Source organism: Streptomyces deccanensis (assembly GCF_022385335.1).
GTDB classification, from domain to species: Bacteria; Actinomycetota; Actinomycetes; order Streptomycetales; family Streptomycetaceae; genus Streptomyces; species Streptomyces deccanensis.
In genome coordinates this window covers 5,596,831-5,712,173 of record NZ_CP092431.1, presented here as the reverse complement: position 1 = coordinate 5,712,173, position 115,343 = coordinate 5,596,831, and the positions used below count along the sequence as shown (strand labels likewise).

Here is a 115,343-nt window from a genome sequence, read left to right as displayed (position 1 = left end):
ACATGACGGTGCGGCTGCTGTCGGTACGGGTGCTGGACGCGGCGCACGCGCCGGACTGGCCGACCCTGCTGAGCGCGAGCGGCGCCGACGAGGCGTACGCGCGGGTGTACGGCGGCTTCGGCGACAGCCCCAGGGTGGCGGAGTTCCTGCTCCTTGACCGCGACTTCCCGCGCTCGGCGCTGCACGCCCTGACCACGGCGGAGGAGTGCCTGTCGGCGCTCGGCCGGCCCCGCCAGGACCCGGCCCGACGTCCGATCGGCGCCCTGCGCACCCACCTCGAATACCTCGACTCCGAGGCGCTGGAGGCCGGACTGCCGGCGCTGCTGCGCGACCTCCAGCAGGCGTGCATGGCCTCGGCGGAGGCGGTCGCCGAGAAGTTCTTCCCGTACCAGGGGCCCGTCGAGTGGGCCCAGGAAGGCGCGTGAGCACGATGAACCTGCCCGCGACGGCGGCGACGGCCGCGACGTCCTCGATGGCTCCCAGGGCGACCCGGCGTCTGCGCATCCGGCACACCACCCGCGTCGCGTACGCCCAGCCCGCGGCCTCCTCCCACAACGAGGTCCGCATGACGCCGCTGACGCTGCCCGGCCAGACCACGCTGGACGCCCGGGTCCTGGTCAACCCCTCCACGCCCACCTGGTCGTACTGGGACTACTGGGGCACCCAGGTCACCGGCTTCGACCTCATCGAGCCGCACTCCGATCTGACGATCACCGCGACGAGCCTGGTGGAGACGTCCCCGCCCGAGCCGCCGCCGGACGCGCCGGACCGGGCGGAGATCCGCCGGTTGACCGCCGACTCCCGCCTCCTGGAGTACCTGACGGCGACGGGCCGTACGACGCTCCCGCAGGGCCTGCTGGACCGGGCCCGGGAGGCCTCGGAGGGTCTCTCCGCGCACGAGACGGCGATCGCGGTCTCGGCCCTGGTCGCCGACCACGTCGCGTACGTGCCGGGCGCGACCGGTGTGCACACCAGCGCGTTCGAGGCGTGGGAGCAGGGGGCCGGCGTCTGCCAGGACATCGCCCACCTCACCCTCGGTATGCTCCGCGGCCTCGGCCTGCCCACCCGCTATGTCTCCGGCTACCTCCACCCGGAACGCGAGGCCGAACTCCACCGCCCCGTCGCCGGCCAGAGCCATGCCTGGATCGAGTACTGGGCGGGCGACTGGACCGGCTACGACCCCACCAACCGCGTCCCCGCCGACGAGTCCCACGTCATCGTCGGCCGAGGCCGCGACTACGACGACGTGACCCCGCACAAGGGCATCTACCGGGGGGTGGCAGGAGGGCCCCCGGAGGTGACGGTCGAGTTCACGCGGGTGGCTTGAGGGCGACGGGGGCACACGGTTGGGGGCGCGAGGGCTTCGGGCGGCCGCCGGAGGAGGTGAGCGCCGGAGGGACTCGACGAGGCGCGGCTCAGTACTCCTCTTCCGGCTCCTCGCGGGCGTAGTCGGTCAGGACGCAGCCGGCCTCGCCCTCGTCCTGTCGGTAGGTGCTCGGAATCTCGACGCCCGGATCGCAGATCAGGTAGAGCAGGCCCGCGTCGAGGAGGGTCTTCGCGGTCTCGTCGTCGTCGGCGTCGACGGCGAAGTTCATGCCGACCATCAGGCCGGCGTCGTTCACGATGTCGGAGTTCACCACGTCCTTCTGGAAGGCACCCATGCTGCCGAAGTGCACGAAGTCCATGTCGGTGGTCTCGCTGACGTCGCACTCGCCCGCGCTGTCGACCGCGTAGCTGACCTCGGTGCGGAACTCCTGCAGGTCGTCGCCCACGTAGTAGTCGGTGTCCTCACACCCGACGTGCTCGTCCAGGAAGCCCGCGACCGCCGTCGCGTCCTTGGCCACGGGAAGCATCTCGCCGTCCTCACCACAGGCGGAGACGGAGAGGGTGAGCAGCAGGGCGCAGGCGGACGCGGCCAGGACGGCAGGCGTACGGCGGCGGGTGGGTGCGTGGGTGCGCAAGGGAGGTCCTCTGGGGATCCGAGAGAGCGGAACGTGAGCGGGGGCGGGGCAGGCTGGGGCTCAGAAGACCGGCGCGGGCGTGGGTGCCCTGCCGCTGAGCCGCGCTCCGGCAGACGCCGTCGCGGCGCGGCCCGTGGCGGCGGTGCGCTCACGTGGCATGCGGGTGTTCCCGTTGCTCTGCGGCATGCGACAGTCGTCCCCCGTGATCACGACATGACAAGGCGTAACCCTAGACCATGGTGATCATCCGCCCGGTACGGGTACGGGTACGGCCCGGCGGGTCCACCGCGGCCGAGTGCCGACGGTGACCCTGCCGGGCCGTGGGCGTGAAGGGGGAGCCCCGGAGGACTCGGTGCTACTTCAGGTTGACCGCGTCGCAGGCGGACTTATAGGCGGCGGTGCAGATCTGCTTGACGGTGTAGATGTCGTCGGCGATGACCGTGTCCTGGATGTTGTTCTTGGTGAGCGCGACCGGGGGCACCAGCTGGGCCGGGATGTTCTTGGTGGTCGGGGAGTCGACGCTGTCCTTGGCGAGGGCGTCGAACTCGATGGAGCGGCCCTGGACCTTGGCGACGGCCATCTCGGCGGCGGCGGCCGCCTGCGTCGGGAACGACTTGTACACGGTCATGTACTGGTCGCCCGCGAGGATCCGCTGCACCGCGTCCAGGTCGGCGTCCTGCCCGGTGACCGGCGGCACCTTGGCGACACCGGCGGTCTTCAGCACGTCGATGACGGCGCCGGCGATACCGTCGTTGGCCGCGTAGACGGCGTCGATGTTGTCGGCGCCGAGCTTGGCGACCGCCTGCTCCATGTTGACCTTGGCGACCTTCGGGTCCCAGTCCTTGGTGTCGAACGACTCGGAGATCGTCACCTTGTCCTGGAGCTCGGAGAGCGCGCCCTCCTTGAACATGGCCGCGTTCGGGTCGGCGGGCGACCCGTTCATCATGACGATCTTGTTGGCGGCGCTGTCACCCAGGTTCTCGACCAGCGAGCGCCCCTGCACCTGCCCGACGAGCTCGTTGTCGAAGGAGACGTAGCCGTCGATCGGTCCCTCGGCCAGCCGGTCGTAGGCGATGACGGGGATGCCCGCGTCGTCCGCCTTCTGCACGGCGGGCGCGACGGCCTTGGAGTCCACGGCGTCGACGATGATGATGTCGACCTTGTCCGCGACCATCTGCTCGATCTGGCTGTTCTGGGTCTCCGGGTCCTTGTCCGCGTTGGCGTACCGGGTCACGCCCTTGTTGTCGGTCAGCTCGGCGATCTTCTTCTTGATGTTCGGGTAGTCGAACTGCTCGTACCGCTTGGTGTCCTTGTCGGGGAACAGCACACCCACCGTGATGTCGTCGCCCTTCGTGGGGCTCGCCTCCGCGCTGTCGCCGATGTCCGAGACGCCGCAGGAGGCGAGGGAGACGGCCGCCGCCGAGGCGACGAGGGCGGTGGCGGTACGGCGCAGAGCGGCGGTACGACGACGTATACGGGTGCTGGGGGTGGTGCTGGTGGTACGGGCGTTCACATCAAGGGCCTTCCGGGCGTGGGCGCGCAGCACTGCGACCCAGGTGGCTGAAAGCCAACGCGGTGATCACCTCAGCGTCAAGGACCAATCACTTAACGAGATGACAACAGCCTTGTGTGGTCTCGGTGTGAAGAGGGTAAAGCAAAAGCCCCCCGGCACCGCCGCTCGCCCTTCGCGTGGCCCGCGCCGGCGACTGCCGTCGAGTGCCCCAGGGCACCAAGGGGTGTCGGAGGAAAGGCAGTTGGGGAGGGGTGGGGCTCGCGGGAGCTGTGACCGAGGTCAGGTACCCGGCACCCCGTGCCGACCGCCGGACCCGACGGGGCGAGTGGTGGACTTCACTGCCGGGGGCGTCCGGCGGTCGGCGGTGGCGGTGGCGGTGGCGGTGGCGGTGGCGGTGGCGGTCCACGGTGGCAGGTGGAGGACCGTGGGCGAAGCGCGCTATCGCGTGGGGCGGTGGGGAGCGGGGCCGACCACCATCTCGGTGACCCGGTTCTTGCCCGCGCCGGGCTGGCCGCCAGGAACACCACCGTGGGCGTCTCCTGTTCGACACGGCCTGCCAGCAGGTCGGGGACGATGCGGCGGAAGATCCGCCGGTTCTCGGCGCCGGGCAGCCGGTGCCGCTCGACCTCGGCGGGGTCGATCACGCTCACGCGGGGCCCTCCAGCACCTCATGGGCCAGCGCGGCGTAACGCGTGCGGGCCCGCGCGATCTGCTCCCGGTCGGCCGAGCGCAGCCGCTCGCGCTCCTCCGCAAGCCGCCCCTGCGCGGCGCGCGCCTCCATGATGACGGCGGAGTCGATGGCGTCCTTGACCTCCTCCGCCGCGAACCGCGCGCTGTAGGCGCCGACCGCCCCGTTGACGGCCTCGATCGCCGCCACGTACGCCGCCGTCTCCGCGTTCGACCAGTCGTCCGCCTCCAGGGCATGGGTCACGGAGATGCCGTTGCCTCGAGCGGCGTTCGGTGGCGCGCCCTGCGTCCTGTCGCGCGCCGCCGTATGGGGTGCCGTGCGGACCGTCCTGTGGGGCGCTCTGTTGGGTTCCCGTGCGGAGCCCTGTGAGTGCCCTGTGGGGGTGTCCCGTGCGGTCATGTGTCCCTCCGGTGTCCCGGTTCCCGTGGTCATTGTGGGGACGGTGGAGGAGGGGACCGGATCCCGCGAACCTGGGAGGGACGGTTCGAGGGTCGACCCCGACGCCTCAGCCCCCGGTCGCCCACGTCTGCAGCAGGGCCTCCCGCTGCTCGCGGCGCGGCGTGCCCTCGACGGCGTGGGCGCGGCCCCAGCTCGCGAGGGTCTCGACGTCCGCCGAGCCCGCCACTAGGCGGTCCAGCAGGGCGACGGAGAGGTCGTACTCGGACTGGACGTACCCGCCGAGGGCGGCTGCCGATAGTGCGTTCAGTTCGACGGTCCTGTCGGCGGTCTCCAGGTGCACCTCGAACGCGGCGGCGGCCTCGCCGCCCGCGACGGCGTTGGTGACGAGGTCGACGGCCGTGGTGGCGAGCAGCCGGGCGGCGGAACGGATCCGCACATACCGGACGGCGACCGACCGGACCTCCGACCATCCCCACACCCCGCGCTGCCCGGTCCCGAGCCCCTCCACCCAGTCCGGCGTCAGCCGCACCCCGGGCCCGTACCCCTCCGGCTGCGCCCCGACGTACACGCCACCGTCCTCAGCGATCCAGAACAGTCCGACCATGGCCATGAGTGCCTCCCCAACCGGCGACGTACGCGTTTCCCCTGGTGAGACGTCATACCGGGGCGGACGGTTCAGCGGCCGAGGGCGGTCCGCGAGGTCATTCCGTGCCGGACGCGCAGCGAAGGACGAGCGTGGAGAGCCGACTTCGGCTTTCGCGCAATGCGCACCGAAGCAACCGTTACACCCCGTTGGTCTCACCGGTTCACCAAAGCGCGATGTGTGAGTTAGTTGATCAGTTGTGAAAGAGAGCTGGGATGAGCGGTCAGATGCAGCTTGCCGACGCTTATGACCTCAAGTAATCGGCGGCGGATGATGATGTCCGCCAACGCCGCGCCTGCTCGCCCCCCAACCGCCCTGGGGAAGGTCGATATGCCGCGCAGTGGGCTTCGCAAGAGGCCGCTGATCAGAGCTAAAGACAACCCCTGGATGGGGCGAGTTGCACGCGCGTACGAAACCGTCTCGTGACGAGAGGGCCTCGACGAAAGGCGTCGGGGCCCTCTGCCGGGCCGCACTGCTGGCGAGGTCAGTTCTTGACCGGCCACTCGAGTGAGGGGTTGTAGTAGCCCTGGGTCAGTTCGACGGCGGCCGGCGTCTGGCTCGCGGGGATGAGAAAGGCGGTACAGACGGTCTCGGACTGTCCGGCGCCCAGCTGCTTCTCGGTATCCGGTGTGGGGCAGTTCGGCCACGTGGCCTGTCCCAAGAGGACGAGGAGTGCCTTGGTGCGCTGGTTCCCGCTCGTCTTGACGACCAGGTCGTCATCCATGTCACCCAGCCGCATGGCCTTGCCGCTCTCGTGGGCGTACTTGACCGTTACGTACACGGGCACCTGCGGGCCGTCACTCTTGTCCAGCTTCAAGCCGGAGTTCTCCATGTCGGTCTTCGTGCCGGTCTCCACCTTGACGGGGGCGACTGTGAACGTGCTGCCCTTCGACCGCGTCATGCTGGACTCCTGGGGCGGGCTGGCCTCGCCCAGACGGTAGACGGTCTGTGCGTTGGTGGCCTTGCCGTCCGCCTCCGGCGTTCCGGTGCTCTTGGCCTTGCCCGTCGCCGAGTCGTTGCAGCCCGTCAGTGCCGCAGTGAGTGCGAGGGCTCCCACCGCGGCTGGTACTGCTCGAGTCGTCCACGTGCGCATATTCTCTCTCCCCGTTGTTCTGTTGCCCCGTGTCCTCATCAGAACTCGGGCAGCGGGCAGGGGGACGGGACGTACCCGGTGCTCCCCTGCCTTCGAACGTGCTGACTGATGATCGTCGACTACCGGTTCAATTCCAGCGGACCAGCGTCTCGATGTGGTCGTCAGAGCCGTCCAGAGGCGCCTCCAGGTCGGCGACCTTCACCGGCTGGGCGTTGCCGCCAGACGTGAAGTCGGCGCGGAAGAGGGCCAGCCGATCGCCCTCACCCTCGGAGATGAACGCGAAGCCCTTGCCGTCCGGGGAGAGGAGCGGGGTGCCGTTGTCACGGTCGTTGGCGGGGACCAGCTCCTCGTCCGACACGACCGACTTGTAGTCAGACGAGAAAACGATCTCCCGCAGGCCGCACACCAGAGACGTGTTGGTGCGCCAGAACGCGGGCCTGCAAGCAGGCCCGTCATCTAGCTGCTTGTTCTCGATCAACTCATCGTCCCCGACACGCTCCAGACCGAGTCCGCTGGTCCGCAGGTCGTCGTCATTCCACCACGCCTCGACGCTGCCGTTGGGCGTGAGCGCCGCATGACTGCCGGCCGCCGCCCTTGCCGTGGCGGTCGTGGTGGCGTCCTGGCTGAAGGCGGCCTCGTCGCTCAGTCTCTTCTCAGTCGAATAGCCCTTTTTGGCGTCGCGCGTGGCGTAGTCGGTCTCGCCCTCGTAGACGCCCTGCCTCACCCAGAGCAGCCCCGTGACGGGGTGGAAAGCCGCCCCCGAGCTGTCGGGGCGCTCGGTGAATTCGTCCGCGGGCGGCGGCGAGACCTCCTCCCCGGTAGTCAGGTCGTACGCTCCGGCCCGTTCCTTGAATTCCGCCTCTTTGATGCCCACGATCAGCGAGAGATCCTTGTTGAAGGCCCAGGTGGCCCCGTCGTTGCCTCCGGGATCGCAGACCCTTTTCGGTGTCACGTCGGTCGGCAGGATCGCGTGGCGCTCCGCGACCACGGACCCGTCCTTCACGGAGTACGAGCGCAGGGTCAGCCCGAACAGCGCGTCGTCGTCGTCCTCACCCTGCGGTATCACGTGGCACCACGCCACCGTCAGGGATCCCTTCTGTGCCAGCGAGGCGGCTTTGACGTCCGTGACCTTCTTCTTACCGCCGCTGTCGACTGCGGCCTTTCCGTCTTCCTCGGCTGCTCCGCCGCCGCACGCGGTGAGCAGCAGCGCGGCTCCGGCCGCAATTCCGGTCTGGACAAGGCGTCCCACAGACATTCCCCGTTCTCTCAATCAGGCAGCGCCCCGAACCTGGGTGAACGCCCACGCGCTGGGCACGCCGCTCCTGTGTCGTGGCCGACCTTCAGTCGGCCGAGATCATTCTGCCGCCAGGCTGGGCTCCTCTGCGAGCGAGGTCGGGGGCGGGGAGGGCGGGAAAGCGATGCGTGACGACACAGAGCAGTACACCGTCCGCGTAGCGGAGCTGATTCGCTTCGCCGTTGGCCAGCTGCTGTGTCTGGTACTCCAGTTGCAGTTCGCTAAAGCCGCTGGTCAGGATCAGAGTTTGTTGAGCGGCCTCCGTCTGTTCCGGGCCGACCTTCCGCCAGTCGACTTCGGTCAGCACAGTGAGCTCCGTCATCAACTGCTCTGATTTCGTGTGAACTTGGGAACCAGATACCGCTCGCTGTTCACAACGGACAAGGAAAGCAATTCCCTCCGGTACGGCCCTATCGGGCCAACGCAGCCCGCAAGTTCATCCCGTACTTCGTGCGTAGTCGACGTATCTCCCAGAAGGACAGCGCCGTCACCGACAGCGGCCCGCCGAGCAGGAAGGAGTACAGCACCTCCGGCGGAGCCGAGACGTCGGGGCCATCGGAGAGGCTGATGAAGAACAGCGACCAGACCAGCAGTGGTGAAAGGAGCCCGGGCAGCAGCTCGTGCACATCGCCGACGCGAAAGCATGAGTTGAGCGCCGTGTACGTGGTCACCAGAATGGTGATCGCGGAGACGAGCATCAGAAGGAAGTAGGCGATGGGAGCCACGAGGGCCAGCAAACCGAGCGCCAGGCCGAGGATCACGGTACCGGCCCCTGCTTCTGGCTTATCGGACTCGGACAACCACGCGTTGAGGCCATCTGGAGAAAGGACGTTGCCCCGCACCGCCTGGAGCATAAGCCAGAACATGCCCATCTCCAGGGCGAGGACGGCGAGCACTGTCAGCGGACTCACGAGACGGCGCGCGTACAGGCGCCGCAGCGGCGGGCGCGCCGCGAAGATGAAGACCGTGATGCCTACAGATCCGGCAGCCACCAGAACGGCACAGCCCATCATCAGGTTCTCGACCTTGCCCAGGACGAAGTCCTCCCGGCCCTTCCGCATGGGGTAGGCCATCACCAGCCAGACGCTGGCCAGAAGCCCGAGCAGCGTCCGGGCCCGCTGGAGTCGATCGATGACCGGGTCCGCGATGCGATCGGGTCGGATGGGAGCGGCCCGCACCACCGGGCCGGCAACCGCCAGGCGGACGAATCGCCGCAGCCCCGATCCAGTGTTCACGTGCGTTCTCCCCCGAGTCGGCCGACTTTTCCCGCGCTCGCATGCGCTTTGCGGAATCCGACCCTATTCGATCATGGCCACGTCATCCATATCCAGCGGACTGTCCCCGGTCACCACTTACCGGGCCGATTCGCCCCCTCCGAGCACAGCGGTGACGGCCGTAGCGCCACAGGGCACCCTGCTGCAAGTGGGCGCCCAGGGGAATCCCCGAACACCCACCGCCGCTACGGCCCGACCGCCGCTACAGCTTCACCCTTCCAGCCGGGGCGCTTCTCTACGCTCATGGCGGCGCCTTGTATTGCTTCGTCGCGATACGTATCCCAAGGAGTGCCCCTCAGTCCACATGCTTAGAGCTCGCAACACGATCTTGTTGAGGTGCCCTGGTCGGGCGTGACTGATGTGACGATTCGGCCGTTCGTGATGCTGTGAGTACTCGGCCGTGGATCGTGGACGATGACTTGTGGGCGCTGATCGAGCCGCTGCTGCCGCCCTGGCCCGACCGGTCGCCGGGCCCACGGCCGGTGGCGGACCCGGTTGTGTCTGCAGGGCATCCTGTAGGTCCTCTACAACGACATAGCCTGGCAACTCCTGCCGCTGGAGCTCGCCTTCGGCTCCGGGCAGACCTGCTGGCGCCGCCTGGAGCGGTGGCAGCAGGCCGGTGCCTTCGACCGGATGCACCTCATCCTGCTCGCCGAACTCAACGCGGCCGGCGAACTCGACTGGTCCCGCGCGTGCGTGGACGGCTCCCACCTCCGCGCGAAAAGGGGGGAGCCGACACCGGTCCGTCGCCGGTCGACCGGCGGAAGACGGGCAGCAAGCACCACTCGATCTGCGACGGACGCGGCACCCCGCTCAAGGTCATCACGACTGCTGCCAATGTCAATTACGTCACCCAGACCCTCGCCCTGGTCGACGGCCTCCCGCCCGTGGCAGGGCGTCCCGGACGGCCACGCCACCGCCCCGATTCGCTGCTCGGGGACAAGGGTTACGACTCCAACCCCAACCCCAACCGCGACGAGCTGCGCAAGCGCCGGATCCTGCCGGTCATCTCCCGCAAGGGCGCCCCGAACATCAAGGGGCTGGGCAAACTCCGCTACGTCGTCGAGCAGACCTTCGCCCTGCTCCACCAGTTCAAACGCCTTGCCGTCCGCTGGGAACGCCGAACCGAACTCCACGACGTCTTCGTCTCATTGGCCTGCAGTCTCATCTGCTGGAGGTGACTGAAGAAGCACCGGTCGTGATCGTGTCACAAGCCTTTAGCTACAACTCACACCACTCACCCAGAGGGCCGGCCGCCAGCGTCTGGGTGAAGTCGTGCACCAGGTCCCACGTGCGATCGGTGTCCCAGACAAAGGCGCCCGTGAACGCGGCGAGGTCGTCCATGATCGGAACTTCGACCTCGGCCCCCGAGGGCACGGTGCCGTCTCCTACGAGCAGAGACATCCGCTCGGCGTCACTCATCAGATGGACGACCGCGTGATCACCTCGGAAGGCCAGGATCAGCACCGGGAACTCTTTGTTCGGCGACCGAACCTCGACGTACCTCTGGCCGCAGGAACGCAGGTCGTTGAAGCGGTCTGCCAGGTCCTTCACCTCTGAACGTCTCTCAACCGGATGGAACAGCCCAGATTCCGGCGACGTCGCCGCCCACATCACGCTCATCCAGCCACTCTTCCCCACATAAGCCGTCGCCCGCGATCTAGGCCCACGCTCCCACGCTCCACCACCACAGGACTACTGGGACTGGGCCGCATGACCGTGTTACGAGCTCTTAGCGTCGTCTCCATGAACCCTGACGCTGAGATCGACCACGGCGCGCCCCTGACCCCGTACCGGCAGTTGGCCGAGATTCTCCGCGCGCAGATTCAGCGCGGTGACTGGCAGCCCGGGCGGATGCTGCCGAGTGAAGCCCAGCTCGTGCAGCGGTACGGGATCGCCCGGACTACCGTGCGGCGAGGGCTCGGCCTGCTGGCCGACGAAGGCTGGGCGTACGCCGTACCTCAGCGGGGCTGGTTCGTCACCGACCCCCTGCCGCCCTCTCCTGAAACGCCCGCGTCCCCCCGCGTAGCGGACAACTCGGCGGGTCACTCCCCGAAGTCGGTGCTTATACGTCGGCGCTGATAGCGCAGTGAAACGTGAACCGGGGGCCCGAGGACGTCGCCGGGCGGGCCGGGAGTCAGTCCCGCTTCGGCCCTGTGATCGCCTCACCAATAATGACCAAGCCCTTGGCAGCGCCTTCCGGGACGACGGCCTCCGTGCCGCTAGGGACACGGCGGATGTCATCCCAGTCGGCTTCATCCGGACGAGGTTGGGTGAAAAGCGTGACAGCGCCCCCGCCAGCGTAGTCATCGATGGTGACGTGCACCGGCACAGCCTCACCTGCGAAAACGCCCTCACTTCACTCGAACTGGTGACGCAGAAACGACCTCCCCTACGCGCCCCAGCACCACCCACCCCCTTCGCGAACCACCCTCCTCCCCCGTCCCACCCACCCCGTACAACCATCCCCCCACCCCAAACGTCTGATCGTCACCGGCGTCGTCCCTCGCCGGCGACGATCGGCACCCCCTCTGAAGGACCCCATGACCTCAGCCAGACGCTCGACGACGGCCGCGGCCACCGCCGTTGTGCTCGCCTCCGCCGGCGGCCTGCTCACCGCGACCGCCACGACGGCGAACGCGGCCGTCACCTGCGCCTCCCCCGTCTTCAAGCGGCAGCTCTTCGCCAACACCACCTTCTCCGGCACCCCGAAGAAGACGGACTGCGACAGCGCGATCGACCAGAACTGGGGCACCGGCGCACCCGCCACCGGGCTGCCGAGCAACAACTTCGGCGTCCGCTGGACCCTCACCCGCGACTTCGGCTCCGGCGGCCCGTTCGCGCTCTCCGTCTCCGGACTGGACGGCATCCGCGTCTACCTCGACCCGGGCACGACCGGCGCCCGCAAGATCGACCTCTGGAAGAACGGCACCACCACCGTCTCCAAGACCGTCAACCTCACCATCCCCGCCGGCAAACACACCCTCCGCGTCGACTACGTCAACTGGACCGGCTCCGCCAAGGTCAAGTTCACCTACGCGCCCCGCACCTCCGCCGACGTCGACAAGGTCAAGCCGCTCGCCCCGGCCGCCCCGACCGTGGCGTACGACAAGACCACCGGCCAGGCCAAGCTGAGCTGGGCGAAGAACAAGGAAATGGACCTCGCCGGGTACAAGGTCTACCGGCGACTCAAGGGCGCTTCGTTCGGCAGCACACCGCTCGCGACGACCACCGCCACCTCGTTCACCGACACCGGGCTGCCGAAGTCGGGGGCGACGTACTACTACGAGGTCCGCGCCTACGACAAGGCGGGCAACGCGTCGACGGGCACGGCCCAGCAGCCGGTCACCACGGTGGACCGGATCGCGCCGACCGTCCGGGATCTGAAGGTCAGCGGTGAGTCCGCCCTCGACGGGGTGTCCCTGTGGTGGATGTCCGAGGGGGCCGAGACGACCCGGCTGCTGAGGGCCGCCGCGCCCGGCGGACCGTTCGAGGAGGTCAGGGGCCCCTGGGGCAACTCGGCGACCGATGCCACCGCCCCGTACGGGGAGACCTCGTACTACAAGGTCGCGGTGTCGGACGCGGCGGGCAACACCGCGTACTCGTCCGTGGTGTCGATCGCCCGGCCGCTCGCGGTGCCGTACCTGTGGAAGACGGAGAACCGTCCGGAGGACGGCGGTGGCGTCGATCTGCGCTGGGACGTGTCCCCGTACGCGCCCACCACGTTCCGGGTCCACCGCGAGGAGCGCCGCTTCGACGACGCCACCGGCACGTTCGACGTCGTCGACTCCCGGGTGGCGCCCTGCGAGCCGACGCTCGTCGACACCGCCTACGGCACCAAGTACAGCTACGCCTGCACCGACACCACGGTCGTGCCGAGCCCCAACGACGGGTTCTACGTGTACTGGGTGACGACCATCGACGCGCTCGGCCGGGAGTCGGGCCCCTCGCAGACCATCTCCCACGGCTACGGCGACGCCACCGCCCCGCCGCTCGTCACCGGCTTCACCGCCACCGCCACCGAGTACGGCACGGTCCTGGACTGGGACGACAGCCCCGTCACCGACCTCGCCGAGTACAACGTGTTCCGGCGCAGCACGGTGGACGACGGGACCGAGTACACGCATGTGGGCACGGTCGGAGCGGGCACCAGCCGGCTCGTCGACTCGGCGAACCTCCAGGACGGCGAGGACCACACCTACTTCGTGGACGCGGTGGACACCTCGGGCAACTCCAACTACACGTCGGCCGACACGATGGTGTCCACGACCGTCACCGAGCTCGACCTGCGGCCCACCGTGGAGACCCCCGCGGACTGGCTGGTCGACGTGAACGCCGAGGTCGCCGACGGCGGCGGCGCGGTCGACCTCACCTGGAAGCTGGACAGCTCATACCACGGGACGGACATCACCGGCTACCGGGTGTACCGGTGGAACCCGGCCACCGCCGCGTACGAGCCGCTGACCGCCGACCCGGTGACCGGCACGTCGTACACCGACACCACGGCCGCCGCCGGCACCACCCACTTCTACTGGGTGACCGCGCTCCACGCCGACGGCACCGAATCCGCTCCCGGCGACGCCTGGGCGGCCCTGGCCCCCTGAGCACTCGACCGCCCCTCACACGACCCAAGGCCCCGAAACCGTAAGGGCCGTAGGACACAAGGACACCAGTGATCCCAGCCAGACGTACGGCCGCCGGCACGGCCACCGCCGTCGTGTTCGCCACCACGGCCGGTCTGCTCACGGCGGCGGCCGCGCCCGCGTCCGCCGCCGTGACCTGCGCCTCCCCCGTCTTCAAGCGGCAGCTCTTCGCCAACACCACCTTCTCCGGCACCCCGAAGAAGACGGACTGCGACAGCACGATCGACCAGAACTGGGGCACCGGCGCACCCGCCACCGGACTCCCGAGCAACAACTTCGGCGTCCGCTGGACCCTCGCCCGCGACTTCGGCTCCGGCGGCCCCTTCACCCTCTCCGCCTCCGGCCTCGACGGCATCCGCGTCTACCTCGACCCCGGCACCACCGGCGCCCGCAAGATCGACCTCTGGAAGAACGGCACCACCACCGTCTCCAAGACCGTCAACCTCACCATCCCCGCCGGCAAACACACCCTCCGCGTCGACTACGTCAACTGGACCGGCTCCGCCAAGGTCAAGTTCACCTACACACCCCGCACCTCCGCCACCGTCGACAAGGTCGCCCCCCTGACGCCGGCGGGTCTCGCCATGGCGTACGACCAGGCGACCGGCAAGGCCAAGCTGAGCTGGGCGAAGAACAAGGAGATGGACCTCCGGGGCTACCGCGTGTACCGCCGCGCGGCGGGCGGGGCCTTCGCCGAGCCGATGACGACGACCACGGGGACGTCGTTCACGGACGCCACCCTCCCGGTCACCGGCGCGCGGTACCACTACGTGGTCCGCGCCCTCGACCAGGCCGGGAACGAGTCGCAGAGCACTGCGGAGAAGGCCGTCACCACCGTCGACCGGGTCGCGCCCGGCGTTCCCCAGGGTGTGGACATCACCGACACCTCCGAGGACGGCGGCATCCGCGTCGGCTGGACGGCGGTCACGGGAGCGTCGTCGTACCGGGTGTACCGGGCGGCGAGCGCCGACGGCACCTACACCCGGGTCGGCACCACCGACCAGCTCTCGTACCGGGACGCCTCCACCGAGCAGGGCGTCACCTACCACTACCGGGTGACCGCGGTCGACGCGGCGGGCAACGAGTCCGCGCGGTCCGCCTCCGTCGACGGGCGGCGCCGGGACGACACCCCGCCCTCCGCGGTCACGGGGCTGACCGCCACACCGACCGAGTACGGCTTCGAGCTGAACTGGGACGCCAACCCGACGCCCGACCTGGCCCGGTACGTCGTCTACGGCGGCGAACTCGTCGGCGACGAGGGCGAGCAGATGTGCTACGCGGGCGAGGTGGAGTGGTTGTCGGCCACCACGACCTCGTACGAGTACCGCACCGACCCGGACGGCGAGGAACGCTGCTTCTTCGTCGACGCCGTGGACGACGACTGGAACTCGCACTACAAGTGGACCGGCGAGGCGGAGGTCGTGACGGCGACCGAACTGAACCCCGGGAGCTGACACCGGAAACGGGCAGGGGCCCGGAGGTTCGTGCGAACCTCCGGGCCCCTGCCCGTACTTGACGAGCCGTCAGACGAACGGCTGCCGAACCGTCAGTCGGCCGACGTCTGCCGAACCGTCAGTCGGCCGATGTCTGCCGAACCGTCAGTCGGCCGATGTCTGCCGACCCTTCGGCCGCCACACCACCAGCGCACTGCTCTGCTGCACTTCCTGATACGGCACCAGGTCGCGCCGGTACGACGCGTGGACCGCCGCCTCGCGCTGGCGCATGGCCGCGGCGGCGCCGTCGAGGGCGGCCTCCATCTCGGCCACCCGGGACTGGAGCGCGGCGACCTGGTTCTCCAGTTCGATGATGCGCTTGATGCCGGCCAGATTGATGCCCTCGTCCTGCGACAACTGCTGGACGGTGCGCAGCAGTTCGATGTCACGGGCCGAGTAGCGACGGCCCCGCCCGGCGGTGCGGTCCGGGGAGACCAGTCCGAGACGGTCGTACTGGCGCAGGGTCTGCGGGTGCAGACCGGAGAGCTGGGCGGCCACCGAGATGACGTACACCGGTGTCTCTTCCGTCAGCTCATAGGGGTTTCTACGGCGGCCGTCCATCACATTCATGCTCCCTTCGCGGCCTGGAACAGCTCCGCTCGCGGGTCCTCGCCCGCGGTCGCCTCGCGATACGCCTCCAGCGCGTCACGAGCCTTCCCCGACAGGTCCTTCGGGACACTCACCTCGACCGTGATCAGCAGGTCCCCCCGGGTGCCGTCCTTGCGGAAGGCGCCCTTGCCCCGGGCCCGCATCGTACGGCCGTTGGGGGTGCCCGGAGGCAGTTTCAGGGTGACCGGCGGTCCGCCCAGGGTCGGGACCCGGACCTCTCCGCCGAGCGCCGCCTCGGGGTAGGTCACCGGGACGGTCACCGTGAGGTTGTCGTCCTTGCGGCCGAACACCGGGTGCGGGTCGACGTGCACGACGACGTACAGGTCACCCGCCGGGCCGCCCCGTTCACCGGGGGCACCCTTGCCGCGCAGCCGGATCCGCTGGCCGTCCAGGACGCCCGCCGGGATGCGGACCTGCATGGTGCGGGAGGACTTGGCGCGGCCCGAGCCCTTGCAGATGTCGCAGGGGTTCTCGGCGATCAGGCCCCGGCCCTTGCAGTCCGGGCAGGGGTCGGTCAGGGAGAAGCCGCCGCCGGAGCCCCGCGCGACCTGGCCGGTGCCGACGCACGTCGGGCACACCCGGGGCGTGCCGTTGGCGTCGCCGGTGCCGGAACAGCCCTTGCAGGGCGACTGCGAGGACATCCGCAGGGGCACGGTCGCGCCCTCGATGGCCTCGGTGAAGCTCAGCGTGACCTCGGACTCGATGTCCTGGCCGCGCCGGGGCTGCACCCGCGTGGTGCCGGAGCTGCCCCGGTTGAACAGGCCGCCGAAGACATCGCCGATGCCCCCGCCGAAGCCGCCCGCCTGCCCCCCGCCCTGGGCGCCGCCTCCGAAGAGGTCGCCCAGGTCGAAGTTGAACGAGCCGCCGGCGCCGGGTCCGGGGCGGAAGCCGCCGTTGCCGAAGAGGGCGCGGGCCTCGTCGTACTCCTTGCGCTTCTTGGGGTCACCGAGGATGTCGTTGGCCTCGGAGATCTCCTTGAAGCGCTCCTCGGCCTTGACGTTCCCCTTGTTGGCGTCCGGGTGGTACTCGCGGGCGAGCTTGCGGTACGCCTTCTTGATCTCGGCCTCGGTGGCGTCCTTGGGGACGCCGAGGACCTTGTAGTAGTCCTTCTCGATGAAGTCCTTCGTACTCATCCGCGACGTCCCTCCTTCCACCGGGTGTGCACTCCGTCGGCGTCAGCCCTCGTCCGGGCCACCGCTCTCCTTGTCGTCGGCCGCCTCGGCCTCCTCGGCCTTGGCGGTCTGCGCGCCGGGCTGCGGCTCGGCCACGGCCACCCGCGCGGGGCGGATGGTGCGCTCGCCGATGCGATACCCCGGCTGGAGAATCGCCACGCACGTCGTCTCGGTGACGTCGGGCGCGTAACTGTGCATCAGGGCCTCGTGGATCGTCGGGTCGAAGGGCTCGCCCTCCTTGCCGAACTGCATGAGTCCCATCTTCGCCGCCACGGTCTCGAGGGACTCGGCGACGGACTTGAAGCCGCCGACGAGTTCGCCGTGCTCCCGCGCGCGCCCGATGTCGTCGAGCACGGGCAGGAGTTCGGTGAGGAGGTTCGCGATGGCGATCTCCTTGACCGTGATCCGGTCGCGCTCGACCCGGCGACGGTAGTTCTGGTACTCGGCCTGGAGGCGCTGGAGGTCCGCCGTGCGCTCACCGAGCGCCGTACGCACCTGGTCCAGCTGCGCCGTCAGACCGGCAACCTGGGCCGTCGCTGCCGCGTCCCCGGCCGGGGCCGCCCCCTCCTGGGGGGCGGCCTTCGGCTCGGCGTCCTCGGAGCCGGAGGGGACATCAGGCTGCTGCGGCTGAGCCGACTGCGGCTGCTGCTCGTCGAAGCCCGGGGTCTCCTCCGTCACGCGGCACCGTCCTTCCGGTCCTCGTCGACGATCTCGGCGTCGACGACGTCATCGTCGGCCTTGGCGTCACCGGCGCCGGCGCCGGCCTCGCCGCCCGCGGCCTGCGCGGCCTGGGCGTCGGCGTAGAGGGCCTGGCCGAGCTTCTGCGAGACGGCCGCGACCTTCTCGGTGGCCGTGCGGATCTCGGCGGTGTCCTCGCCCTTGAGCGCTTCCTTCAGCTCGGCGACGGAGGCCTCGACCTCGGTCTTGATGTCACCGGGGACCTTGTCCTCGTTGTCCTTGAGGAACTTCTCGGTCTGGTAGACGAGCTGCTCGCCCTGGTTGCGGGTCTCGGCGGCCTCGCGGCGGCGGTGATCCTCCTCCGCGTACTGCTCGGCCTCCTGGCGCATCCGGTCGACCTCGTCCTTCGGCAGCGAGGAGCCGCCGGTGACGGTCATCTTCTGCTCCTTGCCCGTGCCCAGGTCCTTCGCGGTCACGTGCATGATGCCGTTGGCGTCGATGTCGAAGGAGACCTCGATCTGCGGGACGCCGCGGGGCGCCGGCGGCAGACCGGTCAGCTCGAACATCCCGAGCTTCTTGTTGTACGCCGCGATCTCGCGCTCGCCCTGGTAGACCTGGATCTGCACGGACGGCTGGTTGTCCTCGGCGGTGGTGAAGATCTCGGACCGCTTGGTCGGGATCGTCGTGTTCCGCTCGATGAGCTTGGTCATGATGCCGCCCTTGGTCTCGATACCGAGGGACAGCGGGGTGACGTCGAGGAGCAGGACGTCCTTGACCTCACCCTTCAGGACACCGGCCTGGAGGGAGGCGCCGATGGCGACGACCTCGTCCGGGTTCACACCCTTGTTGGCCTCCTTGCCACCGGTCAGCTCCTTGACCAGCTCGGCGACGGCCGGCATACGCGTCGAACCACCGACGAGAACGACGTGGTCGATCTCGGACAGCGCGATCCCGGCGTCCTTGATGACGTTGTGGAACGGCGTCTTGCAGCGCTCCAGCAGGTCGGCCGTCAGCTGCTGGAACTGGGCGCGCGTGAGCTTCTCGTCCAGGTGCAGCGGGCCCTCGGCGGAGGCCGTGATGTAGGGCAGGTTGATCGAGGTCTCGGTGGAGCTCGACAGCTCGATCTTCGCCTTCTCGGCGGCCTCGCGCAGACGCTGCAGCGCCATCTTGTCCTTGGCGAGGTCGACGCCGTGGCCGGCGCGGAACTGCTGCACCAGGTAGTCGACGACGCGCTGGTCCCAGTCGTCACCACCGAGGTGGTTGTCACCGTTGGTGGCCTTCACCTCGACGACGCCGTCACCGATCTCCAGGAGGGACACGTCGAAGGTGCCGCCACCGAGGTCGAAGACGAGGATCGTCTGGTCGTCCTTGTCGAGGCCGTAGGCGAGGGCGGCGGCGGTGGGCTCGTTGACGATGCGCAGGACGTTGAGGCCCGCGATCTCACCGGCCTCCTTCGTCGCCTGGCGCTCGGAGTCGTTGAAGTAGGCCGGGACGGTGATGACCGCGTCCGCGACCTTCTCGCCCAGGTAGGCCTCGGCGTCGCGCTTCAGCTTCTGCAGGATGAACGCGCTCATCTGCTGCGGGTTGAAGTGCTTCCCGTCGAGCTCGATCTTCCAGTCCGTGCCCATGTGACGCTTGACGGACCGGATGGTCCGGTCCACGTTCGTGACCGCCTGGCGCTTGGCTACCTCGCCGACGAGCACCTCACCGTTCTTGGCGAAGGCGACGACGGACGGCGTGGTCCTGGCGCCCTCTGCGTTGGTGATGACGGTGGGCTCGCCGCCTTCAAGAACGCTGACGACGGAGTTAGTCGTGCCCAGGTCGATGCCGACCGCACGTGCCATTTCAATTCCTCCAACAATGACTTGAGTGGAACGGACTCAAGTGTGCATGACGCCCCCCGATGGGTCAACAGACCTGAGCGGAGGAGACTCAACTCTTATGTTTTCCTTATACGCAACCGCCGTCTGACCTGCGCGTATACGTCCACGATGCGGGCGCGCGTCGGGTACGAGAGTGACGCGCGGGGTGGGTGACGGGGTGCCGAGGGGCGGGCGGCCGGGGGGCGGTGCGGAGTGGTGGGCGGTGCGCGACGCGACGGGCGACGGGCGACGGGCGACGGGCGACGAGGAGAGCGTGGGACCCCAGAGGGCCGCACCCCGCTCCCTCAGGCCCGCCAGGGCCTGGCGCGCCCTTAAGGGGCGCGGGGAACTGCGCGAGAACCCCCACCGGCCCGGCAGCCGAACCACGGCGAGGCCGACAACCGCCTCGCCGCCGCCCGAGGCACCGGGTGACCCGTCGATGCACGGACGCAGCCCGCAGCCCCCGTCATGCGCAGCCGCACCCCGCATTCACCAGGCCCCAGGACCTCGCGCCCGTCAGGGGCGCGGGGAACTGCGCGCGAACCCCCACCGGCCTGGAGGCCGAACCACCCGGCCAGGAGGACCGCCGCCACGCCGCCGACCGGGGCACCGGGTGACCCCGTCGACGCACGGACGCAGCCCCTGACCCCCGTCCATGCGCAGGCGCAAGCCCATCGCCCAACCAGCCCAACCAGCCCAACCGGCAGGCACCCCACCCCGCCCCCAGTGCCGCTCCCCAACCCGAGCATCCGGCCCCTCGCCCACCAGCCGCCCCGTAGCCGCCCGAGGCCCGCCCAACCAGCCCAACCGGCAGGCACCCCACCCCACCCCGCCCCCAACCTGCACCACCCCTACCCCACCCACCCCCTCCTCCCCAGTTCCGCCGCCTCCTGTTCCCGGAAGCGGTCGGGGCGGGGCGGGGGGCCGGGGGCGCGGCCTCCGGGGATGGGGTGGCGGCGGGTGTGCGGCGCGGCGCCCGTGGGGACAGGGCGGGGGACGCGCACGGACGTCGTGGGGGCCGGTCGCGTCGTGGGGGGCGGGACGAAGAGCATGCCCAGGACGACCAGGCCGGTCGCCAACGCCACCCACCACGCCGTGCGCGGCTGCGTCCACAGCATGTGGATGGCGAGCCCCACCCCCGTGGACCCCGCGGCCGCGACCCCCATCACGACCACCACCCCCGGCGGCCTGAGCCCGATCCGCCGCAGCCGGTGGGCGAGATGGTCCGGCCCGCCCCGCCACAGCTCCCGCCCCGCCCGCTTCCGCGAGACCAGGACGAGCACCACGTCGGCGGTGGCCACGGCCGTCAGCGCGAAGGGCGCCCCCACACCGGCCCCGTACCCGACGGCGTACACGTGCAGCACACCCCCCGCGAGCAGGAAGCCCACGAACAGCGCCCCGCACGTGCCGATCACGACACGCGCGGGCGGCCAGTTGTGCATCAGGAACCCGGTGAGCGCGGCGGCCAGCACGCTGAACAGCGTGGCCAGCCCGTCCATGACCTCGGCCGCCGCACACCCGCTCAACGCGAACGCGGTGACCGCCCCGACCACCCCGAGCACCCCGTCGGACCGCCCCATCCCCTTGAACCCGTGCACCACGAGGACGATCCACACGACCCCCGCCATCCCGCCCAGCACACCCAGTTCGCGATACGGCACGACCAGCGCGGCGCCGACGACCACCCCCGCCGCCCGCACCACGGCCGGCAGCCGCCACACATCACCGAGCAGCCCGAACACCCCGAGCCCGGCCCCGACGACGATCAGCCATCCGGCCTCGCGCCCGAGTGGAGCGACCCCGCTCCACTCCCCCACCCACGCCACGGCCCCCACCCCGCCCATCACCGCGAGGCCCCCGAGCAACGGCACCCGCCGCCCGCGCCGGCGCTCCGCGATCCCCAGGCGCAGCGCGGGCACGCGGACGGCCGCCGAGAGCACGGCGGTCAGCAACAGGGCGGAGGCGGCGGCGAGGATTCCGTACAGCACGGATCCACGGTAGGGGGGAGTGTCACAATTTCTTACGAATAACACGATCGTTTTGAAACAGCACGATCACCCCGGAACGCGACAGGCCGCTACTCAGGCAACCCTCAGCGACGCAGATCACCGCCCCCCTGGCTACAGTGCGGCTGAAGAACTGGGTAGTCTCAGACGGACTGCATAAGTTACTGCTTAGTAATCACCCTCGCAGGCCCGAGGAGCCCCGAAATGCAACTCGCCGCGATCATCGTGTCGCTGGTCCTGACCGTGGTCGGCGTCGCGCTGATCGCCCGAGCCGTGGCGCAGATCTACCGGTTCGTGAAGCTCGGTCAGCCGGTGCCGGCGGGCAGCCGTACGGACGACCCGAAGGCGCGCACGATCACCCTGGTCAAGGAGTTCCTCGGCCACACCCGGATGAACCGGTGGGGGATCGTCGGCTTCGCCCACTGGTTCGTCGCGATCGGCTTCCTGACGCTGCCGCCCACCCTCGCCCAGGCGTATGGCCAGCTGTTCCAGGCCGACTGGACGCTGCCGGTCATCGGCGGCTTCCTGCCGTTCGAGATGTACATCGAGTTCATCGGTGTGATGACGATCCTCGGCATCCTCGTGCTGATCGCCATCCGGCTGCTCAACCTGCCCTCCCGGGCGGGCCGCAAGTCGCGTTTCGCGGGCTCCAAGGCCTGGCAGGCGTACTTCGTCGAGTACGTCATCCTCACCATCGGCCTGGCGATCTACGCCCTGCGCGGCCTCGAGGGCGCCATCCACCACGTGGACCACTACGAGGCCGGCTACTTCGCCTCGTACCCGCTGGTCCTCGCGTTCAAGGACCTCGACCCCAGCACCCTGCAGAACCTGATCTACTTCGTCGCGATGATCAAGATCGGCACCTCGCTGATCTGGATGATCACGGTCTCGCTGAACACCAACATGGGTGTCGCCTGGCACCGCTTCCTCGGCTTCCCGAACATCTGGTTCAAGCGGAACGCCGACGGCGCCACGGCGCTGGGCGGTCTCCAGCCGATGACCTCCGGCGGCAAGCCGATCGACTTCGCCGACCCCGGTGACGACGACGTCTTCGGCGTCTCCCAGGTCGAGCAGTTCTCCTGGAAGGGCATCCTCGACTTCTCGACCTGCACCGAGTGCGGTCGCTGCCAGTCGCAGTGCCCCGCCTGGAACACCGGCAAGCCGCTCTCCCCCAAGCTGCTGATCATGTCGCTGCGCGACCACGCGCACGCCAAGGCCCCCTACCTCCTCGCCGGTGGCGGCAAGACCATGGAGGGCGAGGAGAAGGCGTCCGAGGAGCAGCTCAAGGACGTGCCCTCCGCGGCTCTCGCGGAGGCCGAGCGCCCGCTGATCGGGACCGTCGAGGAGAACGGCGTCATCGACCCGGACGTCCTGTGGTCCTGCACCACCTGCGGCGCCTGCGTCGAGCAGTGCCCGGTCGACATCGAGCACGTCGACCACATCGTCGACATGCGCCGCTACCAGGTGATGATCGAGTCCGCGTTCCCGTCCGAGGCGGGCACGATGCTCAAGAACCTGGAGAAGAAGGGCAACCCCTGGGGCCTGGCGAAGAAGCAGCGCCTGGAGTGGCTCAAGGAGGTCGAGTTCGAGGTCCCGGTCGTCGGCAAGGACATCGAGGACCTCTCCGAGGTCGAGTACCTGTACTGGGTCGGCTGCGCCGGCGCCCTGGAGGACCGCGCCAAGAAGACCACCAAGGCCTTCGCGGAACTGCTGCACATGGCGGGCGTCAAGTTCGCCATCATGGGCGGCGACGAGAAGTGCACCGGTGACTCCGCCCGCCGCCTCGGCAACGAGCCCCTGTTCCAGGAGCTCGGCATGGAGAACGTCATGGCGCTGAACATGGCGTTCGGCGAGGAGATGGACGACGACGGCAAGGTCACCCCGGAGTCGGCCAAGCCGAAGTCGGCGAAGAAGATCGTCGCCACCTGCCCGCACTGCCTCAACACCCTCGGCAACGAGTACCCGCAGCTCGGCGGCGACTACGAGGTCATCCACCACACCCAGCTGCTCCAGCACCTGATCGACGAGGGCAAGCTGATCCCGGTGACCCCGGTCGAGGGCCTGATCACCTACCACGACCCCTGCTACCTGGGCCGTCACAACAAGATCTACACGCCGCCGCGCGAGATCATGACCGCCGTCCCGGGCCTGCGCCAGCAGGAGATGCACCGCCACAAGGAGCGCGGCTTCTGCTGTGGCGCCGGTGGCGCGCGGATGTGGATGGAGGAGCGGATCGGCAAGCGCATCAACAACGAGCGCGTCGACGAGGCCCTCTCCCTCAACCCGGACATCGTCTCCACCGCCTGCCCGTTCTGCCTCGTCATGCTGACCGACTCGGTCAACGGCAAGAAGAACGAGGGCAAGGCCAAGGAGTCCGTCACGGTCGTCGACGTCGCCCAGCTGCTGCTGGAGTCCGTCAAGACCCCGGTTCCCGACGACGAGCCCCCGGCGGGCGCGGCCGAGACGGAGTCCGAGCCGGAGCCGCAGCCGGTGAAGTAGCCGCCTCCACAAGGCAGTTGAGTCTCGACACGGTGCCCCCGGTCCCCTCGGACCGGGGGCACCGTCGCGCCACGGCAGACACGGCAGGCGCCACAGACACGGCAGGCGCCACAGACGCGGCAGGCGCCGCAGGCACGGCTCAGGAGACGTACGGCTCGGGCCCCACGCCGCTCACCCCTCCTCGGCCGCGAGCAGGGCCTCGACCTCGGGCGGAAGGTCGTCGCCCATGCGGACCATGAAGAACGGCTTCTCGTCCGCCGAGAAGACGATCGCTATCGCGTCGGCCGGGTCCAGCCCCTTGATCTCGTACGCCTGGTACACCTCCGGGTCGGCCGAGGGGTCGACCTCGCCGGGCGTGTCCCAGCAGGGCACCGCTCGGGCCGGCCCGGCCTTGGCCCCCAGCTCGATCTTCGCGTCGCCCCGGCCGATGTAGTCCTCGTTCCCGTACTCCACGACGAGCGCGCACTTCCCCACGGTCGCCGGGCTGTCGCTGTCACCGCTGTCACCGCTGTCAGAACCGCCATCGTCCTCGCCACCCTGCTGGTCCTTCCCGAACACCCGGTCGACCGCCGCGTTCACCCCCTCGTCCTCGACCGCGTTGACCAGGACACGCACCTCGCCCCCCGGCGGCTCACGGACCGCGATCGCGTCGTCGGTGTCGACGCCCTCGACGGCGTACGCCGTGTAGACGCCCAGGTCCTCGACCGGCACCCGGTCCTCCTCACCGCCGCCCTGGTCCTTACAGACGGAATCCCGCGCGGTGCCCACCTTCGCGCCGAGGACGATGTCGACGTCGCCCGCCTCGACGTACTGCCTCTCGCCGTAGTCCACGGCGAACACGCACGAGGCGGAACTCGTACCCCCGGTGTCCAGGGCCGCGCACCCGACGGTCAGGGGGGCCATCGCCAGGGCGGCGGCCAGGGCGATCCGTACACGGGAACCACTCATCGTCGTGCTCCTCACCGGTCAAGGGCTGGTCTGTCGCTGCCTCGCACCGCAGACGCACGACCACGGCGAAACGTTCGCCCGGACACCCCGGCCCCCCTATGCCTGACGAACCCCTTTCGCCCCGTTGTCCCACCAACCTCAGTGGCCACAAAAATTTCTCGAATACACGTACAACCCACCGACCCCCTCAGCGGTCTCCTGTTAGCCAACGACCTCCTTACGTCCTGTTGAAATCCAGGCGAACAGGGATGGAACGGGCACCCCATTGACTGCGGACGCCTGCCAGGCGTCCGCATGCAGCAGGAGATCCCCGCATGCACAAGCATCTGCGTCTCGCTCTCGCGACGGCCTCCGCGGCCGCGCTGACGGGCGGTCTGCTCACCTTCTCGGCCGTGACGGCGACGGCGGCCGACTCCGCCACGGTCCCGCAGGCCGACTTCAACAACGACGGCTACGGCGACGTGGCCTTCTCGGCCGACGGCGCCTACGTGAACGGCAAGGGGGGCGCCGGCCAGATCGTCGTCCTCTACGGCACCGCCACCGGCGTCTCCTCCGCCAAGCGCACCGTCCTGAGCCAGGACAGCTCGGGCGTTCCCGGGAGCGCCGAGACGGACGACAACTTCGGCGCGGTCAGCGCGTACGGCGACTTCAACGGCGACGGCTACGACGACCTCGCGACCACCGCCTACAAGGAGGACGTGAGCGGTGACACCGACGGCGGCACGGTCGTCGTCCTGTGGGGCTCGGCGACGGGCGTGACCGGCACCGGCAGCGTCACCATCGCCGACCCCGCCGCCTCCTCCCACGACCGCTGGGGCAAGAACCTGGCCGCGGGCGACTTCGACGGCGACGGCACGGACGACCTGGTCGTCGGCAACACGTCCAGCACCCTCTACGTCCTCAAGGGCGGCATCAGCTCCACGGGCTCGGCGAAGGGCGGCCGGTACAAGGTCACGCCCCCGATCCAGTCCGGCTCCCCCTCGATGGGCCCGCTCAACATCCACGCGGGCGACGTCAACGGCGACAAGAAGACCGACCTCGTCGTCGACGGCTTCGAGACCGAGACCGACTCCGGCTGGAACACGAACTACTTCGTGCCCGGCACCGCGAGCGGCCTGAACGCCTCGTCCGCCACCCCCCTGAAGGGGGGTGTGATCACCGGGATCGGCGACGTCAACGGTGACGGGTACGGCGACATCGTCACGGGCACCCACTGGAACAACAAGACGCCCGAAGGCACGACCATCCCCAACGGCGCGCTGGGCGGCAAGGTGAACGTCACCTACGGCACCTCGTCCGGTCCCGGTTCCTCGACGGGCTTCACCCAGGAGTCCGGCAACGTCCCCGGCGAGTCCGAGAAGGACGACTACTTCGGCTACGAGCTGGACCTCGGCGACATCAACGGCGACGGCTACCAGGACCTGGTCGTCGGCGCCCCGGGCGAGGACATCGGCTCCATCGACGACGCCGGCTCGCTCACCGTCCTGTACGGCTCGGCGAGCGGCATCAACCTCTCCTCGGGCACCCAGTACTTCACCCAGGACACGGCCAACGTCCCCGACAGCGCCGAGGCCTACGACGCGTTCGGCGCCGAGGTCAAGCTCGACGACGTCAACGGCGACGGCAAGGCCGACCTGCTGGCAGGCTCGTACGAGAACGCCGGCAACGGCTCGGTGCTCTACCTGCCGTCCAGCGGCACGAAGATCACCACGTCGGGCGGTCGCAGCGTCAGCCCGAGCACCTCGGGAGTCTCCACCACGGGCGCCCCCGCCTTCGGCGTGAACTTCGCGAACTGACCCCTGCCACGCCTCTCCCGGGCCCGCGTCCCCACCGGACGCGGGCCCTCCCCACCCCCTCCCCCCGGAGCCCTCACCTTGCGCAAGCGCACGCTCCCCCTGACCGCCGTCCTGACCACCGCCCTCCTGGCAGCCGTCCCGACCCTCCCCGCGCCCCAGGCGACCGCCGCCCCCGCCAAACACGCCGACGACTTCAACGGCGACGGCCACCGCGACTACGCGGCCTTCTCGTACGGCACCGAGACCCGCTACAGCGACGGCGGCGGTGTCCTGGTCACCTTCGGTACGGCGGCCGGCGGACCCGGCACGAAGACCCAGTTCATCGACCAGGCGAGCGCCGGCGTCCCCGGCGCCGACGAGTCGGACGACTTCTTCGGCGAGTTCCGTACCGCCGCCGACTTCAACAAGGACGGCTACGGCGACCTCGCGGTCTCCGCCAACGGCGAGGACGTCGGCAGCGCCAAGGACAACGGCACGGTGACGATCCTCTGGGGAAGCGCGAAGGGCCTCTCCGGTGGCACCACCGTTCCGTTCAAGGGACCGAAGGGCGTCTCCGGCGAGGCCGTCGACCTCGCCACCGGCGACTTCGACGGCAACGGCCACCCGGACCTCGCCCTCGTCCGCGCCGGCAAGGCGTACGTCTACCGGGGCGCGATCACCAAGTCGGGCGTGAAGGGCACGGTGACGGTCCTGGACAAGAGCGACTCGCCCTTCTACGCCACCGCCCTGATCGCGGGGAAGGTGAACACCGACGGCAAGACCGACCTCGTCGTCATCGGCGACGTCGTCACCGACACCACCCTCGCCTCCGACGCCTGGTTCGTCTCCGGCGGCAAGACCAAGCTGTACCCCGGGAAGACCCTGCGCATCGAGTCCGTGAAGGCCGACGGCGGCCAGGCCGAGCGCGGCGGCGACGGCGTCATCGCCGACTTCGACAAGGACGGCGACGGCGACATCGCCATCGGCACCCCCGTGTACGACCGGACCAAGGGCCGCGTGACGCTCTGGTACGGCTCCTCCACCGGCCCGTCGAAGTCGGCCCGCTTCACCCAGGCCACCTCCGGCATCACCGGCACCCCGGAGTCGTACGACGCCTTCGGCGACGCGATCACCGCCGGCGACGTGAACGGCGACGGCTACCGCGACCTGGCGATCGCCGCCCCGGGCGAGACCATCGGCAGCCGCGAGCAGGCGGGCGGCGTCCACGTCCTCCACGGCGGCTCGTCCGGCCTGACCACCACGAACTCCCAGTGGTTCGCCCGCGACACGGCGGGCGTGCCCGGCGACCTGTCCACCGGCGAGTACTTCGGCCACACGATCCGCCTCCGCGACACCGACCGCGACGGCAGGGCCGACCTGTACGTCATCGGCGAGAACGGCTCCCTGGTCCTGCGCGGCTCCGCGAAGGGCGTGACGACGACCGGCGCCACCGTGGTCGAGGGCGACACGATCCGCGGCATGCTCCAGTGACTCCATGACCGCCCCCGGGTGATGCGGCGGCCCAGGCCTGCGGAGATAATTCCTGTACGGGGGCACAAACTCACGAACAGCGGAAAGCCGGCGATCCCCATGGCCGAACATCCGAACGCAGCGCTCGTCCGCAAGGGCTACGACGCCTTCACCCGGGGCGACATGGACACCCTCCGCTCCCTGATGGCCTCGGACTGCACGCACCACGTCCCCGGCAGCCACCTGCTGTCGGGCGACTACAAGGGGCAGGACTCGATCATCGGCCTGTACCGGCGCCTCTTCGAGGAGACCGGCGGGACGTTCGACGTCACCCTCAGCCACGTCTGCGTGGACGGCCGGGGCCACGCCGTCTCCGTGCACCGCTACACCGCCGAGCGCGGCGACAAGCGCATCGCGCAGAACGGCTGCCTCGTCTTCCGGATCGTCGGCGACAAGTTCACGGACATCGACGAATGCCAGGAGGACATGGACAAGGAGAGCGAGTTCTGGTCCTAGCCGGGACCCTCGCTCCCGGTACTACAACCCCGCACGGCCTCCAGGTGTCACACAGGTGAACGAGCCAGTGAACCAGCCACACCCACGACATCCGGCCACCCACCTGGAGCCCCCCGTGCACAGACGGACCTACGCCCTGGCCGCCGCCACCGTGGCGACCGCCACCACGGCGGCCCTCGCTCTGACCCTGGCGCCGGCCGCAACCGCCGCCCCCTCCCCCGCCGTGACCAGCGACTTCAACGGTGACGGCTACGCGGACCTCGCCGTCGGCGTCCCCGACGGAGCCGTGAACGGCAAGGCCAAGGCCGGCTATGTGAACCTCGTCTGGGGCAGCGCGAAGGGCCTCGGCAGGAACGGGAGCATCCGGGTCAGCCAGTCCACCGCCGAGGTCCCCGGCACCCCCGAGGCGGGCGACCGCTTCGGCACGTCCGTGCTGCTGGCGGACCTCAGCGGCGACGGCCTCGCCGAGCTGATCGTCGGCGCGCCCGGCGAGGACGTCACCGGCCGGGGCGCGGACGCGGGCACGGTCACCGTCGTCGGCGGCGCGAGGACCGGCACGGGCCCGGCGTCCAACGCCCTCACCGGCCCGTCGGTGAACGCGGCGTACGGCTGGTCGGTCGCGGCGGCGGACTTCACCGGCGACGGCGGCCGGGACCTCGTGGTCGGCGGCCGGGACAAGGTCGTCGTGCGTGCCGCCGTCGACAACGGCGAGGACCTGGTCGTCACCACGGTCCTCGCCACCCCGATGGGCGGCCGCGCCCCGCTCCTCGCCACCGGCGACTTCACCGCCGACGGCACGGACGACCTCGCCCTCGCCTATTACACGGTCAACGCCCCCTTCACGCAGTCGCACGTCCGCCTGTGGACGTGGGACGAGGCCGAGCGCCGGATGGCCAACACCTGGAACTCCGACAACGCCGCCGCCTCCGCGCTCGCCGTCGGCGACTTCGACGGCGACGGCCTGGACGACCTGGCCCTCGGCGAGTGCCGCGAGATCGCCGACGAGAACATCGACGACCCGTGCGGCCCGGAGTCGTACGCCGAGGGCGGCGGCATCCACATCGAGTACGGCGACGCGAAGGGCTCCTTCGGCCTGCGCTCCCAGACCCTCAACCAGGACACGGTCGGCGTGTACGGCGTCGCGGAGGACGGCGACCGCTTCGGCGCCTCCCTCGCCGTACTGGACGTCAACCACGACGGCCGCGACGACCTGGTCGCGGGCGCCCCCGGCGAGGCCATCGGCACCCGCGCGGCAGCCGGCGCCGCCACCCTGCTGCTGGGCCACGCCGGCGGCATCGTCGACCAGTACGGCGAGGCGTCCTCCGTGCCGTACCACCAGGACCGCCCCGGTGTCCCCGGCGTCGCGGAGACGAACGACGCCTTCGGCGCGGCCGTCGTCACCGGCGACTACGACAAGGACAGCACCCCGGACACGGCCGTCGGCGCCCCCGGCGAGAACGCGAGATCCGGCGGCGTCTGGGCCTTCCCGAAGACCTCGGTCACCGGCTCCCGCGCCCTCACCCCGAAGAACCTGGGCCTGCCGTCCCCGTCGTCGGCCCTGTCGTACGGCAGGTACCTGAGCAGCCGTTGAACGTACGCCGATACGGCCCTGAAATGACCGCCGATATGACCGCCGACCTGCGCGGCGGCCCTGACCGACGCACCCCTCACCCATCCCTGACGATCCCTTAGGGGATGTCACAGCTCGGCCGCAAAGCCGGGCCGGTTGGCCCCGGCCCGGCACGCGGCCGCTCGGGACCAGGTACGTTCGATGACGTGGCTGGATTCAGGATCGGACGCGGCCGGGACAACGGCGCTCCTCAAGCGCGACCGCACAACCCTCCGTACGGACAGCAGGCCCCGCAGGCCGGCGGCCCGTCGTACGGCTACCCCCAGACGCCCCCCGGACCGCCGTACGGCGGCGGGCGCGGCGGTCAGGGCGGCTGGCCCCAGACGCACGGCGGCGCCCCCGGCGGTTACGGGACCCACGGCAACCACGGGGGCCATGGGGGCCATGGGGGGCCCGGTCACCACGGTGAGCCGGAGTACTTCGGCGACGACGGCGGGCACCCCCACGGTGTGGACCCGTACGCGGCCAACAACCCGGGGCACACCCAGATGTTCGCCGTCGGCGAGGACCCGTACCAGCAGGGCGACACCTACCGCGCGGGCAGCGCCCCGGCGGCGCCGCTCGGCCCGCGGCTGCACTGGAAGGCCCTGCTCAAGGGCATCGTCACCAGCCCGAGCCAGACGTTCCTGGTGATGCGCGACTACGCGGTGTGGGGCCCCGCCCTCATCGTGACGTTCCTGTACGGCCTGCTGGCCGTCTTCGGCTTCGACGCCGCGCGCGAAGAGGCGATCAAGGCGACGCTCTCGGCGGCCGTTCCCATCGTGCTCGTCACCGGCGTGACGATGGTGGTCAGCATCTTCGTCCTGGGCGTGGTCACCCACACGCTCGCCCGCCAGCTCGGCGGCGACGGGGCCTGGCAGCCCACGGTCGGCCTCTCGATGCTGATCATGACCCTCACGGACGCGCCCCGTCTGGTCGTCGCGATGTTCGCGGGCGGCGACGCCTCCTTCGTCCAGATCCTCGGCTGGATCACCTGGGTCGCGGCGGGCGCCCTGCTGACCATCATGGTCAGCAAGTCCCACGACCTTCCGTGGCCGAAGGCGCTGGGCGCCTCGGCGATCCAGCTGGTGGCGATCCTGTCGCTGATCAAGCTGGGCACGTTCTGACCACAGGTGACGAGTGAGGGGCTCCCGGCGACAAGCCGGGAGCCCTTCTCCTTGTCCGGGAGCCGCGCGGGGCGCCGGCGGCGGCTGGACCTGTTGCCGACGGCGGCTGGACTGTTGCGAACGGCGACTGGAGCGGCCGGAGTTGCGCTGTGTGATGATGCTGAAAACTGGCCGGCCCTGGGGTGGGACCGGGTGTGAGAGGGCGGGGGACGGCGTGGGCAAGGGCGGGGAGTCCATATCGGACGAGGAGTGGGAGCGCTTCCTCCGTGAAGCCGAGGCGGGGAGCAAGGACGCGCCCGAGGAGCCGTCGGCGCGGGCCCGCATGGTGGCGGGGCGGCTGCGGGACGCCCCCGCCGAGCCGACGCCGTGGCGGAGTCACCAGCCGCCCCCGCGCCGACGAGGCAAGGGCTGGTACGTGGTCGGTCTGCTCGTCGCGGTCGCGTTGCTGGTGGTGGCGCTGGCTCCGGGGCGGGTGGTCGGCTGGTTCGCGGGCGAGGGTGGCGCCAGCACGCCGCTGGCCGTGGAGTCGGAGCGGCCGGACCAGCCGCCGCCGACGGAGGCGGCAGCCCTGGAGCCGACCTCGAAGCAGCCGTTCCGGGGATCGCCCGCGGTGCGCTGGGGCGACGGGACGGCCGGACTCGGCCTCCCCGAGGCACGGGCGACCGGCTGGATGAGCAAGGACCAGGTCGCGCAGGCGCTCAAGAAGAGCCGGGACTTCCTGGCCGCGTCCAGTCTGGACCCCGGTGTCCTGCGCGGGGACCGCCCGAAGAAGGCGACCGCGTTGCTCAACCCGCACCAGCAGGACGTCCAGGACTACCTGGCGGCCGCGTTCCGTTCGCCCAGCCGCGACAACGACCCGCTGCTGCTCTTCAGCCGCTTCGAGAACACGAAGGTCAAGCTGGTCGGGGACGTGGTCAAGACACGGGGCCGCATCACGTACCGCGAGGGCAAGCGCGGCGCGGTCGAGGTGACCACCGATGTCACGTACGTCTATCCGGTCGTCCGCGCCGCGGCGGGAAGCGACGAGGTCGCCCGCACCATCGTGCGCCGCGAGATCGTGATGAGCTGGGACGACCCGGCGAAGATCATCACCGAACCGGGCACGTTCTCGCTGATCTCCTACAAGGTGGACACCACCAACGGCGGCTGCGACACCTACACCGGCTATTTCACCCCCGAGTTCGACTCGGACCGCGAGACGCCCCCGTCGGGCGACGGCCCGGCCCTCGACCCGTACGACCGCAGCACAACGATGGACGAGCGCCTGCGCCAGTCGGACGAGGGGGACTGCGGCAGGGCTTCGCGGACGTGAGCGCGGCGGATCGGGCCGGGGGCTGCACAGGCTGGCGGGCTGAACAGCCGGTCGGGCTGAAACGGCCGGTCGGGCTGATCGCCGTCGATCCGCAGTGCACGCTAGGTCGTGGCCCCTCGATGACTGATCGAGGGGCCCGGCGCCCGGGGCCCGGCCTGCCGCCTACGCCCTCAGAGCGCTTCCGTGTTGGCCTTGGCCGCCTCGCCGGACCTGTGGACCGGAGGCAAAACGCTCCACGGGAAGTTGATCCACTCGTCGGTCCGCTTCCACACGTACTCGCACTTGACGAGGGAGTGGGACTTCTCATAGATCACGGCCGACCGGACCTCGGCGACGGTGTCGAGGCAGAAGTCGTGGACGAGCTTGAGCGTCTTGCCCGTGTCGGCGACGTCGTCCGTGATCAGGACCTTCTTGTCGGAGAAGTCGATCGCGTTGGGGACGGGGGCGAGCATGACGGGCATGTCGAGGGTCGTGTTGACGCCGGTGTAGAACTCGACGTTCACGAGGTGGATGTTCTTGCAGTCGAGGGCGTACGCGAGCCCGCCGGCGACGAAGACCCCGCCGCGGGCGATGCTGAGGACGATGTCGGGCTCGTACCCGTCGTCGGCGATGGTCTGCGCGAGTTCGCGCACGGCGGTGCCGAACGCCTCGTAGGTGAGGTTCTCGCGGACCGGGGGCACGCTCGGCATGCTCACACCTGCGTCCGGTGGAAGTTGAGGAAGGACCGGGAGGCGGTCGGCCCGCGCTGCCCCTGGTAGCGGGAGCCGTAGCGCTCGCTGCCGTACGGGAACTCGGCCGGCGAGCTGAGCCGGAACATGCACAGCTGCCCGATCTTCATGCCCGGCCAGAGCTTGATGGGGAGCGTGGCGAGGTTCGACAGTTCGAGGGTCACGTGGCCGGAGAAGCCGGGGTCGATGAAGCCGGCGGTGGAGTGCGTGACGAGCCCGAGCCGACCGAGGGAGCTCTTCCCCTCCAGCCGGGAGGCGAGATCGTCGGGGAGCGAGATGACCTCGTAGGTGCTGGCGAGCACGAACTCGCCGGGGTGGAGGATGAAGGGCTCGTCCCCCTCGGGCTCGACGAGCCGTGTGAGGTCCGACTGTTCGATGGAGGGATCGATGTGGGGGTAGCGGTGGTTCTCGAACACCCGGAAGAAGCGGTCGAGACGCACGTCGATGCTCGACGGCTGCACCATGGTTTCGTCGTACGGATCGATCCGCACCCGACCGGCGTCGATCTCGGCCCGGATGTCCTTGTCTGAGAGAAGCACGCCCCGAGGATACGCAAGACGCGCGGGCCGCCCACCATCAGGACGGACTCCGCGCGCCTCGACGACCACCGCCGTGGGCGGTCGTACTCGCTTGTTACAGCTGTTACTGCTGTTACCGCTTCTCCAACGCCACCGGCACGACACTGCGCAAGCGCGCGCAGCGTGGGCAGCGCATGAGCCGACCGGGGCCGAGTCGCTCGGCCTGCTGCATCGGGAACGAAGCGGTGCTGAACACGTGCCCATCGGCACAACGGACGACGGTGCGCTCCATCAAGTCCAAGAGTCCCTTCCCCAAGAGCCGCGTCTGGCTGTCGACCTACGTCGACCTGACGACGAAGCGCCACATTACGGGATGAACGGGACGGCCCTCCATGCGGCACTCCGTACCGTTGCGAGCCCCGCCCGGACCCTCTTCCGCGCCTCCACCGTACGCCCCAACTCCCGCGCCCCGCAGCCCCGTCCCGCCCCCCGAAACACAACCGGGCCCCACGGCTTCAGCGCGCGGGGCCCGACATGAGGTAAAGTAACGACGCGTTCCGACACCGGCACCAACCGGCGTCTTTCGCGGGTGTAGTTTAATGGTAGAACATCAGCTTCCCAAGCTGAGAGCGCGAGTTCGATTCTCGTCACCCGCTCCATGATGAAACCCCAGGTCAACAGCCTGGGGTTTGCTTGTTGTCTAGTTCAATTTGGGGGTTGCGTGCCCTCCGCGTGCCCTAAGTCGCGCAAATGCGCCACCGAGAAGGGCGCTGAAGGTGTTTCCTGACGGTACGTCAGCCAATCATCTCGAATGATGAGACGCACTTTCTGTGACCTGCGTCACTTATCGGCGTCGGGGCAGTGAAGTCACGTACGCAAAGCTCCAGTTCGCGCTGGTGTAGGGAGTGACACCCGGCTTCATCGTGAGACCCGCCGGGCCAGGCCCGCAAGGCGGCTACGCGAGTGCCATTGCTCAAGGTGCGGCGGGTGCGCCTTACGTACGCCCGTCGACGCGCAGAGTGATCGGAATGAGCCGGGCGGGCCAACCATCGCAAGCAGCACACTCCGCTCCCACCGCGGCCCAACTGTTCACTCAGAAAACGGGAGCGGTGTTCACTCAGTGAACGGAGTTCTGTTCACTGAGTGAACGCGCCTGACCGCCTGTTCAGAGCCTGAACGGGGGAACCGCTCAGAACCTGAGCAGGGGCACGCTCAGACCTTGAACGGTATCGAGTTGTTCGGCAGCGAGCAGGGGGCCCGGCGGTCGGCGCCCCGTATGGCGGTGATGGCATAGGCGCCGACGGCGACCGCTGCAGCGGGGCGGGGCAGCCGGGGGCGCCGAGCGTGACGGTCAGCAGAGACGGCACCAGCGTGGTGGGAATGTCTTGGCCGACATCGGCGAGGAAGCACGCGGTGGCGATCACTTTCACACCCGCCCTTGCTGAAGGCGAGCAACAGGCGTCGTGCGATGAGTGGGAACCGTCAGGCGTCGGCCAGTTCGGCGGCGCCGAAGGAGACGTCGAAGCGGTCGCACCAGATACTGACACTGCTGTAGCGAGATAGGTCGACGTTCTCGGGCACGGCGTAATTCTGGCTGCCCTTGTTGCCCTTGAGCTTGCCGAGGCTGACGTATGCGCCGTCGTCGAAGACGTGCCAGCCGGCCCGCCCCTCCTTCACCGGTGCGTCGGTCAGCCACACGCGCAGATCGGGGCCGTTGCTGGTGTCGAGGTTCTCCAGCCGGACCACATGCGCGCCGTCGGCGAGCCGTACGAGCTTCACGCTGCCCGAGGTCGTGTGTTCGTGGCTGATCAGATCACCACTCGCCAGCGTCACGGGTCCGGAGACCGGTGCCGACGGGGAGGGTGACGACGCCGTGTCAGGGGTCGCAGCCGGAGTTCCGGTGGGCTCCGCGACGACGGGCAGGGACTCCGTCACCGTCTCGTCCTGCCAGAGCTTCCACGGCTGGAACCAGTACAGGCCGACGCCCACCCCCGCGACCAAGACCGCCAACACCCCTACGGCCAAAGGCCCCAACCGCCCGCGCCCCATGTCGTCCCTCTTCCCGTTCCGTGAGCCTGTGTCGTCCCCGTCCATTCAACGCAAGGGACGACCCTTCGGGTGGGGACGGCCGATGACGAAATCCTTACGTCCGGCTTGGCCTCGCACACTCTTACGGAAGCGTGACGTGCCGGGCGTGAGCGCGGGAAGTCCGGCCGGTGCGCCCTAGCGTGGCCGTATGCGTGTACTGGTCACCGGCGGTGCCGGGTTCATCGGGTCCCATGTCGTGGATGTGCTGGCGGAGGGCGGGCACGAGCCCGTCGTGTTCGATGTGGCCGTGGACCCGGGCTCGGACGTACGGGACCGGCGGGCGGTCGACCAGGCGTTGGACGGGGTGGACGCCGTGTGCCACCAGGCGGCGATGGTAGGGCCGGGCACCGGCTTCGCGGACGCGCCGGAGTACGTCTCCCGCAACGACCTCGGTACGGCTGAGCTGCTGGCCGCCATGGCCGACGCGGGGGTGCGGCGGCTGGTGCTGGCGGGGTCGATGGTCGTGTACGGGGAGGGTCGGTACGAGTGCGGCCGGCACGGCGTGGTGCGGCCCGGGCCCCGCGCGCTCGACGATCTCGCCGCGGCCCGCTTCGAACCGCTGTGCCCGGTGTGCGGGGACGCATTGGCGCCGGGGCTGGTGGGGGAGGACGCGCCGGTCGACCCGCGCAATGTGTACGCCACGACCAAGCTCGCCCAGGAGCATCTGGCGGCGGCATGGGCGCGAACGACGGGCGGGTCGGCGGTGTCGTTGCGCTACCACAACGTGTACGGGCCCCGGATGTCCCGCGACACCCCCTATGCAGGGGTGGCCTCCTTCTTCCGCTCGGCGCTGGCGCACGGCCGGGCGCCCCGGGTGTTCGAGGACGGTCGGCAGCGGCGGGACTTCGTCCACGTACGGGACGTGGCCGGTGCCAACGTCATGGCTCTGGAGGCCGATGTGCGGCCCGGGGCGCTCACGGCGTACAACACCGGCAGCGGTGAGCCGCGCACGGTCGGGGAGATGGCGGCGGCGCTGGCCGACGCGTACGGCGGTCCGGAGCCCGTCGTGACCGGGGAGTACCGGCTCGGGGACGTACGGCACATCACGGCGGACTCGTCGCGGCTGCGCTCGGAGCTGGGGTGGAAACCGGAGGTCGGGTTCACGGAGGGCATGCGGGAGTTCACGCAGGCCGGGATGCGGGACGCGTAGGCCGGGGGGTTGGGGCGCGTGGGCCGGCGCGACAGCGCGTCCGCGCGCCCTCGGGTGCCGGTGGTGCTGTCCGTGTCAAGAAGCGGCCGCGGGCAGCACCACCTCGAACCGGCAGCCGCCGGGGATGTTGCGGACCGTGGTGCGGCCCTGGTGGGCTTCGACGATGCCTCGGACGATGGCGAGGCCGAGCCCGGCGCCCGCCGGGGGCGTACGGGCGTGGGTGCCGCGCCAGCCGGTGTCGAAGACGCGGGGCAGGTCCTCCTCGGGGATGCCTCCGCAACCGTCCGACACGGAGAGCAGCACGCCGTCGGGGGAGCGTTCGGCGGCCACCATGACGGTGCCGTCGGCGGGGGTCCGGCGGATCGCGTTGACCAGGAGGTTGCCGAGCACCCGGCTCATCTCCCGGCCGTCCACCTCCACGGGCAGGGGCTCGACGCGGTCGCCGACCAGCCGCACCCCGTGTTCGTGAGCCAGGGGGTACACACCGGCGAGGGCGTCGCCGACCAGGTCGTAGACGGACACCCGGGACGGAGTGAGGGAGAGGGCTCCGGCGTGGATGCGGGAGAGCTCGAAGAGATCGCCGACCATGCCGTTGAGGCGCTCGACCTCGGTGCGGATCTGGGTGAGGTAGCGGGCGGGGTCGGCGGCGACGCCGTCCTCCAGGGCCTCGGCCATCGCGCGCAGGCCGGCGAGCGGGGTGCGCAGGTCGTGGGAGATCCAGGCGACGAGTTCGCGCCGCGAGGATTCCAGGGCGCGCTCCCGCTGTCGGGACTCGGTGAGCTTCGCGCTCGTCGCCGCCAACTCAGCGCTCAGCAAGGCGAGTTCCGCGGTGGCAGGGCCGACGGGCGCGGTGAACGAGCCGCCGTCACCGAAGGAGCGGGCGGCGAGCTGGAGGGCGCGGCTGCGGGCGACGACCCAGCGGCCGAGCAGCAGCGCGGTGGCCAGCGAGACGACCGCGGCCATCGCGACGACCGTGGTGACGACCCACAGGTCGTGCGAGGAGAGGAACATCGCCCACGCCACGGCCAGGGTGCCGGCGAGCATCGCGGTCACCGCGACGGCGGCCACCACGGTGAGTGACGCGATGAGGGAGCGGCGGCGCAGCAGCCACAGTGCGACCGCGCCCAGCAGTCCGGCCGCGACGGCGCCGAGGAACGCGAACAGGGCGATGAGCAGGGTGTCACGCATGTTCACGCCTCCCCGTTCCGGTGGTGGGCGGGCGGTTCGTCCGCGACGACCGGGGGTCGGTCAGGGGTGCCGGCGGCTCGTAGGCCGGCGGGAGCACCGTCGGTCGAGGTGGCCGCGGTGTCGAAGCGGTAGCCGACTCCCCAGACCGTCTGGATCAGCCGGGGGTGCGCCGGGTCGTCCTCGACCTTGCCGCGCAGTCGGCGGACGTGGACGGTGACCGTGGACAGGTCGCCGAAGTCCCAGCCCCACACCTCACGCATCAGGTCCTCGCGGCTGTGGGCACGGCCGGGGTTGCGCAGGAAGAAGGCGAGCAGGTCGAACTCGCGCAGGGTCAGGGCGAGTTCGACGCCGTCCTTGGTGGCGCGACGAGCGGCCGGGTCCACAGTCAGGCCCGCCGAACGCAGCGGGCCCAGAGGGGCCACTCCGGACGCGGGCCGGGCGCGGCGCAGTACGGACTCGACGCGCAGGACCAGTTCGCGGGGGCTGAAAGGCTTGGTCACGTAGTCGTCGGCGCCCACTTCCAGGCCCAGGATGCGGTCGTCCTCGTCACCGCGCGCGGTGAGCATGACGACCGGGACCGGGGCCTGGGCCCGCAGGCGGCGGCACACCTCCAGGCCGTCCATGCCGGGCAGCATCAGGTCCAGCACGACCAGGTCCGGCCAGTGCTCGGCGGCGCGGGCCAGTGCGGTCGGCCCGTCCCCCGCGCGGTCGACGACGTGTCCGGCGCGGTCGAGGTATCCGGCGACGACCTCGGCGACCGTGGGGTCGTCGTCGACCACCAGGACGCGCGCCGCCGTCCGTCGCCCCGGCTCGTGTGGCTGCTGTTCCATGCGGCCCAGCGTCGCACCAAGCCCGGCCCCCGCGCCGCCCGGCGGACGCCCCCTGCTCCTGACGTCCGCGTTCCGTAAGGACACTCCGACCGATTTGCGAACTTCGTCCTCGTAGGGTGAAAGCCGTGACGACCTCTCCTACACCTTCGGACGTCGATGCGGTGTGTCCCCGCCCCTCCGTCGACGTCGTGCTCCCCTGCCTGAACGAGGCCGACGCCCTGCCCTGGGTACTCGCCCGTATCCCGGCCGACTGGCGCGCCCTGGTCGTGGACAACGGCTCCACCGACGGCTCGGCCGACATCGCCCGCGCACTGGGCGCGACCGTGATCCACGAAGCGCGGCGCGGCTTCGGCGCCGCCTGCCACGCGGGACTGACCGCCGCCACGGCCGACATCGTGTGCTTCTGCGACTGCGACGCCTCACTCGATCCCTCGCTCCTCGTCCCCTTCGTCGGCGAAGTGGCGGACGGGCGCAGCGATCTGGTGCTCGGCAGGCGCCGCCCGCAGGGGTGGGGCGCATGGCCCGCGCACGCCAGGGCCGGCAATCTCGCGCTCGCCCGCATGCTGCGCCGCCGCACCGGCCTGCGCCTGCACGACCTCGGCCCGCTGCGCGCCGCCCGCCGGGAACCGCTGCTCGCCCTCGGGCTGACCGACCGCCGCAGCGGCTACCCGTTGCAGATGGTGGTGCGCGCGGCCGACGCGGGCTGGCGCGTCACCGAGCACGACGTGCCGTACCTGCCGCGCACCGGCGCCTCCAAGGTCACCGGCACCTGGCGGGGCACCTGGCAGGCGGTGCGGGACATGAGCCGCGTCCTGCACGAACCAGCCGTACGGCAGGACGACACGGCGGGAGGGGTACGTCGATGACCACGCTCCTCGTCATCGCCAAGGAGCCGCGGCCGGGCCGGGTGAAGACCCGGCTCACCCCGCCCTTCACCCCGGCAGGGGCGGCGGCGCTCGCCGAAGCGGCCCTCGCGGACACCCTGCGGACCGTGGCCGCGACACCCGCCCTCCGGCGTGTCCTGGTGCTGGACGGCCGGCCCGGTCCCTGGCTGCCGCCCGGCTTCGACGTCGTACCGCAGTGCGCGGGCGGCCTCGACGAGCGGCTGGCCGCCGCCTTCGCCGGATGCGACGGGCCGGCTCTGCTCATCGGCATGGACACCCCGCAGGTGACCCCTGAACTGCTGACCGTGGACCTCACCGGGTGTGACGCGTGCTTCGGTCCGGCCGAGGACGGCGGCTTCTGGGCCCTCGGGCTCGCCAAGCCGGACCCAGCCCTGCTGCGCGGGGTGCCGATGTCGACGCCCGGCACCGGAGCCGCCCAGCGCGCCCGGCTGGTCGCCGCCGGACTGCGCGTGCGCGACCTGCCCCGTTTGCGGGACGTCGACACCGCCGCCGACGCGGAAGCCGTCGCCACGCTCGCACCGCACACCCGGTTCGCAACGGAACTGGCCCGGCTGCGAGCGGTCAGTGGCCGATGAACGGCACGGGAGAGAGGACCGCGCCGGTGAGGTGCGCACGGGGAGAGGGGCCTGCCGATGGACGGTCCAGTACAGGAAGCCGGCCGATGAACGGGGCTGTGGCAGAGGACCGGCCGACGAGCGACACGCGGCGCGGTCCCGTGCGGCGGACCTGGTCCGGTGATCCGTACGCCGACGTCCTGCGCACCGGCCGCGGGCCGCTCTATCTGCGCCGCGGCGACGGCTGGTTGCTGCCGCTGGAGGTGGAGCGCTGGTGTGCCCGTGCCGACGCCGTCGATCTGGAGGCCCTGGGGCGGTGCGAGGGCGCCGTCCTCGACGTGGGGTGCGGGCCGGGGCGGCTGGTCGCGGAACTCGCCGCCCGGGGGCGGCCGGTGCTCGGCATCGACGTCAGCCGGGCCGCCGTCGCGCACACCCTGCGGCTGGGCGGCCAGGCGCTGCGGCGCTCCGTGTTCGAACCGCTGCCCGGCGAGGGCCGCTGGAACAGTGCTCTGCTCCTCGACGGCAACCTCGGCATCGGCGGCGACCCCCACGCCCTCCTGTCCCGCGTGAACGAACTGCTGTGTCCCGGCGGCCTCCTGATCGCCGAGACCGTCCCCGTGGACGTGGACGAACGCGTCGAGGTCCGCCTCGTGAGCGGCGCCGAGGCCGCAGGCGCGGACGAGGGCGTGTTCCCCTGGGCCCGGCTCGGTACGCCGGCGCTGTTGCGGCACGCCCGTCGGCTCGGCTGGCGCGCGGTCGATCAGTGGACGGCGGGCGGGCGCTCCTTCGTCGCGTTGCGCAGCCGCGCCCGCCGCCGAACCCGCAGCGCCAGCAGCAGCGCCGAACCGCCGAACAGCACGGCTGTGATCAGCCACCAGCGGGCGGCGAAGCCGTCCGCTGACAGGCCGGTGGCGGATTCGTAACGGTCCGCCACCCGGCCGCTGATCAGCGGGAACCACACCAGCAACAGCAGCCCGGACAGGACGGCGGGCACGCGGACGTACGCCACCAGCTCCCGGTGGCCGGCCTCGCCCGACGCCCGGACGAGCACGCGGTCGGCGGTCGCGTACAGCGGCAGCAGCACGAGGTCGTGCACCACCGCCGCGCCCACGAACCACAGCGCGACCGCGAACCAGTCGTCGGAGAGCAGCCGCACACCCGCGTATCCAGCCAGCGCGAACGAGCAGGCCAGGAGCAGCAGTTGGAACGGACTGCCGACCCGCGCACGAAGCCTTGTCGTCCCTGGTGCTCTCATCACAGGTCTCCGAACGTCATCCGGGCCACCCATTTGGTGTTGAGGACTCCGGGCGCGGCGGGCACGATGATCCGCGCCGGGTGGCCGTGATCGGGGGTCAGTGGCTCTCCGTTGACGTCCAGGGCGAGCAGGGAACGCTCGTCGCGTACCTGGTTGTCGCGCAGCGCGGCCCGGCGGAAGGCTCCGCGCCGCTGCAGGGATTCCACCAGGACGTCGGGCGCCGCCCCCGGCTCGTACCCGACGAGCGCGGCGAGGTCGCGCAGCCGTACGCCCCGCCACCACTGGTCGGAGGTGGACCAGCCCTCGACGCAGGCGATCGGCAGCGCCGCGCTGTGCAGCGGCAGTTCCAGCAGTTGGGCGCGGCTCAGCCGGACGGTCCCCGACGGTCCGGTGACAGCCAGCCGCCACGCGTCCTCGCTCGTCTCGGCCGGGTCGATCCCCCGGGAGGCGGCCGTCTTGTTGATCTGGAAGCCGCCGGGCCCGCTGCCCGGCTCGGCACCGCCGTGCGGGGCGAGCAGGGCCGTACGCCGCAACGGCCCGTCGAAGTTCTGCCCCGCGCTCGTGGCGAGGAGCAACAGCGAGCCGCCCCCGACCAGCCACACGGCACCGCGCCGCGACACGGTGGGCTCGGCGGGGTCGGGCGCGACGAGCGAGGGTTCCTCCGCGGACACCGGTGGCGGAACGGCTCCCCCGGGCGCCGGCCGCGAGTCCGCTTCCGCGTCCTCGGCCCGCTCCTCTCCACTCCCCCGCATCCGGCGCAGGTTACGGATGGCCGTCGGCGCCCGCAGCACGACATGGACCCCGAACGCCGCGAAGAACACCCATGCTCCGTAGAAGTGGAGCGGGTAGAAGGAGCCGGGGAACACGTAGTCGAGCTGGATGTTCAGCAGACCCGTCACGAACTCGAACAGCACCCCGCCGACCAGCAGAAGCAACGAGATCCGCTCCAGGGCGTGGGTGAGCGAGCGCACCGGAGGCAGCTGGAACAACCTCGGCACCACCGACCACAGCTTGGCCAGCACCACGGGGACCAGGGCGATCCCGAGCGTGACATGAACGCCCTGGGTGAGCCGGTACAGCCAGTGCGGATCCGTCGGCCAGGCGAAGAGGTAGAAGCCGAGGATCCCCTTGTCCCCGGTCTTGTCGTTCACCGGTGACAGGTTCGGGTTGTAGGCGGCGTACGACAGCAGACCCGTCACGAACAGCACCGTGACACCGGCGAGCAGCACCACGCCGAGGACGGAGGTGAACCAGGGGCCGCGCAGCGGGCTGCGCCAGAAGGCGGGAGAGGAGGGAGACCGTGCCATGCCCCGACGCTAGGCCCGGAGCACCCGCTCGAAGGCTGCGCGACTCATGACGAAAGGCTGACGTCCGCGCCTGTCGGGAGTCCCCGGGCCACCGCCCGGCCTAACGTCTCCGAGCGTGAACCGTGATCTTCGCCGCGATCCGCGCCGCGATCTCCGCCGCGACCTCTACGCCGTCTCGGCCGCCGCACTGCTCGTGGTGGTGACCGCGTTGGTCGGTGTCGCCATCAAGCGCGCCGACGACGTCCTGCACGTCGGCTGGCCACCCCTGTACGCCAACTGGCTGCCCCACGTCGGCCCCGGCACCCCCTCCGCGATCATCGTCGCCGCCGTCGTCGTGGCATACGGTCCTCCGCTGGCCGCCAGGCTGCCCTGGCGGCCGCTGCTGTGGAGCACGTGGGCCACCGCCCTGGCATGGACCTTCTCCCTCGCCCTCGTCGACGGCTGGCACCGCGGCATCGCCCGCCGACTGACGACCAGGTACGAGTACCTCCAGGTCATCGACCGCTTCGACGACATCCCCGCCACCCTGGGGAGCTTCACCGACCACATCCTGCTGGGCTCCCCCGACCACTGGCCCCCGCACGTCGCCGGCCACCCGCCTGGCGCCACCCTCACCTTCGTCCTCCTCGACCGGATCGGCCTGGGAGGCGGGGGGTGGGCAGGTGTCTTCGTCATCGCGGTCGGGGCGAGCGCCGCGGTCGCCGTCCTCGTCACCATACGGACGCTGGCGAGCGAGGCCCTGGCCCGCCGCGCGGCCCCTTTTCTGGTCCTTGCCCCTGCGGCGGTCTGGATGGGCACATCGGCGGACGGGTACTTCGCGGCGGTCGCCGCCTGGGCCACGGCCTTCCTCGCTCTTGCGATGACGGGACACCGCCCGGCGGCCACAGCCCTCGCCGCCGGACTCCTCTTCGGCCTCACCGTCTACCTGTCGTACGGCCTCACCCTCTTCGCCGCGATGGCCACCACCGTCCTGCTGCTCGGCTCCCGACGGCTGCCGGTCCTCCCCTACGCGGTCGCCGGCCTCCTCATCGTCCCGGTGGCCTTCACCGTGGCAGGCTTCGACTGGTGGGAGGCGTATCACCTGCTCGTCGAGCGCTACCACCAGGGCGCCGGCGGCTTCCGCCCGTACGGCTACTGGCTGTTCGCCAACCTCGCCTGCACGGTCCTCGTCGTGGGACCGGCCACAGTGGCGGGGCTGCGCAGGGCGGGCGCCCGCCTCGCCCGATGGCACGCGACGCCCGTCGCCGAGCGCAGACTGGGACTCCTGCTCTGCGCAGCCCTGGCGATGCTGCTCGCCGCCGACCTGTCCGGGATGAGCAAGGCGGAAACGGAACGGATCTGGCTGCCGTTCGCGCTCTGGCTGCTCTCCGCCGGCGCGTTCCTGGACCGACCCCGCGCCTGGCTGACCTTGCAGGCGGCCCTGGCCCTCCTCCTCAACCATCTGTTGCTGACCGGCTGGTGACCCGGCGGCCAAGACGAACGTGATGGGTGACTGCTGTGGGCTGAGGACGGTTCCCCGATGTGGAATCAGCCCTCCGCTTGGGGGCGTGTGTCATGCCTGCGGATGAGACCAGCTCACCCCCGGACCGCCTCTCGCCGAGCCGGGCGCGAGACAGCTCCCACGGGCCGTGCCGCTCGACTGGGAAACCGTCGGCCGAGTCCCCCTGTCACGCCTCCGTAGTCCGCCGAGGTACTGCATCCGGCTTGCGTAGCTGCTGCCGCACCTCCACGTCGATGCGCTGCGCCAACTTTCGCTGGTGCTTCGCCGTCGAGTGCTGGTAGATCAGCTGGGCCCGCTCCGAGGACTGACCGGCGCGGACCATGAGGTCCTTCAGCTTGGCGCCGGTGTCGGCGGCCAGGGTGTTGCCGGTGTGGCGTAGGTCGTAGAAGCGGAAGTTCTCCGGCATGCCGACCTTGGTCCTCGCCTTGCGCCACTTGCGGCCGAAGGTCGAGCGACGGAAGGGTGCGCCCTTCTCGCCGACGAAGAGGAGGCCGTCGGGCCCCTTCTCGGCGAACCACTGCAGGTGGCGGCGCAGCTCGGGGAGCAGGAAGTCGGGGAGGTAGACGGTGCGTTTGCCCGCCCTGGTTTTGGGGTCGCCGGTGACGCGCCTGCCGTTGGTCAGCTCGGGGGAGGCGAGCGTGACGCGCAGGGAGCATTCGTCCAGGTCGACACTGTGCCGGCGTAGTTCCGCCAGTTCCTCCGGGCGGAGGGAGGCGAACGCGCCGAGCAAAACCATCAGGCGCCAGCGAGGGCCCATGGCGTCGGCGAGGTCGAAGACCTGCTCGATCGTCGCGGTGGGGCGTTCGTCCGCCTCCTCCTTGCCGGCGCCCGTGATGCGGCAGGGGTTGCTGCGGAGGAGGTCGTCGTCGACCGCCGTCTGCAGGACGGCCTTCAGCAGGCGGTAAGACTTGGCGACCGTGGTGGCGCCGGTCGCCTTGAGACGCTCGGCCCGCCATGTACGGACAGAGGGCGGGGTGATCGCGTCCAGGTTCTTGCCGCCGAAGGTCGGCAGGATATGCAGGCGCAGCAGGCCGTCGTAACGGTCGACCGTGGTGGGCGCCAGGCCACGCTCCTCCATCCAACGGAGTGCGTACTTCTCGAAGTTCACGGCGCCCGCGTCCGGGTCGCGCCAGTGGTTGCGCTCGATGTCGGCGCGGGTGAGGTTGAGCCAGTCCTGGGCGTCGGACTTGGTGTCGAACGTCTCCGGGGCGGTGTATCGCTGGCTGTCCGGTCCGATGTAGCGGGCCTGCCACCTGCCGGATGGAAGCTTCCGCGTCGTGCCGAACTCGCGCCGCCGCTGCGGCTTGCGTCCCGCCATCAGGCCGCCTTCCCGTAGCGGACACGGACACGGCGGACCGGCTCGACAGTGCGTGCCTGGACGTACTCGGCGACCGCGCTCTCCGGGATGCGGACGGGGCGGCCGAGTTTGACGTAGCGGATGCGCCGCTCGGCGATCAGGCGGCGGACGAAACGCTCACCCGTGCCGAGCATCTCGCCGGCCTCGGCCACGGTCAGGAGGCGGTCAGCCATTCACCATCACCACCTTCGGCGCGCGGTGCTGGATACGGGCGACGGCAGGGGGTATTGCGGGTCGGTGCAAGAGCGGTGGGTCCTCACTCTGGAGCGGTAGGAGCGATGCGAGCCGCGGTATGGCGGCGCAGTTGGCGGTTCAGGCGCCGGGCCCGCCGCGCAGCAGCACGGGGGCCGAGACGTGAAGCGCTTCGGCGATCGCGATGAGGTCGTCGACGTCGCATCGGCGCTGGGCGCGTTCGATGCGGGACAGCATGGTGTTGGACATCGGGTGGCCGAGTGCGGTCGCCCGGCGGGCGAGCTGGCGTTGCGACAAACCGCGTTCGGTGCGGAGGATTTCGATGGTGCGGGCCGCCCGTATTCCTGCGGGTCCGATTTCCAGTGAGCGTGCGGGCATGACTCCAATTGAAGCGTCCATTCGCCGGTTTGGTTAACCGGCGATCGTGGTCTATGTTCCGCTCGCGCGGTTGACTGCGAAGCGGATTCCCGGGGGCCGGGAAGGGTCGGAAACCGACACGTCGATCGGTGCTCTGACAGCGCACTGACGTGGGGTGTTGTGTTGTAGCTTCGCCGTCGGCAGCGCGTCAACACTTGCCGATGTGATCCTTCTGGCTCGGCTTCCGGGACAACTATTTGGTCAACCGGCGTTCGTGGCTTACGGTTTTGGCCCAGCCCCCTCCAGCCTGCTTTTCGGCAGCCGTTCTGCCGTAAGAGATTGCGCCGGGTCGGGCTGGACTTGCGCGGCCTGAGTGTGGCTATGTTGACGACACCCCCGGAAAGCGCGAGTGGCCAACAGCGCCCTCAGCGCCGCCAACCGGCCATCCCCCACCCCTGACGCCCGTACCGCCCGTCGACGGTGAGCCGTGGGTGCCTGCCCACCTTCCACCGAGTGAGGAACCGCCCGCTCTTGGCACGAATCCGCACCATCAAGCCCGAAGCCTTCGTCTCCGAGTCTCTGGCCGCCGTCTCCCTGACCGCCGAGCGCACCTTCCTCGGGCTGCTCACCCAAGCCGACGACCAGGGCCGTCATCGCGACCATGCCGCGATCATCGCGGGACAGCTGTGGGTCCTGCGCCCGGAGCACACGCCATCCGATGTCGAGACGGACCTCGCCCAGCTCGCCGATGCAGGTCTGGTCTGCCGCTACAAGGGGCCGGATGACAAGCGGTACCTGCACATCGTCACCTGGCATCAGCACCAGAAGATCAACCGGCCCAGCAAAAGCCGCCTGCCTGAGTGCCCGCGCCACGGTGCCTCGCTCGGCACCGTCCCGAGCGTCGCCACGCCTGCCGGGAGGGGAGAGTTCGTGGAGCCCTCACCGATGGCTCACGGAGTCCTCCATGAGGACTCCCGAGAAATTCGTGAGGCTGCGCCGCATTCCGCCGACGAGGGAGATATCGCAGGTCAGAGGCGTTTCACAGAGCCCTCAGTGAGGGAGCAGGGAGGACTCACCGCAGACCCAGTGAGCCCTCACGGTCCGGATCTAGGACCTAGGACCATGGATCTAGGAAATACCCCTTCGGGGGGCGCGAGCGCCCCCGCGCCCCACACCGTCTCGACCCAGCAGCTCATCGCCGAGTACGCCGCCGCTTGCCGCCACCGCCCGCCCAAGGATGTGCTGGGCCACCTGGGACGGGAGGTGCGCAAGTTGCTCGGCGAGGGCATCGCCCCCGCGCACATCCGGGCCGGACTCGAACGCCACCGGGCCAAGGGCCTGAACCCCAGCGTCCTGCCGAGCCTCGTCCACGAGGCCATGAACGCCGCCCCAGCAGCGTCGGTCGTCCACAGGGCGTGGACGAACCCCACCGACGTCGCCGCCGCCTACGGAGGTGAACTCTGACCGCCACACTCACCCGAGAGCCCCACCAGGTCGGTCCGCTCGCCGACCGGCTCAACGGCATCCTGGCCAGCCGCGGCATCGACCCCCGCGTCGCAGGCGAGGAGCCGTCGGCCGAGCCGGTCACCGCGCTCGAACTCGCCGACGCCCGCATCCCCGCCCGCTACCGCCGCGCCATGGCCGACCACTCCCAGATCACCGACTGGGCAGATCAGGTCGCCCGCGTCGGACGTCCCGGCCCGGGAGGACCAGGCATCGCCGAGGGCCCGTCGCTGCTGATCGCCGGCCCGACCGGAACCGGCAAGACCCACCAGGCGTACGGCGCCATCCGCGCCCTCCTCAGCCGAGGCGTCCGCCTGCGCTGGGAAGCCACCACCGCCGCCGACCTCTACGCACGGCTCCGTCCCCGAGCCGGCCACGACGCCGAACGCGACCTGCAGACGCTGGCTCGCTGCCCGCTGCTCCTCGTTGACGACCTCGGGGCGGCCAAGTCCAGCGAATGGACCGAGGAGCTCACGTACCGGCTGATCAACCACCGGTACGAGCACCTGCGGCCCACCCTGATCACCACCAACCTGCCGATCCCCGAGCTGCGCACCGCGCTCGGCGATCGTGTCGCCTCTCGCCTCGCCGAGATGACCGAGCGCGTCGTCCTCACCGGTCCCGACCGCAGACGGCACGCCCGTACCTGACCTTCTTGAACTGCGCGGCTGGGCAGAACTCGGGGACCGGGGACCAAGGGGAAACGGGGACCGGGACCGCTGGGGACCGGGACCGCTGGGGACCGGGGACCAAGCGACGGTCCGGGACCAGGACAGGGTGTTGGGGACCAGGACCGGGGACCGCGCAATCGGGGACCGGGAACGGCCGTCCCCAACCTGTGTCCAGTCCACTGCTCGGGACCACGTTGGGCACCGGTCCCCTGCTGAGCCCGGCGCGGTCCCACCATTCGCCCTCGTGCGGGACCGTCCCCTCGGCACGGCGGACCAGGAAACGCCCAGGTCACCCCGCCATACCTGGCTGGGGGACGTATGGTCCGGCGCCCGCGCAGCAGATGCGGACCGTATGGTCCGGCCCCCGGCAGCAGATGCGGACCGTATCCAGGCGTCACTTCGGGACCGGGACGCGGGGACCGACTCAGGGGACCGGCCGGGGACCAAGGTCAGCTGGGGACCGGGAACCGATCGGGCCTACCACGAACGGGGACCGGGGGCCGAGGACCGGTTGGGGACCGGGGACCAACTGACGGTCAGGACCGTCCCCGAGCCAGCGGACCAAGCAGGAATCGGGGACCACCCGCGACCCCAGACCGGGACCGTCCCCGAAACGCGGTAACCGCAGGGCTCCGCCCTCTGCATCACCTACAGCACGGGCACGCCGCCCAGGGTTCCGCACGTGACTGGCGCACCGCCTCAAGCCAGTCCGACCACGTGACCTGCCTGCCCTCGTCGCAGCCTCGCCCGCATACACCGACCGACACGAGCGACCACTCTCCACGAAAACCACGGAGACAACCACCATGCACAACCAACAGCACCACAAGCCCTCCACCCCGCAGCAGCTGACACCCGTCACCCCCGAAACACCGGGAGCAAGTTGTTGCGTGAGTAGTACTCCCGTTGGGAGTACTACTCACGCGTCTCCCGCCTCGGGGGTGGCGGGAGAGGTCCAGCGCCAGGGGGCACTGGACCGTCCGGATGCGACCGAGGGCGGCTCGCATCCGAAGGGGGAACCAACCCACCCGTGTCACAACCCCCACTGCACGCACAGGACCCCGAATCAGCCGCCCGCGCGTAACCGCCCGCGCAAGGCCAAAGCCAGCAAACGCACGCACCTGATCGCCAGCCGCTTCAACGACGAAGAGAAGCAATCCCTCGTGGCCGCCGCGGCGGCCTGCGCCATGACACCGTCCGGCTTCCTCGCCCACGCCGCCCTCAGCGCCGCCCGCGACCTCACTCGCACCGCCGCCGAGGTGGCCGGCGAACGCGAAGTGATCGCGGAGCTGTTCAGCCTGCGACGTCACCTCGCCCAGATCGGCAACAACGTCAACCAGGTGGCCAAGGCCCTGAACTCAGGTGCGGACGCACCGCACGCCGAGGCCGTCCTCCAGGCCGTCCATCGCGCTGCGAAGCGGGTGGACTCCTTCACCCAGCACCGCTTGGACACCCAGAGGCGAATGGCATGATCCCCCGAGTCCACACACGCGGCACATGCACCATCGGCCTGATCTACTACCTGTACGGCCCCGGCACCCACGAGGAACACATCGACCCTCATCTGGTCGCCGCCTGGGACCCGCTCGCACCCGACCCCGGCCGCGACCCCGAAGCCACCTACGGCGACCTGCAGCAGCTCCTCGACCAGCCCGTCGACATGCTGGCGGAAGAGAACCGACCCGCCGAGCACGTGTGGCACCTGTCCGTACGGGCCGCGCCGGAGGACCCGATCCTCAGCGACGAGCAGTGGGGCGAGATCGCCCGCCGCATGGTCGCGGCCACCGGCATCGCACCGGACGGCGATAGCGCGGGCTGCAGATGGGCGGCCGTACGCCACGCCGACGACCATATCCACATCATCGCCACCATCGTCCGCGAAGACGGGCGCCAGGCCCGGCTGCGCAACGACGGCAAACGCTCGCAGGCCGAGGCGCGCAAGATCGAGATCGACTACGGGCTCCGCCGCCTCAACACGGGAGACGGCACCGCCGCCAAGCGGCCCACCAGTGCCGAGCGGCACAAAGCCGAACGCGAGGGCCGTGAACGCCCAGCCCGCGAAGAACTGCGCGAGACCGTACGACGGGCAGTGGCCGGGGCCACCGGCGAGGAGGAGTTCTTCAACCGGCTGGCCGACGCCGGCGTACTGATCCGCAAGCGCGTCGCGCCGTCCGGCGACCTGCTCGGCTACACGGTCGCGCTCCCCGACGACCGCAACGACAACAAGGAGCCGGTCTTCTACGCGGGATCCACCCTCTCCCCCGACCTGTCCCTGCCTCGCATCCGGAAGCGCTGGTCCGGCGACGAGACCTCCCAGTCAGGAGACGAGGAGCCGACGGAGCACGCTGACGGCACCCTGCCGAGCCGTCCGGCAACGGCACGTCGAGACGCGGCCACGACTGCGTGGCAGGCGCTGCTGGTCATCGACCAGGGCGATGACGCGGTGGTGGCCGCGCAGATCGCCGCCGCCGGAGAGGTCCTCGACGCACTCGCCAAGACCTCCGCCGCCCACGTCCGCACCCAACTACGCGAGGCCGCCTTCGCGTTCGAACGGGCCACCCGCTCCCACGTCAAGGCGGAACGCGGGCACGACCGTGCCCTGCGCCAAGCAGCCCGCGACCTCATCCACAGCGGCCCCGCCCTCGGCCGCGGAGAAGACGGCGCCACCACCGCGATGCTGATCGACATGGCGTTCTTCGTCATCACCGCCGCCAGCCACTGGCACGCCAAGAAGGAGCACGCCCAACAGGCCGCCGCCGCCCGCGACGCTGCCGAACACCTGCGCGCCGCCTACCGTGCCGCAGCCGACATCCCATTGGCGGCCCTGTACCAGCGCGGCCGACGCCTGTCCCAGCCCCTACGGCACAAGCAGGCCGCCCACCTACGAGCGGCCGTACCCGAACTGTCCGAACAGATCCTGACCGAGCCGGGCTGGTACGCCCTAGCGGCCACCCTCGCCGATGCCGAGAGCGCCGGCCACGATCCGGCGGCGCTGCTGGCCGGAGCCACCGCGCGGCGGGAGTTGGACACCGCCGACTCGATCAGCGACGTGCTCGTGTGGCGGCTACGACGCATGGCTGATCTACCTGCCGACGTGACCACGATGCCCGAACACACGACCACTGCGGCCAGGCGCAAAAGTCCTGTCCGGGCCTCGACGAACCGGAACAACGGATTTCGCAAGGCAAGGTGACTGCGGACAGACGCCAGTGCCCTCTGCCGAGGCAGAAGGCACTGATCGGGACAGGGCGTTCCGCGCACGCCGAAAGAACAACGTTTCCCTTCCGCGCCGGCGCGGAGTCGTCAACTGCGGCGCACCACGGTGATCCGCCCCTCCGCGCTCTCGGGCACGGTGCGGCGGGGAACCGGGACCAGTGAGGCCAGCGAGAAGGCGAACGCGGCGACCAGGTCGTGAGGGACGCTGGCACTGAAGGTCGCGCACCACAGATACGGGGCACCGAGGACAGGTTCCGCCCACGCCTGCCAACCCACCAGGTCGGGGCGTGGGTCGGCGTCCTGGATCAGCGGCGGCAGCATCTCCAGGGAGACGCAGGAGGAGAAACCGGGGTCCGTGGCGGTGGTCCGGGGGCGGTCCACATCACGGATCCAGCCTCGGCCACTCAGCACGTCCAGGACCGCCTCGGGCCCCTCGAAGCCCAGGTCCGGCGCCTCGCGGGCATCGATCGCCACGAGGAGGTCGGCGAGCGCTTCGTACGGGATACCAGTGGTGAAGTACGCGTTCCACTCCGTCATCGTGGAAGCCGGGTGCGGGCGGGCACTCAACTGCCAGGCCACGGGCAGTCCGCCCAACTCGAACGGGTAGGCCGCGAGGATCCACTCGGCGCCGCGCAGCCCCTCCGGGCTGACATACAGCAGGGTGTGGCGGGAGGTCGGCCATATGCGCCAGCCGAGGCCGGCCAACGTGTCGCCGATCCGCTCCGCGAGAACACCGTCGTCCCCGGCCAGATGACGCGGGGTAACCCAGTACACCGGGTCCGGCAAGTCAGGATGGAAGGATTCATCGGGGTGGTGCGGGTGCAGGGGCGCCTCCATGGGCTCGGGGACGGGAGGGGTCAGGGCTTGTACTCGGCATGTGGGGCGGCGACGGCCCAGAGAAGGTCACGCACGCGGACACACTCGGCCACAGTGTCCGGGTCCTCGACGATTTCCGACCCCAGCACTCGGCCCTCGGAGTCGAAGTGGCCGACGGCGAGGAGGTGGTCGTCGTACAGCCACCAATCGTTGCCCTTGACCGGGAACGTGATGCCCTCCGGCAACCGGTGCCGCGGCAGCCATCGGATGTCCTCGCCCGCGTCCTGGTTGAGATGGGTCAACGAGTGCTCCCAGCCGACGTACTGGGAGTGAGGCTGCGTGATGACCCGGACGCGCCTGACGGTCTTGCCCTCGCCCGTGACGCGCTTCATGAGCCCCATCCAGGGGCCGAGCCACGCGTAATCGTCGGGCTCGCCCCGCAGCCACCGCGCGTAGGGCGTGTCCTCGGTGGGAGACCCGTAGTCGTCCCTCAGCTCCAGGTGGAAGGCGTCGCGTTCGAAGCGGTTGAACAGCTTGTCACGCTGCGCCGGGGTGATCAGGTCCACTATCTTCCTCTCACCGTCGTTGACCTGTGGGTTCGGAAGGTCATCCACGTTGACAGGTCTTGCCGCAGCGCACCAGTCGTTTCGGGACCTTCCCTGTCTGCCTCCCGCGAACTGATGACTCCGCCTCGTGACGTGATCGTCAGGTAGCTCAGGGGCTGGGTGATACAGCGATGACTCCCACGTCCCCGTTCGCCTCCTGGGCAGCCGTGATCAGCTGTCTACGTCACGTGAGACCGCCAGTGAGGTGGGCTTCTCGCTCGGCTGCCAGGCGGATCGCCAGGGCTGCCGGCCCGATCTCGCTCATCGCCCAGAGGCTGCTGACCCGTCGGGCCCGCTGCCAGAGACGGTCGGCGGAGTTCTCGGGCGTGTGGAATGGCACAACCGGGATGCCGTGGATGGCGAACGGCCGGTGGTCAAGGTAGCGCAGGCCGCCTGTGCCGCACAGGTAGTGAGTGCTGCTGGTGATCAAGGAAAGGTCCGCCAGACGCTCGGACCGGCTCTGGCGGGTCGGGATGGTGCTGCTGTCCAGCACTTCACCGCTCCAGCCGAGTGCGGTGAGCAGGGCGATCGTCGATGTTCGGGCGAGGTCCGCGACGCAGTCCGTGGTCGCGAACCGGTCAAGGACCACGTCCAACACGTCACTCAGCGCAGGCCAGTGGCGGCTGCGGCCGTAGAACTGGCGGATGAGCAGGCTGACTGTACGCCGGGAGCGGTGCGGTTCGGCAAGCAGTGCCTGGTTGATCAGGGTCGAGCGTCCATGGGGCAGGTGCGTAGGGAGTGTGAGCCACTGCTGCCGGTCGGGATCGTCCAAGGCGGCGAGCCGGGCGCGGTGCTGGTAGTCGCGGCGCGCGAACTGCACATCGTCGAGGACGATCCACCGGTCGGCGGCATACAGCTTGGCCAGCGTGGAGAGCCGCGGGAAGAAGTTCGGCTGGTGAATCGCAGACACTCCGCCGCTCGCCCCGCATCGGCGAGTGTCAGCTGCCGATGAGACGGCTGTCGAAGCCAGCGCCCAGGAGGCGCTCGTAGGCGTCATGTACATCCCCCGGTACGTCCTGCTCGACGGCGAAGCCGAGCTTCGGGTACTCGATCACCCGCTGCAGATCGCCGACGAGCATGTCGACGACGAGCCGCTCGTCGCCGATGGACTTGATGTAGTCCTCCAGTTCCAGCGGCTCGGAGGCGCACACGACCTCCGCCTCGGGCCACAGCTTGCGGCAGGTCGCGTACGAGCGGCGTTCCATGTACGGCTTGGAGATCAGCAGCAGCGACTCCACCTCCGCACCGGCCCCGGCCAGCAGCTCGCGGGAGTAGGTGATGTTCTGCCCGGTGTTGGCCGCCTTCGGCTCGACCAGGATCGCCTCGTCGGGGACGCCCAGGCTCAGCGCGTGCTCGCGGTAGTGGACGGCCTCGCCGCGCGGGAAGCGGGCGCGCGTGGTGGGGCTGTTGCCGCCGCTGAACACCACGACGGGGAAAAGACCGGCCCGGTAGAGGTCGGCGGACGCAGTGGCCACTCCCAGGTCGTGGCTGCCCAGACCGATCGCCGCAGAGCACGGGCGTACCTCATGTCCCATCTGGTGGTAGTTCCAGATCAGCGTCGCGTCGTGGAACTGCTCGTCGGTGATCTGGCGCTGCTGGTGCTCCGGCACTGGTACTCCCTGGCTCATCGCTGCTGGCCCTTTCGGATGCCCTCGATGCTGCGCAGCTGGTGGCTTAGGCCGTACTGCCGGGCCATCTGTGCCGCCTGATCGAGGACGGACAACCCATCATTCCGGGTCGCCGCATCCGACAGAAGGATGTGCCCGTACGCGGTGTCCAGCCTCACCCGCTGCATCGGGGAGTCGACGGTGCCGGTGGTGCGCGCGATGGCGATGTTGTGCAGGGCCTCCTTCAGGTCTCCGGCACCCCTGTGAGCGAGTGCCAGCTTCTGGTGGGCGACCGACCAGTCCTCCGGCTCGCCCAGCTCTTCGAAGGCGTGGGTGGCGGCCGTCATCACGTTGGTGGCGTACTCGTTGTCGCCCTCCTTACTCAATGCCGTGCCCACCCAGAGGCGGGCCCTGGCACGGTCGCGAGGGCTCAAGCGCTCGTCCGCGGAGAGCAGTTCGTACTGCCGGGCAGAGGCTTCGAGTCGGCCCGACATCTCCTGTAGGACAGCAAGGGACAGCTCGATCTGTGCCACCCGGCGCGGGATGTCGAGCTCGGTGAACATGCCATGGGCGGTCCGGTACGAATGAACGGCGGACAGGGGGCCGAGGATCGTGCCCTGGTCCCGCTGGAGGTCGCCGAGAAGGACGAGGGAACGGCCGTACAGATACAGACCCTTGTCGTCCAAGTGGTGCGGGTCGTGGGTGCCCAGCCAGCGGTTCAACAGGGTCGAGGCGAAAGGGAAGTCCTGGCGGCTGACGCAGACCACGGCGCGCTCGATGTCCTCGGTCCAGGTCTCGTAGTCCGCCGGCCGCGCGGCTGTCCGCTCCGGAAAGAGGAGCTCATCGAACCGGGCCTGCGCGGCGGAGTCGGCGCGAGCGAGTGCGGTGTCGAGGATGGCCTGGGTGTCGGGCCGCGGCTGGGTCTCGGCTCCCAGGCTTTCCCACTTGGCCACCGTGCGCAGCGCGACTCCGAGGTGTTCGGCGAAAGCGCGCATGCTCATCCGCAGGGCGGCACGCAGAGCGCTCGCCTCCCGGCCCGACCAATGCTGCACGCTGACCACGAACAACCTCCTTCCGTCCCGTATGGAAGCACTCTCGGTGACGAGGCGGGGCGTGAAGTGCAACGGAAGTACAACACGAGTTCCTTTCAAGGCCGTTCGCCACGGTCGAGCCTGTGGGCATGGACGACGCACTCATCACGGAACGCCGCCCGGTCACCGGCCCGCAGGTCTTCGGCTACGTACGCCACGTCACCCATGGCCTCGCCCGTCACACGGCGCTCGTCGACTGCCTGGCCGACTACTGCCGTCGGCACGAACTGACGCTGTGCGGCGTCTTCACCGACCGCGAGGCAAAATCGGCTGTCCGCTCCCCTGCCTTCGTCGGGCTTCTCGACGCCCTCGAACTTCCCGACACTTACGGCTCCGTGATTCCCGCCCTCAGCCACCTCGGCCCCAAACGGGTTGCCGCGGAACGGAAGCGGCAGATAGCCGCGACCAGCACCCGTCTGGTCGTCATCCGCTCCATCACACCGACAACGAGTCGCGAGCATTCCCTCGACGGCAGCCGCGGCCTCCAGCAACAGGGAGGTACGTGATGTCCGTTCGTGAGGCGCTATCCAGCGCCCCCATGGTCAACGACGTACCCGGACTGCGTCTGCTCCGAGTCGGCGACCACTGGGACTTCGTCCGGGCGCCTGCGGACATCGGCTTCCTTGCCTTGGCCCACCTCCGCGCCACGGGTCAGCCGATCGGTCCCGTGCTGTACGACGGGCCCAATCAGCGTCTCTACTACGCGATCAGGACCGGAACCGCAGGAAGCTGGGGCGACCTGCCGGTGCGGCATCTCTCCAGCAACTCATGGCTGGTGGCCCCTGGCCTGGAACGGATGGACGACTGGTTCGGCGGCTGGTGCGAACTGCCCGACGACGAGACCCTCACGGACGCCGACGCCCTCCGGGAGGCACTCCAGCATCCGTACGTCACCGTCGGCCAGACATCGCCCTCCGTCCTCTTTCCCTAGAGCACAGACGAGTTCCACAGCCTGCCAATCGGTCCGGCTCAAGGAGAGATCCGTGACTATCCGCCCCGTCTCGTCGAACATCGTCCTCGGTGATGCAGACACCCTGGCTCCTCGTACTCGTGCCGTGGTCTGCCACAAGCAGTGGACGCTCCAGCCCGATCGCGAGCCGGACGCCGAGCCCACCGCCTACGCCATGCAGTGCGCGGTCTGCGACGACACATCGCCGGCGAGCACCGACTTCGCCGAACCGCAGAACTGGGTCTTCGAACACGGCGGCCAGAACCCCTCCCACCACACCTACCGGGAGATCATCACCCGGCCGTGGCGGGCCTGGTGGAAACCGTGAGGAAGCGTGCAGCGCCACCCCCCTGAACTCCCGCTCCGGGCGGATCAACCGCCCGAGCCCCTAGGACAGGTCGAGCGCCGTCCGGAGCGGGGCACCACCCCAAGTCCCCGAACCTCAAGGAGGAGTAGTGACCACCTCGAACCCCGCCAACAGGGCGGACCAGCCCACCACGGAGTCCGGCTTGGTGAAGGCCCGCCGTCGGATCCAGGCCGCCCGCGAGCGGGGCGTCACCCCGTCCGACGGCGGCAGCACCGGCCGCACCGACGGCAACGACTGATCCGGGAGGAGACGCGTTGTCGCCACTGAACCTGGCGGCCCACCTGGGCCAGGACGAGTTCCTGGCCCAGGTGCTCCACCGCCACTACCTCCACGTCCCGTCCGCCATCCCTGACCCGGGTGACCTGATCACCTGGGACGACGTCAACAGCATCCTGGCCACCCACCGCCTGGAACCGCCCCGCTTCCGCCTGTCCGCGGACGGCGAGATGCTGCCCGCCCACCGCTACACCGCCCCGGTCGCCACCCGCCGGCACACCGTCTGGCAACGCATGCACCCAGCCGAGCTGCACGCCCGGCTCGCCGAGGGCGCCTCCCTGGTCATCGACGCCGTCGACGAAATCCACCCGCCCATCGGCGACGCAGCCATGGAACTGGAGCAGTGGCTGCGCACCGGCGTCCAGACCAACCTGTACGCCTCATTCACCCCTCGCGAGGGCTTCGGCGTGCACTGGGACGACCACGACGTCGTCGTCATCCAGATCGACGGCGCAAAACGCTGGAAGCTGTACGGCCCCACCCGCACCGCCCCCATGTACAAGGACACCGACGAGCCCGAACCACCGCCCGAGAATCCGCTCGCGGAACTGGTCCTGCACCCAGGCGACATGCTGTATCTCCCGCGCGGTTGGTGGCACTCGGTGGCCGCATCCGAAGGCGAGCACTCCCTCCACCTCACCTTCGGCATCCAGACCACCACCGGCGCCCAGCTCCTATCCTGGCTTGCCGATGACCTACGCCGCCACGACGCCCTACGCGAGGACCTTCCCGTACACGCAACGCCTGCGCAGCAGGCCACGTACCTGGAGCGGCTGCGCAAGGAAGTCACCGCCGCCCTGGAAAACCCCGGATTGCTCGACCGGTACACGGCAACGCGCGACGGCACCGACCTCACCCGCCTCCGCCCGAGCCTCCCCCACATCACCGGACTCCCCGCAGAACCGGACCTCCGCATCCGACTGACCACCACCCGCGCGCACATAAGCCCTGCTCCCGACGGGGACGGAGTGATCTTCCGGGCCTGCGACAACGAATGGGAGTTGGCCAAGGAGGCGCTACCGCTGCTTCAGCGCCTGACGGCCGCCGCACCCGGCACCGTCTCCCTCGGCGAACTCGTCGCCGCAACCGGAATCCCCATCACCGACGTGGCGGCCGTCATGTCCGATCTGCTGAACGGTCAAGCGGCCACCGTCCTCGAAGGAGGCCGGCGATGACGAGCGCATCTCTCGGGCTGGGCACCTACCGCATCCACCCGTTGGCACTGTCCGACGCCGTCATCCGCGCAGCCGCAGACCCGACCAGCGCCTGGATCGACACAGCCCCCAACTACCTCAACGGGCAAGCCCAGTCACTACTCGCCCCGGCTCTCGCGCAGCACCGGATCCCGGTTTCTACCAAGATCGGATTCCTCACCAACCGAGCCGCCAGGGACGCCGTCCTCGACGGAACCCTCACCACCGGTGCCGCCGAACGCGGACACTGCCTGAGCAGCCCGTACGTCCACTGGCAGTGCTCCCGCAACCGCACCGAACTCGGCCGCGACCACCTCGACCTCGTCTTCGCCCACAACCCCGAGCAGACCGACGGGGACCCATACGAAGCCCTGCGCGACGCCTTCACCGCCCTCGAAGCAGAAGCGGCAAGCGGCGCCCTGAGCGCGTACGGCGTCGCCACTTGGGACGGTTTCGACACCGGCACCCTGAACGTCCCCGCCCTGCACCGACTGGCCACCGAAGTCGCCGGCACGGAACACCACCACCTACGGGCTATCCAACTGCCCGTATCCCTCGTCACCGCCACCGCGTTCACCCAGGCCCTGGACGAAGGAGGCCCGATCGCCCAGGCCGCCGAACTCGGATGGCAGGTCTACGCCTCAGCACCCTTGTTCGGCGGCCAACTCCCCCACCTGGCCACCCCCGAACTCACCGCACTCCTCAACCCCGGCCTCACCATCCCCCAGGCATGCCTCCTCGCCACGGCCTCCTGCCCAGGAGTGACGCGGATTCTGCTCTCCACCTCCACCCCGGCACACTGGGCCGAGGCTCAACGGGCCGTACGCTGCCCCGCCATCCCCGTCCCCACGCTGCGAAGGGTGCTGGATGTACTCGCCGCCGACCAATGCCGCCGACCAACAGCGCATGCGCGAGGCGTTCACACGAGCCGTCATGACACTCGACGCCACGGTGGCCGGGCCTGAAGTCTGGGGCTGGCACGGACGCACCCTGAGCAGCCGTGTCCAGCACCCGGACCGCGGAGCCTGCTGGCTCAGGCTGCTCACCACACGTGAGGACAACGCGAGCGGGAAAATCTGGGACGGCAACAGGCAGGCAGCCACGCTCTTCGACGGACAGGTCCGCAAACCACTGCTGTACGACACCGCGGACGCCATCGGCGACGGCCACGCCTACCGCGCTGAACTGCACGAGTACGTCACCGAACCCGCCGTTTCCCTCAGCCCCGTCTTGCACAGGGACCCGGATCCGCCGGACTCGTGGTGGGACTCACTGCGCACCGACCTGGACCACGTCAGCCGTGTCCTCACGGACCGCGTAGCCGTACGCCAGGAATGGGTGGACCGCACCGTCCCTCGCTTCCTCGGCATCCCCGGCCCCCGCATCACGGACTGGACGACAGCCCACGGGGACCTCCACACCGCCAACCTCACCAGCACCACCCCCTACCTGCTCGACTGGGAAGGCTTCGGCCGGGCACCCGTCGGCTACGACGCCGCCATGCTCCTGGCCTACTCGCTGCTCGTACCCGCATTCGCCCAGCGCGTCCGGCATGCCTTCCCTGTACTCAAGACAGAACCCGGACGCATCGCACAGATCATCGTCATCACCGAACTGCTGCAGTCAGCCTCACGCGGAGACCAGCCCGAACTCGTCCCGGCGCTCCGGTCCCTGGCCACAGATCTGGCCTGATCAGGGAGAAGGTGACCAACAGAGTCTCCCTGACCCCGGTTGTCCCCGACGATCAACTCGGGAAAAGCGTGAGCACCTCATGAGCGGCTGGCTTTGTGCCTTCCTGGGATGCGTCCAGGGAAAGGCGCGGCCTCGTCATCGACGCCGTGGCGTAGACCTCGTTCGCAAGCTCGAAGGGCAGGCCCGAACGGGCGACAAGGTCGTCGAACGACACACCCGTCTCCTCACAAAGGCGGACCGCCTTTTCGAGCAGGAGGGGTGCTTCACGAGGGCCGAGATCGCAAGGCTCGGGGTCGCCATGCTGAGAGAGCATCATCATGGCGCGCTTGTACGTCGTCTCCCGGAAGGCACCGAGGGCGTGGGCACGGTAGACGAGGGCCTTGAGCGATGCGCCCCAGCGTCGCTTCAGCGCGTAAAGCGCCTCCCAGTCCAGCCTCTTCGGCAGCTCCGCAAGGATCTCAGCGCTTGGCATCAGAAATTCAGCCGCGAAGTCGTGCGCCTGGTTCTCGACGATCCTGCTGCCGGGCTCAGCGTCAAGGTGCATGACCAGGTGCCCGGCCTCGTGCGCGGCGTCGAAGCGAGATCGAGCCTTGTCGTTCTTGGCGGGGTTCCGGAAGACCAGCGGCCTGGTCCCATACCAATGCGAGAAGGCATCCACCCGTTTGGACATCGCAGGAAGCTCCAGGACCACGGCGCCATGGGCTTCGAGTAGTCGTGTCACATGCGGGATCGGGCCGCTGGGCACCCCCATGGCCTCACGGGCCTCGCGCGCTACGGCCGCGATGTCCGCCCTGCTCGGCTCAGCCGGCAGAGCAAGGCGCGGCAGGGCCGCAGGGGGGAGTTCCACGTAGTGCTCGACGGTTGTCACCAGCCGCCAGACGATCTTGCCGAACGCGACCGCCTGATCCCGCTGAAGTTGCGTCGTCGCCCGGAGGCTTCGGAAATGGGCGGCACTGGGCACCGTCGGATGCGGATGACCTGTAGCGAAGAAAGTGGCGGGCACTCCCAGCGCCATGGCCAACTGCGCAACAACCGTGCTTGAAGGCCGACTCTGGCCCAGCTCGTACTGACTGACCGCTGCCGGCGTGAGCCCGACCTGTTTGGCAAGCTCGTTCTTGCGGAGCCCTCGAAGCTGACGAGCCGTGGTCAGAGCTTCGGGTTCGAAGGAACGGGAGGCGAGCTCAGCGCCTCTCGATCCTCGCGGCGGTGTCGGCATTAATTTCTCAGTCTGTGTTCTCGCGCTCTTCGCGCGTGTCTTCGGTGCGCCGGCGAAGCGGCAGGTCGTTCTCCTTGAGGTCAGTGTGATCAGGCGCCTTGGGTGCCTCCTCTTCAACGGTACGGTCCTCGTCGGAATCCGTTTCAGACGCCGGCTCGCGGTCCTGATCTGAGAGGCTCTCCTCGGGCAACTCGCCGTGCACAACAAGCTCGTCCGCGGCCGATCGCGGAGCCGGAAGTCCCAACTGGAGATCATTGTGGATCTCGATCGTCCCATCAAGCCAGGGCGAACCGCCCTCACGGTTGTCCCGCGGAAGACCCACCTCGATGACGCAGTTTCCCGTCTCCGGATCACCCGTGTGCACGATCCGAACATGCCCCTGAGGAACAGCTGCCGCGAAGCTGTCGGCCCAGTCGGGGTCCTGGTCGAACGCCATCTGATCCTGAGCAGTGCTGTTTTGCACGGCACCCCGAAGTCGGGCGGCGCTGCCGTCCCAGCTGAGCTGTTCGAGCTTGTCCCGCACCTTTCCAGGGGCAGTGAGCGGGAACTTGTAGACCCTCACGACCCACCGCTGGGAGATGACCTCGATCGCCCCGCCTGCGACCTTTCGGACCGGAATCCCTGCCTGGTGGAGCTTCTGGAAGGAGAGGTTGGCGATGTTCCGCCAGACCAACTGAGCAAAAGTGCCGTTGTCGTCCCCGTGAGACGGGTCATGACGGTCGGCGTTGGTCGCGTACACATCGCGCGCGACGTCCCGGATGATCTCCAGCACCCGCCGGAGATCACTCACAGCCTGCTGCAGAGTGATTTCCACGCCGCGACGATACCAGAAGGCCACGAATAGTGCGTGAGAATAAAGCAGATGGGTTGGTCAGCGGCACGCACCTCAAGTACATCAGGGTGCCCATGCTGCAGGCGTCCTCGAGACGGCAGGCGGCCGGGGCGCTTCGCTTCACTGCTCGGCAACCCCTTCCGCTTTGAGATGGGGTCAGTTCAAGCCTGGACCGCAAGGTCGTCGAGCAGTCCACGGACGCGGCGTTCGACGTGGTCGCGATCGGGGCGCACGTCGTCGCCGGTTCCGCTCTCTGGCTCGTCGAGAGTTCCGTCGTGTCCGGAGTACTCGCGACCCGCTGGCCCACCGTCATGCTCGACGTGCCTGGACAGCCCGGTCTGAGCGCTGACGTCCGCCCACGTCTGGGTCGGTCCGCGTGGTGCGGGCGATTGCTGACCGAGGCACTGGAGCAGGCGGGGCCGGCGCCGGCCCTGCTCATCGGGCACTCGTCCGGCGAACATCTTGACGCACTCTTAGCGGGAACCGGCATGGAGGACCGAGTGAAGATTGCCGGAAGCCAGCAATGCGCTTCGAGTGTTCCCCAGGCAGGATTGGTCGGGAGGGAAGCACGCGGATCGGCCTCGGTGCCGGGCACCGGCAGGTGACCGGCACTAGGCCCTGGAGTGTGCGCTGAGGCTGTCACAGATGGGGACGATCGGGGGATCGGAATGCGGACGCTCTTCGAAGCCGCCACGACTTACCCAGTGTTCCCCTTCACCGTCGCCCTGATCGTGGTCGTGTGCTTCTGGCTGCTGGTCGCGGTGGGCGCGGCTCACTCCGGCAGCTTCGACGAGGATGCGGACGCCGAACTCTGGGGCCTGGGCGGGGTGCCGGTTTCCGTAGGGTTCTCGCTGGTGACGGGCGCGGCCTGGCTCGGCAGCATCTGCGCGTCCGCTCTCCTGGATCCGCTTGTCCTCTCGGGTCCGGTGCGCGCGTTGACCGGGATCGCCGTACTGATCGCCGCGCCGCTGTTCGCCTGGCGGGTGGCACGCGTGCTCGTACGGCCGTTGCACCGCCTCTTCCCCGATGAACCCGGGCCGTCCGTGCCGGGCGAGGCCCGCACGGGCGACGCCATCGGACTGCGAGACGACGACAGCCAAGACCCCCGCTGGGGGACGTCACACGACATCGCGCTTCATCCGCGGGACCGCGCCGCCTGACCCGCAAAGCCGCCTGCCCCACAACACCGCCGGATCTCTCCCCGGCTCTTCTTCCTCACGCTTCAACTCCCTTACGCCTCAAGGACGTATGCCATGGTCACCATGATCGTGGGCATCGGCGCGCTCGTCGCCGTCTGCCTGCTCGCCGTACTCGTCGTCGCCCGCCTGTTCCGCAAGGTGGAGCAGGGCAAGGCGCTGATCGTCTCCAAGATGCGCAAGGTCGACGTGACCTTCACCGGGCAGGTCGTGCTGCCGGTGCTGCACAAGGCCGAGGTGATGGACATCTCGGTGAAGACCATCGAGATCACGCGGGCCGGCCGTGAGGGACTGATCTGCCAGGACAACATCCGCGCGGACATCCGGATCTCGTTCTTCGTCAAGGTCAACAAGACCGTCGAGGACGTCATCAAGGTGGCCCAGGCCGTCGGCACGGCACGGGCGAGTGACCGGGACACGTTGCAGGAGCTGTTCCACGCGAAGTTCTCCGAGGCGCTGAAGACCGTCGGCAAGCAGTTGGACTTCACCGACCTCTACACCAAGCGTGAGGAGCTGCGGTACCGGATCATCGAGGTCATCGGCGTCGATCTCAACGGCTACCACCTGGAGGACGCGGCGATCGACTACCTGGAGCAGACGCCGCTGACGCAGCTCGACCCGGCCAACGTCCTTGACGCGCAGGGCATCCGGAAGATCACCGAGCTGACGGCCGTGGAGCATGTGCGCACCAACGAGGCGCAGCGCCATGAGGAGAAGGAGATCACCCGGCAGAACGTCGACGCCCGCGAGGCGATCCTGGAGTTGGAGCGCCGCCAGGCGGATGCCGAGATCAAGCAGCGCCGGGAGATCGAGACGGTACGGGCCCGTGAGGAGGCCGAGACGGCGCGGGTGATGGAGGAGGAGCGGCTCCGGTCGCAGGGTGCGTTCCTGCGGACCGAGGAGCAGTTGGGTGTGCAGCGGGAGAACCAGGCCCGTGAGGTCGCGGTCGCCGCGAAGAACCGTGAGCGGGTCATCGCCATCGAGACCGAGCGGATCGAGAAGGACCGTCTCCTCGAAGTCATCGCGAGGGAGCGGGAGACCGAGTTGACGCGGATCGCCGCGTCGAAGGAGGTCGAGGCGGAGAAGCGGGAGATCGCCGAGGTCATCCGCGAGCGTGTCGCCGTGGACCGTACGGTCGCCGAGCAGGAGGAGTCCATCAAGAAGCTGCGGGCCGTGGAGGAGGCGGAGCGGCAGCGGCAGACCGTGATCATCGCTGCCGAGGCTCAGGCGCAGGAGAAGCTGGTCAAGGACATCAAGGCGGCGGAGGCCGCCGAGCAGGCCGCCACGCACCGGGCCGCCGAGGAACTGACCCTGGCCGAGGCGCGGTTGAAGACGGCCGACCTCGACGCGCGGGCCAAACTGCGGCTCGCCGAGGGCGTCCAGGCCGAATCCGCCGCCGAGGGCCTCGCGGCCGTCCAGGTCCGCGACAAGGAGGCCGAGGTCATCGAGAAGGCGGGCCGTGCGGAGGCCGAGGCGACGCAGGCCCGGCTGCGCGCCGAAGCCGACGGTGCGCGGGCCAAGGCGCTGGCCGAGGCCGAGGGCATCAGTGGGAAGCTGAAGGCCGAGGCCGCCGGTCTCACCGACAAGGCCGCCGCCATGGCCGCCCTGGACGACGCCTCCCGCGGCCACGAGGAGTACCGGCTGCGGCTGGAGGCGGAGAAGGACATCCGGCTGGCCGGGCTGGACGTGCAGCGGCAGGTCGCCGAGGCGCAGGCCACGGTGCTGGCCACCGGGCTGGAGAACGCCGACATCAACATCGTCGGCGGGGAGTCGGTGTTCCTCGACCGGCTGGTGTCCTCGATCGCGCTCGGCAAGGGCGTCGACGGCTTCGTCCAGCACTCCGAGACCGCCCAGGCGCTGGCGAAGCCCTGGCTGGACGGCACCTCCAGCTTCACCGACGACCTCGGCCGCGTCCTCGGCTCCGTATCGACGGCTGATGTGCGGGAACTGACCGTCTCCGCGCTGCTGATGAAGCTCATGAAGACGGGCGGGGCCGACTCGGCCGCGCTGAGGCAGCTGCTCGACAAGGCCGGTGAGCTGGGTCTCGCGGACGCCTCGCTCACCGCTCTGAACGGCAGCGTCGCCAAGGTCTGACCGGCGGCCCATGATCCGCGGTCCGGAGCTGCCGCACAGGGGACGGCGGCTCCGGACCGTGCTCCACCGACTTGAGAGGGATCCCATGACCACCGGCCCGGACACCGGTACGCAGGACGCGCCGGCCACCGCGTTCGACGCGGGTACGTACGAGGTGCTGCGCGACCGGCTGGCCGCGCAGGCCGCCGAACTCGCCCGGCGCGCCGAGGCGCTCAACGTCCGCCGCACCGAGGAGTTCGGCTCCACCCGGCTGGAGCTGAGCGGCACCGAGCGGCTGCGCACCGAGCACACCTGCGTGCCTCGCGACATCGTCTCCGTCGGTGACGTGCTGCTGTTCGGCCACAACGTCTTCCTCGGTCTGAAGCGGGAGACGACCGTCGGCGACGTCTTCACCCTGTATGACAGGGGCCTGAACCGGCTGCCCGACGACGCCGTGCCCGGTCTGCTCGACGACCCTGCCTTCGCACGGGAGTTCGCGGCTCTCCACCGCTACTACCGCCAGGCGCACCTGCTCCAGCTCCGCCGCGTCGACGGCAAGGTGCTCGCCGTCTTCCAGACCGGTGAGAAGGCCGGCGACATCCGCGTCCTGCGCTGGGCGGTGACCGACGACGGCCGGGCGACCTTCCTGGATGCACGCGGCGAACGCGACCACGTCTTCCCGCCCTCCCACGACTTCGAGTGGACGGAAACGACCCGCGAGGACCACGTCCTGGGCCGCCACCCGCACGTCTCCATCGAGGGCGAGGTCTTCGTCGAGACGGTCGGCGGAACGCTGACGATCAAGGTCGAGGACGACACCGAGACGGGCGAGGGCATTCACAGCGAGCCCGTCGCCGAGCCGCTGCAGTCGCTCGCCGACGCCGACATCGCGTACGCGCGCGTGGGCGCCCTCATCCTGCTGGACGTGCTCCCTTACAAGGAGGACGTCCACCGCTACCTGGTCTTCAACACGCTCACCAGGACCGTCGTCCGCCTCGACGGCATCGGGCAGGCGTGCCGCCGTCTGCCCGAGGACCAGGGGATCGTCTTCCCCGGCGGGTACTGCCTGGCGACGGGGGCGTACAAGACGTTCGACGGCGTCGACACCGGGGGGCTGGAATTCGAGCGGGCGGTCCGCTCGCCCAACGGCGAGGACGTCCTCTTCGCGTTCCACGCGCGCGCGGAGGGCCGCAGCCTGCTGCTGCCGTACAACATGATCCGCAAGGAGGTCGCGGCCCCGCTGTCCTGTCACGGCTGGGCCCTGTTCGACGACGGCACGCTCATGGTGCTGCGCGCGGACCCCGCGGGAGTCGACGCCGAGCCGCAACGCGTTCACCCGCTTCAGCTCTGGAACTCCCCGTACGTCTCCGACGACCACGCCGCCGCCCGGCCCGTCGGCACCGGCCCGCTGGCCCGCGTGGGCAACGCCGATCTCGTCCGCGGCATCTCCGACTGCCTGTCCATCGCGGGCGCCGTCGCCGAGACGACTCCGACGAGTGCGGTGTACGAGTCCCTGGCCGCTGCCTGCGTCCGTGCCGCCGACTCCTACCACTGGCTGCGCGAGCCCGAACTCGGCGATCTGCACGAGCCGCTCACCCAGGTGCGGGCCACCGCCGAGCAGGTACTGGCCGAGTTCGAGACCGTCCAGGCACTCACGCGACAGGCTGCCGACGCGCTCGACGAGGCGGCGGCCCGTATAGCCACGGTGGTGCGCCGTCTGCGGGGCGAGGTCCCACGTGGAGCCGCCGCATGGGTGGCGGGCCTGACCGAACTCCGGCAGGCGCAAGGTCACCTGCTCACTCTCAAGGACATGCGGTACGCCGATGCCGTGCGCGTCGACGAACTCGCCGCCGCCGCTCAGGCCGACCTCGTCGCCTTCGGGCAGCGGGCCGTCGCCCACCTCGCCCACGAGGACGCCTTCTCCGAGCACCGGGCCGATATCGAGCGACTCGCCACCGATACGGAGGCGATCGCCACCGTTGCCGCGGCCGCGCCCCTCGCCGCCCGCATCGAGGACCTCACCGGCCAACTGCGCACGGTGACCGAGGTCGTCACCGGGCTCGACATCGGCGACGCCACCGTCCGTACGTCCGTCCTGGAGCGGATCGCCGAGGTACTGGGCGGCGTCAACCGCGCCCGCGCCACCCTCGACGGCCGCCGCCGCGAACTCCAGGAGCACGAGGGACGGGCCGAGTTCGCGGCCGAGTCCGCGTTGCTCGGGCAGGCGGTCAACGGTGCCTTCGCGGCCGCCGACAGCCCCGAGGCGTGCGACGAGCAGCTGGCCCGCCTGCTCGTGCAGGTGGAGAACCTGGAGTCCCGGTTCGCCGAGTTCGACGACTTCCTCGGCGAACTGGCGGACAGAAGTGACGAGATCCACGAGACGTTCGCCGCGCGCAAGCAGACCCTCGCCGACACCCGCGCCCGCCGCGCCAAACGCCTCACCGACTCGGCGCACCGCGTCCTGAAGACGATCACCCGCCGCGCCGCCACGCTCGCCGACGCGGACGCCGTCGCCACGTACTTCACCTCCGACCCCATGCCCGCCAAGGTCCGCCGCGTCGCCGCCGAACTGCGCGACCTCGGCGACCAGGTCAGGGCGGAGGAGCTGGACGGCCGCCTGAAGTCCGCCCGCCAGGAGGCCCTGCGGGCCCTGCGCGACCGCACCGACCTCTACGCCGACGACGGCCGTACCCTTCGCCTGGGCACCCACCGCTTCGCCGTCAACACCCAGCCCCTCGACCTCACCCTCGTCCCCCACGGCGAGGGCCTGGCCTTCGCGCTGACCGGCACCGACTACCGCTCCCCGGTCACGGACCCCGACTTCGCGGCCACCCGTCCGTTCTGGGACCGCCCTCTGCCCTCGGAGTCGCCCGAGGTCTACCGGGCCGAACACCTGGCCGCCCGCCTCCTTGACGAACACGGCCCGGCCGCCCTCGCCGAGGCCGACGACCTGCCCGCACTGGTCCGGCAGGCGGCGCAGAACGCCTACGACGAGGGCTACGAACGCGGTGTCCACGACCACGACGCGACCCTGATCCTCACCGCGCTCCTGCGCCTGCACGAGAGCGCCGGGCTCCTGCGTCACGAGCCCGCCGCCCGCGCCGCCGCACACCTCTTCTGGGCGCACGACACGACGGCCGAGGACCGCGACAACTGGACCCGGCGCGCAGTGTCCCTGGCCCGCGCCCGTGACACCTTCGGTCTCGCGCCCGCCATCGACGACCTCGTGGCCGAACTCTCGCAGGTGATCGGCACACCAGCGGCGGCCACCTACCTCTTCGAGGAGCTGACGACCGGCCCCGCCGGCTTCGTCATCAGCACCGGCAGCCGCACCCTGCTCGACAAGTTCCGCCGCACCGTGGGCACGTCGGCCTACGACGACGACCTCGCCGCCCTCGCCGATCCGGCCGCCCGCCGGCAACTCGTCGAGGCATGGCTGACGTCATACACCACCGCCACCGGAACGGACACCGCCCCCGGCGATCTGGCCGAGGCGGCGGCCGCGGAGCTCTGCCCGGACCTGCCGCGCTACGAGTCAGACGCACCCCTGACAAAGACCGTCGAGGGCCTGCTCGGCACCCACCCGCGTATCACCGGACGCACGCTCACCATCCGCGTCGACGAACTCCTGGCCCGCACCAAGGAGTTCCGCGCCCACGAAGTGCCCGCTCACCGCGCGTACCAGCGCCTGCGTACGACGCTGGTGGCCGCCGAGCGCACCCGCCTCCGCCTCGACGAGTACCGCCCGCGGATCATGTCCGCGTTCGTCCGCAACCGGCTCATCGACGAGGTCTACCTCCCGCTCATCGGGGACAGCCTCGCCAAGCAACTCGGCACCACCGGCGAGTCCAAGCGCACCGACACAGGCGGCCTGCTGCTGCTCATCTCCCCGCCCGGCTACGGCAAGACGACCCTCATGGAGTACGTCGCCGACCGGCTCGGGATGATCCTCGTCAAGGTCAACGGCCCCGCCCTCGGCAACGCCGTGACCTCCCTCGACCCGGCCGAAGCCCCGAACGCCACCGCCCGCCAGGAAGTCGAGAAGATCAACTTCGCGCTGCAGGCGGGCAACAACACCCTCCTGTACCTGGACGACATCCAGCACACCTCGCCCGAACTGCTGCAGAAGTTCATCCCGCTCTGCGACGCCACCCGCCGCATCGAGGGCGTAAAGGACGGCGAACCGCACACCTACGACCTGCGAGGCAAGCGCTTCGCGGTCTGCATGGCAGGCAACCCCTACACCGAGTCCGGCAGCCGCTTCCGCATCCCCGACATGCTCACCAACCGCGCCGACGTCTGGAACCTCGGCGACGTCCTGACCGGCAAGGAGGACACCTTCGCGCTCAGCTTCATCGAGAACGCCCTCACCGCCAACCCGGTCCTCGCCCCGCTCGCCGGACGCGACCGCGCCGACCTCGACCTGCTCATCCGCCTTGCCCAGGGCAACGCAACGGCCCACGCCGACCGGCTCACCCACACCTACGAGCCCGCCGAACTGGCGCGCATCCTGGCCGTCCTGCGCCACCTGCTCACGGCCCGCGCGACCGTCCTCGCGGTGAACGCCGCATACATCGCCTCCGCCGCGCAGACCGACTCCACCCGCGTCGAGCCGCCCTTCCAGCTCCAGGGCTCCTACCGCAACATGAACAAGATCGCCCAGCGCGTCCAGCCCGTCATGAACGGCACCGAGTTGGCGGCGCTGATCGACGACCACTACACCGCCGAGGCCCAGACCCTCACTACCGGCGCCGAGGCCAACCTGCTGCGACTCGCTGAGCTGCGCGGCACACTCACGCCCGAACAGGCCGCCCGCTGGACCGAGTTGAAGACCGCGTACGTCCGTGCGCAGGCGCTCGGCGGCTCTGAAGACGACCAGCTCACCCGCGCGGTCGCCGCCCTGGGCCTCCTCGCCGACCGGATCGCCGCCGTCGAGTCGGCGATCAACCGAGCCGCCGACCCACGCCACCTCATCGCCAACCCCACTGCCCGCCACTCGGCCCGCCCGGCCCCGGGGCCGGAGAAGGAGTGAGGTGACGCGTACCGTCCAGTCGATCCGCGCCGGCGCGCGGGAGCAGTTACGTCGAGTTGCCCACTGCTGTCGGCGTCGGACCCGCCCCTTTCTCGTGGCCCTGGCCCCGCGCTTCTATCTGAAGTGACTACAATGCGCCACAGGTGAGCCGGGAAGCCTGGTCGGCATTGACTGCCCCCTTCCCTGGAGCCGCCAAATGTCCAGACCTCACACGGGACGCCCCCTCGTAGGTGTACTCACGGTCATCGGCGCGTTGCTCACTCTCTGCGGTGCGGTGATGTGGGTGCTGCCGGGACCCGGGCTTCCGGTTCTGCTGTTCGGCATCCTGAGCCTGGCGGCTGCTGGGATCGCACTGCTGGCCGGCCGGTGGAATCGAGGCGGTCCGTGACACATCCTTCGGCGATGCCCGCGGAAGTCGCTGTTCTCCTCAGCCGCGAAGCATGGGCTCCCCTCACGATTCCGCCGTCTTCTCCCTACCAGAACGGCTAGGAGAGCGCTTGTGACTGACCCTTCGGTCGAGATGACCACCTCGGGTCGCTGCCTGGTAGCGAGGGTCAGCGGCGACATGGACTATGTGACCGACTCGGCGTTCCGCGCACAGTTCAGGGAGCTGTTGGGGCGGGGCGATCGCTTCATCGTCCTGGACCTGTCCGACGTCTCGTTCTGCGACTCGGCCGGACTGAGCGTGCTGCTCGGAGCGTGGCGGCAGGCGGCGGCGAGCGGCGCCGTGCTGGTACTGGCGAGTGTCCCCGGTCCCCTCCAGCGGGTCCTTCAGATGACGGGGGCTGATCAAGTCCTTCGGATACATGACACCGTCGTCGACGCGGAAGCCGGCTTCGGCGTCTGAGCGGCGGCGTCATTGCGGTCGGCCTTGCGGTCGGGGTTGCCCATGACCGGGGCTCAACGGCGGCTCGTGCTGATGCGCCGCAGGCGTCGGCGTGCGAAGCGGCGCAGCCGGCCGGGTCGAAACAACGGTCCGCCGCACCACCCGCTGCGCGGAGGCAGAGCCATCATGCGGAACTGCCGATCCACTCTCCGCCTCGCGGCCCCCACCTGCGGCATCTGTTGCGTAGGCATGGAAGCAGCTGTCGAACTGCGGCAAAGTGATCTTCCATGTCGTCCCTCCCACGCCAGCTGCCGCCACGCAGCGGGCACATGATCGTCTGCGGTGATGACGGGCTGGCCCACCGGCTGTCCGACGAACTGCGCGACGTCTACCGCGAGCAGGTCACGCTCGTCGCTCCCACCCGGAGCGGTGTCGCGACGGGCACGTCGCCCGGCGCCGGGCGACGGCACTCTTCGGACGCGTGTCCTCGGTGATGACGCGGGCCACGGGCACCGCACCGGACGCCGCCGACAACGGGCATGTGCTGGAAGCGTCGGAGCTCACCGACGAGGTATTAGCCGCAGCCGGTGTCGCTCGGGCCACCGCGGTCGCTCTGGTGCATGAGGACGACGAGGTGAACATCCGCGCCGCATTGATCGCCCGGCGCCTCAACCCACAGGTGCGGCTGGTGATCCGGCTGTACAACCGCAAGCTCGGCCAGCAGTTGGAGGAGCTGCTGGACCAGGCCGCCATTGTCGCCTCACCGGGGCTGGACCCGGTGGCTCTGGACACCTCCACTACCGTCCTGTCCGACGCGGACACCGCCGCACCGGCGCTGGCCGCCACGGCCGTCGCGGGCACCAGCAAGGTGGTACAGGCGGATGGGCTGCTGCTGCGAGCGGTCGAACGCACTCCGACGCGTCGCGGTGAGGCTTTCGACCCTGGCCTGTGCACCCTGGCACTGCTCTCGGCGACGGCCAACGATCCTGCGGGGGCTGAGGGTTCGGACCGCAGCGGGACGGAGGCGCCCCAGCTTCTGCCCAGCGAGGAGGCGGTTGCCGCGGCGACCGGACACGGCACGGTTGTACTGGAGGCCGTCTCGTACAGCGGGCCGCTCCTGCCCAGCGGGCGGCTGGCCAACCGGGGCTCACTGCTCGGACAGTTGTTCTCGCGTCGACTGCGCGGTTCGCTGTTCGGCCTGCTCGCCTGCGTCTTCGGCCTCGCCGTCGCCTACTGGCTGACCACCGACGACAGCCTGCTGCACGCCACGCACCTCACTCTGCTCGACCTGTTCGCCATCGACGACCCGGCGCTCGGCGAGCCGCTGAGCCGTCAGATCATGCAACTCCTCTCCGGGCTGGCCGGGTTGCTGCTGCTGGCGGTGATGACCGCGGCCGTACTGGAGGGCCTGGGCGCATTCCGCAGCTCCACCGCCCTGCGCCGCCCACCACGCGGCCTGTCCGGGCACGTCGTCCTCCTCGGTCTCGGCAAGATCGGAACCGCGTACTGGCCCGGCTGAAGGAACTCGACATCCCCGTCGTCTGTGTGGAGTCCGACCCCGAGGCACGCAGCATCCCGCTGGCACGCCGCCTGCGCATCCCCACCGTCATCGAGGACGTCGTCGAGGAGGGCGTCCTGGAGTCCGCCAAGATCCACCGCGCGCACGCCCTCCTCGCCCTGACCAGCTCCGACACCACCAACCTCGAAGCCGCCCTGTACGCACGCTCCGTCAAACCCGACCTGCGTGTCGCGCTGCGCCTGTACGACGACGGCTTCGCCACCGCCGTCTACCGCACCCTGCGCGCCGCCCACCCGCAGGCCCTCACCCGCAGCCGCAGTGTCTCCAGCCTCGCGGCCCCCGCGTTCGCCGGCGCGATGATGGGCCGCCAGATCCTCGGCGCCATTCCCGTCGAACGCAAGGTGCTCCTCGTCGCGGCCCTCGTCGTCGCAGGCCACCCGCAATTGGAAGGCCGCACGGTCGCCGAAGCCTTCCGCCCCGGGGCCTGGCGCGTTCTGGCCCTGGATGCCGCCGCGCCCGCCGACCGGCGCCCCGACCTCGCCGCGGCTCATCCGGGCGACGGCGACGACCGGCCTCCCGGGCTGCTCTGGGAACTGCACCCCGGATACGTCCTGCGGCCCGAGGACCGGGTCGTGCTGGCGACGACCCGGCAAGGGCTCGCCGAACTCCTCGGCCGCCATCCCAGGCCGGCCGACCCCGCCACGCCGTAGACCTGGCCCCGTGGCGCTTCCCGACTCGGTCGGTGCGGCTGCTCGGATGAACAGGGGCGGTGGTACGCGAGCAACTGGTCTGGACACGGCTGTCCTCAGGGGCCGCCGTCGGCCGGGTCCCCACCGCACTCCGGCCAGGCTGCGGGGAGGTCGACATCAAGAGAGCGTAGAGATTGCCGGAACCAGGCAGTGTTTTCGGCGGGGTCTACGTGTGAGTATGGCGGTCACCAGCGGGGGGACTGTGGGAGAGGGGCGGTGAACGCGGATGACCTGGTTTCTGGGTCTCGGCATCGCAGGAGTCGTACTCCTCGCTCTGTCCCTCGTCTTCGACGGTGTTCTCGAGGGCCTCTTCGGCGGGGTTGACGCGCTCGACGGTCTTTTCGACGGCTGGCTGTCGCTTCCGGTCATCGCCGGGTTCGTGTCCATGCTCGGCTTCTCCGGCGCGATCGTCTTGGGCACCACCGGGCTCGGCGCGGTCGGCGCCAGCGCGGTCGGCGTGCCCGCCGGAGCTGCCACGGGCTGGCTCGCCTACCGCCTCAGCCGGGCCCTGTTGAACGACCGGTCAAGCGCTGCCCCGCGCGGCGACGACCTGATCGGCGCCGCGGGTTCCGTGGTGACGGCCATTCCGGTCGGCGGCTACGGCGAGGTGCTGGTCCACCTGGCCGGGCAACCGGTGAAGCTCGCGGCGAAGAGCCCAAGCCCGGTGCCGCGAGGCGCCGAGATCTGGGTGGAGGAGGCGCTGTCGCAGACAGCGGTCTCCGTACGCCCGGTCGAACGCTGACCCGCGGCGCCGCTCTTCACATCGGGCGCCGTTGCACCGGCGCCGCCCTTTCATCTACTTGAGCCGTATCGATCTGCCGTCCCCTGGGAGGGCTGAGGGGAAAGACATCATGAGTCCAGTCGTCTTCGCCGTGATAGGAGTCGTCGTACTCCTTGTCCTGCTCGGCCTCGTCGTGGTCACCCGCTACAAGGTGGCGGGCCCGAGCGAGGCGTTCATCGTCACCGGCCGGCGCGGCAAGCAGGCCACCGACCCGGAGACCGGGCGGGTGTTCACCGACAACAGCGGGCAGAAGGTCGTGGTCGGCGGCGGAGTGTTCGTCGTGCCGTTCGTGCAGCAGAAGTTCACCCTCGACCTGTCCTCGCGGCACATCCCGATCGCGGTACGCGGCGCGGTCACCTTGCGCGGTGTCAAGGCGAACCTCGAAGGCGTCGCCATCGTCAAGGTCGGCGGCACCGAGGACTCGATCCGCGCCGCGGCCCAGCGGTTCCTGATGCAGCAGGACGGCATCGTCGGCTTCACCCAGGAAGTTCTCTCCGGCGCACTGCGGGCCATCGTCGGTCGGATGTCGGTGGAGGACATCATTCGTGACCGGGCCGCGTTCGCCAGTCAGGTCGCCGAGGAGGCCGAGGCGAGCCTGTCCGGGCAGGGCCTGGTGTTGGACGCCTTCCAGATCCAGGACATCACCACCGAGGGCTCCTACCTGGAGGACCTCGGCCGCCCGGAGGCCGCCCGAGCCAAGCAGGAGGCCGACATCGCCGAGGCCGTCGCGCGGCGCGCCGCCGAGCAGGCCCGGCTGAAGGCGGAGGAGGAAATAGCCATCGCCCAGCGGACCTTCGCGCTGAAGCAGGCCGAGATCAAGGCCGAGACCGACGAGGCCGCCGCCCGCGCCGCCGCAGCCGGACCACTCGCCGAGGCAGCCCGGCAGCAGGAAGTGCTCAGCGAGCAGGAGAAGGTCGCCGAACGCCAGGCCGCGCTGACCGACCGGGAGCTGGACACCAAGGTCCGCAAGCCCGCCGACGCCGCCCGCTACCAGGCCGAGCAGGAAGCCGAGGCCCGCCGGATCGCGCTGGTCAAGGAGGCCGAGGCAACCGCCGAGCGGGCCAGGCTGACCGGTGAGGGCGAGAAGGCGCAGCGCGCCGCGCTCGCCGACGCCGTCCGCCTCGAGGGCGAGGCGGAGGCCGCCGCCATCGGCGCCAAGGGTGCCGCCGAGGCCGACGCCATGCAGAAGAAGGCCGACGCCTTCGCCCAGTACGGCGACGCCGCCGTCCTGCAGATGCTGGTGGAGGTGCTGCCGCAGGTCGTCGCCAAGGCGTCCGAGCCGCTCAGCGCGATCGACAAGATGACGGTCATCTCCACCGACGGCGCCAGTCAGCTCTCGCGCACGGTCGCCGACAACGTCGCCCAGGGCCTCGAACTGCTCGGTTCCACCACCGGAGTCGACCTCGCCGAGCTGCTGAAGGGCATCACCGGCCGGGTCGGCGGCGCGCAGCCCGCGACGACGGCACCCGCCGGGGCCAACGGGAAGGTCGAGATCACCGGCTGACGCCGGCATCGACCGGAGAAGCGAGCCCGGGCGGTCCTGGAACCCCCCGGGCTCGTACGCGAGGAGGTACGAGGGGTGTTTCTGTGGCTCTGGCTGGTCGGCTGGTCAGCCTTCGCGCTGCCCGTGGCCATCGCCTCGCTGCGGGGCTGGGCACCGAAACGAATCCGCAGCCGTACGACCCCATGGGCCATCCGCGTCCGGGGCGTCGCCCTGCTGGTGATCTGGCTCGGCGGGCTGACCGGCCCGCTTCTACGGTGGAGCGACCTGGCCGCCACCGAGGACGCCAGTTTTTTCGCTTCCGTGGTGCAGGGTGGGCTGCTGATGTTCGCGGGAGGGCTCGTGGCCGGATCGCAGCTGGGCGAGTGGTTCTACCGGCGGGCAATGCGAGCACAGGCTGTTGATCAGGCACAGGGCATCAGCGGTCGGCAATGACCCTTGCCAGCCGGACGGGGGGTCGGACTTCGTCGCCCCTGGGTCTCGCTGATCAACTGGTCGGGTCAGCCGGCCTTTCTCCCCCACCGCGTGTCGATCCGCTCCCACTCCACGGCCCACTGCTCCAAACGCCGCTGGCTCAGGTACATGCGTATAACGGAGACAGCGGCCAGGGCGATGCCGCCCGCACCTGCCGCGACCAGCAATCCTGCGGCAGCCGCATGGGATCGTGCCTGCTCGTCGGTCAGGGGTTCGGCAGTGAGGTGACCGTCCTTGTCGATCCATATCGCGACCCGGTTGCCGGCGGGACTCGTCGCCGAGACCCTGGCCTCGCCGGTGCGAGTCGAACCGTCCGGCGCGGTCCAGCGGACCGTCGCCCACACCCGCGGATCGCCCGCTGCCCTGGCGGGCACCTTGCCCGCGGCGTCCTCGACGAGTACGGCCGACACCGTGCGGCGCTCCGCCCGCTGCCGGTCCGCGGACCGCTCGACCGCGTCTGCCGCCGCCAGCCCCGCGAACAGGCCGCCCACCAGGGCCAGCACCCATCCAGCGAGGATGACCCAGGCTTCGATGACGTCGCTGCGCCGCAGCAGCGGATTACGCCGCCACCGCCACCACCGCACCCTGGCACACCGCGCCGTCGCCATCGGCCGACACCCCTTCGTGAGCACCGGCAACTCGCTTCCAGCCTGCTGGGGAGAGATGGGCCCACTGCCCAGACCAGCTCCCCATCTTTCATGGTGCGCGCACAGCTATAGCGGTCGCACTGCCAGGTTCCGGCAGTGTTCACTACGGTCCGCCTGCCGGTTGCTGTCAGGAATTGGCCGACATCCCGGCCACGAAGACGTGATGACGTGCCCCCGGCCGCGCTGAACCCCGCTTTCAGCAGGCGTGCAGCAGGCGGCGCCAGATACGCCGGAACCATCCCATGAGATGGGGACATAACGGGCCGCCGTGGGGCAGGCTCAGTGCGGTCTCCCGCGTCATCGCCGCAAAGAAGGACCGCCCCTGGCGGCTCTGCAGGGTGGTATTCCACCGGTAGCCGCGACGGTGGGCGAACAGGGAACACACCAGTTCTCGCCCCAGTCCCTGGCGCTGCCACGTATCGCAGATCCAGAGGTCCAGGATGCGCCCCGTACGGCACGCTCCGCAGGCACGGAAACGAAGTCGGCCGACAACACGGCCGCACGGGCCATGCACGATGAACTCGGCCGTACCACCCAGAGCAGCGGTGGAGACGAAGGAGAGTCGTACCGGCTGACCGTCAGGGGCGTCGACGTTCCAGAATCCGGTCATCGAGAGTGGACCTCCTGCTGTATCCGTCGGCTGAGCAGGTCTGGTCAGGCTCCGGCGTCACCCTCCTGACGCCTCCGTGCCGGTCTCCCGGCTCCTCCGACGCCGTAACACGCGGTACGGCGTTTCCACGAGTGGCCGACACGACCGCGTTCACGCGCGCGCATCTGCGGTGGTCTCCTTGGACTGCGTGTCGGCGTCCTTGCGTCCGGCCGGGATTCCGGCAAGGTCGTCGACCTGGAAGAGACGGGCGATCGGCACGTCGGTGGAGCTGTGCGCGATGATCGAGAAGGCGATGCACACGGCGATGAGGGTGAACGCCTCCTCGCCCTGCGGGATACCGGCCTGCAGCACGAGCAGCCCGTACACCACCGATGCGAAGCCCTTCGGCCCGAACCACGCCGCGACCAGCTTCTCCCGGCGGGTGAACCGCGTGCCGAGCAAGGAGAGCAGCAGGGAGGCCGGCCGGATCAGCACGATGGCGAGGACCACGGCGACGTACCCGCCGAAGGACAGGTCACCGAAGAGCGAGGGCGTCAGCAGCGCGCCGAACACCAGTAGGGCCGCGAACTTGGCCAGCTCCGCCAGCGCCTCCCCGAGCGGCTCGAACGCCTCCTTCGCCTCCAGCGACCGGGCGGTGAGCACGGCCCCCGCGGCGAACGCGGCGAGGTAGGGGTTGGCGTGCGTGAGGTGGCAGAGCGCGTACAGGATCACGCCGATCGCCAGTGGCAGCAGTGGCTGCAGCTTCGGCTCGGCGCCCAGCAGCCGGAAGCGTACGAGCTCGATCACCACGAACGGCAGGACGACACCGAAGACCAGTCCCAGGACCAGCTCCAGCGCGATCGTCCCCAAGGACGCTTCAGCCTGCCCGGAGGTCGGCCCGGCAGCGGCGATCAGGATGAGCACGACGGGCAGCGCGAGCCCGTCGTTGATGCCGCTCTCCACGTTCAGCAACTGCCGCAGCTTGGAGGGGACTTCCTTGCGGCCGACGATCGCGGAGGCGAACACCGGGTCGGTGGGCGCCAGCACGGCACCGACGAGGAAGGAGGTCGTCCAGTCCAGGCCCACCAGGTAGTGCGTGATCAGCGCCATGCCGACGAACGCCAGGGGCATGCCGAGGCCGAGAGCGCGGGCCGGGTTGCGCCAGTTCTCCCGCAGCTTGGGGAAGGAGACGTGCATGCCGTCGGTGAACAGCACCGCGAACAAAGCCAGATCGGCCGTCACGGACACGATCTCGCTGTCCGGAGTGATGTGGATCCAGCCCAGGAAACCGTTGCTGACGAGCGCGCCGCCGACCAGGAAGAGAAGCGAGGTCGACAGCACGGTCCGGGCCGCAAGACCCGACAGCAACACCGCGATGAGCAGCGCCACCCCGAAGACCACGACGAGCAGCATGACCACGACCCCCGATCGGCGAAGAGAGTTCTCCCACAACCGCCGACCAGACTTCCCGGCACACTGCGGGGAACCCTACACGCTCTTTACGCCGAGCTGACAGGCTCTTTCCGCGCACTGACGGCCGTCCGACATTGCCGCGATCCGGCATGGTGCGCTGCGCGGGACACGCTTCAGCGGGTTCCCGTGTCCCAGTGCGTCAGAGCGTAGGTCAGGCCGATCTGCCGCATGGCTGCCCGCGCCTGGTCGCTGGGGTGGGTGATGATCAGCCGTGTGCCACGTGCCCGCGCGGCTCGGACGGCGGCGAAGAACGCCGCGCAGCCGGCCGGGCTGAGGTGCCGCAACTCGGTGAGGTCCACCTCCAGGACATCCGGTCCTGCTTCGATCACCCGCAGAAGGTGCCGGCCCGTCCGTTCGGCACTGCGGGCGTCGAGATCGCCCCGCAGCCGGACCACCTCACGGCCCGATGGTGGGACTGGACCGGAGCGGCGGCGGTGGCGGAAGAGGGGCATCGAAGCCTCCAGGGCAGGCGGATATGTCCGCCGACCAGACTTCCCGGCACACCTAGGGGCAGCGTACGGGTGATGACCATCGCCCGCCCGTCGCGCGCGTCCGTGTGCTGACCAGGCTGGCGCCCCTGTGCCTCGGTGCGGCGGAGGCACCTTGCCCGTAGTCGGCACGGCCCCACCTTTGAAAATTGCCGGAGAAAGGCAACAACCCGGCTCGCACCGGGCCATGCTCGCGGCCATGCGCTAGAAAGACGTCAACAACGCATCAACGTCGGGGGGACCCACATGGCGGGGCGGGACGTGTCCGAGGGCTACGAGGAGTACCTGGAGGGGTACGCCCGCATCCTCGCGGACGCCTCGGCGACCGGTCGCCGACTGACCCGGGACGAACTCGACTCCCGCCGTGCGCTGGGCGAGCAGGCCGCGGAGGCCGGCCTCGGACTGCGCGCCCTGGTCGGCGCCCACATGGCAGCCACCCGGGCGCACTGGCCGACCGGGGACAGTGTTTCCGTGGACGACGCGCTGGGGGCCGCGGCGCAGGCCGTGGACGCGTTCGCCGAAGGCTATGAGAGGGCGCAGCGGCTCGCCGTACGCCAGGAGGAAGCCGCTCGCCGCGAGTTCATCGACGACCTGCTGTACGGCCGCAGCGACCTGGGCCGACTGGCCCAGCGCGCCGAACGCTACGGGCTGCGGCTGTCGTACGAGCACGCGGTCGCCGTGGCACGTGGCACGGTCGCGTACGAAGAGGGAGACACCGTGCTCCGGGAGGTGGAGCACGCGCTGATTGGCCGGTTCGGCGACCGCAGCATCCTGCTCACCACCAAGGACGGCCGACTGGTGTGCATCGCCCCGGGTGACCAGAGCGAGGTGCTCGCCCACTTCGCCAAGCAGGCGTTCGCCGCCACCGGCGGCGGCCAGGTGGGAATCGGCCGCCCGCAGCCGGGCGCGGCCGGCGTCGTCCAGTCCTACGAGGAGGCCCTCAACGCCCTCGACCTGGGCGAGCGCCTCGAACTCGACGAACCCGTGCTGCACGCCGCCGACCTGCTTGTCTACCCCGTCCTCACCCGCGACCGGCAGGCCATGGCCGACCTGGTCGAAAGCGCGCTCGGCCCGCTGCGCGGAGCCCGCGGTGGCCCCCAGCCGCTCCTCGACACCCTCACCGCCTATTTCGACTCCGGCTGCGTGTCCGCGGAGGCGGCGCGGCGGCTGTCACTGAGCGTGCGCGCCTTCACCTACCGCCTGGAACGCATCCACAAGCTCACCGGCGCGGACCCGTCCGAACCGGTGCACCGCTACACCCTCCAGACCGCCGTGATCGGCGCCCGATTGTTGGACTGGCCGTCGAAGCCATCGCAGGTTCGCAAATAGGCTCCCGGCTCTGCTCGCCGCAAGGTGTAGGGCAGCGATCTCCGCCCGCTGGCCGTGACGACCATCACAGCAGGTCTCCGTGGGCCGCAGTGCTCAAGGCGCATACACGCGGCAGCCCCGGATACTGTGTAAAGAACGCGTCAATCGACGCGCGGTGTGCCGGGAAGTCTGGTCGGCGTCGAACGGGCACGTGTGCCCACAATCCGATGCTGTGGAGGTTCTCCCGGATGCGTGACGGCCAGCGTGAGCGTTCTGTGTTTCTCGGCCTGCTGCCCTGGCCGGAGCGGGTGCGGGTGGCCCGGGCCCTTCGCACGGAGACGGTCGGCGGGCTGGTGCTGCTGGCGGCGGCCGTGGTGGCGCTGGTGTGGGCGAACACCCCGTGGAGCGGCGCGTATGAGCACGTACGCGATTTCCATTTCGGGATACCCGCGCTCGGCCTGGACCTGTCGGTGGGGCACTGGACCGCGGACGGGCTGCTGACCATCTTCTTCCTGGTCGCCGGAATCGAGCTGAAACGCGAACTGGTCGTCGGCGAGCTGCGGACCCCTGCCACGGCGGCCCTGCCCGTGGTCGCCGCTGTGTGCGGCATGGTGGTCCCCGCCGGCGTCTACCTGGCCACCGTCGGACTCGGCGGGGGCAGCGCACAGGGGTGGGCGGTGCCCATGGCCACCGACATCGCCTTCGCGCTCGCCGTCCTCGCGGTTCTCTCCACCCATCTGCCCTCCGCCCTGCGGGCCTTCCTGCTAACCCTGGCGGTGGTCGACGATCTCGGCGCGATCCTGGTGATCGCCGTCTTCTTCACCAGCGACCTGAACCCCGCCGCCCTCGCCGGCGCCGTGGCCGGACTGGTCGTGTTCTACCTGCTGCAGCGGTTCCGGGTGCGCGGCTGGTGGTGGTACGTGCCGCTGGGAGTGGTGATCTGGGCGCTGATGTACAACGGCGGAGTGCACGCCACGGTCGCCGGTGTGGCGATGGGCCTGATCCTGCGGACCGTCCGCGACGACGACGAGGACGCCTCCCCCGGGGAACGGACCGAGCATCTGCTGCGACCGGTGTCGGCCGGTGGGGCGGTACCGCTGTTCGCGCTCTTCGCCGCCGGGGTGAGCGTGTCGGTCGGAGGGCTGGGAGAGGTATTCACGCGCCCGGAGCCACTGGGAGTGGTTCTGGGCCTGGTCGTGGGCAAGACGGTGGGAATCTTCGCGGGCACCTATCTGGCGGCCCGCTTCACCCGGGCCCGCCTCAACCCGGACCTGGCGTGGGCGGATGTGTTCGCCCTGGCGGTCCTGGCCGGGATCGGCTTCACCGTCGCCCTACTGATCGGTGAACTCGCCTTCACCGAACCGGCCGACGTCGAGCACATCAAGGCCGCCGTCCTGCTCGGCTCGCTGCTCGCCGCGGCCGTCGCGGCACTGCTGATCAAACGCCGCAACGGGATCTACCGCCGCCTGTGGGAGGCCGAAACCCGGGACGAGGACGCCGACGGTATCCCCGACATCTACCAGCGCACCGCCTCCGGCCGCGATGGTGCCGAGGGCACGAGCTGAACTGCCTACCTCTCGCACTCGCCGACGCTTTTGATGACATGAGTTGCAGGAAAAAGGGGGCCAAGGATGCAGAATCTGTTCAGTCGAGGCGGTGCGGTCGACATCGCGATGGGATGGCTCGGTGTACTGGCTTCGACGTCTTTGCTGGTGAAGGTAATAGCGCTAACGAGACATGGCGCTTCGCCTACGTGGTCGATGATCGCGGGCGCGCTGGTCGCACTCAGCCTGCATCGCCTGTATCGGATCCGCCGGGACAGTCCCCAGACCAGGCCGTGAGTATCCCTTGCCGACTCGTCGTGACGCTCCGATCGCGGGGCCAGTCGGCCACGGGCAAAAGCCGTCGCACGTCTTCTCTCCGAAACGAGCAGGTGTCCGGCCCGTCAGATGCGTCTTGCCGTCGCCCCCCGCGGCTTCACCGAGGCCACGGGCGGCCCCTGGGAGGTTGTTTCGCCAGATGTTTCATCCCGGAATCGCCTGGCAAGGAAGCGCCTCGGGCTGACGTCGAAAACGGTCAGCCGACCGAAGAACATCCCCTGGATTCGTCATCCTGCCCCAGCGCTGGATGGTCGAGCGTTCCCTGGCCTGGATCATGCACGACCGCTGGCACGCGCGGGGACTACGAATGGCTGATCCAGCATTCGGATTCACTGATCACCTGGGCCGCGATCACGCTGATGGCCAGGCGGATTACCCGCAGAGGTTCCCGCAAAAGCGGCCAAGCGGCATCCCACGAAGCGACCGGGACTGATCATTCTCAAGGGGAGGGTCACCACCTCGGTCCCGGACCCACCGTCGCGGTGGGCACCACTCTGCCACCGTCCCGCACAAGCTGTCAGTGGTTTCATCACTCGGCGGTGGCCAAAACCAGCAGGTCACCGCCGCCTGACGGTTCCGTGACGGTGTGTCCCAGCTGAACGAGCAGGCCAGAAACCGCAGCCTGCACGACCGACTGCATGCTGTCGCCAGATGCTCCGCGCTGGTCCTTCGCCAGCGAAGCGAATCCGTCCGAGGCCGTCCACCTCACCAGCACCCCGGCCGGCACCTCCGTCACCACAAGCCCCGGCCTCCCGCCATCCGCACCCTCCCCTACCAGATAAAACCCTGCTTGGATCAAGGCATGCCGAACCCGCACGAGCAGGTCGGACGGCGCAGATGACACAGAGCCCGCCTGCCCCGATCCGGCGCGATCAAGCCACCAGACTGCAAAGCAGGTACTGAACGCCGAGGGCACCCTGGCGGCGACTTCATCATGGCCCTCACGCTCCCGGCAGCGCCGGGCCTGCGTCGACTCCTGCCCATCCGCCGAACGCGCGACGTCGCAGTCCGCGAGCGCTGCAGCCTGGACGGCACAGGAATTCTGGTTCTCGCAGCCCGAGTGAGAGCTGGCGCACGCGCCCTACCAGCGGATTCCATCGCCGACGGCGACACTACGCTCACACTCGTACTCCATCTACGGGGTACGTGCGTATACGGCTGGCTACACCACCTATGCGGTGTCCCGCGGTGTCGTGCCCAGGGCTTGGGCCACCAGCGTGATGATCTCCTCACGCGACTCGTCCAGCAACAGGTGCCCCGAGCGCTCAAGGACGTGCAGTCTGGCGCCCAGGTGCCGCTGCGCGGCCGATGCCACGCGTTGCGGCGGCAGGAAGACGTCATGCCGGCCGGTGGCCACTACGCACGGCACCGACCTGCGCTCGGCCAGCAGCCGTGGGGGGAGCGGGGCCGGGGCGAGACTACTATGGCAGCAACGGGCGACCACGGTCATCCACTCCGCGAGGTCGTCCGGCACCCGTCCGCCGGGCGCCACCATCCGGCGCAGTACCCGGGCCGCCCGCGGTGTTGTCGGCCGAGCCAGCCACGGCACGGTGGCCGCCACCACGGTCGGAGGGACCAGCAGCCGCACCAGTCCGGCGCTGGACAGCAGCACCCGCCCGGTGATGTGCGGAGAGTCGGAGGCGAGCACGATGGCACCGCCCAGCGAGTGCCCGACGACGACGGCCGGTCCCGGCACCACTTGTTCCAGCGCCTCGGTGAGCCACTGCCCGTACCAGGCGGACCGACCGCGCCGCGGACGCACATCGGCGCTCAGACCCGGCTGCCCTGGCACGTCGAGAACCACGGTGGACCAGCATGCCGCCAGCGCCTCGGAGACGTGCCGGTAGAGGGCACCGTTGGTGTTCGTGCCGGGAACCAGCACCACGGTCGGCGCGGCGGGCGCAGGCGCAGGGCCCATGGTGATGACGCTGGTGACCCCGGCGGTCGTGGGGATCTCATGGCGCTGGTGCGGCACACCCCACTCACCGAGCCGTTCGAGACACCAATCCCGCACCCGCTGGCGACTCTTGGCGTTGCGATAGACGGAGGGCACGTCGGCAGGGTAGCCCCGCTGAGCGGTACGGGTCGGGGTGGCGGATTTTTCCTCGCCTCAACATTCGCGACGCCGCTTATCCGGTCTACGAGCTCCTCACGAGTCGAGGACCATTCGCTCCTGGCCCTGGGTCCAGGTCCCGCGCGATCAGTTATGCGTGGCCGACGGCGTCCTGATCGCTGATGGTCTCGTATGCGTCCGCCGGCGGCGGTGTGGTGTCGTTGGGCTTCGGGGCGGGTTGCGGGCGGTGATGCCTGAGCAGGCGGGTGGCCAGGGGCTCGGTGTAGCGGGCGGTGAGGGGTCCGAGGAGGACGAGGATCAGGACGTAGGCGGTGGCCAGCGGGCCGAGGGAGGGTTCGACGCCGGCGGCGACGGCGAGTCCGGCGATCACGATGGAGAACTCGCCGCGCGCGACGAGGGCGCCGCCGGCTCGCCAGCGGCCCTTGGTGGCGATGCCGGCCCGCTTGGCGGCCCAGTAGCCGGTGGCGATCTTCGTGCAGGCGGTGACGGCGGCCAGGGCGAGGGCGGGCAGGAGGACGGGCGGGATGCTGGCGGGGTCGGTGTTCAGGCCGAAGAAGACGAAGAACACGGCGGCGAACAGGTCCCGCAGCGGGGCAAGAAGACTGTGCGCGCCGTCGGCGACCTCGCCGGACAGCGCGATGCCGACGAGGAAGGCACCCACGGCGGCGGACACATTCAGCTGCTGGGCGAGCCCGGCGATCAGCAGGGTCAGGCCCAGGACCACGAGGAGTAGCTTCTCGGGGTCGTCGCTGGAGACGAAGCGGGAGATGTGGCGGCCGTAGCGGACCGCGAGGACCAGAACGAGGGCGGCTGCGCCGAGGGCGATGGCGAGGGTGACGCTGCCTGACGCCAGGCCGGTCCCGGCCAGCAGGGCCGTGAGGATCGGCAGGTAGACCGCCATGGAGAGGTCTTCGAGGACGAGGATGCTCAGGACGGTCGGGGTTTCGCGGTTGCCCAGGCGGCCCAGGTCGCCGAGGACCTTGGCGATGACGCCGGAGGAGGAGACCCAGGTGACGCCGGCCAGGACGACGGCGGCGACCGGTCCCCAGCCCAGCAGGAGCGCGAGTGCCGCGCCGGGCAGGGCGTTGAGGAGGGCGTCGACGAGACCGGCGGGGTAGTGGGTCTTGAGGTTGGTGACCAGGTCGCTGGCCGTGTACTCCAGGCCCAGCATGAGCAGCAGCAGGATGACGCCGATCTCGGCGCCGATGGCCACGAACTCCTCGCTGGAACCCAGCGGCAGCAGCCCACCGTTGCCGAAGGCGAGTCCGGCCAGCAGGTACAGCGGAATCGGGGAGAACCGGAAACGCCCGGCGAACCGGCCGAGCAGTCCGAGAACCAGGATGATGCAGCCGAACTCGATCAGGAAGACAGCGGAGGAGTGCATGACGGGTTACTCCCGCCCGAGTACCGCGGCGGCGATCTCCACGCCTTCGCGGGTACCGATGACGATGAGGGTGTCACCGCCGGCGAGCCGGAAGTCGGGGGTGGGGGAGGGAATGGCCTCGGCCCGGCGCAGCACGGCCACGATCGAGGCGCCGGTCTCCGTGCGCATCCGGGTCTCGCCCAGCAGGCGCCCGTTCCAGCGCGATGTGGCGGTCAGTTCGATGCGCTCGGCCACAAGCCCCAGGCCGGTGGTGGACAGCAGGTTGGGGTTGTGGTGGGCGGGCATCAGCGCGTCGATGAGGGTGGCCGCCTCCTCGGCGGTCAGCCGTACGGACAGGGCACACGCGTCGGGGTCGTCTTCCCGGTACGCGCTGATCGTGCGCGGCCCGTCCCGATGGGCGACCACGGAGAGACGGCGGTGCTCCCGTGTTGTCAGGTCGTAGCGGACACCGATTCCCGGCAACGGTGTGCTGCTCAGGCGTGGCGCGCCCATGGCTGTCCCCCTCCTCTGTCGGCGTGAGCGTTGGTCTCTGTGGCTCGCGTGCGGGGGCCGCCCGGACGAGCGCCCAGATCAGATCCGGATTGTGAGGCTCATCTTATGATCCGCAGGCGGACGGCGCCCCGGAGCGGCTGGAGCTGCCGGAGCTGCTGAGCCATCAACGATGGCCGCAGCGGACCTGGCTCCTTTGCCGTTCCGTGTGTTCTCACGCTCAGCGAGACCGCGCGCTGAACGTGGCGGGATCCGGTGGCGGCCCGGCTGCCCGGTCCTCAGCCACGGGTTTGGGCACCGGTCTCCTGGTGGGCCGACGGTCCGCCGAACGGCCATCTCCATCCTGTGAGCCAAGCTCGCCCAGCTTCTCGACCACGTTCCGTGGGGGGCGGGGCGACGAACTGATGACGAGGATGGCGAGTGGCGGGGGGTGATAGCCGAGCCCTGCTCGATTCCGATCGGTTACGGGGTCTGGACCGGCGCGGCGGTCCGCGGGAGGCGCCGGCGCAGCGTGGCCGCGAACTCCTCCGCCCGGGCCAGCTGGGTGCGCAGGTCGGCCACGCGCTGCTGCGCGGCCTCTTCGAAGCCCCGCAGCCGGTCCAGGAGTTCTTCGCGCTCTTCGGGTCGCAGTTCCTTGCCGGAGTCGAGGCGGTCGGTGGCCTCCAGCAGGGCGCGCATCTCGTCGAGGGTGAAGCCGAGGGGCTTCATGCGGCGGATGACCATCAGGCGGGCGACGTCGGCCTCGGTGTAGAGGCGGAAGCCGCCCTGGGAGCGGGCCGAGGGGGCGACGAGGCCGGTCTCCTCGTAGTGTCGGATGGTGCGCAGGGACAGCTCGGTTCGCGCGGCGACCTCACCGATCTGCATGTGCTTGCCGTCCACGTCCCCGACCTGGCCTCTCTCGTTGTCGACGGCGCTGCGTCCCATCCAGCCGCCGATCTCTACTCTAACGTTAGGGTAGAGTCTCCGTCGGAGGCTCGACCTGAGCGCCGTCACTTCCTCGTCTGCGGTGCGGGTTTCCAGCCCGGCCGTCTCCGTGTCGGGGCCGATGCCGCCCCCGGTGAAGAATCCGAGTCTTGCAGGAGAAACGCGTGCGCGAGTCCGTGGTGCCTGGCGCCGCCGCCTGTCCGCCGTGACCCTTCGCCCCTGACCAGAGCCTGACGCACGTGATCGCGACGCCGTCGGCTCTCCTCGACTTCCGGCCCGAAAACGGGCCGACCCCGGAACGCCGGCCCCGGCCTTCCTCGCCGTCTTCCGCGCGCCCCGGCTTGTCCCAGGGATGTGCCCGAGCACGACAGGTAACTGCTTCGTTGTCTTCTTCCGTACTGTCTCCCGCCGCGCGGCTGAACGGCCTCAAACCGGACTGGCTGCGTGATCCGAAGGTCTGGCGCACCGAGGTACTGGCCGGCCTGGTAGTCGCGCTCGCGCTGATCCCCGAGGCGATCTCCTTTTCCATCATCGCTGGTGTCGACCCGGCCATCGGCCTGTTCGCCTCCTTCACCATGGCCGTCACCATCGCCGTCGTCGGCGGGCGCCGGGCCATGATCTCCGCCGCCACCGGCGCCGTCGCCCTCGTGATCGCACCTCTGAACCGCGAGCACGGCCTGGGCTACCTCGTCGCAGCGGTCATCCTCGCCGGGGTCTTCCAGGTGATCCTCGGGGCACTCGGGGTGGCCAAGCTGATGCGGTTCATCCCCCGCAGCGTGATGGTCGGATTCGTCAACTCCCTCGCCATCCTGATCTTCATGGCCCAGGTCCCGGAGATGACGAGCGTGCCGTGGCCGGTCTACCCGCTGATCGCGGCCGGCCTGGCACTGATGGTGCTCTTTCCGAAGGTCACCACGGTCATCCCGGCACCGCTGGTCTCCATCGTCATCCTGACCGTGATCACCGTCGGCGCGGCCGTCGCGGTGCCGACCGTCGGCGACAAGGGCGCCCTGCCATCCTCCCTGCCGGTCCCCGGCCTGCCCGACGTGCCCTTCACCCTGGACACGCTGACCACCATCGCCCCGTACGCCTTCGCGATGGCGCTGGTGGGCCTGATGGAGTCGCTGATGACGGCCAAGCTGGTCGACGACATCACCGACACCCACTCCAGCAAGACGCGCGAGTCCATCGGCCAGGGCATCGCCAACATCGTCACCGGCTTCTTCGGCGGCATGGGCGGATGCGCCATGATCGGCCAGACAATGATCAACGTGAAGGTGTCCGGCGCCCGCACCCGACTGTCCACGTTCCTGGCCGGGGCGTTCCTGATGGTGCTGTGCGTCGTCTTCGGCCCGGTCGTCTCGGACATCCCCATGGCCGCCCTGGTCGCGGTCATGGTCATGGTGTCGTTCGCGACGTTCGACTGGCACTCCATCGCCCCGAAGACCCTTCGCCGGATGCCGGCCGGGGAGATCACCGTCATGGTGACCACCGTCGCGTGCGTGGTCGCCACACACAACCTCGCCATCGGCGTCGTGGTCGGCTCGGTCACCGCCATGGTCGTCTTCGCCAAGCGCGTCGCGCACCTCGCCGAGGTCACCTCCGTCATCGACCCGGACGGCAGCACGGTCGTTTACCGGGTCACCGGCGAGCTGTTCTTCGCCTCCTCCAACGACCTCGTCGGCCAGTTCGACTACGCCACCGACCCCAAGAGGGTCGTCATCGACCTGTCCTCGGCCCACGTCTGGGACGCCTCCTCGGTCGCCGCCCTGGACGCCATCGAGGCCAAGTACGCCCAGCGCGGCAAGCAGGTCGAGATCACCGGCCTGAACGAACCCAGCGCCCACCTGCACGGCAAGCTCAGCGGCGAGCTGTCAGCCAGCCACTGACGCACTCGCGGGCACAGCCGCTTCTTGGTCTGGGTCGGCCCGCGGCGGCCGTATCGATCAGCCGGAGCACTACCGTGGGCCGACAAGCGAGTATCGGACGCGCACCGGGCCGACCGCTGTGTAGTCCGCTGCCGCGCCGCCGACACGCAGCCGGTGTACCTCTCGCCCCGTGGGGGACGGGGGCATGGCCGCATAAGCGTCCGGGCGGATGGAGTCGCTGCGGGTAGCGGCCTTGCTGTGATCGCACACGGCGTCGCGGGCTGTCGCGCATGATCGCCAGGCGGACCGGCCGGGGGCGAGCATGCATACGGGGCCATGGCCCACACCGTTCCTGCTGGGCTGTTTGGGGGCGCCGGCAGCAGATAGAGTGCAAAGAACACGTCAAGGGACGTGGGGTGTGCCGGGAAGTCTGGTCGGCGTGAAGGGGCCTTGTGCCCGTCGCCCTTGCCCGGAGGTGTGCCGTCATGGCCACACGCCCACGATTCCGCTCATCGTTCACCGGAGTGTTCCCTCTTGCGGCGTGGCAGGCCGTCGCTCACGCTCCTCATGTAGAAGCGGCCGACGGCCCGGTGGGTGCCGTGATGACGGACCGACCTGACGGGACGTCCGGCTGATGGCCACGGACGCCTCGCTGCTGGCCCCCGCAATCATCATCGCCACCTTGGTGGTCAGAACGGCAGTCGGTGAACTCCGGCAGCAAGGAACCGCCCGTGAGCAGTGGGCGTTTGCCACCGACCGTCGCGCTGTAGCCGCCGGAGTGACAACAGCAGGGGCCACCACCCTGCTGGGCTGGTGCCAGGCAGGCCCCGCAGCTCCGGCCTGGGCCCTGCTCATCGGTGCGCTCACCGCCCACCTCGTCCACCGGGATGGGGACAGACCGTGATCGGTCGTCATCAGGTACTTCCGGATCGACCCGGCGGTCACGCGCTCCGTCGGCCTACGCCGGTCGGCCCACTCCACCCGTGCCTCACGCTCCCCAGCCGGACGCAGCCGACCGCCGACTCCATCGTGGCGGAAGCCGGTCCCATGCCTCCGTCGGCCCGCCGCTCACCACAGGAGTCCTCACACGCATGATCTGGCACTGGATCGGCCTCGTCTTCTTCTCCCTCACCCTGCTCCCGGCCGGACTGGCCCTGGTCAGCGGTCGGATACCGCGCCGACTGAGGCACCGGTTCGCGCCCATGCGCCCCCGCGGCCTGGCCCTGCTCGCTCTCTACGCCGTCGCGCCCCTCAACACGGTGCCGCGCCTGGCCGAGGCGCCGCCCGTGATCACCCTGGTGGCTACAGCCACCGCAGCCATCGTGGCCGCAGTGGGCTGCACATACGCAGCCCTTGCGCCACGCAGAGTCGGGAAGGCCACCCCGTGACCAGTCGACGGCGCGTATGGCGCCTCGCGGTTTCCCTCACCGTCTGGTGGGCGCTGATCGCTCTCGTCCTCTGGCTTGTGGGCAAGGCGCTCGACCAGCCCGCCACGCTCACCCAGTGCATCGCCTCGGCCGCGTTCCTCGCCGCGGTCGGGGAAACCGGCGACTGGCTGCGGCGACGCCGAAGGGCCGACCGGCTCACCAAGCGGCGCTAGCCGGCACCGGCACGACACCAACCGCCCGCGGCCGTCGGGCCGGGCACCTGCCGCTGCCCGGCATCAGACCTCCCTCGGGACTCCTCCATCTTGACCCCGGTGTTGCCTGCGTCCGGGCCTCACCGCCGCGCTCGTTCCCGACGTTCCCGATGTTGCGGACGCGGCGGCGCGAACCGACTCGCACGACTACTCGGGAAAGGGCCTCGGGGTGGAGATGCTCGCCGAAAGGAGGGCTCAATCGTCGGACGTCCGCGTGCGGCGCGGCAGCTGGGCCGACTTCGCGGCCTCGGCCTCCGCCTTGGCGTCGCTCACCGCCGCGGCGGCCTGCTTTCCTGCCTCGTCCGCAGCCGCGGCGGCGTCGAGGGAAACCGTCGAGCCCGCCTCCAGCTGCGGAACCCGGCTTCCGTCCGACGTGTCGTGATCGTCGGCAGTGGCTGCTTCCTCGGGTTGTCCGGGCGTGGGAGGGCTCTCCGACGCCTGATCACCGAAGGCTCGGGTGACGGTCCGGACCGCCTCGGTGAGCTCCCCCGGGATCACCCAGAACGTGTTGTTGTCGCTGCTCGCCAGGTGCGGGAGCGTCTCCAGGTACTTGTAGGCCAGGACTTTCGGGTCGGCGTTGTTGCGATGGACGGCCTGGAAGACGAGTTCCACCGCCTTGGCCTCGCCGTCCGCCCGCAGGATCATGGCTTGCTGCGCGCCCTGGGCCTCCAGGATGTCCTTCTGCTTCGTGCCTTCCGCTGTGAGGATCTTGGCCTGTCGCTCGCCTTCGGCGTGCAGGATGGCCGCGCGCTTGTCCCGCTCGGCCCGCATCTGCTTCTCCATCGCCTCTTTGATGGTGGCCGGCGGGTCGATGGCCTTGATCTCCACGCGGTTGACCCGGATGCCCCACTTCCCGGTGGCGTCGTCGAGGACGGCGCGGAGCCGGGAGTTGATCTCCTCGCGCGAGGTGAGCGTCTCCTCCAGGTCCATGCTGCCGATGACATTGCGCAGCGTGGTCACGGTGAGCTGGTCGATCGCCTGGAGGTAGTCGGCGACCTCGTAGGCTGCCGCCCGCGGGTCGGTGATCTGGTAGTAGAGCACGGTGTCGATGTTGACCACGAGGTTGTCCTCGGTGATCACCGGCCTGGGGTCGGACGAATAGACCTGCTCGCGTACGTCGAGTTTGGTGTTGATGCGGTCCGCCACCGGCAGGACCAGGTTCAGTCCGGGCTGCAGCGTCCGGCGGTATCGGCCGAACCGCTCGATGTTGTAGCGACGCGCCTGCGGGACGATCCGCACCGTGGAGGCCACGAGGAAGACGACGACGAGGGCCGCCACGAGGATGGGGATGACGACGGGATCCACAGTGCCTCCGTTGCTGTTGGTTCAGCCGTTCACGGAAGGAGTTCGCGGGGGTAGACGATGGCGGTGGCACCCTCGATCTCCATGACGTCCACCACCGCTCCCACCGGAATGACAAGGCTCTCGTCGAGGGCGCGGGCGGACCATTCCTCACCGGAGAGTTTGATCAGGCCACGGGTCGCGGTGACCTCCTGCAAGACCTCGGCCCGCTTGCCGATCAGGGCATCACTGCCGTCTCGAGTGAGGGGCTGCTGTTCCATGTGGCGCAGCGCGATGGGCCGGACGATGACGACACCCGCTGCCGCCGCCAGCGCGAAGGCCACGAGCTGACCGAGAACACCGATGCCCACACCCGCGACCACGGCGGCGACCAACGCGGCACCCGCCAGCAGCCCGAAGACCAGGGTCAGGGTGAAGAACTCCGCAGCCCCCAGCGCCGCGGCGGCGAGCAGCCAGAGGAACCATGGCATCGCATCGCCCTCCTTCAGGGGCCTTCTTTACCAAGTTACCTGGCGGAACGCCGGGCGGAACAGGCGTGGGAGCCCCTCGCTCCTGATCGCTCGGCGTCCGTGCGAGCGTCGGACGGCCAGGCCCCCGCGACTGCTCAACCTTCCATCCACATGTGATACACATCACATCACCCTCATGCAATTTTTGCTCAGCGCAATGATTCATCCGTGGCCGGCGTCCGTACCTCCTGGCGACCGAATCCGCTCCCCGGCGGATGCCCGCGCTCGCGCCCCGACCCGGGCCAGAGCCCGCACGCCAGGAGGAACCATGCGCATCCCTCGTACCGCAGGAGCCATCTTCATGAGCGGCGGCCTGCTGATGACCGTCGTCGCGCTCGCCTACCCCGCCATCCTGGGCGTCGAGAAGACGGCCACCTCGACCGAGCGCATCATCGCCAACACTCCGTTCGGTCCGCTGACGGAGGCGGACCGGGACTTCGTGATCAAGGTGCGTTCGGCGGGGCTGTGGGAGTACCCGCTGGGCGAGATGGCCATGGAGCGGGGCACGACTCCTGAGATGAAGGAGGCCGGCGAGCATCTGGTCGTCGGGCACGCCGGTCTCGACGAGATGTGCCGCAAGATCGCCCCGGAACTGGGCATCACGCTCAACAACCAGGCGAGTCCGCAACAGCAGCAGTTCGTGGCCACCGTAGACGCGGCCCAGGGCAAGGAGTTCGACTCCACCGCCGTGCAGATCATGCGCGTCACGCACGGCCAGATCTTCCCGGCCATCGCCAAGATCCGCGCCAGCACCCGCAACACCCTGGTGCGCCAGCTGGCCGACCTAGCCAACGACACGGTGCTCGATCACATCACCGTGCTGGAGAAGACCGGCCTGGTCAACCACGAGAACGTCAACTACCAGCAGACCAACCCTCCGAAACTGCCCAAGGACCAGGCCACCCCGCCCGTGCCCCAGCCCGGCGCCCCCATGGTGGTCCTGACCCCGCGACCGGACCTGGACGTCAACACCGCCGCCCCGACCGCTCCCCCCAGCCCTTCGCCGTCGGCTTCGGCCGACGCGGAATGACGCCGGAGCCCACCGTGCCGGGTCGCCTCGGCCCCGCGCCCGGCACCGAACAGGCGGGCGGCCGGGGCCGAGCGACACCCGGCCAGGAGGCTCGCGTTCGACGAAGGGCCCCTCAAACGTCAGGAGCCTCAAAAGCCTCAGGAAGGCGGATCAAGCCGGAAGGACCGTACGACGGCAAGCGCGCACCCGGCGACAAGCGCGAGCGCCACCGCCGCCACCCGCAGCAGCCGGCCACGGTCCGCACCCGGCGCCACACCCCGCGGTGGCACCGCCCCCTTCGGATCGAACACCACCGTCAGGGCATCCCCCGGCCGGGTCGAGCCTTCGCATCCTCGCCAGATCCGTGTCGAGAGGGGCGCCCCGGCCCGGTCAGCCACGGAGCACAGGTACCGTCCGCCCGCGGTGCCGGTTCCCGGCCCGCCCTCGACCAGGGTCACCACCGCAGGCCGCACCTCACCCCGCTGGGTCAGCACCAGCCAGCCGGCCACCTGGGGCGTGAGCAGCGCCAGGCTCAGCCCGAGCATGGCGGCGACGCAGACGAGCGCGCGGCCCGCGCCGGTTATCACGAGGTAAAGGGCGAGCGCGCCTGCGATCACCAGTCCGCCCTCGCCGGCCGCCAGCGCCGGATGTCCGGTCCAGACCCCGGCGATCCCGACTCCGGTGATGGTGCTCGCCGCGAGGGCACCGACGAAAATCCCTTCGGCGAGCAGCCAACGCGGCGGCGGACCGACGAACTCCGCGGGTCCCCACACAAAGGCCGTCACATGGGCCGCCAGGCCCGTACGGCTGTCCGGCCGCGGTCGAGGGGGTCGCCGCACCCGCCGCTCCTCCCCGGTCGTCTCCCGATGTTCGGAGCCGCGCCACCGGTGTGACGATCCAGGACGTCACGACATCCCCACAGCCCCCTTGCATTATGCAAAAGAGCCAAGAGGGAAGAACAGTACGATCAAAGGCCGGAACCGACCGAAGGAGCTGGGGCCGTGGCCGCGGGTGCGGTCAGGCTCCCCTGGGCACGACGGAGTCCACCCAGCCCAGGGGATACAGCTCCGCGCCGCCCCCCGCCGTCGGTGCGAGCGGTTCGTCGCCCGCCTCGTTGAAGGCGGTGAGCGCGTCCACGAGGGCGGACCGCTGGTCCGGTGACAGGCGCTCGACGATCCCGGCGATCTCCGTCCTACGGCGGCCGGTGACGTCCTCGACGGTGCGTCGCCCCTCCTCCGTGAGCTGAAGGACAGTCTCACGGCGGTTGCTGGGATTGGTCTGCCGGTCGGCGAGCCCGGCGGCGATGAGCCGGTCGACCATGCGCATGGCGGTGGACGGCGCGACCTGGAGGAGGTCGGCGAGGGTCACCAGCTTGGTGGCCCCGTGCGTGGAGAGCACCACGAGCATGCGGAACTGGGGCAGCGTCACCCGCTCCTCCACCTCGGCGAGCGACCGGGCGGAGACGGCGACCAAGAGTCTCGACGCGGTGAGCACGGCACGGGTCACCACGTCGACATCGTCCATATCCCCGGCCGGGGCCTCACGTTGCACCATGCGACCTTTGTACCTCGCCGCGGGCGCCGTCCGCTCAGCTCATAGGAACAGATTTTCCACTCCCATGACCCTTCCATGGTTCATCTCGGTACCCGGGTTCCCCGGCCGCTCCCATGCCCGCGGTAGCGGAGCAGTAGCATGGCGGCGTCGTCGTGGGGCGGTCCCTCGGCGTGGCCCTGCACATCGCGGCGAAGCGCGTCGAGCGCGGCATGCGCGTCGGGCTCCTTGAGCAGAGAGGCCCGTTCGGCGAGCGGATAGAAGTGCCCGCCCTCATCCCGCGCCTCGGTGACACCGTCGGTGTACAGCAATAACTGCTCGCCTGGGGCGAACCCCACCCTGTACGGCCGCGGCCCGGCGTCGCCGTGCGCTCCCAGCCCCAGCGGCAGCGTGTAAGCGGGCGGCTCGGGGAAGTCCGCGGTGCCGTCGTCCCGTACCAGCATCGGGGCCGGATGGCCGTAATTGAGAAGGATCGCCTCGTGGTCGGAGCCGATCTCGGCGAGGATCGCGGTGACGAACTTCTCACCCTCCAACTCCCGTTCCACGCTCCGCTCCAGCCGTTCCCCCAGCCCCACCAGGTCCGGCTCGTCGTGCGCCGCCTCACGGAACGCGCCAAGTACCACCGCGGCCGTCTCCACGGCGGCCAGCCCCTTGCCCTGCACGTCCCCCACGATCACCCGGATCCCGTGCGGCGAGGCGACCACCTCGTACAGATCGCCCCCGATCCGTGCCTCCGCCACGGCCGAGGTGTACGACACCGCCGCCTGCAGCGGTCCGGCCGTCAGCGGCACCGGCCGCAGCAGCACGCGCTGCGCCACCTCCGCGATCGAGCGCATGCCGGCCAGCTCCGCCTCCCGCCGGGAGCGCGTCACGGCCGCCGCGATCCCCGCGCCGGTGACGCCCACGACCGATCCCAGCGCGGCGAATCCCCGGCGTTCCACGAACAGCCCGTCGTAGATTCCGAGCCCGACGCACAGTACGAGCGCCGCCGCACCCGTCAGCGCGGTGCGGCGCCAACCGCCGACCAGTCCGGCGAACGCGGGCCCCAGGGACACCAACGGCAACAGTCCGACCCCCGGCCCGACCACGACGTCCACGACGGTCACCACCGCCATGACCCCGCCCGGCATCCACGACAGCAACGTGGCGCTCTGCGGCGGCTTCTTCCCAGTCATGGCGTACTCCAGCGGTGTGGCGGACCCCAGAGAGCCGCTCGACCCGGCACCCTCTCACCTTTAGACTATGCAAGAGTCCGGTCGTGGACCGGCCCTCACCACGAGCCTTTACCCAATCGAGGCCCGGAGGCGACACCGGACCAACCGTGACCGACGGAGAACGCTGATGACGACGCACCAGGACTCCGCCCCGCGCCGCCCTCGCCGTCTTGCCGGATGGCGGCGGGTGCCGCTGCGGCTGCCGATCCTTCTCTTCAAGGCGGGGCTCGCTCCCCTCTTCGGTAAGCGGCTGCTCCTGCTGCACCACACCGGCCGGGTCAGCGGGCTCGACCGCCGCACGGTCCTGGAGGTGGTGGCATACGACAGCGAATGCGGCAGCTGGACCGTCGCGGCCGGGTTCGGCCCCGCGTCGGACTGGTACCAGAACCTCCGCCGACGGCCGCAGACGGTCGTCCAGTTCGGCAACCGCCACCACACCGTCACCGCGCACTTCCTCCCGGCGGAGGCCGGGGCGGAGATCATGGCGAAGTACTCCCGTCGGCATCCGCGTACGGCCCGCCGGCTGTGCGCGTTCATGGGTCTGCCCTCCGACGGAAGCGAGACCGCCTTCCTGACGGCCGGCAGCACCATCCCGTTCGTACGTCTCGATGCCTCGGACGGCTACCGCCAAGTTCCTGTCCCCTGAGGCGAGAAGCCACCGCACGCCGGTGACGGCGGGGCGGACCGGCCGTCGACCACCGCGCGGTCCGGCCGGCCGGCGCCCCCGGAGTCGTTCCGGGGGCGCCGCCCACCGCGGTGGCCGCTTTCCCTACACCGCGGTGATGCCCTCCATGCCGGACTCGGCGAAGGCGGGCAGACCGGTGGCGGTGGTGACCTTGGTGAGCGAACCGTTCCGGCCGATACGGAAGCCGTCGACCGTGCCGGAGACGGCGTTCTGGACGTACAGGAACCTCTCGTCCTCGGTCACCGCCAGATCGATCACCCCCTGGGACTTGGCCGAGGGCGGCGTGGCGATGCCGACGTCATTGGTGAGGGCGAGACGGCCCTGGCGGTCCATGCGGTAGCCGGTGACGGTGGAGTTGCCGGTGTTGCCTCCGTAGAAGAAGTCGCCCGCACGCTCCAGCCAGCACAGCGTGTCCTGGCCGTTCGGCAGCGGCTTCTGCACCAGTTCGAGGCGGCCGTCGGAGCGCACCTTGTACGCACTGACCGTCGACTTCGCGGCCTCGGCCACCAACATCCGCCCGGCCCTGTCGAAGGTGACAGCGAACGGCACCTCCCCGGCGGACCGGTTGACGACAGCCCGCTCGGCCGGGCGTCCGTCACGCCGCATCGGGAAGACCTCGATGGTGTTCGCGGACTTGGTGGTGACGACGAGTTCACGGCCGCCAGGGGTGAACGCGACCTGCCCCGGCGAGCTGCTGAACAACGGCACCGTGTCGTTGTCCAGCCCCAGGGAACGCTGCGAGCCACGCAGTGGCTTGAGCCCCTTGGCGGTGATCCGGAAGCCCTGGACACTGCCCTCACCGCCGGCGTTCATGACGTAGGCCACCGAACCGTGCACCGCGACGGAGGCAGGGAACTCGCCACCCGAGTCCACCACACGACGATTCGTCAGCTTCTGCCCCTGGACGCGGAACGAGGTCACCGTGCCGCTGCCCGCGTTGACCGCCAGCAGCAGCCCGGAGGCGTCGTCGTAGACGAGGGAGCCCTGGGAGGCGAGGGAGTCGGTGGGCGCGTCGACCTGGTCGCCGCCCTCGCCGCCGGTGGCGTAATGGCCGGCCGTGGTCAGTTTGCCGTCCTCGCCGCGCTGGAAGGCGTGGATGGTGTTGCCGGCGAGTTCGTTGCCCTGAACGAACACCGCGTGGTCGGCCCCGGCCGACGCCGGTGAACCCGTGTACCTGCGCCCGGTCTCCCCCGCCGACGCGACGGTCACGGTGGCCACGGCCGCGACGGTGGCGAGGACACCGGCTCCGGCGACCGTCAGTCGAACCTGTAACGAGGACCTGCGCCTGGTGTGCCTGCTCATCTCTGTGCTCCTCCTGCCCATCCGCCACCCCGGAACGGTGGCGGGCGAAGCCAGAGTTACCGGCGGGACAGGGGTGGCTGAAGGGGTTCGGCTTCCACGTCAGGGTCTTGTAAGAACCACCGGTGGCGATCTCATTTTGTACTGTGCAATGATCGAGCGGGGGCCGTCCGGCAGCCGGCTGCCACCCGGTACCAGGAGTGACGACGGCAGAAACCCGGTGGGGGGTCAGCGCGTCGGCAGCCGGACGCCCCCGCCAGCGGATCCGCCGCCGTGCTGGGCACAGCCGAAGAACGGGAAGTGGGACAGTGGCCGCTCAACCGCCTTACGGCGGCGGGACACCGGACGGGGAAGACCGCACGCCGCCCGTTCCCGACGAGGTGTGGCAGCGGTTCCTCACCGACAGCGAACCCGCGATACGGCGGACCTCGCCCAGGGAGCTCTCCGCCCGGGAGCGCACGGCCCCAGCGCGGCCCCGGCACTTCCTCGATCCGCGCGAGTGGCCGGCGCGCAAGGCGGAACCATCCCCCGTCCACGGCGAATCGGTCTCGCCGTACGAGGCCGAGGCAGTGGGGGAACTCTGGCAGTCGGCAGACCCGTGGCCCGGCCCGCCCTGGCGCGACCTGGACGGCCGGGCGAGGCGCCACCGTGCGGGTCGCGTGCTCGGCACGGCCGCCGCGATCACCGTGGTCCTCGGCCTCTTCGCCCTCCTGACGGCCTCAGGCAGCTCGTACGACGAGCAGGGCGACTCCATCTCGCAGCAGTCCGAGCAGGCCCCCACCAGGTGGCCCACCACTGCCGCGACTCCCAACGCCACGATCACGCCGCCCGGATGACACCTCGACTCGCCGCCGCCCGGTCCGGCCTCGGGGTGAACAGGAGGGCCCCACAGCACCGTACTGGTCACATACGGCCCAGGCCGATCGCCGGGGAAGGAGGCATGAGTGTGGCAGGCGAGGCCGTGCCGCCACCCGGTGAGCACCACGCTTCTCCGTATCGGGCGGACCGGATGGATCTGACGGATCGGGCGGGTACCTGCGTGCGAGCCGCGGTGTTCGCCGTGGTCGGCAGCGTGCTGGCGGTGTCGGGCCACTACGCCGTGGCCGACGGAGTCACTCCATGGCGGCCGACCGCAGTGCTCGTCCTCGCGCAGTTCGCCGTCGCCTGGCCCGCCGCCCGGCGTCGTTTCGCCCCTGTGGCGACGCTCGGCTGCACGCTCGGGGTCCAGGCACTGCTGCATGTGTCCCCGGCGCCGGCGGACAGCCCGACCGGAGCGGGTCATCTCGCTCAGGGCGCCCATCGGCACGCCATGGTCACCCCGGAGAGTGCATCCGGCTGGCATCAGGTGTCCGCCACCATGACGGCCGCCCATGTGCTCACCGCGCTGGCGGTGGCCTGGTTGCTGCACCGGGCCGACGCCACTCTCGCGATCGCCGTACGGTTCGCGCGAGCCGTGCGCGGCGTCGCGGGCTCCCTCGGCTCCCTGCTGTCGGCCAGCCTGACCGGCATCGGGCCGCGCCCCCTCCCCCACCTCGAACCGATCGAGCACCTCGCTCTTGTCGGGGCTCCACGGACACGGGCTCTGGAACACCCGCTGGTGCGCAGAGGGCCGCCGGGACACACGGCTGTCCCGGTTCGTCACTCCCCCGGGCCAAGGCACCAGCCTGCCCGGCCCCACCCGCAAGGAGCCTCCCGTGCCCCCGCACCGACCCATCCGTACGGCACACCGCCCCGCCCTGGCCGTTGCCGCCGCGCTGACCACCGCCCTCATACCGACCACTCCCGCGTCCGCCCACGCGGAGGTCGAGTCGGAAACCGCTCGTGCCCTGGCCGAGAACGTCACCATCGCCTTCACCTCCGAGGCCGAGTCCGACACCTCGGGATTCGTCCGACTGCGAGTCGTCCTCCCGGTCGGCATCGCACCCGGTGACATCACGCTCGCCGACGCACCCGAGGGCTGGAAACTGAAGCGCGCCACCGACGGCTACACCGTCGCGGGGCCCGCCCTGGACACCGGCGTCGACGCCGAACACAGCGTCAGGGTCCGTCGGCTGCCCGATGCCGAACAACTCGTGTTCAAGACCGTCGAGACCTACGGCGACGGCAAGACCTCCCGCTGGATCGAACTGCCGAGCGGCGACGTGGAGCCCGAACAGCCCGCCCCTTTACTGAAGTTGCGGCCAGCCTCCTCGGACACGTCTTCCTCCGCCTCCGGCCCGTCCACCAGCACCGCACCCACGCCGACGTCCACGGCCCCGGCAGACGACGCGCCCGCCGGAACCGAGAGGACGGCCGCCGGGCAGGATGACTCCCGACCCCTCGGCCTGTTCGCCGGCTCCGCTGTCGCCGTCCTGCTCGCCCTGGGCGGCGGCGCATGGTGGTTGGTCACGCGCGGAACGTCCCGCGACGCGGACCGAGCCGTCCGTGAGGCATGACGTGGAACGACGACTGCCGGAACGACGGCTGACGCAGCAAGGCGGGCGTGGGGGCAGGGCGCTGCTGCTGGTGATCGCCGTACTCGCCGGTGTCCTGCTGGGCAGCGCTGCGCCCGCCTCGGCGCACGCGGTACTGACCGACAGCGATCCGCGCGAGGGCTCGGTGCTGAAGACGGCGCCCGAACAGATCACGGTCTCCTTCAACGAATCCGTCGCCCTCAGAGAGGACTCCGTCCGCGTCCTCGACCCCGAGAGCCGCCCGGTGACCGCGGGCGATCCCGAACACGCGGACGGCGCAGCGAACACCGCGCGTGTGCCACTGACCGACGGCCTGGAGGAGGGCACGTACACCGTCTCCTGGCGGGTGCTCTCCGAGGACGGCCACGCCATCTCCGGTGCCTTCACCTTCGCCGTCGGCGCACCCTCGCAGACACGCGCCGAGACCTCCGCGGAGACGGCTGTCGACCCGTCCGTCGAGGTGCTGTACGACATCGGCCGGTACGTCGCCTACGGCGGCCTGGCCCTGCTGATCGGCACCGCCGTGTTCGTCCTCGTCTGTCGGCCCGGGGCCACGGCCGCGCGGGTCGTGCGGGGGCCGTTTCTGGCCGGATGGTGGGCGCTGGCGCTGTCGACGGCCGCGCTGCTGCTCGTGCGCGGACCGTACGGGAGCGGGGACGGACCGGCCGCTGTGTTCGACCCCCGGCTGCTGTGGAGCACTGCGGGCAGCCGCCCCGGCGTCGCGCTACTGGTCCGCCTGGCCTTGCTGCTCCTGGTGGCCCTGCTCCTGACACGCGGCCGGTCCGAGGGGCGGGCCGACCGCCGTACGGCCGTCGTGGGCACCGCCCTCGCCGTCGCTCTGGCCGCGACCTGGGCGGCGGCCGAGCACGCCTCCACGGGGATCCAGGTGCCGGTGGCGATGCCCTCCTCCGTGCTGCACCTGCTCGCCATGAGCGTATGGCTCGGCGGGCTGGCCGCGCTGCTGCTCACGCTCTACCGCGCGCCCGCCGGCGACTCGCTCCCGTCCGCCGCCGTAGGCCGGTTCTCGCGGCTCGCTCTCGGTGCGGTGGCCGTGCTGGCGGCCACCGGCGTCTACCAGTCCTGGCGCGGGCTCGGCTCGTGGGAGGCGTTCACCACGCCATACGGCAGGACGCTCGCCCTGAAGACCGGGGCCGTGATCCTCATGCTGCTGGCGGCGTCGTACTCCCGGAGCTGGACCGAGCGGCTGACGCGGCTGCCCCGGCGGGAACCGGTGCCGGTCGCGGTGGGTGGCGACGACCGGGCCCCGCTGTCGGTGCCGGCGACCGGGGCGGACCCCGGACCCGGCGTCGGCCCCGGACCGGACGACGCCAGCGGAACCGACGAGACCGGCACCGACCCTGAGTCCCGGCGGCGCGGCCTGCGCAGGTCCGTGCTCGCGGAGGTGGCGATCGGCGTCGTCGTCCTCGCGCTCACGACCGTGCTGACGGGCAGCCGGCCGGGGCGGGCCGCCACCGAGGCCGCCGCTGCCTCCGGGCAGCCGGTGGTGAACCTGAGCGTGGTCCCGTTCGACACCGGGGCTCCCGCCGGACGCGGCCGGGTGCAGATCACCCTGGAGCCGGGCCGGGTCGGCCGGAACGTCGTCGAGGCCGTGGTCTTCGGTGCCGACGGCGGTCTGATCGCCATCCCCGAACTGCGCCTCACCTTCACCCAGTCCGCGCGCCACGTCGGCCCGCTCGACGCCGAACTCGTCGACCAAAGCGGCTACTGGGGCAGTGACACCCTCGCGCTCCCGTTCCCCGGGACCTGGACGATGCGAGCCACCGTCCGTGTCTCCGACATCGACCAGGTCACCGTCGAGAAGAAGGTGACCATCGCCCCGTGAGACCGGGCGGGGGCCACCGGACCGGAGCGCGGTACCCGAAGCGCACCCCACCTGAACGCTCGCGTCCGACGGCCCGTAAGAGACGGGAAGCCAGCCAGCACCAAGGAGTTGCCCGATGCCCCGGATGCACCACCTCGGCGGTGGAGCGGGTCGGGAGTGCCGCGTGACACGCGGCGTCGAAGGAAGCGTCGGCGTCCTGCGCCCGGTAGAGGCAGCCGTGTTCGCGGCCGTGTGCGTCGTGGCCACCGCACTCGGGCATGCGCTGATCTCCGGCGACACTCTGCCTTGGTGGGCGATGGGTGTCGCGTTCACCGGAACCGCCTCGTGCGCGTGGTGGCTGACCGGCCGGGAACGCGGTGCCGCGACGGTCGTGGGCGCCACCGTCGTGGCGCAGGGCCTGCTGCACCTGCTGTTCAGCCTGTCCCCCAAGCTCACACCGACGTCGAACGCAGCGGTGGGTGGACCGGGAGTGGTGGGCGTCCGCTCCGGCACGAGCCACGGGATGCAGATCTCCCCCTCCGGCATGGCCATGCACCACGCCGGAGCGCATTCCGAGGCGATGGGGACGCCCGCGGACGAGTCACTGTGGTCCGCCGCGACGCATGGCGGCTCCCTCGGGATGCTGCTGGCGCATCTGGTGGCCGCCGTCGCGTGCGGAGTATGGCTGTGGCGGGGTGAGGCCGCCGTCCATCGGATCGCCAGGGCTCTGGCCGCCGTCGTGTTCGCGCCGCTGCGCCGGATCTGCCGGGTGCTCTTCCGTACGGCGGCCCGGCACGAGGTTCCGTCTCGCGGGGCCCTCGTCGGCGACGAGGAGAGCCGTCGGCCCGTCACCGCCGCCCTGAGACACGCCGTCGTCCGCAGGGGACCACCGCAGGAGCTCGTGCCATCCAGTCGCCCGTCTCCCGCCCGACCACTCGCCGCAGGGCCCTGAAACGCCCGATCCGGTGACATTCGGTCGTGGTCGGAGACAGGCGAGCGGTCGGCGTGCCCCTACGCGCGTCGGCCCGTCCCGTCCACGCTCCACAACCGGGAGTTCACCCCATGAGCCACCGCACAACGCCCTCGGCCGCTACACGCCGCCGCCCACGCACCCGTCTCGCCGTCACCTGCCTCACCGTCACCTGCACAGCCGCCCTGCTGTCGGGTTGCGGCGGCGAATCCTCCGAGAAGACATCGAACACCGCAGCTGGCGCGACGGCGTCCGCGTCCCCGTCCAAGAGCACGGACGAGATGTCCGGCATGGATGACATGAAGGACATGGCGATGGGTGACCCGTCGGCCACCCCCGCCGACAAGATCCCCGACGCCGACGTGGTGAAGGGCGCCTTCGAGCTGCTCGACACCCGCCCGCCGGGCATGGACGACGTCAGGGGCTCCGCGTGGCTGGCGCAGGGCCCGAAGGGCACCACGGTCACGGTGTCCCTGAGCGGTCTGCAGCCGGGGGCCACCTACATGTCGCACCTGCACGCCCAGTCGTGCTCGGCGAAGAACGGCGGCGACCACTTCCAGTTCGAGAAGGGCGGTGCGACGACGCCACCGAACGAGGTGCATCTGATGTTCACCGCCGACAAGTCGGGCATGGGAATGACGACGGTGAACAACGACAGGAGGACAGGCGAGGACGCCAAGGCGATCGTCGTCCACCCCTCCGAGGCACAGGACAACCGGATCGCATGCGCGGACTTCGAGTTCTGAGGGCGACGACGGTCCTGTCGGGCTGCCTGGGCGTGCTGCTGTTCCTCGGTGGCACGCCCGCCCGCGCCCACACCGCACTGGAGGACGCGTCACCTGGGCCGGGGGACACGGTCGGCCCTGGTGCCGCGGTCGTCTCGCTGACCTTCGGCCGGCTGAAGTCCGGCACCACGCCGAAGATCGGCCTGGTCGGCCCCGACGGTGCCACCGTGCCCGTCGGCAGGCCGGTCGTGGCCGACGGCTCCGTCACCTGCGCCGCGGTCGCGGGCCTGCCCACCGGCGTCAACACCCTCACGTACACCATCAACTCCGCCGACGGTGACACCCAGAGCAGCGCCTTCCAGTTCGAGGTCGCGAAGGGCGCCGCGACCGCCAAGGCCGCGACAGCCTGCCAACAGCTGAGCCTTCAGCCACCCGACACGGGTTCGGACACGGGCACGGGTGCGGACACGGTCGAGGACGAGGCGTTCCTCGGACTCGGCCGCACCACGGCCCTGGCCCTCCTCGCGGGGGCGGTCGTCGTGATCGCGGGCGCGGGCTTCCTGGCCGTGCGCGCACTTCGCGGAACACGGACGAACAGCTGACAAAGCGCTACGCATCGCTTGAGCCCGGCCCGGCAGACAACCGGACCGGGCTCAAGCGCGCTTGGCCTAGGAAGTCAGACCGCTCACAAATGACCAAGTCGAAACGGCACCTATGAGTGCCCCGACGATCCTGATGACGAGGGGGCTGAAGCCCGGGCCAGGGGCGAATGGCCCGCGACCCGTGAGGAACTCATAGGTTCGATAGGAAGCGTCGCGGATGTTGAGGGCAAGACAGAATCCGACAATTCCCAGAATTCCCTTCCACGCCAGATACAGGGAATCCATATCCTCTCAAGGGTGACTTGAGGTCATCGAGACGTGCCGCAGAATGTCGCGGCACGCCTCGCCCCTCATTCGATTGCTATCCGAGCGGGAATGACGTCGCGACCCAGCCGATCCCCAACAGGATCGCGAACAACCCCACCAGCCGGAAGGTCCCGGCGGTGGCGCGTCCAGGATTCATGAAATCGGCGAAGAAGGTGTAGAGGCGGGTCGCGATCCTCCCGAAGTCCCCGACGAGACAGACGCCGAAGATGATCAGGAGGATTCCGATGATCAGACTGAACATATCCAGACCTGCCCGAGCCTCACCGAGTGAACCATGTTCCGCTCCACGTCTTGTTCACGCCGGCATACCCCTCGTACTCGAGGCCCGCGCCGAAGCCCATCTCGAAGCTGCGCACCTGCTCGCCCTTCGAGTTGTACGTACCGATCGCGTGCTCGTGATTGATCGTACCGCCGAACCCGCTGAAGAAGGACGCCCCGACGTCGCGCCCGTATCCGGCGAACTGACCGATGTCATCGGCGTTGCTGCGGAGCATGGAGACGTCACCGCTGAAGCCGAAACCGGCACCGCCGACACTGACGGACCTCGTCCATCCGAAGTCCACGGCTCCGTCTGGCTTCTTCGTCATCACGATGCAGGCAGAACCCTCCACACTGACGAAGAGTCCCCCACCCAAACTGGCACAGGCCCCGCGTGAGTTGTCCATTCCCATCGCACCGAACGCCGCGCCCATCAGCTTCTGCTTCAGGCCGCCCTGCGTCGAGTTGAACGAGTCGACCGCCCGCTGGAACCAGTTCTTGTTGGCTTCGGCCTTCGGCGCGGGGCCGGGGTTGGGCGGAGGTACGACCTTGAGCCAGCCCGTGGGCGGCGGTGTCGACGGCAGGGTGATGTTGCGGCGGCCCGGGATGCCGCCGAGGCCGGTGGGCTTCATGCCCTTCACCAGCGTGGGCCATCCTCCACAGCGGCAAGCCCGGACGGGACCCTCACCGCCGCCACTGCTGGTCTTCTTCTTGCCGCTGCTGACCGGGATGCCACCGCGGCACGTGATGCCGTACTTCTGCGGCTCTCTGCACTCGGGCACGCCGAGGCCGGACGGGTCGGCGAGCGTCGACGGGTTCTGGACGGCGTAGCTGTAGCCGTTGAGGGTCTGCCCCACACCGGTCTGCAGGAGCGGGTCGACGCTGATGAACTGGCCGAGTTCGGGGTCGTACTGGCGGGCGTCGACATGGGTGAGACCGGTGCCGGTGTCGGTGGTCTTGCCGAGGAACCCCTTGTCGTCGGGCCAAGCGGCTCCGGTGGTCTCGCCTCTTGGGGCACCGAAGGGGGTCGTGTAGCGGCGGGAGAACGCCTGATTCGTGGCGTCGATGGCCAGGGTGGCGGTGCCGTGCTGGTCGGTGACGAGGTAGCTGAGTTCGTCGGCACCGCTCTCGTTGGAGCGGACGGCGACGGTCAGGCTGCCCGAGCCGTAGTGGCGCTGGGCCCAGATGCTGCCGTCCGCTTTCAGGTGGAGTTCGGTGGCCCCCACGTACAGGACCCGCTCACCGCCCTCGGTGGCGCGGATCAGGAGTGTGCCGTCGACCCCGTACAGGTAGTCGGTCGTCTTGCCGCTCTCGGTGAGGGTCGCCAGCCTGCCCTCGTCGGACCAGTCGAGGTCCTGGGTTGCGGTGCCGTCCGGCCGGCTGGTGGTGTTGCCGGTGCTGTCGAACTCGTAGGACCGGTCCGGGGCGGTGCAGTCGGCCTTCGTGCTGGTGCCGGTCAGGGCGTGGGGCTGGTCCGCCTTTTCGTAGCAGTAGGTCGTGGTGGTGTCGCCGGTGGAGGTGTGTTCGGTCTCCTCGGTGCGCTGACCGGCGTCGTTGTAGCCGTAGCTGGTCCAGTACGCGGACCGGCCGCCCAGGCTGCTCGCGCTGCGGGCGTCGGAGCACTTCTGCGAGGCAGGTGTCCACGCCTCGGTCAGGCGCCGGTGCCCGTCGTGGGCGAAGCACTGGGTCTCGGCCGGTGCGGTACCGCCCAGTGTGCTGGTGTCGGCGATGGAGGTGACGTTGCCCGCCTGGTCATAGGTGTAGGCCAGGTTCTGCAGCTTGTACGGATGGGTCTGGTCCGTGACATGGCTGCCCAGGAGCCGCCCGGTCCCCTCCTCCCAGGTGTTGTTGACGTACGCCTTCTTGTGTTCCTCGGTGTTCGCGGTGCCGAGCACGAGCTGCCGGGCCTGGCCGAGGGCGGAGTAGTCGGCGTCGAGGAGGTAGCCGGTGCTGCCGCCGATGGAGCTGACCTGGCCGGTGCCGGTGTAGCCGTAGTCGACGATCTCGGAGGGCAGTCCGCCGAGCGCGGGCTCCTTGCTGTTCTGCAGCGTGCCGTCGATGTTGTAGTTGTTCTCGAATTCGAGGGTGGCCGGTGCGCCCGCCGCGACGAGCGGGTCGGAACCCGGCAGGGCCAGCTCGGTGACGGTGGGCCGGGACAGGCTGTCGTAGGCGGTGACCGTCCTCGTGTACGCCTTGCCCGTCTTGCCACCGACGTAGCGGGTACTCGCGTCCGGCAGGCCCTTGAGCAGGGAGTCGTAGGTGAGGGCGGTCAGTTGGTTCGCATCGGTCTTCGAGCCGGCCCAGGTGCCGGTGACACGGCCGATCGTGTCGTATCCGGAGACGACGGCGCGGCCGAAGGAATCGGTGGTCCTGGTGAGCCGGTCGAGACTGTCGTAATCCAGCTCCGTCAGACCCTTGTCCGGGTCGTCGGCGCTGGTCTTGCGGCCGAACAGGTCGTAGCTGTACGACCATGTGGCGCCGTCGGGGCCGGTGACCTGGGACTGCTGGTCGTCCAACGTGTACTGGAACTTGGTGGACTTGTACGAGGCGGTGCCCGAGCCGCCGCCGAACTGCGGGTCGGCCGGGCTGCTGCCCGCGTACTCGCGGGTCTCGACCGTTCGTTCGCGCGCGTCGACGATGGTGCGGCTCGCCGAGCCGCCCTGGACGGCGGTGGTGGCGATGGAGTCACCGGTGTGGCTGGTGGTGGTGGACCACTTCTTCACCCCGTATGAGTAGAGGGTGTTGGTCGTGATCCGTTCCGCGCCGTCGTAGACCGTCTCGATCTGCCTGGGTGCCTCGCCGTACTCCTCGCGCGTGTAGGTGCCCTTGGGAGTCGTGGTGCTGTCGAAGATGTCCTCGTACGTCTCGTAGGCCAGGCCCCGGGTGTCGTAGCGGGTGTCGGTGAGCACCTGGCCGCCGAGCTGGGTGGGGGTCTGGGTCTGCAGCGGGCGCATCATCGAGTCGTACAGCTCGTAGCCCGTGTTGTACGTCTCGCCGTCCTTCTTCAGCTTCGACGTGGACACCCAGGACGGTTCGCTGCTGCTGATCCGGTACTTGAAGGTGGTGTTCGCGCTGTAGCCGGCGGCTTGTTGCAGTTGGGTTCCCAGACAGCGGTCAGTCGGCCGAGGGCGTCGTAGGTGGTCTCGGTCTTCTTCAGGTTGGCGTCGTATGCCCGCAGGGGCTGGCCGTGCCGGTGGTCCAGGAAGCTGGTGACCTTGTGGGTCATGGGATTGGTGACGATCGTCTTCGTCAGCGGGCCCGCGGAGACCAGGGTGTAGGCGGTGTTGGTGGTCTCGCCGGCGGCATCGGTGACGCCGACGGGGCGGCCGAGGGTGTCGTACGTGGTGGCCTTGATCCTCTGCCAGCCCGAGGCTGCGCGCAGCCCATCCGTACTCGCCGTGGTTCCGTATCCCGTGGCGCGGCCGGTCCAGGTCACCGCCCCCTTGGTCGGGGCCTGGGTCGCGGACCATGCGGTGCCCGGCTGCTCGCCGTCAGGACGGAGCCCGCGGTACGCCCCTTGAACGACTGGGTGGAGAGACTGCGCGAGCGTCTCGGCGACGGCGAGTCCGTGCCGTGGTTCGACCCCGCTTCCGGCGGCACCGAGGCCCGGAGCCTCTTTCTCCTTCCGGGCCAGAAATCCATGGGAGCCGAAGCGACCCTGAGACGCACCGGCAGCGGAATCATCTCCGTCGACAACGACGACCCGACGGCGCAGAACTGCTGGACGCTGCGCACCGAGGCGGGTCTGCCGTACGAGGAGTCCCTGCACTGGAACATCGTGCCCTGGTATCTGGGCACCGCGGACCGCATCGCCGCCCCCGGACGGACGGAGATGCAACGCGCGGCACCCTTCCTGCACGAGGTGATCTCCATGCTGCCCAGGCTGGAGGTGGTCGTGCCGATGGGCCGCAAGGCGCAGGCCGGCTGGGCGGCTTACCAGGAGCGATACGCGCCGACGGTTCACACGCTGCCCACCTGGCACCCGAGCCCCCGGGTTTTCGCTTCTCGTCCTACGGCCCGCCAGGAGATCCTGGACGTTCTACGACGAGCGGCAGACCTGCTCGACGTCAACGGCCGACTCACCGACGGCGGCTGACGGCTGTCCTGCCCCGGTGCCGGCACAACGACTCCGAGGCGGACGGTGGTGGATGTCCTGTCACTGCCCGGATCTGCCTGCCGTCGGCGACAAGGTGCGCTCGACGGTCTACACGGGCCATCCGATTCCGAGGGGGGATTGTGCGGCGTAAGACAGCACTTCAGCAATGGGCGGAGAAGAATCCCAAACGAGCCATGGTGCTGTGGGCATCGGTGGTCACCATCGCCGTGCTCGGCTCCATCGGTTACGCCTCCGACGAAACGGGTTCCGACACGCCGACGGACCGCGAGGAGTGCGAGCAGGCATACAGCCAGGTCGGTGACGGAACCGTCGACTGGAGTGGCGTCTGCGCCTACGAGCACCCATGAACCGCTGCTCCACGGCACGGGTGCAGCGGCCCTCGCGCGACAGAGCCATGTGAGAAGCAGGAAACGTTCGCGTGCTCTGCCTCGCGCAGCCGCCAAGAGGTCCGGGAAGCCTGAGTGAGGAATTCGGCGTCTTGTGTGCGCCGCATGACCGAGGGCGCGCGGTGGGGTCGGTGCCGGGTTTACTGGAGGACTGGTCGACGGCCTGGAGGGAAGTACGGCATGAGGGGAAGCCGACGCGCGTTACGCCTGCTGGAAGCAGTGTGCGCGGTCATCGCGGTGCTCTACGCGACGCTCTTGGTGGTGGCCACCAACCACGACGCCTTGCTGATCACCTACAAGAACGGCGACCTCACCCCGACGATCGCGGTCTTCACTGCGGCGAGCGCCGGTTGGTGGGGGCTACGCCTGGTGCGCTCCCCGCGACGTCTGCCCGCACTGCTCGTCGGCGGTGCGTGCGCCGTCGGTCTGGTGGCCGTGCTGTGGTCGACAAGCCACCCCACAGTGGATGAAAAGCATGTCACGCCCGTTCCGAGCACCGGAGGCTCGACGTCGCAGCCCTCTGCCGACACTCCGGGCACGGCTCCCCTCCCAGCATCGCCGACCGCTGGGCCGTGACCATCTCACCCTGAAGCCCGCGACCGCCACACCAGTGGCCGAGGGCTTCGCCATGACGATCGTGACGACCTCGGGCTCGTCCCGCACAGCCTTGTCGGCACCCGCACACCGTTGTCGCGCCAAGATGTGTCCGCATCTCCGCGGAAGGCTTGCACGGCGTCGCGGCGAGGGCTGGACACCGTAGCCGACGGTCGGCGAGGTTTCCCGGCAGAGGTCCAAGGCGCGGGGCAGGCGCGGCGCGCGGGTCGCTGCTACCCGCCGACTGAAGTCGAACGGCACGCCGGACAGGACTCGACGAGACAGAGCGGGCCACCGTCGGGCAGGGCGGGCGGCGATGACCGGGCGGACGCCCCTGAGCGACGGACCGGATCCGGGAGCGGCCCTCCCGGCCCGCCGAGGCAGTCGCGCGGGCCAGGCCGAAGCGACAAACACCCTCATGTGACCCACACTCGAAAGTGGTCTTCCGGTTGATCGCGCAGAGGGGCGGATCCGTGCATGACGTGCCGTTCTGGCTGTGGATCGCGTTCGCCGTCACCGTACTGGTGTCGTTGGCGGTCGACCTGCTGGCGCACCGGGAGGCGCACGTCATCGGCTTCCGTGAGGCCACCGCGTGGAGCGGGGTCTGGGTGGGCCTGGCGATCCTGTTCGGCGCCGTCGTCTTCCTCGTGGTCGGCACGACCGCCGGTGTCGAGTACACGACCGCTTGGCTGCTGGAGAAGAGCCTGTCGGTCGACAACCTCTTCGTCTTCGCGCTGATCTTCGGCTACTTCAAAGTGCCGCGCGCCTACCAGCACCGAGTGCTGTTCCTCGGAGTTCTCGGCGCGCTGGTCTTCCGGGGGATCTTTCTCGCGGCCGGTGTCGCTGTGGTCAGCCGCTTCACCGTCGTCCTGTTCGTGTTCGCCGCCGTCCTCTTCTACAGCACGTACAAGATCCTCAGAGAGGAGGAGGACAGCTTCGACCCCGGCCGAAGCCTCGCCGTCCGTCTCCTGCGCAAGGTCGTCCCCGTCCGGGACGACTACGCGGGCAACCGGTTCTTCGTCAGGGAAGCAGGACGACGCGTAGCCACCCCGCTGCTCGCCGTCGTCGCAGCGATCGAGGCGGCCGACCTCGTCTTCGCCGTCGACAGCGTCCCCGCCGTGCTGGCAGTCAGCAGCGACGTCTTCATCGTCTACACCAGCAACGCCTTCGCCATCCTCGGTCTGCGCGCCCTCTACTTCATGCTCGCCGGTCTACTCGACCGGTTCCACTACCTCAGCAAGGGACTCGCGCTCATCCTCGCGTTCATCGGCGTCAAGCTGGTCCTCCAGGCATCCCACGAGACGATCAGCACCGCCGTCCCCGAGGTCCCCTCCTTGCTCAGTCTGGCCGTGATCGCCACTGTCCTGGCCACTTCCGTGGCGCTCAGTGTGCTGCGGCCTCCATCAACACCCTCCGCGAAGCCTGAACACCAAGAAAATCCCAAAGAGAACTAAATGTGCCGTAAAATATGACCATGGGAAGCGAAAGGCAGCCTGAATCCACGCCGGCACCCGGACCGCCGAAGCGGCTCTGCCCCGCGTGCGAACATCCCGTGCACTCCGAGGTGAAGCGACACAAGACCATGGGCATCTACGTCCCCGTATGGGCGGAGGGCCCTTGTCGCAACCCGCTCTGCGAGCGATACGTACGCCCGCCGGCCGGAACGGCGCACCGCGCCACCGACGACACCGGCCCCTGAGCGGCTCCTGGAGCCCGGGTTCGACCGCGCCTATTGATCCGCGCAGCAGAGCGCGCCGAACCGCCGCCGCAGCGGGTACGCGGACGGTTCGCGCCGTGATGTGCGACCGGGTGTCAGCTCTCCGACGCGGAGGGCGGGCTCTCCGCGCCGTAACAGATACCGCACACGAGCCTGCGCGCCGAGGGCTCATGGGTGGCCTTCCCCACGCCGACCAACTGCCGGATCTCCCTGTGCTCCGCGCGCACATGCTCCCTGCACAGGGCGGCACCGCAGGAAGCGCACACCGCCACCGCGGTCGTCGCCTGATCGTCAGCGAGGCAGTCGTAGCACTGCATGATCACTCCCTGGTTCTGCCGTCCCTCCCCGTCGAGGAACGGGTCCCCCACCGAACTGTCGGTGAACCCGCCGATCGGCCCCCTGGCTTCAGTCGAGCGGCCTTCTCCTGCCGCGCTCACGGATTCCTCATCAGCCGCCGACCGCTCTCACGCCGTCGCCGGGTCGTGACGCTCACGTCACGCGCTCTCCGCGGTCGGTGCACTGGTCCGCCGGACGCCGGAGGTGCGCCGCCCGGAGAACCAGAGCGGTGGTGCATTCCGGCGCGATGCAGGGGAAACCGTCGGGTCCTGGCACCGTCACCGAGCGGCCGTCCGGTGCCTGTCGTGCCGCTTCCTCGATCCAGCCGGGCGCGCGGGCCGACTGCCGGGTGGAGTGTTCCGGCGACCGGCAGCCGGACGACCAGCAGCTCGGCCCCGGCCACCGGCGGACACGGCAGAAGCTGGGCGTGCCGTTCGGACACCGGCCGCAGTTCCCGGGCCGAAGCGAGCACCGGCAGGGCGGAAGGAACGAGGGAACGCTCAACGGCGCCGCCCGCAGCGGCCCTGCGGCAGCGGGCGGCCTGGCAGGCGCTCGCGCGGCCAGGGCCGGAACGCCACCGCGGTCACCGCCGGCCAGACCGCGTCGGGGCACTGGTGGAGGATGCCGGATCCGGGCTCGCCGATCACCACGGTGGCAGAGCGGTGCCGCTGCATCCTTCCTCCGGGCGGGCAACCATCTCTGCTCTCCGTCATCGCCGCATGTGAGACAAAGCCATCAAGTTGACACACCCGCGCTTCCGTAGGCGGCGTGAGGTTCGGCTTCGGGGCTGCCTTTGAGGGCCAGGCCCAGGCCGGCCACCTTCGCCTTGACCTCGTCGATGGACTTCGCACCGAAGTTGCGAATGTCGTGGAGGTCGGCCTCGGACAGGGCGACGAGCTCTTCCACGAGGTGGATGCCCTCACGCTTGAGGCAGTTGTACGACCGAACGGTGAGCTCCAGCTCCTCGATCGGCAGCGCCAGGGCGGCGTCCGTGGGGGACGGGCCCATATCGATGCCCTCGGCGTCGATGTTCAGCTCGCGGGCCAGACCGAACAGCTCGACCAGCGTCTTGCCGGCCGACGCCATGGCGTCACGCGGACGCATCGCCTGCTTGGTCTCGACGTCGACGATCAGCTTGTCGAAGTCGGTGCGCTGCTCGACACGCGTGGCCTCGACCTTGTACGTGACCTTCAGCACCGGCGAGTAGATGGAGTCGACCGGGATACGGCCGATCTCCTGACCGACCTGCTTGTTCTGCACGGCGGAGACGTAACCGCGGCCACGCTCGACCGTCAGCTCCATCTCCAGCTTGCCCTTGCCGTTGAGCGTGGCCAGGACCAGGTCGGGGTTGTGCACCTCGACGCTGCCCCGCAGGGCGATGTCGGCGGCGGTGACCAGACCCGGACCCTGCTTGCGCAGGTACATCACGACCGGCTCGTCGTCCTCCGAGGAGAAGACCACCTGCTTGATGTTGAGGATCAGGTCGGTGACGTCCTCCCTGACGCCGGGCACGGTGGTGAACTCATGCAGAACGCCGTCGATGCGGATGGACGTGACCGCCGCACCCGGGACGGACGACAAGAGGGTACGGCGGAGGGAATTGCCGAGGGCGTGACCGAAGCCCGGTTCCAGCGGCTCGATCACGAACCGGGAGCGGAACTCCTCGACGACCTCTTCGGTCAACGAGGGACGCTGGGCAATCAGCATGAGGTGAAGTCTCCGGCTATTTGGTGCCCACTGGCGGGCGTCATGGACATCAAAGCGTCGAAAATCTCTGGGTCTCCCTGAGGATCATCGAGACCCCCGGTAGAAGCGCGACCCGCGTCACACGCGCGACCCGAGCCGAGGTCGGATGCGGGGCACCGTCCGGACACTCACGCCGAGAGAAGCGAAGATCCCGCCGCCGTTGTCGGCGAGTAGACGGCCGGCAGCCGGCCCAGCTCCTTCGGAGAGGGAGGTGGAAAGCGGAATTTCGAGAGGGAGGGTCTGGCGGGGGCTTGGAGTC

103 protein-coding genes, 1 tRNA gene and 3 pseudogenes (1 of these 107 running past the window's edge) are annotated in these 115,343 nt (G+C 69.9%); 56 read left to right on the top strand and 51 right to left on the bottom strand.

Annotation, left to right across the window (positions count from 1 at the left end; all coding sequences use genetic code 11):
- Nucleotides 1-425, top strand: the 3' end of a protein-coding gene (locus L3078_RS25500; protein WP_239756273.1) for an alpha-E domain-containing protein. Its footprint begins 511 nt before the window's first position; 425 of the gene's 936 nt are visible here — the last part of the coding sequence; its start codon lies beyond the left edge, outside the window; the stop codon is at nt 423-425.
- A gap of 5 nt (nt 426-430) precedes the next feature.
- On the top strand, nt 431-1,327 hold the full coding sequence (locus L3078_RS25495) for a transglutaminase family protein (RefSeq protein WP_420864186.1): 897 nt from the start codon (nt 431-433) through the stop codon (nt 1,325-1,327).
- A gap of 88 nt (nt 1,328-1,415) precedes the next feature.
- Here the strand turns inward: L3078_RS25495 and L3078_RS25490 are convergent, their stop codons facing one another.
- The 8 genes from L3078_RS25490 to L3078_RS25455 all read right to left on the bottom strand — a co-directional run bounded on the left by L3078_RS25490 (nt 1,416) and on the right by L3078_RS25455 (nt 8,826).
- A complete protein-coding gene (locus tag L3078_RS25490; RefSeq protein WP_239756272.1) occupies nt 1,416-1,961 on the bottom strand; it encodes a hypothetical protein in 546 nt (181 codons plus the stop codon).
- Between the two features lie 355 nt (nt 1,962-2,316).
- Nucleotides 2,317-3,474: a sugar ABC transporter substrate-binding protein gene (locus L3078_RS25485; RefSeq protein ID WP_239756271.1), complete on the bottom strand. Its 1,158-nt coding sequence runs from the start codon at nt 3,472-3,474 to the stop codon at nt 2,317-2,319.
- A 646-nt stretch (nt 3,475-4,120) separates the two neighbouring features.
- Nucleotides 4,121-4,405 (bottom strand): hypothetical protein, encoded by a 285-nt coding sequence (locus tag L3078_RS25480; RefSeq protein WP_239756270.1) that lies wholly within the window; start codon nt 4,403-4,405, stop codon nt 4,121-4,123.
- A gap of 262 nt (nt 4,406-4,667) precedes the next feature.
- Entirely contained in the window at nt 4,668-5,171 is a 504-nt protein-coding gene (locus L3078_RS25475; protein ID WP_239756269.1) for a hypothetical protein, read from the bottom strand.
- A 517-nt stretch (nt 5,172-5,688) separates the two neighbouring features.
- Nucleotides 5,689-6,261 (bottom strand): hypothetical protein, encoded by a 573-nt coding sequence (locus L3078_RS25470; RefSeq protein WP_239756268.1) that lies wholly within the window; start codon nt 6,259-6,261, stop codon nt 5,689-5,691.
- A gap of 163 nt (nt 6,262-6,424) precedes the next feature.
- Nucleotides 6,425-7,546 carry a TolB-like translocation protein gene (locus L3078_RS25465; RefSeq protein WP_239756267.1) on the bottom strand — a complete coding sequence of 374 codons (1,122 nt, stop codon included), beginning with the start codon at nt 7,544-7,546 and terminating at the stop codon, nt 6,425-6,427.
- Between the two features lie 91 nt (nt 7,547-7,637).
- A complete protein-coding gene (locus L3078_RS25460) occupies nt 7,638-7,898 on the bottom strand; it encodes a hypothetical protein (RefSeq protein WP_239756266.1) in 261 nt (86 codons plus the stop codon).
- A gap of 103 nt (nt 7,899-8,001) precedes the next feature.
- On the bottom strand, nt 8,002-8,826 hold the full coding sequence (locus tag L3078_RS25455) for a hypothetical protein (protein ID WP_239756265.1): 825 nt from the start codon (nt 8,824-8,826) through the stop codon (nt 8,002-8,004).
- A gap of 425 nt (nt 8,827-9,251) precedes the next feature.
- Between L3078_RS25455 and L3078_RS25450 the strand changes: the two are divergent.
- Nucleotides 9,252-10,046 (top strand): annotated as a pseudogene (locus tag L3078_RS25450) (IS5 family transposase).
- Nucleotides 10,047-10,086: 40 nt separating this feature from the next.
- Here L3078_RS25450 and L3078_RS25445 read toward each other — a convergent pair.
- Nucleotides 10,087-10,488, bottom strand: a complete 402-nt coding sequence (locus L3078_RS25445) for a hypothetical protein (RefSeq protein ID WP_239756264.1) — start codon at nt 10,486-10,488, stop codon at nt 10,087-10,089.
- Between the two features lie 123 nt (nt 10,489-10,611).
- On the opposite strand from L3078_RS25445, the gene L3078_RS25440 reads away from it, so the two are divergent.
- Complete coding sequence (locus L3078_RS25440) at nt 10,612-10,947, top strand: GntR family transcriptional regulator (protein WP_239756263.1); 336 nt, start codon at nt 10,612-10,614, stop codon at nt 10,945-10,947.
- Between the two features lie 55 nt (nt 10,948-11,002).
- On the opposite strand, the gene L3078_RS25435 is transcribed toward L3078_RS25440, so the two are convergent.
- Entirely contained in the window at nt 11,003-11,191 is a 189-nt protein-coding gene (locus L3078_RS25435) for a hypothetical protein (RefSeq protein ID WP_239756262.1), read from the bottom strand.
- 217 nt (nt 11,192-11,408) lie between these two features.
- Between L3078_RS25435 and L3078_RS25430 the strand changes: the two genes are divergently transcribed.
- Nucleotides 11,409-13,469, top strand: a complete 2,061-nt coding sequence (locus L3078_RS25430; protein ID WP_239756261.1) for a PA14 domain-containing protein — start codon at nt 11,409-11,411, stop codon at nt 13,467-13,469.
- A 68-nt stretch (nt 13,470-13,537) separates the two neighbouring features.
- On the top strand, nt 13,538-14,962 hold the full coding sequence (locus L3078_RS44960; RefSeq protein WP_239756260.1) for a fibronectin type III domain-containing protein: 1,425 nt from the start codon (nt 13,538-13,540) through the stop codon (nt 14,960-14,962).
- Nucleotides 14,963-15,106: 144 nt separating this feature from the next.
- Here the strand turns inward: L3078_RS44960 and L3078_RS25420 are convergent, their stop codons facing one another.
- From L3078_RS25420 to L3078_RS44635, 5 genes are all read right to left on the bottom strand, one after another.
- On the bottom strand, nt 15,107-15,562 hold the full coding sequence (locus tag L3078_RS25420) for a heat shock protein transcriptional repressor HspR (RefSeq protein ID WP_239760462.1): 456 nt from the start codon (nt 15,560-15,562) through the stop codon (nt 15,107-15,109).
- A gap of 5 nt (nt 15,563-15,567) precedes the next feature.
- Entirely contained in the window at nt 15,568-16,743 is a 1,176-nt protein-coding gene (gene dnaJ / locus L3078_RS25415) for a molecular chaperone DnaJ (RefSeq protein WP_239756259.1), read from the bottom strand.
- 42 nt (nt 16,744-16,785) lie between these two features.
- On the bottom strand, nt 16,786-17,460 hold the full coding sequence (gene grpE / locus L3078_RS25410; RefSeq protein ID WP_239756258.1) for a nucleotide exchange factor GrpE: 675 nt from the start codon (nt 17,458-17,460) through the stop codon (nt 16,786-16,788).
- Nucleotides 17,457-19,304, bottom strand: a complete 1,848-nt coding sequence (gene dnaK, locus L3078_RS25405; RefSeq protein WP_239756257.1) for a molecular chaperone DnaK — start codon at nt 19,302-19,304, stop codon at nt 17,457-17,459. Before dnaK ends, grpE begins: the two co-directional genes overlap by 4 nt.
- 869 nt (nt 19,305-20,173) lie before the next feature.
- A complete protein-coding gene (locus tag L3078_RS44635) occupies nt 20,174-21,310 on the bottom strand; it encodes an MraY family glycosyltransferase (RefSeq protein ID WP_275593168.1) in 1,137 nt (378 codons plus the stop codon).
- 222 nt (nt 21,311-21,532) lie between these two features.
- Between L3078_RS44635 and L3078_RS25395 the strand changes: the two genes are divergently transcribed.
- Complete coding sequence (locus tag L3078_RS25395; protein WP_239756256.1) at nt 21,533-23,827, top strand: (Fe-S)-binding protein; 2,295 nt, start codon at nt 21,533-21,535, stop codon at nt 23,825-23,827.
- A gap of 171 nt (nt 23,828-23,998) precedes the next feature.
- On the opposite strand, the gene L3078_RS25390 is transcribed toward L3078_RS25395, so the two are convergent.
- Nucleotides 23,999-24,775 (bottom strand): DUF6281 family protein, encoded by a 777-nt coding sequence (locus L3078_RS25390; RefSeq protein WP_239756255.1) that lies wholly within the window; start codon nt 24,773-24,775, stop codon nt 23,999-24,001.
- 314 nt (nt 24,776-25,089) lie between these two features.
- On the opposite strand from L3078_RS25390, the gene L3078_RS25385 reads away from it, so the two are divergent.
- The 6 genes from L3078_RS25385 (at nt 25,090) to L3078_RS25360 (ending at nt 32,584) form a co-directional block, all read left to right on the top strand.
- Complete coding sequence (locus L3078_RS25385) at nt 25,090-26,571, top strand: FG-GAP-like repeat-containing protein (RefSeq protein ID WP_239756254.1); 1,482 nt, start codon at nt 25,090-25,092, stop codon at nt 26,569-26,571.
- A gap of 78 nt (nt 26,572-26,649) precedes the next feature.
- Complete coding sequence (locus L3078_RS25380; protein WP_239756253.1) at nt 26,650-28,041, top strand: FG-GAP and VCBS repeat-containing protein; 1,392 nt, start codon at nt 26,650-26,652, stop codon at nt 28,039-28,041.
- Between the two features lie 99 nt (nt 28,042-28,140).
- Complete coding sequence (locus tag L3078_RS25375; protein ID WP_239756252.1) at nt 28,141-28,536, top strand: nuclear transport factor 2 family protein; 396 nt, start codon at nt 28,141-28,143, stop codon at nt 28,534-28,536.
- A 115-nt stretch (nt 28,537-28,651) separates the two neighbouring features.
- Nucleotides 28,652-30,127: an FG-GAP repeat protein gene (locus L3078_RS25370; RefSeq protein ID WP_239756251.1), complete on the top strand. Its 1,476-nt coding sequence runs from the start codon at nt 28,652-28,654 to the stop codon at nt 30,125-30,127.
- A 104-nt stretch (nt 30,128-30,231) separates the two neighbouring features.
- On the top strand, nt 30,232-31,272 hold the full coding sequence (locus L3078_RS25365) for a Yip1 family protein (RefSeq protein ID WP_239756250.1): 1,041 nt from the start codon (nt 30,232-30,234) through the stop codon (nt 31,270-31,272).
- Between the two features lie 214 nt (nt 31,273-31,486).
- Nucleotides 31,487-32,584 carry a hypothetical protein gene (locus L3078_RS25360; RefSeq protein WP_239756249.1) on the top strand — a complete coding sequence of 366 codons (1,098 nt, stop codon included), beginning with the start codon at nt 31,487-31,489 and terminating at the stop codon, nt 32,582-32,584.
- Between the two features lie 170 nt (nt 32,585-32,754).
- On the opposite strand, the gene L3078_RS25355 is transcribed toward L3078_RS25360, so the two are convergent.
- Together L3078_RS25355 and dcd are read right to left on the bottom strand one after the other, a co-directional pair.
- A complete protein-coding gene (locus L3078_RS25355; protein ID WP_239756248.1) occupies nt 32,755-33,273 on the bottom strand; it encodes a phosphoribosyltransferase in 519 nt (172 codons plus the stop codon).
- Nucleotides 33,274-33,275: 2 nt separating this feature from the next.
- Nucleotides 33,276-33,851, bottom strand: coding sequence for a dCTP deaminase (dcd, locus tag L3078_RS25350; RefSeq protein ID WP_184905697.1), 576 nt, complete (start codon nt 33,849-33,851; stop codon nt 33,276-33,278).
- Between the two features lie 564 nt (nt 33,852-34,415).
- Between dcd and L3078_RS25345 the strand changes: the two genes are divergently transcribed.
- Nucleotides 34,416-34,489: transfer RNA gene (locus L3078_RS25345), tRNA-Gly, on the top strand.
- 823 nt (nt 34,490-35,312) lie between these two features.
- On the opposite strand, the gene L3078_RS25340 is transcribed toward L3078_RS25345, so the two are convergent.
- The gene (locus L3078_RS25340) at nt 35,313-35,879 is read right to left on the bottom strand and encodes a DM13 domain-containing protein (protein WP_239756247.1); all 567 of its coding nucleotides are present in this window, start codon (nt 35,877-35,879) and stop codon (nt 35,313-35,315) included.
- A 187-nt stretch (nt 35,880-36,066) separates the two neighbouring features.
- On the opposite strand from L3078_RS25340, the gene L3078_RS25335 reads away from it, so the two are divergent.
- Nucleotides 36,067-37,068: an NAD-dependent epimerase/dehydratase family protein gene (locus L3078_RS25335; protein WP_239756246.1), complete on the top strand. Its 1,002-nt coding sequence runs from the start codon at nt 36,067-36,069 to the stop codon at nt 37,066-37,068.
- Between the two features lie 75 nt (nt 37,069-37,143).
- Here L3078_RS25335 and L3078_RS25330 read toward each other — a convergent pair whose 3' ends face one another.
- Nucleotides 37,144-38,256, bottom strand: a complete 1,113-nt coding sequence (locus L3078_RS25330; RefSeq protein ID WP_239756245.1) for a sensor histidine kinase — start codon at nt 38,254-38,256, stop codon at nt 37,144-37,146.
- A gap of 2 nt (nt 38,257-38,258) precedes the next feature.
- Nucleotides 38,259-39,086 carry a response regulator transcription factor gene (locus L3078_RS25325; RefSeq protein WP_239756244.1) on the bottom strand — a complete coding sequence of 276 codons (828 nt, stop codon included), beginning with the start codon at nt 39,084-39,086 and terminating at the stop codon, nt 38,259-38,261.
- A 116-nt stretch (nt 39,087-39,202) separates the two neighbouring features.
- Between L3078_RS25325 and L3078_RS25320 the strand changes: the two genes are divergently transcribed.
- The 3 genes from L3078_RS25320 (at nt 39,203) to L3078_RS44760 (ending at nt 41,468) form a co-directional block, all read left to right on the top strand.
- Entirely contained in the window at nt 39,203-39,952 is a 750-nt protein-coding gene (locus tag L3078_RS25320; RefSeq protein WP_420864097.1) for a glycosyltransferase family 2 protein, read from the top strand.
- A complete protein-coding gene (locus tag L3078_RS25315) occupies nt 39,949-40,566 on the top strand; it encodes a TIGR04282 family arsenosugar biosynthesis glycosyltransferase (protein ID WP_239756242.1) in 618 nt (205 codons plus the stop codon). The genes L3078_RS25320 and L3078_RS25315 overlap by 4 nt, the downstream gene beginning before the upstream one ends.
- An 86-nt stretch (nt 40,567-40,652) precedes the next feature.
- On the top strand, nt 40,653-41,468 hold the full coding sequence (locus L3078_RS44760) for a class I SAM-dependent methyltransferase (RefSeq protein WP_338059522.1): 816 nt from the start codon (nt 40,653-40,655) through the stop codon (nt 41,466-41,468).
- A gap of 331 nt (nt 41,469-41,799) precedes the next feature.
- Here the strand turns inward: L3078_RS44760 and L3078_RS25300 are convergent, their stop codons facing one another.
- Nucleotides 41,800-43,107 carry a molybdopterin-dependent oxidoreductase gene (locus L3078_RS25300; protein WP_239756240.1) on the bottom strand — a complete coding sequence of 436 codons (1,308 nt, stop codon included), beginning with the start codon at nt 43,105-43,107 and terminating at the stop codon, nt 41,800-41,802.
- A gap of 115 nt (nt 43,108-43,222) precedes the next feature.
- On the opposite strand from L3078_RS25300, the gene L3078_RS25295 reads away from it, so the two are divergent.
- Complete coding sequence (locus tag L3078_RS25295) at nt 43,223-44,569, top strand: hypothetical protein (RefSeq protein ID WP_239756239.1); 1,347 nt, start codon at nt 43,223-43,225, stop codon at nt 44,567-44,569.
- Nucleotides 44,570-44,774: 205 nt separating this feature from the next.
- On the opposite strand, the gene L3078_RS25290 is transcribed toward L3078_RS25295, so the two are convergent.
- From L3078_RS25290 to L3078_RS25280, 3 genes are all read right to left on the bottom strand, one after another.
- On the bottom strand, nt 44,775-45,926 hold the full coding sequence (locus L3078_RS25290) for a tyrosine-type recombinase/integrase (RefSeq protein ID WP_239756238.1): 1,152 nt from the start codon (nt 45,924-45,926) through the stop codon (nt 44,775-44,777).
- Entirely contained in the window at nt 45,926-46,138 is a 213-nt protein-coding gene (locus tag L3078_RS25285; RefSeq protein WP_239756237.1) for a helix-turn-helix domain-containing protein, read from the bottom strand. The genes L3078_RS25290 and L3078_RS25285 overlap by 1 nt, the downstream gene beginning before the upstream one ends.
- A 139-nt stretch (nt 46,139-46,277) precedes the next feature.
- Nucleotides 46,278-46,535 carry a helix-turn-helix domain-containing protein gene (locus L3078_RS25280; protein WP_239756236.1) on the bottom strand — a complete coding sequence of 86 codons (258 nt, stop codon included), beginning with the start codon at nt 46,533-46,535 and terminating at the stop codon, nt 46,278-46,280.
- Between the two features lie 510 nt (nt 46,536-47,045).
- Here L3078_RS25280 and L3078_RS25275 point away from each other — a divergent pair.
- The 4 genes from L3078_RS25275 (at nt 47,046) to L3078_RS25260 (ending at nt 51,881) form a co-directional block, all read left to right on the top strand.
- A complete protein-coding gene (locus L3078_RS25275) occupies nt 47,046-47,978 on the top strand; it encodes a hypothetical protein (RefSeq protein ID WP_239756235.1) in 933 nt (310 codons plus the stop codon).
- A complete protein-coding gene (locus L3078_RS25270; protein WP_239760461.1) occupies nt 47,975-48,667 on the top strand; it encodes an ATP-binding protein in 693 nt (230 codons plus the stop codon). The genes L3078_RS25275 and L3078_RS25270 overlap by 4 nt, the downstream gene beginning before the upstream one ends.
- Before the next feature lie 1,142 nt (nt 48,668-49,809).
- Nucleotides 49,810-50,160, top strand: a complete 351-nt coding sequence (locus L3078_RS25265) for a plasmid mobilization protein (protein WP_420864185.1) — start codon at nt 49,810-49,812, stop codon at nt 50,158-50,160.
- Nucleotides 50,157-51,881 (top strand): relaxase/mobilization nuclease domain-containing protein, encoded by a 1,725-nt coding sequence (locus L3078_RS25260; protein ID WP_239756233.1) that lies wholly within the window; start codon nt 50,157-50,159, stop codon nt 51,879-51,881. Before L3078_RS25265 ends, L3078_RS25260 begins: the two co-directional genes overlap by 4 nt.
- Before the next feature lie 110 nt (nt 51,882-51,991).
- Here the strand turns inward: L3078_RS25260 and L3078_RS25255 are convergent, their stop codons facing one another.
- The 5 genes from L3078_RS25255 to L3078_RS25235 form a co-directional block, all read right to left on the bottom strand.
- Nucleotides 51,992-52,741, bottom strand: a complete 750-nt coding sequence (locus L3078_RS25255; protein ID WP_420864096.1) for an SPDY domain-containing protein — start codon at nt 52,739-52,741, stop codon at nt 51,992-51,994.
- A gap of 20 nt (nt 52,742-52,761) precedes the next feature.
- The gene (locus tag L3078_RS25250) at nt 52,762-53,334 is read right to left on the bottom strand and encodes a DUF6879 family protein (protein ID WP_239756232.1); all 573 of its coding nucleotides are present in this window, start codon (nt 53,332-53,334) and stop codon (nt 52,762-52,764) included.
- 175 nt (nt 53,335-53,509) lie between these two features.
- Entirely contained in the window at nt 53,510-54,235 is a 726-nt protein-coding gene (locus L3078_RS25245) for a WbqC family protein (RefSeq protein WP_239756231.1), read from the bottom strand.
- 28 nt (nt 54,236-54,263) lie between these two features.
- Nucleotides 54,264-54,953 (bottom strand): YdcF family protein, encoded by a 690-nt coding sequence (locus L3078_RS25240; protein WP_239756230.1) that lies wholly within the window; start codon nt 54,951-54,953, stop codon nt 54,264-54,266.
- Nucleotides 54,950-55,993 carry a helix-turn-helix domain-containing protein gene (locus L3078_RS25235; protein WP_239756229.1) on the bottom strand — a complete coding sequence of 348 codons (1,044 nt, stop codon included), beginning with the start codon at nt 55,991-55,993 and terminating at the stop codon, nt 54,950-54,952. The genes L3078_RS25240 and L3078_RS25235 overlap by 4 nt, the downstream gene beginning before the upstream one ends.
- Before the next feature lie 119 nt (nt 55,994-56,112).
- Here L3078_RS25235 and L3078_RS25230 point away from each other — a divergent pair, with 119 nt between their 5' ends.
- From L3078_RS25230 to L3078_RS25200, 7 genes are all read left to right on the top strand, one after another.
- Nucleotides 56,113-56,529, top strand: a complete 417-nt coding sequence (locus tag L3078_RS25230) for a hypothetical protein (RefSeq protein WP_239756228.1) — start codon at nt 56,113-56,115, stop codon at nt 56,527-56,529.
- A complete protein-coding gene (locus tag L3078_RS25225; RefSeq protein WP_239756227.1) occupies nt 56,529-56,954 on the top strand; it encodes a hypothetical protein in 426 nt (141 codons plus the stop codon). Before L3078_RS25230 ends, L3078_RS25225 begins: the two co-directional genes overlap by 1 nt.
- Before the next feature lie 52 nt (nt 56,955-57,006).
- The gene (locus L3078_RS25220; RefSeq protein ID WP_420864095.1) at nt 57,007-57,300 is read left to right on the top strand and encodes a DUF7848 domain-containing protein; all 294 of its coding nucleotides are present in this window, start codon (nt 57,007-57,009) and stop codon (nt 57,298-57,300) included.
- A gap of 127 nt (nt 57,301-57,427) precedes the next feature.
- Nucleotides 57,428-57,577 carry a hypothetical protein gene (locus tag L3078_RS25215; protein WP_239756226.1) on the top strand — a complete coding sequence of 50 codons (150 nt, stop codon included), beginning with the start codon at nt 57,428-57,430 and terminating at the stop codon, nt 57,575-57,577.
- 16 nt (nt 57,578-57,593) lie between these two features.
- A complete protein-coding gene (locus L3078_RS25210) occupies nt 57,594-58,790 on the top strand; it encodes a cupin domain-containing protein (protein ID WP_239756225.1) in 1,197 nt (398 codons plus the stop codon).
- A complete protein-coding gene (locus tag L3078_RS25205; RefSeq protein WP_239756224.1) occupies nt 58,787-59,773 on the top strand; it encodes an aldo/keto reductase in 987 nt (328 codons plus the stop codon). The genes L3078_RS25210 and L3078_RS25205 overlap by 4 nt, the downstream gene beginning before the upstream one ends.
- Nucleotides 59,742-60,500 carry a phosphotransferase gene (locus L3078_RS25200; RefSeq protein ID WP_239756223.1) on the top strand — a complete coding sequence of 253 codons (759 nt, stop codon included), beginning with the start codon at nt 59,742-59,744 and terminating at the stop codon, nt 60,498-60,500. Before L3078_RS25205 ends, L3078_RS25200 begins: the two co-directional genes overlap by 32 nt.
- A gap of 52 nt (nt 60,501-60,552) precedes the next feature.
- Here L3078_RS25200 and L3078_RS25195 read toward each other — a convergent pair whose 3' ends face one another.
- Both L3078_RS25195 and L3078_RS25190 read right to left on the bottom strand, forming a co-directional pair.
- Nucleotides 60,553-61,716, bottom strand: a complete 1,164-nt coding sequence (locus L3078_RS25195) for a helix-turn-helix domain-containing protein (protein ID WP_275593167.1) — start codon at nt 61,714-61,716, stop codon at nt 60,553-60,555.
- Between the two features lie 7 nt (nt 61,717-61,723).
- On the bottom strand, nt 61,724-62,530 hold the full coding sequence (locus tag L3078_RS25190) for a hypothetical protein (RefSeq protein ID WP_239756221.1): 807 nt from the start codon (nt 62,528-62,530) through the stop codon (nt 61,724-61,726).
- 722 nt (nt 62,531-63,252) lie between these two features.
- Between L3078_RS25190 and L3078_RS25185 the strand changes: the two genes are divergently transcribed.
- From L3078_RS25185 to L3078_RS25150, 8 genes and pseudogenes are all read left to right on the top strand, one after another.
- Nucleotides 63,253-63,708: a hypothetical protein gene (locus L3078_RS25185; RefSeq protein ID WP_239756220.1), complete on the top strand. Its 456-nt coding sequence runs from the start codon at nt 63,253-63,255 to the stop codon at nt 63,706-63,708.
- Nucleotides 63,709-63,801: 93 nt separating this feature from the next.
- Complete coding sequence (locus L3078_RS25180; protein ID WP_239756219.1) at nt 63,802-65,838, top strand: flotillin family protein; 2,037 nt, start codon at nt 63,802-63,804, stop codon at nt 65,836-65,838.
- 85 nt (nt 65,839-65,923) lie between these two features.
- Nucleotides 65,924-70,849: a DNA repair ATPase gene (locus L3078_RS25175; protein ID WP_239756218.1), complete on the top strand. Its 4,926-nt coding sequence runs from the start codon at nt 65,924-65,926 to the stop codon at nt 70,847-70,849.
- A 499-nt stretch (nt 70,850-71,348) separates the two neighbouring features.
- Complete coding sequence (locus tag L3078_RS25170) at nt 71,349-71,696, top strand: STAS domain-containing protein (RefSeq protein ID WP_239756217.1); 348 nt, start codon at nt 71,349-71,351, stop codon at nt 71,694-71,696.
- A gap of 266 nt (nt 71,697-71,962) precedes the next feature.
- Nucleotides 71,963-73,904, top strand: a pseudogene (locus L3078_RS25165) (potassium channel family protein).
- 265 nt (nt 73,905-74,169) lie between these two features.
- Complete coding sequence (locus L3078_RS25160; protein WP_239756216.1) at nt 74,170-74,685, top strand: hypothetical protein; 516 nt, start codon at nt 74,170-74,172, stop codon at nt 74,683-74,685.
- A 109-nt stretch (nt 74,686-74,794) separates the two neighbouring features.
- A complete protein-coding gene (locus tag L3078_RS25155) occupies nt 74,795-76,228 on the top strand; it encodes a flotillin family protein (protein WP_152170476.1) in 1,434 nt (477 codons plus the stop codon).
- A 75-nt stretch (nt 76,229-76,303) separates the two neighbouring features.
- The gene (locus tag L3078_RS25150; RefSeq protein WP_239756215.1) at nt 76,304-76,660 is read left to right on the top strand and encodes a hypothetical protein; all 357 of its coding nucleotides are present in this window, start codon (nt 76,304-76,306) and stop codon (nt 76,658-76,660) included.
- A 65-nt stretch (nt 76,661-76,725) separates the two neighbouring features.
- Here L3078_RS25150 and L3078_RS25145 read toward each other — a convergent pair whose 3' ends face one another.
- The 4 genes from L3078_RS25145 to L3078_RS25130 form a co-directional block, all read right to left on the bottom strand.
- On the bottom strand, nt 76,726-77,307 hold the full coding sequence (locus tag L3078_RS25145; RefSeq protein WP_239756214.1) for an Rv1733c family protein: 582 nt from the start codon (nt 77,305-77,307) through the stop codon (nt 76,726-76,728).
- Nucleotides 77,308-77,542: 235 nt separating this feature from the next.
- The gene (locus L3078_RS25140; RefSeq protein ID WP_239756213.1) at nt 77,543-77,956 is read right to left on the bottom strand and encodes a GNAT family N-acetyltransferase; all 414 of its coding nucleotides are present in this window, start codon (nt 77,954-77,956) and stop codon (nt 77,543-77,545) included.
- A 150-nt stretch (nt 77,957-78,106) separates the two neighbouring features.
- Nucleotides 78,107-79,348 carry a cation:proton antiporter gene (locus tag L3078_RS25135; protein WP_239756212.1) on the bottom strand — a complete coding sequence of 414 codons (1,242 nt, stop codon included), beginning with the start codon at nt 79,346-79,348 and terminating at the stop codon, nt 78,107-78,109.
- Nucleotides 79,349-79,521: 173 nt separating this feature from the next.
- Nucleotides 79,522-79,860 (bottom strand): STAS domain-containing protein, encoded by a 339-nt coding sequence (locus tag L3078_RS25130; protein WP_239756211.1) that lies wholly within the window; start codon nt 79,858-79,860, stop codon nt 79,522-79,524.
- Nucleotides 79,861-80,142: 282 nt separating this feature from the next.
- On the opposite strand from L3078_RS25130, the gene L3078_RS25125 reads away from it, so the two are divergent.
- Nucleotides 80,143-81,225 (top strand): PucR family transcriptional regulator, encoded by a 1,083-nt coding sequence (locus L3078_RS25125; RefSeq protein ID WP_239756210.1) that lies wholly within the window; start codon nt 80,143-80,145, stop codon nt 81,223-81,225.
- A 227-nt stretch (nt 81,226-81,452) separates the two neighbouring features.
- On the top strand, nt 81,453-82,769 hold the full coding sequence (gene nhaA / locus L3078_RS25120; protein ID WP_239756209.1) for a Na+/H+ antiporter NhaA: 1,317 nt from the start codon (nt 81,453-81,455) through the stop codon (nt 82,767-82,769).
- A 1,486-nt stretch (nt 82,770-84,255) separates the two neighbouring features.
- Here the strand turns inward: nhaA and L3078_RS25110 are convergent.
- From L3078_RS25110 to L3078_RS25095, 4 genes are all read right to left on the bottom strand, one after another.
- Nucleotides 84,256-85,137, bottom strand: coding sequence for an alpha/beta fold hydrolase (locus tag L3078_RS25110; protein WP_239756208.1), 882 nt, complete (start codon nt 85,135-85,137; stop codon nt 84,256-84,258).
- 151 nt (nt 85,138-85,288) lie between these two features.
- The gene (locus tag L3078_RS25105; protein ID WP_239756207.1) at nt 85,289-86,542 is read right to left on the bottom strand and encodes a cation:proton antiporter; all 1,254 of its coding nucleotides are present in this window, start codon (nt 86,540-86,542) and stop codon (nt 85,289-85,291) included.
- Nucleotides 86,543-86,548: 6 nt separating this feature from the next.
- Entirely contained in the window at nt 86,549-87,034 is a 486-nt protein-coding gene (locus tag L3078_RS25100) for a cation:proton antiporter regulatory subunit (protein ID WP_239756206.1), read from the bottom strand.
- A 459-nt stretch (nt 87,035-87,493) separates the two neighbouring features.
- The gene (locus L3078_RS25095; RefSeq protein WP_239760458.1) at nt 87,494-87,895 is read right to left on the bottom strand and encodes a MerR family transcriptional regulator; all 402 of its coding nucleotides are present in this window, start codon (nt 87,893-87,895) and stop codon (nt 87,494-87,496) included.
- 458 nt (nt 87,896-88,353) lie between these two features.
- Here L3078_RS25095 and L3078_RS25090 point away from each other — a divergent pair, with 458 nt between their 5' ends.
- From L3078_RS25090 to L3078_RS25075, 4 genes are all read left to right on the top strand, one after another.
- The gene (locus tag L3078_RS25090) at nt 88,354-89,844 is read left to right on the top strand and encodes a SulP family inorganic anion transporter (protein WP_239760457.1); all 1,491 of its coding nucleotides are present in this window, start codon (nt 88,354-88,356) and stop codon (nt 89,842-89,844) included.
- Between the two features lie 613 nt (nt 89,845-90,457).
- The gene (locus tag L3078_RS25085) at nt 90,458-90,727 is read left to right on the top strand and encodes a hypothetical protein (protein ID WP_239756205.1); all 270 of its coding nucleotides are present in this window, start codon (nt 90,458-90,460) and stop codon (nt 90,725-90,727) included.
- 187 nt (nt 90,728-90,914) lie between these two features.
- Nucleotides 90,915-91,211, top strand: coding sequence for a hypothetical protein (locus L3078_RS25080; RefSeq protein WP_239756204.1), 297 nt, complete (start codon nt 90,915-90,917; stop codon nt 91,209-91,211).
- The gene (locus L3078_RS25075) at nt 91,208-91,423 is read left to right on the top strand and encodes a hypothetical protein (RefSeq protein WP_239756203.1); all 216 of its coding nucleotides are present in this window, start codon (nt 91,208-91,210) and stop codon (nt 91,421-91,423) included. Before L3078_RS25080 ends, L3078_RS25075 begins: the two co-directional genes overlap by 4 nt.
- A 234-nt stretch (nt 91,424-91,657) precedes the next feature.
- Here L3078_RS25075 and L3078_RS25070 read toward each other — a convergent pair whose 3' ends face one another.
- The gene (locus L3078_RS25070) at nt 91,658-92,767 is read right to left on the bottom strand and encodes an SPFH domain-containing protein (RefSeq protein ID WP_239756202.1); all 1,110 of its coding nucleotides are present in this window, start codon (nt 92,765-92,767) and stop codon (nt 91,658-91,660) included.
- A gap of 29 nt (nt 92,768-92,796) precedes the next feature.
- Nucleotides 92,797-93,234, bottom strand: a complete 438-nt coding sequence (locus tag L3078_RS25065; RefSeq protein ID WP_239756201.1) for an NfeD family protein — start codon at nt 93,232-93,234, stop codon at nt 92,797-92,799.
- 307 nt (nt 93,235-93,541) lie between these two features.
- Between L3078_RS25065 and L3078_RS25060 the strand changes: the two genes are divergently transcribed.
- Complete coding sequence (locus L3078_RS25060; RefSeq protein ID WP_239756200.1) at nt 93,542-94,303, top strand: DUF4142 domain-containing protein; 762 nt, start codon at nt 93,542-93,544, stop codon at nt 94,301-94,303.
- A gap of 137 nt (nt 94,304-94,440) precedes the next feature.
- On the opposite strand, the gene L3078_RS25055 is transcribed toward L3078_RS25060, so the two are convergent.
- From L3078_RS25055 to L3078_RS25045, 3 genes are all read right to left on the bottom strand, one after another.
- On the bottom strand, nt 94,441-95,067 hold the full coding sequence (locus L3078_RS25055; protein ID WP_239756199.1) for a hypothetical protein: 627 nt from the start codon (nt 95,065-95,067) through the stop codon (nt 94,441-94,443).
- Nucleotides 95,068-95,299: 232 nt separating this feature from the next.
- Complete coding sequence (locus L3078_RS25050) at nt 95,300-95,836, bottom strand: MarR family winged helix-turn-helix transcriptional regulator (RefSeq protein WP_060888314.1); 537 nt, start codon at nt 95,834-95,836, stop codon at nt 95,300-95,302.
- Between the two features lie 80 nt (nt 95,837-95,916).
- Nucleotides 95,917-97,008 carry a PP2C family protein-serine/threonine phosphatase gene (locus tag L3078_RS25045; RefSeq protein ID WP_239756198.1) on the bottom strand — a complete coding sequence of 364 codons (1,092 nt, stop codon included), beginning with the start codon at nt 97,006-97,008 and terminating at the stop codon, nt 95,917-95,919.
- Nucleotides 97,009-97,174: 166 nt separating this feature from the next.
- Between L3078_RS25045 and L3078_RS25040 the strand changes: the two genes are divergently transcribed.
- Nucleotides 97,175-97,693: a nitroreductase family deazaflavin-dependent oxidoreductase gene (locus tag L3078_RS25040; RefSeq protein ID WP_239756197.1), complete on the top strand. Its 519-nt coding sequence runs from the start codon at nt 97,175-97,177 to the stop codon at nt 97,691-97,693.
- Between the two features lie 123 nt (nt 97,694-97,816).
- On the opposite strand, the gene L3078_RS25035 is transcribed toward L3078_RS25040, so the two are convergent.
- Nucleotides 97,817-99,034, bottom strand: a complete 1,218-nt coding sequence (locus tag L3078_RS25035; RefSeq protein WP_239756196.1) for a lactonase family protein — start codon at nt 99,032-99,034, stop codon at nt 97,817-97,819.
- A 305-nt stretch (nt 99,035-99,339) separates the two neighbouring features.
- On the opposite strand from L3078_RS25035, the gene L3078_RS25030 reads away from it, so the two are divergent.
- From L3078_RS25030 to L3078_RS25005, 6 genes are all read left to right on the top strand, one after another.
- Complete coding sequence (locus L3078_RS25030; protein WP_239756195.1) at nt 99,340-99,867, top strand: hypothetical protein; 528 nt, start codon at nt 99,340-99,342, stop codon at nt 99,865-99,867.
- An 858-nt stretch (nt 99,868-100,725) separates the two neighbouring features.
- Complete coding sequence (locus L3078_RS25025) at nt 100,726-101,466, top strand: DUF1775 domain-containing protein (RefSeq protein ID WP_239756194.1); 741 nt, start codon at nt 100,726-100,728, stop codon at nt 101,464-101,466.
- Nucleotides 101,467-101,530: 64 nt separating this feature from the next.
- Nucleotides 101,531-103,327, top strand: coding sequence for a copper resistance CopC/CopD family protein (locus L3078_RS25020; RefSeq protein ID WP_239760456.1), 1,797 nt, complete (start codon nt 101,531-101,533; stop codon nt 103,325-103,327).
- 115 nt (nt 103,328-103,442) lie between these two features.
- Nucleotides 103,443-104,258: a hypothetical protein gene (locus tag L3078_RS25015; RefSeq protein ID WP_239756193.1), complete on the top strand. Its 816-nt coding sequence runs from the start codon at nt 103,443-103,445 to the stop codon at nt 104,256-104,258.
- 110 nt (nt 104,259-104,368) lie between these two features.
- Nucleotides 104,369-105,022: a superoxide dismutase family protein gene (locus L3078_RS25010; RefSeq protein WP_239756192.1), complete on the top strand. Its 654-nt coding sequence runs from the start codon at nt 104,369-104,371 to the stop codon at nt 105,020-105,022.
- On the top strand, nt 105,001-105,603 hold the full coding sequence (locus tag L3078_RS25005) for a copper resistance CopC family protein (protein WP_239756191.1): 603 nt from the start codon (nt 105,001-105,003) through the stop codon (nt 105,601-105,603). The genes L3078_RS25010 and L3078_RS25005 overlap by 22 nt, the downstream gene beginning before the upstream one ends.
- Nucleotides 105,604-105,964: 361 nt before the next feature.
- On the opposite strand, the gene L3078_RS25000 is transcribed toward L3078_RS25005, so the two are convergent.
- Complete coding sequence (locus tag L3078_RS25000) at nt 105,965-106,171, bottom strand: hypothetical protein (RefSeq protein WP_239756190.1); 207 nt, start codon at nt 106,169-106,171, stop codon at nt 105,965-105,967.
- 525 nt (nt 106,172-106,696) lie between these two features.
- Nucleotides 106,697-109,663 (bottom strand): annotated as a pseudogene (locus L3078_RS24995) (RHS repeat-associated core domain-containing protein); the annotation flags it as partial.
- A 42-nt stretch (nt 109,664-109,705) separates the two neighbouring features.
- Here L3078_RS24995 and L3078_RS24990 point away from each other — a divergent pair.
- The 4 genes from L3078_RS24990 to L3078_RS24975 all read left to right on the top strand — a co-directional run bounded on the left by L3078_RS24990 (nt 109,706) and on the right by L3078_RS24975 (nt 112,739).
- Nucleotides 109,706-110,284: a uracil-DNA glycosylase gene (locus tag L3078_RS24990; RefSeq protein ID WP_239756189.1), complete on the top strand. Its 579-nt coding sequence runs from the start codon at nt 109,706-109,708 to the stop codon at nt 110,282-110,284.
- 194 nt (nt 110,285-110,478) lie between these two features.
- Nucleotides 110,479-110,652 (top strand): hypothetical protein, encoded by a 174-nt coding sequence (locus tag L3078_RS24985; protein ID WP_239756188.1) that lies wholly within the window; start codon nt 110,479-110,481, stop codon nt 110,650-110,652.
- 219 nt (nt 110,653-110,871) lie between these two features.
- Entirely contained in the window at nt 110,872-111,267 is a 396-nt protein-coding gene (locus tag L3078_RS24980; RefSeq protein WP_239756187.1) for a hypothetical protein, read from the top strand.
- Between the two features lie 491 nt (nt 111,268-111,758).
- Nucleotides 111,759-112,739, top strand: coding sequence for a TerC family protein (locus L3078_RS24975; RefSeq protein WP_239756186.1), 981 nt, complete (start codon nt 111,759-111,761; stop codon nt 112,737-112,739).
- A 358-nt stretch (nt 112,740-113,097) separates the two neighbouring features.
- Here L3078_RS24975 and L3078_RS24965 read toward each other — a convergent pair whose 3' ends face one another.
- The 3 genes from L3078_RS24965 to L3078_RS24955 all read right to left on the bottom strand — a co-directional run bounded on the left by L3078_RS24965 (nt 113,098) and on the right by L3078_RS24955 (nt 115,045).
- On the bottom strand, nt 113,098-113,439 hold the full coding sequence (locus L3078_RS24965) for a DUF2180 family protein (protein WP_239756184.1): 342 nt from the start codon (nt 113,437-113,439) through the stop codon (nt 113,098-113,100).
- Between the two features lie 399 nt (nt 113,440-113,838).
- Nucleotides 113,839-114,012 carry a hypothetical protein gene (locus L3078_RS24960; protein ID WP_239756183.1) on the bottom strand — a complete coding sequence of 58 codons (174 nt, stop codon included), beginning with the start codon at nt 114,010-114,012 and terminating at the stop codon, nt 113,839-113,841.
- 61 nt (nt 114,013-114,073) lie between these two features.
- Nucleotides 114,074-115,045 (bottom strand): DNA-directed RNA polymerase subunit alpha, encoded by a 972-nt coding sequence (locus L3078_RS24955; protein WP_239756182.1) that lies wholly within the window; start codon nt 115,043-115,045, stop codon nt 114,074-114,076.
- Nucleotides 115,046-115,343 lie beyond the last annotated feature (298 nt).

Coding starts and splice junctions, on each gene's coding strand:
- L3078_RS25430 (WP_239756261.1), top strand. CDS start 11,409: ATGACCTCAGCCAGACGCTCGACGACGGCCGCGGCCACCGCCGTTGTG.
- L3078_RS25475 (WP_239756269.1), bottom strand. CDS start 5,171: ATGGCCATGGTCGGACTGTTCTGGATCGCTGAGGACGGTGGCGTGTAC.
- L3078_RS24955 (WP_239756182.1), bottom strand. CDS start 115,045: ATGCTGATTGCCCAGCGTCCCTCGTTGACCGAAGAGGTCGTCGAGGAG.
- L3078_RS25335 (WP_239756246.1), top strand. CDS start 36,067: ATGCGTGTACTGGTCACCGGCGGTGCCGGGTTCATCGGGTCCCATGTC.
- L3078_RS25155 (WP_152170476.1), top strand. CDS start 74,795: ATGAGTCCAGTCGTCTTCGCCGTGATAGGAGTCGTCGTACTCCTTGTC.
- L3078_RS25445 (WP_239756264.1), bottom strand. CDS start 10,488: ATGAGCGTGATGTGGGCGGCGACGTCGCCGGAATCTGGGCTGTTCCAT.
- L3078_RS25015 (WP_239756193.1), top strand. CDS start 103,443: ATGCCCCGGATGCACCACCTCGGCGGTGGAGCGGGTCGGGAGTGCCGC.
- L3078_RS25495 (WP_420864186.1), top strand. CDS start 431: ATGAACCTGCCCGCGACGGCGGCGACGGCCGCGACGTCCTCGATGGCT.
- L3078_RS25085 (WP_239756205.1), top strand. CDS start 90,458: ATGGCCACGGACGCCTCGCTGCTGGCCCCCGCAATCATCATCGCCACC.
- L3078_RS25385 (WP_239756254.1), top strand. CDS start 25,090: ATGCACAAGCATCTGCGTCTCGCTCTCGCGACGGCCTCCGCGGCCGCG.
- L3078_RS24960 (WP_239756183.1), bottom strand. CDS start 114,012: ATGCAGCGGCACCGCTCTGCCACCGTGGTGATCGGCGAGCCCGGATCC.
- L3078_RS25145 (WP_239756214.1), bottom strand. CDS start 77,307: ATGGCGACGGCGCGGTGTGCCAGGGTGCGGTGGTGGCGGTGGCGGCGT.
- L3078_RS25340 (WP_239756247.1), bottom strand. CDS start 35,879: ATGGGGCGCGGGCGGTTGGGGCCTTTGGCCGTAGGGGTGTTGGCGGTC.
- L3078_RS25100 (WP_239756206.1), bottom strand. CDS start 87,034: ATGGGCGCGCCACGCCTGAGCAGCACACCGTTGCCGGGAATCGGTGTC.
- L3078_RS25175 (WP_239756218.1), top strand. CDS start 65,924: ATGACCACCGGCCCGGACACCGGTACGCAGGACGCGCCGGCCACCGCG.
- L3078_RS25325 (WP_239756244.1), bottom strand. CDS start 39,086: ATGGAACAGCAGCCACACGAGCCGGGGCGACGGACGGCGGCGCGCGTC.
- L3078_RS25300 (WP_239756240.1), bottom strand. CDS start 43,107: ATGGCACGGTCTCCCTCCTCTCCCGCCTTCTGGCGCAGCCCGCTGCGC.
- L3078_RS25330 (WP_239756245.1), bottom strand. CDS start 38,256: ATGCGTGACACCCTGCTCATCGCCCTGTTCGCGTTCCTCGGCGCCGTC.
- L3078_RS24985 (WP_239756188.1), top strand. CDS start 110,479: ATGGTGCTGTGGGCATCGGTGGTCACCATCGCCGTGCTCGGCTCCATC.
- L3078_RS25060 (WP_239756200.1), top strand. CDS start 93,542: ATGCGCATCCCTCGTACCGCAGGAGCCATCTTCATGAGCGGCGGCCTG.
- L3078_RS25255 (WP_420864096.1), bottom strand. CDS start 52,741: ATGGAGGCGCCCCTGCACCCGCACCACCCCGATGAATCCTTCCATCCT.
- L3078_RS25440 (WP_239756263.1), top strand. CDS start 10,612: ATGAACCCTGACGCTGAGATCGACCACGGCGCGCCCCTGACCCCGTAC.
- L3078_RS25195 (WP_275593167.1), bottom strand. CDS start 61,716: ATGCCGACACCGCCGCGAGGATCGAGAGGCGCTGAGCTCGCCTCCCGT.
- L3078_RS25205 (WP_239756224.1), top strand. CDS start 58,787: ATGACGAGCGCATCTCTCGGGCTGGGCACCTACCGCATCCACCCGTTG.
- L3078_RS25065 (WP_239756201.1), bottom strand. CDS start 93,234: ATGCCATGGTTCCTCTGGCTGCTCGCCGCCGCGGCGCTGGGGGCTGCG.
- dnaJ (WP_239756259.1), bottom strand. CDS start 16,743: ATGAGTACGAAGGACTTCATCGAGAAGGACTACTACAAGGTCCTCGGC.
- L3078_RS25225 (WP_239756227.1), top strand. CDS start 56,529: ATGTCCGTTCGTGAGGCGCTATCCAGCGCCCCCATGGTCAACGACGTA.
- L3078_RS25160 (WP_239756216.1), top strand. CDS start 74,170: ATGACCTGGTTTCTGGGTCTCGGCATCGCAGGAGTCGTACTCCTCGCT.
- L3078_RS25375 (WP_239756252.1), top strand. CDS start 28,141: ATGGCCGAACATCCGAACGCAGCGCTCGTCCGCAAGGGCTACGACGCC.
- L3078_RS44760 (WP_338059522.1), top strand. CDS start 40,653: ATGAACGGGGCTGTGGCAGAGGACCGGCCGACGAGCGACACGCGGCGC.
- L3078_RS24980 (WP_239756187.1), top strand. CDS start 110,872: ATGAGGGGAAGCCGACGCGCGTTACGCCTGCTGGAAGCAGTGTGCGCG.
- L3078_RS25290 (WP_239756238.1), bottom strand. CDS start 45,926: ATGGCGGGACGCAAGCCGCAGCGGCGGCGCGAGTTCGGCACGACGCGG.
- L3078_RS25095 (WP_239760458.1), bottom strand. CDS start 87,895: ATGCAGATCGGTGAGGTCGCCGCGCGAACCGAGCTGTCCCTGCGCACC.
- L3078_RS25140 (WP_239756213.1), bottom strand. CDS start 77,956: ATGACCGGATTCTGGAACGTCGACGCCCCTGACGGTCAGCCGGTACGA.
- L3078_RS25240 (WP_239756230.1), bottom strand. CDS start 54,953: ATGAGCCAGGGAGTACCAGTGCCGGAGCACCAGCAGCGCCAGATCACC.
- L3078_RS25080 (WP_239756204.1), top strand. CDS start 90,915: ATGATCTGGCACTGGATCGGCCTCGTCTTCTTCTCCCTCACCCTGCTC.
- L3078_RS25035 (WP_239756196.1), bottom strand. CDS start 99,034: ATGAGCAGGCACACCAGGCGCAGGTCCTCGTTACAGGTTCGACTGACG.
- L3078_RS25130 (WP_239756211.1), bottom strand. CDS start 79,860: ATGCCCCTCTTCCGCCACCGCCGCCGCTCCGGTCCAGTCCCACCATCG.
- L3078_RS25230 (WP_239756228.1), top strand. CDS start 56,113: ATGGACGACGCACTCATCACGGAACGCCGCCCGGTCACCGGCCCGCAG.
- L3078_RS25040 (WP_239756197.1), top strand. CDS start 97,175: ATGACGACGCACCAGGACTCCGCCCCGCGCCGCCCTCGCCGTCTTGCC.
- L3078_RS25050 (WP_060888314.1), bottom strand. CDS start 95,836: ATGGTGCAACGTGAGGCCCCGGCCGGGGATATGGACGATGTCGACGTG.
- L3078_RS25395 (WP_239756256.1), top strand. CDS start 21,533: ATGCAACTCGCCGCGATCATCGTGTCGCTGGTCCTGACCGTGGTCGGC.
- L3078_RS25005 (WP_239756191.1), top strand. CDS start 105,001: ATGCGCGGACTTCGAGTTCTGAGGGCGACGACGGTCCTGTCGGGCTGC.
- L3078_RS25260 (WP_239756233.1), top strand. CDS start 50,157: ATGATCCCCCGAGTCCACACACGCGGCACATGCACCATCGGCCTGATC.
- L3078_RS25365 (WP_239756250.1), top strand. CDS start 30,232: ATGTCACAGCTCGGCCGCAAAGCCGGGCCGGTTGGCCCCGGCCCGGCA.
- L3078_RS25355 (WP_239756248.1), bottom strand. CDS start 33,273: ATGCCGAGCGTGCCCCCGGTCCGCGAGAACCTCACCTACGAGGCGTTC.
- L3078_RS25390 (WP_239756255.1), bottom strand. CDS start 24,775: ATGAGTGGTTCCCGTGTACGGATCGCCCTGGCCGCCGCCCTGGCGATG.
- L3078_RS25280 (WP_239756236.1), bottom strand. CDS start 46,535: ATGCCCGCACGCTCACTGGAAATCGGACCCGCAGGAATACGGGCGGCC.
- L3078_RS25420 (WP_239760462.1), bottom strand. CDS start 15,562: ATGGACGGCCGCCGTAGAAACCCCTATGAGCTGACGGAAGAGACACCG.
- L3078_RS25000 (WP_239756190.1), bottom strand. CDS start 106,171: ATGTTCAGTCTGATCATCGGAATCCTCCTGATCATCTTCGGCGTCTGT.
- L3078_RS25125 (WP_239756210.1), top strand. CDS start 80,143: ATGGCGGGGCGGGACGTGTCCGAGGGCTACGAGGAGTACCTGGAGGGG.
- L3078_RS25180 (WP_239756219.1), top strand. CDS start 63,802: ATGGTCACCATGATCGTGGGCATCGGCGCGCTCGTCGCCGTCTGCCTG.
- L3078_RS25010 (WP_239756192.1), top strand. CDS start 104,369: ATGAGCCACCGCACAACGCCCTCGGCCGCTACACGCCGCCGCCCACGC.
- L3078_RS25105 (WP_239756207.1), bottom strand. CDS start 86,542: ATGCACTCCTCCGCTGTCTTCCTGATCGAGTTCGGCTGCATCATCCTG.
- L3078_RS25135 (WP_239756212.1), bottom strand. CDS start 79,348: ATGCTGCTCGTCGTGGTCTTCGGGGTGGCGCTGCTCATCGCGGTGTTG.
- L3078_RS25285 (WP_239756237.1), bottom strand. CDS start 46,138: ATGGCTGACCGCCTCCTGACCGTGGCCGAGGCCGGCGAGATGCTCGGC.
- nhaA (WP_239756209.1), top strand. CDS start 81,453: ATGCGTGACGGCCAGCGTGAGCGTTCTGTGTTTCTCGGCCTGCTGCCC.
- dnaK (WP_239756257.1), bottom strand. CDS start 19,304: ATGGCACGTGCGGTCGGCATCGACCTGGGCACGACTAACTCCGTCGTC.
- L3078_RS25045 (WP_239756198.1), bottom strand. CDS start 97,008: ATGACTGGGAAGAAGCCGCCGCAGAGCGCCACGTTGCTGTCGTGGATG.
- L3078_RS25200 (WP_239756223.1), top strand. CDS start 59,742: ATGACACTCGACGCCACGGTGGCCGGGCCTGAAGTCTGGGGCTGGCAC.
- L3078_RS25315 (WP_239756242.1), top strand. CDS start 39,949: ATGACCACGCTCCTCGTCATCGCCAAGGAGCCGCGGCCGGGCCGGGTG.